The following is a 113,816-nucleotide window of genomic DNA, read 5'->3' on the forward strand; positions in this document are numbered from 1 at the left end:
GAATTCATTCTCTCCCCCCGGGGTCGCCGGTGCCGACCGGCCTTCAGGCCTGGAGAAAAGCGAGGAGGTCCGCGTTCAGCCGGTCCTTCTCGGTAAAGAACAGGCCGTGGGCCGCGCCGCCGTACTCCACCAGCTTAGCCCCGGTGATCAGGCGGGCCGCCGCGCGGCCGGAGACGTCGATCGGCACGGTCTGGTCGGCGTCGCCGTGGATGACGAGGGTCGGCACCGTGAAGGCGCGCATATCCGCGCGGAAATCGGTTTCGGAGAAGGCGCGCACGCAGTCCACGGTCGCCTTGGGGGAGGCCTGCAGGGCGAGGCCGAGCGCCCATTGCTGGATCTCGTTCGTGACGGTGAAATTCAGCATTCCCGCGCCGAAGAAGGCCTTGCCGAAGGTGGCGAGGAAGTGCGGGCGGTCCGCCAGCAGGCCCGCGACGATGCCGTCGAACACCTCTCGCGGCACGCCCTCATCGTGGCCGGGGACCTTGAGCAGGTAGGGCGTGACGGCGCTGACGAGAACGGCCTTGGCCACGCGCGTGCTGCCGTGGCGGGCGAGGTAGCGCGCGACTTCGCCGCCGCCCATGGAGAAGCCGACGAGGGTGGCGCCCTGGAGGTCTAGTTCGTCCATCAGCGCGGCCAGGTCGTCGGATAGGGTATCGTAGTCGTAGCCGGAGTAGGGCTTGGCGCTCTCGCCGAAGCCACGGCGGTCGTAGGCGATGACGCGGTAGCCCTGGGCCGCGAGGAACATCGCCTGGTATTCCCACATGGCGCCGCTGAGCGGCCAGCCGTGGATGAGGACCACGGGCTTGCCGGTGCCCCAGTCGGTGTAGTGGAGGGCGACGTCGTCGCGCGTCTTCACGAAGGGCATTGGCTTCTCCGGGGGGTGTGGCCGGAGCGGAACGGTCCGTTTCGCGGGTTGGTTGCTGCCGGGCGTGCCCGCCCTGCCCGGCTGGGAACGCGCGCCGGAAGCCATGCTCATGCAACCGCGTTTGCTGCACTGCACATGGCAGCCATGCGGCCGCCCGTCCCCAATCCCGGCGCCGAGGCACCAGATGCCCCCCGAGCGCCGCGCCCCACGGCGAAGCCGACCCGTGGGCCCAGGCGGCCCGCGTCCCGCAGCCAGCTTCCTCGACCCTTCAAGGAACGAGCATGACCAACCCCGCCGAAAGCCCGCTTTTCACCCCCACCAAGGTCGGCGCCATCGAGCTTGCGAACCGCGTGGCGATGGCGCCGCTGACCCGCAGCCGCGCCGTCGCGGGCGACGTGCCCCGGCCCTCCGCCGCCACCTACTACGCGCAGCGCGCGGGCGCGGGGCTGATCATCTCCGAGGCGACGCAGATCTCCCAGCAGGGCAAGGGCTACGCCTTCACGCCGGGCATCCATTCCGAGGAGCAGCTGGCCGGCTGGCGGCCGGTGACGGAGGCGGTGCACAAGGCCGGCGGGCGCATCGTCGCGCAGCTCTGGCATGTCGGGCGCATCTCCCACCCCGACCTGCAGCCGGGGAACGCGCTGCCCGTCGCGCCCTCCGCGATCACGCCCAAGGGCCAGGCTTTCACCGAGACGGGCTTCAAGCCGCATGTCGAGCCGCGCGCGCTGGAGGCCGGGGAGCTTCTGGGCATCGTCGCCGACTACGTGCGCGCCGCGCGCAATGCGCTGGCCGCCGGCTTCGACGGCGTGGAGATCCATGCGGCCAACGGCTACCTCCTCGACCAGTTCCTGCGGAACGGCAGCAACAAGCGCACGGACCGCTACGGCGGCAGCATCGAGAACCGCGCGCGCCTGACGCTCGAGGTGACGCAGGCGGTGGTGGACGCGATCGGCGCGGACCGGACGGGCATCCGCCTCTCCCCCGTGACGCCCGCCAACGACGCCAGCGACAGCGACCCCGCGCCGCTGTTCCGGCACGTCGTGGAGGCGCTGGCGGGCTTCAACCTCGCCTATCTCCACATGATCGAGGGCGCGACGGGCGGGCCGCGCGACGTGGTGCCGGGCTTCGACTTCATGGCGCTCAAGCGCGCCTTCCGCGGGCCCTACATGGCGAATAACGGCTACGACTTCGCCCTCGCCGACGCGGCCATCCGCGAGGGGCGGGCGGACCTCGTCGCCTTCGGGCGGCCCTTCATCGCCAACCCGGATCTCGTGCAGCGCATGAAGACCGGCGCGGCCCTCGCGACGCCGGACAAGGCGACGTTCTACGGCGGGGACGAGCACGGGTACACGGATTACCCGGCGCTGGCGGCCTGATCGGGCCGGCTCTGGCGACTCCGGGGGAGAGAATGAATTCTCTCCCCCAGACCCCCACTCATCTTTTTCTCTCTGTTGGAAATACTGGTTGGCCGGTGCGCCTCGGGTCTTGGACCCGAGGCGACTGCATGTTCAGGAAGGTTCCGCGACAGCCAGACGGGGGTCCAGGGGCCTCAGGCTCCTGGCGGGAGAGGTCCGGAGAGGGCAGAGCCCTCTCTGGTCACTCCGCAGGCCGTCCCCTCGCTGAAAGAGCGACCCGGAACGCCACCTGTCCGACCAGCGCGGCCCCGGCCATAACGAGGGCCGCCGAGAGGGCAGCGTGGGACCCGAGGCCGGCGAGGGCGGAGCAGACCGCGCCGACGCTCATCTGCACGAAGCCGTAGAGGCCCGAGGCGGAGCCGACGACGCGCGGGTTCACGCCGATCGCCTGCCCGAGGGCGGAGGGTCCGCCGACGCCCGTGCAGATGGTGAAGGCGAACATGCAGCCCATTGCCCAGCCGACCGTGAGGCCGCCCGAGAGCACCACGGCCAGGAGGAGAAGGGCGGAGGCAAGGCTGGCGGCGCCGGCCCAGCGCAGCACGCCGTCGAGCGAGGCGCGGCCGATGACGCGGCTGGCCAGCGCGTTGCCGAGGGAGATGCCGATGACGAGGATGGCGAGGTAGATTCCGACCTCGTGCTCCGGCCGGCCGAGGTCGCGGAAGATAAAGGGTGCGGCGCTGAAGAAGGCGTAGGCCGCCGTGGTCATGCAGCCGCCGAGCAGGGCGTAGCCGAGGAAGACGGGCGAGACCGCGAGGCGCGCGTAGTCCCGCATGATGGTGGCGGCCGCGAGGCCGGTGGAGCGGCCGGTTTCCGGCAGGAGGCGCCAGGTGAAGGCGAGGTTGGCGAGGCCGAGCGCGCAGAGCAGCAGCAGCACCACGCGCCAGCCGGCGGTGGCCGCGACCGCCGCGCCGACGAGGGGCGCGAGGCCGGGGCCGGCGGTGACCATCAGGTTCAGGAGCGCGAGCCGGCGCGCGGCCTCCTTCGCGGCGGAGGTGTCTCGCACGATGGCCCGCGCCAGGACCACACCGGAGCAGCCGCCGAGTGCCTGGAAGAGCCGCGCGACGACGAGGGTGCCGGCGTCGGGCGCGAGGCCGGCGAGCAGGCCCGCCACCGTGTAGAGGCCGAGGCCCGCCATCAGCACGGGGCGGCGCCCGAAGCGGTCCGCCAGCGGGCCGTAGAAGGGTTGGCCGAGCGCGAGGCCGAGCACGTAGAGGCTGACGGTGAGCTGCATGGCGCCGGGGGAGCCGCCCAGCGCCTCGGCCGCCTGGGGCAGGGCGGGGACGAAGATGTACATCCCGACCGTGCCGCTGAAGGTGATGGAGGCGAGGAGCCAGAGGGGCACCCGGACTGGCGCGGGCTCGGCGAGCGGGGTCTCGCTCATGCGGGGTGGCCGGGCCGGGGGGCGGCGATGGGGTGGGGCGGGGCCGGGCGGGGGCCGGGGGGGGCGAAGGGTGGCAAGGCGTCGGAAAAGCTACGCCCCGGGATGCTGCGCCGCAACACGCCTTGGCGCACCGGCTTGTCCCGCCGCCCACCGGCCCCTAGGTGATGCGCCGATACGCGCCGCCCCGAGGGCGCCCCCGCGCAGCCCCTGAAGGGCCAGGAAAGAACGATTGATGAGCGATACCCCGACCGACGCGAAGCCGAACGAGAACGAGGTCCCCGGCGCCGATGCCGCGGCCCAGGCTGCTCCGAACAACGCCGCCGAGGCGCCGGACCTCGCGGCCGAGCTGAACGCCATGCGCGACAAGTGGCTGCGCGCCGAGGCCGAGATGCAGAACCTGCGCAACCGCCACAAGCGGGAGCTGGAGGACGCGCGGAACTACGCCGTGACGAAGTTCGCCCGCGACGTGGCGGACGCGGCCGAGAACCTCCGCCGCGGCCTCGATGCCCTGCCGGCGGCCGAGGGCGAGGACGGGCCCATCGCGAAGCTGCGTGGCGGCTTCGAGGGGGTGGAGCGCGCCTTCATCGCCATGCTGGAGCGCCACGGCGTGAAGGCCGAGGACCCCAAGGGCAAGCCCTTCGACCCCGAGCTGCACCAGGCGATGGCCGAGCAGCCCGCGCCCGAGGGGGTGGAGCCCGGCACCGTCATCACGGCCTGGACGCCGGCCTGGACGATCAACGGGCGGCTTCTGAAGCCGGCCATGGTGGTCGTTGCAGGGAAGGGCTGAGCTTAGGGGGGAAGAAGTGCCTTCCCCCGTTCTGATTCACCCAGGACAGGGTCTTGTCCCGCGCCCCACCCCTGAATACATCCGGGTCTGGACGGGCCAGCCCCGCCCACCCCATCCGATTTGAGACAATGGGGCCGCGCACGGTGCCTCGAAGCATGGGCCGTGCCCCGGCCGCCGCGAAGGAGAAGTAACGGATGAGCAAGGTCATCGGTATCGACCTCGGCACCACCAATTCCTGCGTCGCCATCATGGAAGGCGGCGAGACGAAGGTTATCGAGAACGCGGAGGGCACGCGCACCACCCCCTCCATGGTCGCCTTCGCGAAGAACGGGGAGCGCCTCGTCGGCCAGTCCGCCAAGCGCCAGGCCGTGACGAATCCGACGGACACGCTCTACGCCGTCAAGCGCCTTATCGGCCGCCGCTTCGACGATCCGATGGTGCAGAAGGACGTGTCGCTCGTTCCCTACAAGATCGCGCGCGCCGACAACGGTGACGCCTGGGTCGATGCGGGCGGGCAGAAGCAGGCGCCGCAGCAGATCAGCGCCTATGTCCTCGGCAAGATGAAGGAGACGGCCGAGGCCTATCTCGGCGACAAGGTGACGCAGGCCGTCATCACCGTCCCCGCCTACTTCAACGACGCCCAGCGCCAGGCCACCAAGGAGGCGGGCCGCATCGCCGGCCTCGAGGTGCTGCGCATCATCAACGAGCCGACGGCCGCGGCGCTCGCCTATGGCCTCGACAAGAAGAACCACGGCACGATCGCCGTGTACGACCTCGGCGGCGGCACCTTCGACGTGTCGGTGCTCGAGATCGGCGACGGTGTGTTCGAGGTGAAGTCCACCAACGGCGACACCTTCCTCGGCGGCGAGGACTTCGACCAGCGCGTCATCGACTACCTCGCGGACGAGTTCCGGCGCGAGAACGGCATCGACCTGCGCGGCGACAAGCTGGCCCTCCAGCGCCTGAAGGAGGCGGCGGAGAAGGCGAAGATCGAGCTGTCTTCCTCGAAGCAGACCGAGATCAACCTGCCCTTCATCACCGCCGACGCGAGCGGGCCGAAGCACCTCGTGCTGCAGCTGACGCGCGCGAAGCTGGAGGCGCTGGTCGATGACCTCATCCAGCGCACGCTCGAGCCCTGCCGGAACGCGCTGAAGGATGCGGGCGTGACGGCCGGTGAGATCGACGAGGTGATCCTGGTCGGCGGCATGACCCGCATGCCGAAGGTCATCGAGGCGGTGAAGACCTTCTTCGGCAAGGAGCCGGCCCGCAACGTCAACCCGGACGAGGTCGTCGCCATCGGTGCCGCCATCCAGGGCGCGGTGCTGAAGGGCGAGGTGAAGGACGTCCTGCTGCTCGACGTGACCCCGCTTTCGCTGGGCATCGAGACGCTGGGCGGCGTGTTCACCCGGCTGATCGACCGCAACACGACCATCCCCACGAAGAAGTCCCAGACCTTCTCCACCGCCGACGACAACCAGACGGCGGTGACCATCAAGGTCTTCCAGGGCGAGCGTGAGATGGCGGCGGACAACAAGCTGCTGGGCAACTTCGACCTGCAGGGCATCCCGCCGGCGCCGCGCGGCGTGCCGCAGATCGAGGTGACCTTCGACATCGACGCGAACGGCATCGTCTCCGTCCAGGCGAAGGACAAGGCGACGGGCAAGGAGCAGCAGATCAAGATCCAGGCCCGCTCCGGCCTGTCGGACGCCGATATCGAGCGGATGGTGCGCGACGCCGAGGCGAATGCCGAGGCCGACAAGCAGCGCCGCGCGACGGTCGAGGCGAAGAACAACCTCGAGGCCCTCGTCCACTCCACCGACCGCGCCCTGAAGGACAACGGCGACAAGCTCGCCGATGCCGACAAGGGCGAGGTCGAGGCCGCTCTCTCCGCCGCGCGCTCCGCGCTGGAGGGGACCGACCCGGAGGCGATGAAGACCGCGGGCGAGCGCCTCTCGGCCGCGTCGATGAAGATCGGCGAGGCCGTGTACAAGGCCCAGTCCGAGACGGAGGCGGCCGCTGCCGCCGAGGGCACCAGCGGGCCGAGCAACGCCAACCCGAACGGGCCCGGCGCTTCCGGCCCCGGCGGCCCCAACCCCGGCAAGGTGGTGGATGCCGAGTTCGAGGACGTCGATCCCACCAAGAAGAAGCAGGGCTGATCGGCCCCGCGGCAACAGAGGGCGCCCGGCATCGCGACACGCGGGCCGGGCGCTTCTTTTTTGTGGCACCCACCCCAACGCAACCCTACAGGGCCTAGCGAGAGCCCCGCACGGGAACAGAAATGGCCAAGCGTGATTACTACGAGGTGCTGGGCGTCGCCCGGGACGTGAACGAGGACGGCTTGAAGAAGGCCTTCCGCAAGCTCGCCATGCAGCACCACCCCGACCGCAACCCCGGCGACAAGGCGGCCGAGGCGAAGTTCAAGGAGGCCAACGAGGCCTACGACGTCCTCAAGGACGCCGAGAAGCGCGCCGCCTACGACCGCTACGGCCATGCCGCCTTCGAGGGCGGCGGTGGTGGCGGCGGTGGCGGGCCCTTCGGCGGCTTCGCCGGTGGCGGGTTCGAGGACATCTTCGAGCAGATGTTCGGCAACCTGAACGCGCGCGGCGGGCGGGGCCAGCAGAACAGCGGCCGCGGCTCCGACCTCCGCACCGAGGTGACGATCGGGCTGGAGGAGGCCTTCGCGGGCACCAAGACCACCATCCGCGTCCCGTCCTCCGTCACCTGCGACAACTGCGCGGGCACGGGGGCCGAGGGCGGCAAGGCGCAGACCGACACCTGCGGCACCTGCAAGGGCGCCGGCAAGGTACGGGCGCAGTCCGGCTTCTTCCTGGTGGAGCGCAGCTGCCCCACCTGCGGCGGCACGGGCCGCATCATCAAGAACCCCTGCAAGGTCTGCCAGGGCGCCGGGCGGGTGGAGCGCGAGCGCAACCTCAGCGTCACCATCCCCGCGGGCGTCGAGGAGGGCACGCGCATCCGCCTGGCCGGCGAGGGCGAGGCCGGGCTGCGCGGCGCACCGCCGGGCGACCTCTACGTCGATATCGGCATCCGCCCCCACCCGATCTTCCAGCGGGAGGGGAACAACATCTTCATCCGCGTGCCGCTTCGCATGACGCAGGCGGCGCTCGGTGGCGCGGTGGAGGTGCCGAGCATCGATGGCGGCCGCGCGCGCGTCTCCATCCCCTCCGGCACGCAGGCGGGGGACCAGTTCCGGCTGCGGGGCAAGGGGTTCTCGATCCTGCGCAGCGCGGCGCGGGGGGACATGTACGTGCAGGTCTCCGTCGAGACGCCGCAGAACCTGACGGCGAAGCAGCGCGAGCTGCTGGAGCAGTTCGAGGCGGAAGCGACGTCGGACAGCCGGACGAGCCCGGAGAGCGAGGGGTTCTTCTCCCGCGTGAAGGAGTTCTGGGACGGGCTGGGGCGGTAAGGCTCCGGTGGCTTCCGGGGGAGAGAAGATGTTCTCTCCCCCGCCTCGCTCGGCGCAGGTTTTCGGTTCGGCGCCGAGGTTGCTCCTCGGCGCGGACGGCGGCGCGGCCGCCCTCGACATTTTCGCGCCGGATGAGCATTAACCCGCCCCGAACGCGTCATTCCCGCGGCGGCGGGAAGGATGCCCCGAGAAGCAGGATGCAGGCTTCCAGGCCCGCAGGATGGAGCCAGCCGACGCCATGAGCCTGACCGCCACGGGGAATGCCACGCCGGCGGACGCCGGGTTGGTGGATGAGCTGGCCGCGCTGCTCGGCCGCCAGTACGTCACGACGGCGGACGAGGACCAGGAACCCTATGTGGTGGACTGGCGCGGCCGCTATCACGGCCGGGCCGCGGCGGTGGTGAAGCCGGCCAGCACGGCCGAGGTCGCCGAGGTGGTGCGCCTCTGCGCCCGTCGCGGCGTCGCCATCGTGCCGCAGGGCGGGAATACCGGCATGTGCGGGGCCGCGACACCCGACGCCTCCGGGCGCAGCGTGGTGCTGCGGCTGGACCGGCTGAACCGGATCCGCGCCATCTCCGCCCTCGCCAACTCGGTCACGGTGGAGGCCGGCTGCATCCTGCAGACGATCCAGGAGGCGGCCGAGGGGGTGGACCGGCTGTTCCCCCTCTCGCTCGGCGCGGAGGGGAGCTGCCAGATCGGCGGCAACATCGCCACCAACGCCGGCGGCACGGCCGTGCTGCGCTACGGCAACACGCGGGAGCTGGTGCTGGGGCTGGAGGTGGTGCTGCCGGACGGCACGGTGCTGAACCGGCTGCAGGGCCTGCGCAAGAACTCCTCCGGCTACGACCTGAAGCAGCTCTTCGTCGGGGCGGAGGGGACGCTCGGCATCATCACGGCCGCCTCGCTCAAGCTCTTTCCCCGCCCGCGCGTCTCGGCGCTGGCCATGGTGGCGCTGCCGGAGATCGAGGCGGCGCTGACCCTGATGGGGCGGCTGCGCGGCACGGTGGGCGACCGGCTGGCGAGCCTGGAGGCCATGTCGCGCGAGCAGATCGCGGTCATCGCCGAGCACGTGCCGGACGTGGCCATTCCCTTCCCGCTTGAAGCCCCCTGGTACCTGCTGATCGAGTTGACGGACACGCTGGCCGGCACGGACCTCCGCACCCCGCTGGAGGAGGCGCTGGGCGCCGCCCTCGAGGAGGGGCTGGTGGTGGATGCCGTCCTCGCCGAGAGCACCGCCCAGGCCGCGGCGCTGTGGAAGATCCGCCACTCCGTCTCCGAGGGGAGCAAGCGGGCGGGCTACGTGGTCAGCCATGACAGCGTGGTGCCGCTGGAGAACCAGGCGCTGTTTGCCCGCAACGTGGAGCGGCGCATCGCCGAGGTCGCGCCGGAGGCGCGCATCGTGATGCACGGCCATATCGGCGACGGCAACATCCACGTCCTCGCCATCCTGGACGCCCGGCAGTTCCCCGATGCGACCGCCGCCGCGCCCATGGTGGCGCGGATCAACGCGGTGGTGGACGACGAGACCGCCGCGCTGGGCGGCGTCATCAGCGCCGAGCACGGCATCGGCCTGAGCAACCGCGGCCGGCTGGGGCGCGTGACCGATCCCGCCGAGATCGCGCTGATGCGCGGCATCAAGGCGCTGCTCGATCCCGGTGGAATCATGAACCCCGGCAAGGTCCTTCCTCCCGAGACCTGATCTCCGCTCCGCAACGACACCCCCAGAGGAAACGCCGTGAACCGCCGCCTGCTGCTCGGAACCGCCCTTGGCTCCGCCGTCCTGCCCTTCGTCGTCCGTGCGCAAGGAGGCAACTGGCCCCTGCGGCCCGTCCGCATGATCGTGCCCTATCCGCCGGGCGGCGCGACCGACGTGATCGCGCGCATCTACGCGGACCACATGGGGCAGACGCTGGGCCAGCCGGTCGTCATCGAGAACCGGCCGGGCGCCAGCGGGAATATCGGCATCGACGCCGTGGCGAAAGCGGCGCCGGACGGCTACACGGTCGGCGCCGGCACGGTGTCCAACTTCTCGATCAACCAGTACCTCTACAAGTCCGTGCCCTACGACATCGAGCGCGACCTGCGGCCGATCGCGCTCGGCTGGGAGTTCCCGAACATCGCGGTGGTGGCCCCGAACAAGGTGCCGTCGACGACGCTGCAGGAATTCATCGCCTGGGCGAAGTCCCGGCGTGGGGGGATCACCTACGGCTCCACCGGCGTCGGCACCACCACGCACCTGTCCTCCGCCATGCTGTTCTCCCGCCTCGGGATCGAGGCGGTGCACGTGCCCTATCGCGGCGCGGCGCAGATCCAGCCCGCGCTGCTGAGCGGCGACATCGACTTCGCGATCGACGGCGTCGCGTCCTACCAGGCGCTGGTGGAGGCCGGGCAGATCCGCGCATTGGCCGTGACGAGTGCCGAGCGCTGGCCCACCCTGCCCGCCATTCCCACCATGGCGGAAGCGGGGATCGACGGCTTCGTCGTCACCGTCTGGGGCGGCTTCGTCGCCCCGGCCGCGACGCCCGACAGCGTGGTGGAGCGGCTGAACGGTGCCCTCAAGGCGACGGTGGACGACACCGCGCAGCGGGAGCGCTTCGCCCGCGTGGGCGCCAAGCCGATCTGGACCACCGCGTCCGACGCCACGGCCCGCGCCGCGCGCGAGCGGCCGATGTGGCGCGAGACGATCGAGAAGTCCGGCGCCTCCGCCGACTGAGCGGCGCGCCGGCGCCCGGTTCCCCGGGCGCCGGAGGGGCGCGTCAGCGCTTCGCCTCGATGCAGTCCCAGATCGCGCGCTCGAGGTGCACGCCGTCGAAGCGGGCGATTTCCTGCAATCCGGTCGGCGAGGTGACGTTGATTTCCGTGAGGTAGCCGCCGATCACGTCGATGCCCACGAAGATCATGCCGCGCGCCTTCAGTTCCGGGCCGATGGCGGCGCAGATCTCGCGCTCGCGGTCGGTCAGCGTGGTTTGCACGGCCTTCCCGCCGACATGCATGTTGGAGCGCGCTTCGCCTTCCGCGGGCACGCGGTTGATGGCGCCCATGGCCTCGCCGTCCACGAGGATGATGCGCTTGTCGCCCTGCCGCACGGCGGGCACGTATTTCTGGATGACCAGCGGCTCGCGCGAGCGCTCGGTGAACATCTCGATGAGCGAGTTGAGGTTGCTGTCGTCCGGTTTCATGTGAAACACCCCGGCGCCGCCGTTGCCGAAGAGGGGCTTCACGATGATGTCGCCGTGCTTCTCGCGGAAGCGCGCGATGAGGCGGCGGTCGGCGGTCACCAGGGTTTCCGGCATCAGCTCCGGGAAGTGGGTGACGAAGAGCTTTTCGGGCGCGTTGCGGACGCTGGCGGGGTCGTTCACCACCAGCACCTCCGGGTGGATGTGCTCGAGGATGTGGGTGGCGGTGATGTAGGCCATGTCGAAGGGCGGGTCCTGGCGCATCAGCACCACGTCGGCGTCGCGGCCGAGGTCGAGTTCCACCTCGGGGCCGAAGGTGAAGTGGTTGCCCTTCTCCCGCCGGACCTCGACCGGGTGGGCCCAGGCGGTCACGCGGCCGCCGGCCAGCGCGAGGTCGCGCACGTGGTAGTGCCAGAGGGCGTGGCCGCGCGCCTGCGCCTCCAGCATGAGGGCGAAGGTGCTGTCGCCCTCGATCCCGATGCTCTCCATCGGGTCCATCTGCACCGCTACCCGCAGGGTCTTCGCCATGGGTCCTGCTTCTCCGTCGATCGAGGCGCCTTGGTCGCATCCTGCGGGCGACGGCGCCAGAGGGGGGGACTGCCCTGACATCCCGCGGCGCGGCCGCTATGTCAGGGGGATGGAGCCCCTTCGCACCCTCACCGGCAAGACGCGCCTGGCCGGCATCCTCGGCCATCCCGTGTCGCATTCGCGCTCGCCCCGGCTGCACGGCTTCTGGCTGGCGCGGCACAGGATCGACGGGGCCTACCTGCCCCTGCCGGTGGAGCCCGCGCGCTTCGAGGCGGCGCTGCGCGCGTTGCCGGCGCTGGGCTTCGCGGGGGCGAACGTCACCATTCCCCACAAGGAGACGGCGATGGCCGTCTGCGACGTGCTGGCGGAGGACGCGCGGCGGATGGGCGCGGTGAACACCCTCGTCTTCCGCGAGGACGGGCGCATCGAGGGCTGGAACACGGACGGCTGGGGCTTCCTGGAGAACCTGCGGGAGGCGGCGCCGGGCTGGCGGGCGGAGGCGGGGCCAGCGGTGATCCTCGGCGCCGGGGGCGGGGCGCGGGCGGTGGCGCATACCCTGCTCTCCGCCGGCTGCCCTCGACTGACGTTGGTCAACCGCGGCCGCGCCCGCGCCGATGCCCTGGCGCGCGAGCTTTCGGAGCACGGTGCGGCGGTCGAGGTGGCGGACCAGCCGCCGCTGGAGGACGCGGCGCTGCTGGTGAACACGACAAGCCAGGGAATGCAGGGCCAGCCGCCACTGGCGCTGGACCTCTCACCCCTGCCGGCGGGCGCGGTGGTAGCGGACCTTGTGTATGTGCCGCTGGAGACGCCGCTTCTCGCCGCCGCGCGGGCGCGCGGCCTGGTGGCGGTGGACGGGCTGGGGATGCTGCTGCACCAGGGCCGCCGCGGCTTCGAGGCCTGGTTCGGCACCATGCCGGTGGTGGACGCGGCGCTGCGCGACTTCGTCGCCTCCGACATCCCCCGCACATGAAGCACTGCGCATGAAAATCTGGGCGCTGACCGGCGGGATCGGCATGGGCAAGTCCACCGCCACCGCCACGCTGCGGCGCCACCGCATTCCCGTCTTCGACGCGGACGCCGCCGTGCACCGGCTGCAAGGGCCGGGCGGAGCGGCCGTGCGCCCCATCGCCGCCGCCTTCCCCGGCACCACCCGCCCCACGCCGCGCGGCCCGATGGTGGACCGGGAGGCGCTGCGCCGCGTCGTGCTGAGCGACCCAGCCGCGCTGCGGCGGCTGGAGGCGATCGTCCACCCGCTCGTTCGCCGCGAGGAAGGGCGCTTCCTCGCCCGCGCACGGCGCCGCGGCGCGCGGCTGGCCGTGCTCGACGTGCCGCTGCTCTTCGAAACCGGCGGCGAGCGGCGGGCCGATGCCGTGATCGTCGTCACCGCGCCGCCCGCCATCCAGCGCGCCCGCGTGCTCCGCCGCCGCGGCATGACGGAGGAGCGGCTGCGCGCCATCCTCGCCCGCCAGGTGCCGGACAGCCTGCGCCGCCGCCGCGCCGACCACCTCATCCAGACCGGCCTCTCCCGCCACCATGCTCAGCGGAGCATGCGGCGGCTGCTGGCGGATCAAGGCTGAGGGGCAGGCGCCCAGCGGTGGCCAGCCATGCGCCGGTACCGTTGGCCCGGAGGCCCCTCCGTCACCATCTCCCTGTCACCCTCTGCTGAGGGAAAACAAGGGATTAAGATAGTGCTTACGACCATGTTCCTCATCGTCCTGGCCGGCCTGACGGCGGCCAATGTCGCGGCGCGGGTGGCCCTGGATCACGCCCCGATCCGCGTTCCCGTGACCGGCCGCGACTGATCCGACCGGCCTCCCGCCTGCCCAGGGTTCCCCGTGGGAGCCCTGACGGGCGGAGCTGCGGCGGCGGCCGGGAGAAGACCCTTCGGCCGCCGCCCCAACTCCCCTAAACTCCGCCCATGACCCGCGCCCTCATCCTCGACACCGAGACCACCGGCCTCGACCCCGCCACCGGCGACCGCGTGCTGGAAGTGGCGGCGATCGAGGTGGTGAACCTCATGCCGACCGGCCGCTCCTTCCACCGCCTGATCAACCCCGAGCGCGACGTGCCTCCGGAGGCGACGAAGGTGCACAGCTTCACCGCCGCCATGCTGGCCGATAAGCCGCTCTTCGCCGAGATCCTGCCGGAGCTCCTCGACTTCCTCGGCGACGATCCCGTCATCGCGCACAACGCGCCCTTCGACTTCAACTTCCTCGACCACGAGTTCGACCGCTGCGGCACGCCGCGCATCGACCGCAGCCGCATGGTCGATACGCTGGTCATGGCGAAGAAGCGCTTCCCCGGCCTGCCCAACTCGCTCGACGCCCTCTGCCGCCGCTTCGGCATCGACCTCTCGGCGCGCACGACCCACAACGCGCTGCTCGACGTGCAGCTCCTCGGCCAGGTTTACCTGGAACTGATGGGTGGCAAGCAGCCGGGCCTGGAACTGGCGACCAGCATCGGCGCCCGCTCCGGCCTCATCGCCACCAGCGGACCCACCATCCGGACCCCGCGCCCTATCGTGCCGAGCGCCGAAGATCTGGAACGCCACGCGGCCTTCGTCGCGAAGCTGAAGGAGCCGGTCTGGGCGACGATCGAGGAGGGGTAGCGCTGGTGGCCCCCGGAGAGGGCTCCGCCCTCTCCGGACCTCTCCCGCCAAGGGCCTGAGGCCCTTGGATCCCCATCTGTGGGCCCTTTCCTGATCATGCAGTCGCCTCGGGTCATCGACCCGAGGCGCACCGGCCGTCCAGTATTCCCAACTCGAAGAAAAAGATGAGTGGGGGTCTGGGGGAGAGAATTCTTTCTCTCCCCCAGGGTCACCCGCGCAGAACCTCGTGCTGCCGCAGGAATCCCAGCAGGGCCAGGAGCGGCAGCCCGAGGATGGCCGCGTGCTCGCCGTCCACGCGGTCGAAGAGGTGCACGCCCGGTCCTTCCAGGCGGTAGGCGCCCACGCTTTCCGTCACGCGATCGCCCTCCAGCGAGAGGTAGGCGTCGAGGAAGGCATCGGAGAAGGGGCGCATGGTCAGGCGCGGCGTGGCGACGTGCTGCCAGATGCGTTCGCCGCCGCGCCAACACAGCACGGCGGTGACGAGCTGGTGGGTCCCGCCGCGCAGGGCCTGGAGGTGGGCGCGGGCGCCGGCGGGGTTCTCGGGCTTGTCGAACCAGCGGTCGCCGAGAACGAGGATTTGGTCGCAGCCGATGACGAGGGCCTCGGGCCGGCGGGCGGCGATGCGCCGGGCCTTCGCCTCGGCCAGCATCAGGGCGGCGTCGGCGGCGGGGAAGCCCTCGGCCTTGGCGCTCTCCTTGATGGAGGCCTCGTCCACGGCGGCGGCGAGGGCTTCGAAGCGCAGGCCGGCGGCGTCAAGCAGGGCGCGGCGGGCGGAGGAGGCGCTGGCGAGAACCAGGGCCGGGGTTTCGGCCTGAAGCGCGCTCATCGGGCGGGCGGCCCCTGGTTGGCGCCGTGCGGCGTGCCGGGGGGCGCCGTGCGCGCGTGCCAGGCCTCCATGAGCTGGAGGACGGTCGCGGCGGTTTCCTCGATGCTGCGGCGGGTCACGTCGATCACCGGCCAGCCGCGGGCGGTGCAGAGGCGGCGGGCGGCGAGGATCTCGGCCTTTACCGCCTCGGGGTCCACGTAGTCCGTCGCGTCCTGCCGCACGCCGCCGGTGCCGATGAGCTTCAGCCGGTGGCGGCGGATTTCCAGCAGCGCGTTCACCTCGATCGTCAGGCCGATGACGGGGCAGGGCGGGTTGTTCAGCTCCACCGGCAGGGGGGCGCCGGGCACGATGGGCACGTTGGCCGCCTTGATGCCGCGGTTGGCGAGATAGAAGCAGGTGGGCGTCTTACTGCTGCGGGAGACGCCGACGAGGCAGGCATCGGCCTCGGCGATCCCGGCGGTGCCCTGGCCGTCGTCATGCGCGAGGACGTAGTGCATGGCGTCGATGCGGCGGAAGTAGTCTGCGTCCAGCACGTGCTGGGCGGCGCGCTTCTCCTTCGCGGCCTCGCCGATCTCGCGCTGGAGGAGGTCGAGCGTCTGGTCGAGCACCGAGAGGCTGGTGACACCGAGGCGGGTGCAGAACTCCTCCAGGCTGTGGCGCAGCGACTTGTCGGCCAGCGTGAAGCAGACCGGGCCCGGCTCGGCCTGGATGCCTTCCAGCACCTGCTCGAGCTGGAAGCGGGAGCGCACGAGGAACCAGCGGTGCTGGATCACATGCGGGTCCTCGAAGCGCGCGAGGGTCGCGCGGGACATCGAGTTGAGGGTTTCCCCCGTGCTGTCGGAGACGAGGTGGAGGTTGATGGTGCGGGGCATGTCGGCGGCAACCTAGCCCAAGCGCGGCCCCGCTGGGGAGGACGCGACTCACGAGGGTGAGTCCTGGGGATGAATTCTGACCTTCCGGGGCGCGCCATGAGTCACGGGGGCGGTGAGTCACGACTCACGCCACCCGGGATAGAATCGCGCTGTAAGGGCTCGAGTCATCCGGAGCGAGTCACCGACTCGCCTCCGATTGCCGAGTCGCCACGCCTTCCAGCCTGTGGAAAACCCTCGGGATGAAATGCGCCGCCCGCTGCGTCCACAGGACTCACAGGCATCAACCCCTCACCTCATCCTTTCTAAGAATCCTAATTAGAGAGAAAGAGGGGCCATGGACCCCGCGGATAAGCCCTTCCTGAGAGCCCTGGCCGGCGAGGCCGTCTGGCCGCCGCCGATCTGGCTGATGCGCCAGGCGGGGCGCTACCTGCCCGAGTACCGCGCGACGAAGGAGAAGGCGGGCGGCTTCCTCGAGCTCTGCCTCAACCCCGAGCTCTCGGCCGAGGTCACCTTCCAGCCGCTGCGCCGCTTCCCGATGGACGCGGCCATCCTCTTCACCGACCTGCCGATGCTGCCCTGGGCCATGGGGCAGGGGCTGCGCTACGGGCAGGGCGGCAACGACGGGGTGGGGCCCATCCTGGAGCCCGTGTGCGACGCCGCCGGACTCGCCGCCCTTCGCCCGGGGAACGCCGCCCGCCGCGCGGCCCCGATCATGGAGACGGTCTCCCGCATCCGCGCCGGGCTGGAGAGGGACCACCCGGGCACCGCCCTGATCGGCTTCGCGGGCGCCCCCTGGACGGTCGCCTGCTACATGATCGACGGCCGCGGCGGTCACGGCTTCCCCGTCGCGCGCGGGATGGCGGAGGACGACCCCGCTTTCCTCGAATCCCTCTTCGAGATCCTCATCGAGGCGGCCGAGCACTACCTCGTCGCCCAGGCCGAGGCCGGGGCGGAGGCGCTGATGCTCTTCGACTCCTGGGCCGGCCTCCTCCCGCCCGAGGGCTTCGAGCGCTGGGTGCTGGACCCCACCATCGTCCTCACCGCACGCCTTCGCGCCCGCCTGGGGCCGGATTTCCCCCTCATCGGCTTCCCCCGCCTCGCCGGGGACGGCATCCCCGCCTACGCGGCGCGCGCGGGCGTCAACGCGGTGGGGCTGGACGAGACGGTGGACCTCACCGGCCCGCTGCCGGAGGGCGTCACCCTCCAGGGCAACCTCGACTCCCGCACCCTCGTGGCCGGCGGGGAGGCGCTGCAGGAGGCCACGGCCCACATCCTCGACGCGATGCGCGGGCGGCCCTTCGTGTTCAACCTCGGGCACGGGATCACGCCGGATACGCCGATCGAGCACGTGGCGGCGCTGGTGGAACGGGTGCATCGGGGATAGGGCCGGCGCTGGTGGCCCCGGGGAGAGGAAGAGGGAATTCTTCCTCTCCCCGGACCCCTCACCATCATCTTTTTCCTCGAATTTGAGTGGCTTAGGGGCCTGTGCGCCTTGGGTCGTGGACCCGAGGCGACTGCACGCGCAGGAAAGGCACCTGGAAGGACCCGGCCTTTGGTCATCGTATCCGCGACAGCCAGATGGGGATCCAAGGGCCTCAGGCCCTTGGCGGATCCGAGGCACTGCCTCGGATGTCCGGAGAGGGAGGAGCCCTCTCCCGGAGCCGCCCGAGCCGACAGCCCCCTGATTGACACTCGCGCCCCCGCCGGGAAGCCTCCCGCCCCGTAAGGAAGAGGAAGCGCCCATGGATCTCGCCCTGCGCGGTCGCCGCGCCGTCGTGACCGGCGGTTCCCTCGGCATCGGCCGGGCGATCGCGCGGGAGCTGGCGGCGGAGGGCGTGGCCGTCGCCATCGTCGCCCGCGACGCGGCGCGGCTGGAGGCGGCGGCGCGCGCCCTCGCGGATGAGACGGGGGGAACCGTCATCCCCCTCCCCGCCGATCTCTCGGCCGCCGAAGGCGCGGAGGCGGCGATGGAGGCCGCGAGGAACGCCCTCGGCGGCGTCGATATCCTCGTGAACAACGCGGGCGCGACGCCGATGGGCCGCATCGGCGACACGCCGGACGCCACCTGGGCGAAGTCGATCAACCTCAAGCTCATGGGCTATGCCCGCTGCGCGCGGGCGCTGACGCCGGCGATGCGCGAGCGTCGCTGGGGGCGCGTGATCAACATCATCGGCCGCTCCGGCCACCAGCCGCGGGCGAACTACATCGTCGGTAGCTCGGTGAACGCCTCGCTGCTCGCCTTCACCCACGCGCTGGCGCAGGAATGCGCCCCGGACAACGTGCTGGTGACGGGCGTGAACCCCGGGCCCATCCAGACCCCCCGCTGGGACACGCTGACGGCCCAGGGCGCCGCCGACACCGGCCGCAGCGCGGAGGCCGAGAACCGGGCGGCCGTGGAGAGCACCGCCCTAGGCCGCCTCGGCACGCCGGAGGAGGTGGCGGGGCTGATTGCCTTCCTCTGCTCCGACCGGGCGGGCTACATCACCGGCACGATGATCGATGTGGATGGCGGCGGCACACGCTGCATCTAGGCCGCGGCGCTGCCGGCCATGTGGACGCCCGGTCCTTACCCGGCCGAGGTGAGGCTGGTCAGGCGGTCCGCCAGATCCGAGCCGAGCACGGGCTTGCGCAGGAGGGAGAAGTTCTGCGTCATGGCCCCCTCCAGCGCGAGCGGCACGCCGTCCTCGGCATTGCCGGTCAGCAGGACGGTGGGAATGGATGCTCGCCGCTTCCTGACGGCGCGGATGAGTTCGAGCCCGTTCATGCCGGGCATGTTGAGGTCGGTGACAAGCGCATCCACCATGCCCGCCCGGTCCAGCAGCGACAGCGCTTCCTCGGCACCCCGGGCGGGCAGCACCTCGTAGCCCTCGTCCTCCAGCTCGGTGACAAGCACCTCCCGCACGACATCCTCGTCCTCGACGAGAAGGACCAGGGGCTTCCGGGCCACCGGATGCTCGCCCGCCTCCTCCGCGCGGGCATCGCCCGGACTTGCGGCCGCACCCCTCGCCGGCTCCCTTACCGGCTCATTCACGGGCTCCTTCACCGGGAACCACAGGAACACGGTCGTCCCCTCGCCCAGCCTGCTCTCGATGGCCAGGGCGCCGCCGGACTGTTCCACAAAGCCCCTGGCCATCGCCAGGCCCAGCCCGTTGCCCTCGCCGCGGCCCTTCGTGGTGAAGAACGGCTCGGCCGCGCGCGCAAGCGTCTTGCCGTCCATGCCGACGCCGGTATCGGTCACGGCCAGGCGGATATACCCGCCTGGCTGCAGCCCGCCCGGCGCCGCCCGCCCGGCGATGGTTTCCGCACTGGCGGCGAAGGTCAGTGATCCACCCCCCTGCATGGCGTCACGCGCATTCGTGGCCAGGTTCACCAGCACCGTCTCGAGCTGGCCCCTGTCGGCGAGCAGCCACGGGAAGGGCGAAGGCACGACGACACGGACCGCGATATGCGATCCCAGCGTGTGGGACAGGATTTCCTGCAACCCCGCGAAGAGCGCGGCGACGTCGATGGGCTCGGCCCTGAGGTCGCTCTGCTGCGCGAAGGCGAGAAGCCGGCGTGTCACGGAGGTGCCGCGCGCCGATGCCTTCAGGATCAGCCGGGCGAAGCGGCGCACCGCCTCCGGATCGGCCGCGCGCCGGTCGATCGTCGCCGCGCAGCCTGTCGTCGCCTGCAGCACATTGTTGAAGTCGTGCGCGATCCCGCCGGCGAGCTGGCCGAGCGCCTGCATGCGCTGCGCGAGGGCGGCCTTGGCCTGGGCCTCCTCCCGTGCGGAGACCTCCGCCTCGACCCGGGCCTGAAGTTCCTCGTTCAGTCGCCGAAGGTCCGCCTGGGCCCTGTCCCGCTCCGCGCTCGAAACCCGCAGGTTAGCGGCCGCCTCCGCGAGCGACGCGGAGACCCCGTTCACCTCCAGTATCGAGGTCGAGACCGGGGAAAGCGGGGCCGCGCGCCCCACTTCGCGGGTCATGGAGCTGAGCACCCCGATCGCATACGCGAGCTGCCGGGCGTAGAGCAGCGTCGCGGCGGCCGACAGTCCCAGCCCGATCAGGCCTACCCAGCCGAAATAGCGCATGGACTGCCGGAGCGGCGCGCTCAGCATGGCTTCCGGCACGCCGGTCGCGACGCGCCAGCCCCAGCCCGGCAGACGGACATAGGCGCCCCATACGGGCACGCCGGCGACATTCACGCTGCGCACGCTTCCCTCCGCGGCCGTGACGTTCGCCCGCAGGGCCGGGTTGGCCAGTTGCCCGACGAAGCGGTCGTGCTCCGCGGAGCGCGCGACGATCCGGTCCTGCCGGTCGAGGATGGAAACCACCCATCCCGGCGCCGTCCGGTCACCCGAGAGAAGCGAGGTCAGGCGCTGCGCCCGCACGGCGATGTTGAGGGCGAAGACCACCTCGCCATCCCGCATGACCGGGGCATCGAGAAGCACATAGGGCTGTCGGTCCGTCGTGCCGACATACAGGTCCGAGACACAGGGCGCCCCCGTCCTGAACACGCACTCGTCCGCCGCCAGGACAGCCGGGGCCGCCGTGACCGGAAGCGGCGTTCCGAATGGGAACAAGGTATTGATCAGCTGCTGTCCCGAACGGTCGCGCATGACGATGGCGCCGCCCGGCGGCGCCATCTGCGCCGCCTGCTCGTGGAACCGCCGGAGGTCGCCGTCCTGGATGGCCGGCGAGGTGGCGAGGGCCTTGAGGATCCCGCTGTAGCTGGCGAGCTCGCGATCCAGGTCGAAGGCCAGGTTGCGCGTGACCAGGATCGTCTGGTGCTCGTACTCGCGGCGCGCCTGCTGAACCGCGACCCAGCCAGCCAGGCCGAGAAGGCAAAGCAGGGGAACGATGATCGAAAGGGCGAAGACGGCGAGATGCGCCCGGACCGAAAGGACGAGCCGCGCCGGGCGTTCAGGTGCAGCGATGGTGGAATTCCCCCATGTCGACCGGTCCTGCTTACGACGCGGAGGTGCCCCCTTACTCTCCGCGCCAGGCCGCGATCCATGTCTGTTCGTATTCGTTCCGGTCAAGCCCTGGTGAGGGATTCCTGCTTTGCCCGACATGAGGCGGCCCACCCGGGCGTTGAGGCGCGAAGCCTGGGAAGCGTGCCGGATTTCCCGGCCCGTGCTTGTCAGGAAGGCTGCCCTGGTGAACATCTCCGTGCCCGGGCCGGGGCCGTCCCCGCGCAACTGCCCGCTGCCTGCCCCTGGCCACGGGCCTCACTATGGGCCCTGGGCGCGGAGCCGCAGGCGGGCACCCCCGCATGCCGCTTCCGCCTGCCGCCCCTATCCCACCGCGGCGTCCGCCGCCCCGAGGATCCCATGCCCGACTTCGAGAGCGCCCCCGGCGTCACCCTCCACTACACGGTGGACGACTTCACCGATCCCTGGACGCCGGCGCCCACCGTCATCCTCCTCCATGGCCTGGCGGAGAGCGGGGAGGCCTTCCGCGCCTTCGTGCCCTACCTCGCCCGACGGCACCGCGTGGTGCGCCTCGACAACCGCGGCTACGGCCGCTCCCCGGCGCTGCCCGCCGATCATCCCTGGCGCTTCGACAGCCTGGTTGCGGACGTGGTTGCGCTGATCCGCCACCTCGGGATCGAGCGCGCGCATCTCGTTGGCGGGAAGATCGGCGGCACCATCGCGCTGGCCACCGCCGCACGGCACCCGGAACTGGTGGGGCGGCTGGCCGTGCTCGGGGGCCCGGCCTCGCTGACGGGCATGATCACCCGCACCCCCGCCTGGCGCGCCCAGATCGCGGCCGAGGGCGTGCGCCCCTGGGTGCGCGCCTCCAATGCCGGCCGCCTGGGCACGCGGATGAGCCCCGCCCAGTTGCAATGGTGGGAGGACCTGATGTCCGGCACCGCCGCCTCCACGCTGGAGGGCTTCCTCCAGATGGTGCCGACGGTGGACGTGACGGCGGAGGTGGAGCGCATCCGCGCCCCCACCCTCGTGGTCACCACCACCGGCAGCGGCCTCGGCTCGGCGGACGAGGTGCGCGCCTGGCAGGAGCGCATCCCGGACTCCCGCCTCGTCGTGCTGGAGAACGACTCCTACCACGTCGCCGCCTCCGACCCCGACGAGACGGCGGCGCTGGTGCGGGACTTTCTGGCGGAATGAGCGCCCCTCTCACGGGCCGCTGCCTCTGCGGCGCCGTGCGCTTCACCCTCGCCACGCGGCCCCTCGCTGCGCGCGCCTGCTGGTGCCGGACCTGCCAGTACCTCTCCTCCGGCAACGCCTCCGTCGGCGCCATCTTCCGCCGTGCCGACCTCACCCTCACCGGCGAGACGGCCGAGTTCACCAGCGCGGCCGACAGCGGCACCCCCGTCCGCCGCCGCTTCTGCCCCCGCTGCGGCACGCCCCTCTTCGCCGAGGCGCCCAACGCGCCGGACCTCCTCCTCGTGCGGGCGGGGGCGCTGGACGATCCGGAAGCGGCCCGGCCGGAGCGCACCATCTGGACCCGCTCCGCGCCCGCCTGGGGGCTGATCGACCCGGGGCTGCCGTGCTGCGAGGGGCAGCCTTCCTGATCGGGCGGCGCGGGCTGCCCCGGGGAGAGGAAGAAGGAATTCTTCCTCTCCCCGGCCCCCTCTCCATCATCTTTTTCTTCGAATTTGAACGGTCCTGCGGCCTGTGCGCCTCGGGTCGTGGACCCGAGGCGACGGAACGATCAGGAAGGTTCCGCGACAGCCAGACGGGGGTCCAGGGGCCTCAGGCCCTTGGCGGGTGAGGTTTGGAGAGGGCGGCGCCCTCTCCAAGGCCACCAGCGTATCCGGAAGCCTGCGCCAGTGCTTCGGTCACCCCATATCCAGGCGGCCACCCCATGCCCCTGACCCTCCCCCGCCCCTTGCAGTATTGGACCGAGGCGACCGCCGCCGCCCTCCTGCACCCGCCCGGCGCCTCGCCGACCGATTTTGCCGAACCCGCTGGCGAGGCGGCGCTGGCGGCGGCGGATTCCGTCGCCTGGCGGGTCTTCAAGAACCCGGTCGCGCTCTTCGTCGGCGGGGTGGCGGCGGTCATCCTGGAACTGGCCGAGCCGCGCGTCCGCACCGGCGTCTGGGAGCACACGGGCTTCCGCGAGGATCCGCTCGGGCGGCTCCAGCGCACCGGGCTTGCCGCCATGGTCACGGTCTATGGCCCGCGGAGCGTGGCGGAGCGGATGATCGCCCGCATCGTCCGCGCCCATGAGGCGGTGCGGGGCCATACGCCTTCCGGCGAGCCCTACCACGCCAACGACCCGGAACTGCTGCGCTGGGTGCAGGCCACCGCCGCCTTCGGCTTCGGCGAGGCCTATAGCCGCTACGTCCGCCCGCTCTCCGGCGAGAGCTTCGACCAGCTGCTGGCGGAGGGCGCCCCCGCCGCAGAGCTCTACGGCGCGGAGGGCGTGCCGACCTCGCGCGCCGGGCTGGCGGCGCTGTTCGATGCCACGAGGCCGCGTCTCGAGCCCTCCCCCATCCTCGCGGAGTTCCTGCGGATCATGCGCCGCGCCCCGGTTCTGCCGGTGCCGCTGCGGCTGCTGCAGGGCCTGCTGGTGCGCGCCGCCGTGGACCTTCTCCCCGAACCCGACCGCCGCCGCCTTGGCCTCCTCGCCGAAGGCCTGCGGCCCTGGGAGAGGCCGCTCCTCCGCGCCATGGGGCGTCTCGCGGACCGGCTTGTGCTGCGGAACGGCCCCGCGGTCCGCGCCTGTCTCCGTCTCGGCCTGCCCGCGGATTACCTCTACGGCCGCTGATCCGTTGCCAAGAAGGGACGGCGGCAACATCTCCTGGGGCAGCCTGCCCGCTCCGAGCCCCATGGCGGGGCGCGGCGGCGGCACCGGAACACAGCCCTGCATGACGCGACCTCCCGCCTCTCTCGCGCCCGCCCTCCTCCTGGCCGCGGCCCTCTCCGCCTGCGCGGCGCCCCTGCCGGGCATCGGGCCCGGCTCGAAGCGGGAGGCCGTGGATGTGACCGCCGCGCCCTGGCGCTCCCTCGGCCTGGTGGAGACCGCGGCGGGCGGCCGCTGCACCGGCGCGCTCGTCAGCCCCAACACCGTCCTCACCGCCGCGCACTGCCTCATCGACCCGCGCACCACCCAGCCCGTCCCGGCCGGCGCGGTGCGCTTCACCCTCGCCGCCTCCCCGACCGGCGGCACGGGACAGGCGCGGGCCTTCCAGGCGGTCATCGGGCCCAACTTCTCCGTCGCGCCCGGACCCCGCCCCGACCCGAAGGCGCCGCCCGATTCTGATTGGGCCATCCTGATGCTGGATCAGCCCATCGCCGCCCCCTCCCTCGCCCTCTCGCTGGAAGCTGGCTACCTCCTGCCGGGCACCGCCCTCGCCTTCGGCGGCTACCAGGCGGACCGCGATCTGGAGATGGTGGCCGACACCGCCTGCGCCGTGGCTGGCTACGCCCGCGATCCCGCCGGGCACGTCATGCTCCACCACTCCTGCGCGGGCACGGTCGGCGCCAGCGGCGGGCCCCTCCTCGCGCGGCTGCCCAACGGCGGCTGGGTGGTGGCAGGGATCGGGTCGCTCGCGGAAGGCGGCGTCACCGGGGGATGGGCGGTGCCGACCGCCTCGATCGCGCGGGTGGCGCTGAGCGGCCGGCGCTGACGACCCTAGGGGAGGAAGAAGGACTTCTTCCTCCCCCAGACCCCCTCCATCATCTTTTTCGAGTTGAAGATGCTTGGCGGCCGGTGCGCCTCGGGTCATGGACCCGAGGCGACGACCCACAAAGGAAGGTTCCGCGACAGCCAGAAAGAGAAAGATGAGGGAGGGTCCAGGGAGGGAGAATTCCTTCTCCCTCCCTGGAGTCACCAAAGCCGTCCGCTAAGGACCCCCACCGGGCCAGCAAGGCGGCGAGACGCCCGGCGCCGGCACGAGGCGAAGGATCGGATCCCGCATCCAGGCCTGGAGGGCGGGTTCCGGCCAGGGCGCGATGTAGTGGGCCCAGTCCGTCGAATCCTCGAAGACCGATTGCCGCGCGGCCTCGGGGAAGGAGCAATGGGTGCTCGCCGCCCAGGGCCGGTGGGTGACGAGAAGGCTGCCCTCCATCGCCGAGCCCGCGGTGCCGAGAACCACGCAGGCCAGCAGCACCCGCCGCGCCCATTGGCGGCGACGGTCCGGCGCGGGCGCCAGCAGGGCGGTGCCGGCCACCACCGCGAGCACCGCCAGCGGCACCATGCCGCCCCGCGCCGTCATCTCGTTGCCCGGCCCGAAGACATAGCCTGGCAGCACGCAGAGGATGGCAGTGGAGAAGCCCAGCAGCCGGCTGCGGAGAAGGAGGGCGGAGGGCACCGCCCAGCACAGCACCTCCACCACCAGGAACAGCGCCCAGACGCCGAGGGAGCGCGCCCAAGGGTGGACGGTGAGCAGGAAGCCGTGCGGCACCGCCGACGACCCCGCGACAAGGTAGAGGCAGACCGGCACCGCGAGCGCCAGGGAGACGAGGTTCGGGAGGGCGGGGATGGCCGAGAGCACGGCGCGCCAGCCCTGGCGCAGCGCCATGAAGCCGCCGAGCAGCGCGGCGCCGGCGGCCGAGACCGGGCTCCAGAAGGCCGCGCCGACGACGAGAGGCCCGAGGCCGCGCAGGAAGGCCGGGTTCGACCCGTGGCGCATCAGCAGCAGCGCCGGCAGCCAGGCCGGCAGCGCGTGGTTGGGCACCCAGAGCAGCGCGGTGACATGGCCGGAATACTGGAAGAAGCGCGGCCACCACTCGCCGCCACGCCCCCAGCTGCCGAAGATCCCGGCGCCGAAGGTCCCGTCGAGATACATGTTCGGCAGGATGTCGAGCCCGCCGAAGACCACGAACAGGCCGGCGAGGAGGGCGAAGGCCCCCCGCCGCCCGGGCGCGACCCGCTGCGCGACCGAGCGCAGCAGCATCAGCAGCAGGCCGAGCCCGAGGCCGGTCCAGGCCCAGAGCGCCGCCTCCGCCGCCCGCAGCCCCGCCAGGCGCCCGAGCAGCCCGGCCGGCGTGTAATAGCCGAGCGGCGCGCGCAGCAGCCAGTTCTCGCCGCTCTCCGCGTGCTGGTGGACCACGGGCCAGGGGCCGGTGGAGAGATCGTGCAGCACCGCGTCCCGGATCTGCCAGTCAGCGGCGCTGTAGACGAGGTGGTGCGCCCCGCTCGCCCCCGCCCAGAGCAGGCCAAGCGCGAGCAGCAGCAGCGTCCGCCCCTTGGGCAGGGGCCACCCGCCCCGCCAGCCCGGCAGGCGCGCGATCGCCAGCAGCCCCGCCACGACAGCGATGGCACCCAGCCACGGCACCGCCCAGCCGCCGAGGAACACGAGGCTCGGCACGAGCATGTAGATCGTGACCGCGAGGGAGAGCCCGTCCGGCGACGCCTGCCCGAGCAGCGCGTCGAGGTCCGGCCGGGCCGCATTGCGACCCAGTGCCGGGAAACTCTCGTCGGTCGCCGCGGGCGAGGCCGGAGGGGGCACCCTGCGCGCGCCATCGCCTGTCAGCTGGCCGCCTTCCATGCGCGGCATATCGCACGCGGCGCGCCGTGGAACCAGCCGCGGCGGCACCGGGCGCGGCGCGTGTCAGCACGGTGAAAGCGGCACCCGCGCGGCCTCTCACGCGAACTTGCGCGGGGCGGCGCCGAGGGCAAGGCGGATGTCGGCGCGGCCGCGTAACATAGGTTAGGTGGAACGCAAGCCGCTGCCGATAAGCACGGGAAATGCTCCGTCACGAACACGCCGAACGCGAAGCGCAGGATCTTTGCGCAACGCGTGAAGGTCTTGCGCGCGGTTTCCCGCGCAGCCCTCGCGCACTCTCGTATTCGTCATCGACAATGGCGGCGCGTGCCACAGTTTTGCCAAGCGCAACCGCTTCATTCGCTGCCATCCGGGCACGAAAGGCCAAGACCGCGACGCGTGCTGCATCGCAGCGCCGCGACGCGCGTTAAGCCGTCACCCCGACAGGTGACCGATCGACCGAGCCGGGGCTGCGGGCATGCTGAAAGGCGGGCCCAACCCCGTAAAGAGGAAGGACTCAGCCCATTTCCGTCGCCCCCGCCGGTGCGCAAGCGCCACTGCTTCTCTGCCTCTCGCATCTCCGTTGGGATTTCGTGTTCCAGCGCCCGCAGCATCTCCTCTCTCGCGCGGCGAAGTCGCACCGCGTGGTCTTCTTCGAGGAGCCGATCCGCAAGCCGGCCGCGCCCGACCTGCCGCGCCTGGAACGCCACATGACGCCGAGCGGCGTCGAGGTCGCGGTGCCGATCCTGCCCGAAGGCATGGACGAGGCCGCGAGCGACGATGCGCAGCGCGCGCTGCTGGACGGCCTGCTCGCCGGCCAGCGCCCGGACATCGCCTGGTACTACACGCCGATGTCGCTCGGCTTCACGACGCACCTGAACCCGGTCGTCACCGTCTATGACTGCATGGACGAGCTCTCGGCTTTCCGCGGCGCTTCGCCCCAGCTCACGCTGCGCGAGCGGCGGCTGCTGCGCCAGGCGGATGTCGTCTTCACCGGCGGGCGCTCGCTCTATGAGGCGAAGCTCGGCCTGCACCCGCGCGTGCACCTCTTCACCTCGGGCGTCGATTCCGCGCATTTCGCGAAGTCCCGCGAGCTGCGCGCCTCCGGCGCGCCCGAGCCCGCGGACCAGGCGAACATCCCGCACCCGCGCATCGGCTGGTTCGGCGTGGTGGACGAGCGCATGGACCTCGGGCTGCTCGACGCCGCCGCGGCGCTGCGCCCGGACTGGTCCTTCGTGATGATCGGCCCCGTGGTGAAGATCGACCCCGCGAGCTGCCCGAAGCGCCCCAACATCCACTGGCTGGGCGGGCGCAAGATGGACGAGCTTCCCGCCTATCTCGCGGGCTGGGACTGCGGCTTCATGAACTTCGCGCTCAACGAGAGCACGCGCTTCATCTCGCCGACGAAGACCCCCGAATACCTCGCCGCCGGCGTGCCGGTGGTCTCCACGCCCATCAAGGACGTGGTGCGCTCCTGGGGCGCGGAAGGCCTCGTCGAGATCGCGTCCAGCGCCGAAGAGGCGGTTGCCGCGATGGAGACGGCCATGTCGCGCCCGCGCGAATCCTGGCTGCCCAAGGCCGATCGCCTTCTCGCCCAGGGTTCCTGGGACTCCATCTGGTCCAGCATGCACGAACTTCTCCGCCAGGCCGCGGCGACGAAGGTTGCCGGCGACGGATCCCTCAATTCCCGCGCGGTCGCGAGTCCGAACCATGTTTGATTGGCTGATCGTCGGTGCCGGCTTCGCCGGCGCCACCCTTGCTGAGCGCATCGCCACCGTGCGCGGCGAGCGCGTTCTCGTCGTGGACCGCCGCGACCACATCGGCGGCAACGCCTATGACGAGCAGGATGCCGCCGGCATCCTGATGCACCGCTACGGCCCGCACATCTTCCACACGAACTCGGACGCGGTGTTCTCGCACCTGTCGCGCTTCACCAAGTGGCGCGCCTACGAGCACCGCGTGCTGGCGAAGCTGGCCGACGGCAAGCTCGTTCCCATGCCGATCAACCGCACGACGGTGAACCGCATGAACGACCTCTCCCTCACGACGGAGGACGAGGTCGAGGCCTTCTTCAACGCGCGCGCCGAGGCCGTGCCGGAGATCCGCTCCTCCGAGGACGTCGTCGTCTCCCGCGTCGGGCGCGAGCTCTACGAGACCTTCTTCCGCGGCTACACCAGGAAGCAATGGGGCCTGGATCCGTCGGAGCTCGACAAGTCCGTCACCTCCCGCGTGCCGACGCGCGCGAACACGGACGACCGCTACTTCACCGACACGCACCAGTTCATGCCGCTCGATGGCTACACCGCCATGTTCAAGCGCATGCTGGACCACCCGAACATCACGGTCCTCACCGGCACCGACTACCGCGACATCAAGGGCAAGGTGCCCTTCCGCCGCATGGTCTGGACCGGCCCGGTGGACGAGTATTTCGACTTCCGCTTCGGCAAGCTCCCCTATCGCAGCCTCACCTTCAAGCACGAGACGCTGGAGCAGGAGTGGTACCAGCCGGTCGGCACGGTGAACTACCCGGGCGAGGAGGTGCCCTACACGCGCATCTCCGAGTACAAGCACCTCACTGGCCAGGTGAACGGGAAGACCACCATCACCACCGAGTTCCCCTCGGCCGAGGGCGACCCCTACTACCCCGTGCCGCGGCCGGAGAACGCGGAGCTCTACAAGCGCTACGAGGCGCTGGCGGACGCGACCGAGGACGTGTGGTTCGTCGGCCGCCTCGCGACCTACCGCTACTACAACATGGACCAGGTCGTGGCGCAGGCGCTGGCCACCTTCCGCCGCATCGAGACAGGCGTGCCGCAGCGTTCGGCCAACGACGCGACGGGCCTCGTCGCGACGGGGGCCTGAACGGGGAATGGCGGAGTCCTCAACGCCCCATTCCCGCGTCTCGCCGAGCTTCTCGCCCAGCTTCTTCATGGGCGGGTTCGAGTGCTCGACGCACCGGCGGGACGACGGCAAGCGCCTCGACCTCATCGCCTCCACCCGCCATGACCTCCTGGCGGAAGTGGACTACGAGGCGCTCGCCGCGCACGGCATCCGCGGCGCGCGGGACGGCGCCCGCTGGCACCTGATCGAGCGCATTCCCGGCCATTACGACTGGTCGCCGGTGCTGCCGCTCATCCGGGCCGCGAAGAAGGCCGGCGTGCGCGTGGCCTGGGATGTCTGCCACTATGGGCATCCCGACCATGTCAGCCCGATGGAGAACGGCTTCGCCGAGGCGCTCTCGCGCTTCGCCGCGGCCTTCGCCCGCCTGCTGCTGGAGGAGGAGGGCGAGCCCCCGATCCTCTGCCCGGTGAACGAGATCTCCTTCTGGGCCTGGGCCGCCGGCGATGTCGGCTACTTCAACCCCGGCCGCCGGCACTGGGGCGGGGAGATGAAGGCGCGCCTCGTCGCCGCCTCCATCGCCGCCGGCCGCGCGGCGCGGGAAGCCGTCCCCGGCACGCGCCTGATCGCCGTGGACCCGATCATCAACGTGATCGCGGAAACGGGTGATGATCCGCGCCACGCGGAGGAGCACCACGAATCCCAGTGGCACGCCTGGGAGGGTCTGCTCGGCCGCGCCATGCCGGAGCTCGGCGGCACGCCCGACGGCTTCGACTTCATGGGCGTGAACTACTACTGGAACAACCAGTTCGTGCGCGAGGGCGACCGCGGCTACACCGTCAAGATCGACGACCCGCGCCACCGGCCGCTGCGCGACCTGCTGGCCGAGGCCTATGCCCGCGTCGGGCGCCCCATGATCATGGCGGAGACGAGCATCGAGGGCACCCCCCGCGCCACCTGGCTCCGCTACGTCTGCGACGAGGTGCGCGCCGCCATGCGCGCGGGCGTGCCGATCGGCGGCATCTGCCTCTACCCCGTCGTCTCGCATCTCGGCTGGGACAACGACCGCTACTGCCCGAACGGCCTGTTCGAGATGCAGCCGGTCCGCGGCCGCCGGCCGGTGGACCAGCCGCTGGCCAAGGAACTCGCGCGCCAGACGGCCCTCTTCGAGGCCTTCCTGCGCGGCGAGGACGTGCCCGAGGAACCCGACGCCGCCGCCGCCTTCTCGGCCGCCTGGGAACACTCCGAAACCGTCCGCCTCTCCGCGGGCGCGGAGGAGGAGCGCGTGTCGCACGAGGTGAGCGCGAGCGAGCACTGACCGGGGCTGCTGGAGAGGGCTCAGCCCTCTCCAGCCAAGGGCCTGAGGCCCTTGGATCCCCGTCTGGCTGTCGCGCAACCTTCCTGAACGTGCAGCCGCCTCGGGTCATCGACCCGAGGCGCACCGACTACTCAGTGTCTCCAACAGATAGAAAAAGATGAGTGGGGGTCCGGGGGAGAGAATTCGTTCTCTCCCCCGGGGGCCACAAGCGCCGCCCTACCCCGCCTGAGCCCCCGAAGCCCGGATCACCCGCGTCCAGGTCGCGCGCTCCCGCGCCATGAACTCCCCGAAGGCATCCCCGGCCAGCGCGCCCGGCTCCGCCCCCGTGGCCGCCAGCTTCGCGCGCAGCCCCGCGTCGGAAAGCGCTTCCGTCACCAGTCCCTCCACCCGCGCACGGAGGGCGGCCGGCATGGCCGCCGGCCCGGCCAGCCCGAACCAGGCCTCGGCCTCAAAGCCCGGCAGCCCGGCCTCGGCCATCGTCGGCACCTCCGGCAGGGCGGCGGCCCGGCGCGCGCCCGCGACGGCCAGCGCCTTCACCCGACCGTCGCGCACCTGCGGCAGCACAGCCGGCAGGTTGTCGAACATTATGCCGATCTGCCCGCCCACGAGGTCCGTCATGGCCGGCGCCGCGCCGCGGTAGGGCACGTGGACGATGTCGATCCCGGCCATGCTGCGGAACAGCTCCCCCGCCAGGTGGTTCGTGCTGCCGTTGCCGGAGGAGCCGAAGGCGATCCGCCCCGGCTGCGCCTTGGCCAGCGCGATCAGCCCGGCCACGTCCCGCACGGGCGTTTCCGGCCCCGCCATCAGCACGATCGGCACCGTCGCGACCAGGGCCAGCGGCGCGAAGTCGCGCTCCGCGACATAGGGCATGGAGGGGAAGAGGGCATTGTTGATCGTCAGCGGCCCCGGTGCGGTCAGCAGCAGGGTGGTTCCGTCCGGCGCCGCCTTGGCCACGCTGTCGGCGCCCACGTTGCCGCCGGCGCCCGAGCGGTTCTCGACCACCCAGGGCTGGCCCGTGCGCTCGCGCAGCACCTCGCAGAGCAGCCGCGCCACGATGTCGTTCGAGCCGCCGGGCGGGAAGGGCACCACCACCCGCACCGGCCGGTCCGGCCAGGCGGCGTGGGTCGCCCCTTGGGCCACCGCCCCCTTCGCGGCACCGGCCGCCAGCGCCATCCCCAGAACACCGCGCCGTCCGAACATGCGCGCCTCCCCGTCATTGTTTGTGGCGAGACTGCCGCCGCCCCTGCCGGAGAGGCAAGCGCGCGGGCTTGCCGCCGGGGGCAGCGCGCAAGCCTTCTGCCGGGGCAGCGCGCAAGCTTGCTGCCGAGCGAACGACGTTGCGTAACAGGCATGGACGGCACCCATTGCCGCGCCCACATCCTCCGCCGATGCCTACCGGTCCCTTTCTGCGCGGCCGCGCCTCGCGCCGGGCGCTCCTCGCCCTGCCGCTCGGCGCCTGCACGCCCCAGGTCATCCCCGCCGGCCCGCCCCAGGCCGAGCCCGCCCTGGCCGAGGACGCGCTGACCATGGAGGACGGCGCGCGCCTGCCGCTGCGCGCCTGGCTGCCCGCCGCCCCGCCGCGCGCCGTCCTGCTCTGCCTGCACGGCTTCAACGACAGCCGGAACTTCATGAGCGAGCCCGCAGCCGCGCTGAACGCCGCCGGCCTCGCCCTCTACGCCTATGATCAACGCGGCTTCGGGGGGGCACCGCACCGGGGCGTCTGGCCCGGCGCGGACACGCTCGCGGCCGACGCCGCCACCGCCGCCCGCCTCCTCAAGGCCCGCCATCCCGGCGTCCCGCTCATCCTCCTCGGCGAGAGCATGGGCGGCGCCGTCCTCCTCCTCGCGGCCACCAGGCCGAACCCGCCGCCGGCCGCGGGCTACGTCCTCCTCGCCCCCGCCGTCTGGGGGCGCGCGACCATGCCGGGGATCATCACCGGCCTTCTCGATGTCCTCACCCACCTCGTGCCGCGCGTCGCCGTCGCCTCGGGCGTGCCGGGCATCGTGCCCACTGACAACATGACCGCCCTCCGCCGCATGGCGCGCGACCCGCTGACCATCCGCGAAACCCGCGTGGACACCACCTCCGGCCTCATCGACCTCATGGACGATGCCCTGGCCGCCGCCCCCCGCCTCGGCCCCGCCATGCCGCCCGTCCTGCTGGTCTATGGCGGCCGGGACCAGCTCGTGCCCCCCGTCGCCACCCGCGCGCTGCTGGACCGCATCCCCGCGGAGGCGCCCGCCCGCGTGGCCTACTACGCGGCCATCCACCACATGCCGCTCCGCGACCTCGGCGCCGGCGCGGTCATCGGCGACATCCTTGCTTGGATCGACAACCCCGCGGTGCCGCTTCCCTCGGGGGCGGACCGTACGGGACTTGCCTGGAGGACGGCGCCTCTTCCAGCCTGGTAGGGCCAGAGAGGGCTCCGCCCTCTCTGGCCCTCTCCCGCCAAGGGCCTGATGCCCCTGGACCCCCATCTGGCTGTCGCGGAACCTTCCCGAACAAGCCGTCGCCTCGGGTCCACGATCCGAGGCGCACCGATCGCCCAGCATCTCCAATCGATAGAAAAAGATGAGAGGGGGTCCGGGGGAGAGAATTCTTTCTCTCCCCAGGGGCCACAAGCGCCAGCCGACCCCGCAAAAGCGCCCCCGCCCCTTGACCCCGCCCCTCGCGGTGGCATGTGGCGGCATCATGAGCATCGCCGCCCCTGTCGCGCCCGCCTCGACCATTCCCAGACCGGGGGCTGGCCGGCGGAAGGTCGCCGTGGTGCTGTTCAACCTCGGCGGTCCGGATAGTCCCGAGGCGGTGCGGCCCTTCCTGACGAACCTCTTCACCGATCCGGCGATCCTGCGCTTCCCAGCGATCTTCCGCATCCCCTTCGGCCGCCTGATCGCCGCCCGCCGCACGAAGGCCGCGACGGAGAACTACGCGATCCTCGGCGGCAAGTCCCCGCTGCGGGAACTGACCGAGGAGCAGGCCGCCGCGCTCGAGGCCTCGTTGCGCGGGGCGGGGATGGAGGCGCGCTGCTTCGTCGCCATGCGCTACTGGCACCCCTTCACCGAGGCCGCGCTGCGCGACGTCATGGCCTGGGCGCCGGACGAGGTGGTGCTGGTGCCCCTCTACCCGCAGTTCAGCACGACGACGACGGGCAGCAGCCTCACTGTCTGGCACGAGGCCGCGCGGAAGGCGGGCTTCGCCGTGCCGACCACCACGCTCTGCTGCTGGCACTCCGACGAGGGCTTCGCCGAGGCCACCGCCGCCATCGTCCGCCGCGCCTGGGACGAGGCGCGCGCGGCGGTGCCGGAGGGTACGAAGCTCCGCCTGCTGTTCAGCGCCCACGGGCTGCCGGAGACGATCGTCAAGCAGGGCGACCCCTACCAGTGGCAGGTGGAGCGCTCCGTCGCGGCCGTCATGGCCGCGCTCGATGACCCCGCCATCGAGCACGGCCTCTGCTACCAGTCCCGCGTCACCCCGCAGAAATGGCTTGGCCCGAGCGCGGAGGAGGCGATCGAGCACGCGGGCAAGGAGGGGGTGGCGCTGCTCGTCTGCCCCATCGCCTTCGTCTCGGAGCATTCGGAGACCCTCGTGGAACTCGACGTGGAATACCGCGAACTCGCGCACAAGGTCGGCGTGCCCGCCTATTTCCGCGTGCCCGCGCAGAACAGCGATGCCGGCTTCATCGCCTCCCTCGCCGCCCTCGTCCGCCGCGCACGCGACGAGACCCGTGGCTCGCGCGATGCCGCGGGCGGGAAGCTCTGCTCCTTCGCCGGCGGGCGGCAATGCCCGAAGCAGCACAAGGGCTGCCCCCACACCGCTGCCCAGCCGCTGCGGGTGGAGGCATGAGCGCCGCCCTCCGCCCCGCCGCCGTCCTCTTCGACTGCGACGGCGTGCTGGCCGACAGCGAGGCGGTCGCCAACGGCGCCATCGCCGACGACCTGACCGAGCGCGGCTGGCCCATGACCATGGAGGAGGCCAAGGCCCTCTTCATGGGAACCGCGCTGCCCGACATCCGCGCCCGCATCGAAGGCCACTTCGGCACCCCCCTAGCGCCGGACTGGGAGGAGAGCGTGGTGGGCCGCATCGTCGCCCGCTACGCCACCGGCGACCTCTCGCCCATCCGCGGCGCCCAGGCGGCGGTGGAGGCGGTGGCGGCCGCCGGCATCCGCATGGCCGTCGCCTCCAATTCCGGCCGGGCCGAACTCCGCAGCAAGGCCGCCATCCTCCCCTTCTTCCACCACTTCGAGGGCCGCCTCCTCTGCTTCGAGGACGTGGCGCGGCCCAAGCCCTGGCCCGACCTCTACCTCGCCGCCGCGAAGCTCGTCGGTGCCGATCCGCGCGACTGCGTGGTGGTGGAGGACAGCATCGCCGGCGCCCGCGCGGGCCTCGCCGCCGGCTGCCGGGTGCTCGGCTTCGCGCAGGAAACACCGGAAGCCGGCCTGCGCGCCGCGGGCGTGACGGAGATCTTCCACGACCACGCCGAACTCCCGGCCCTGCTCGGCATCGGCAGGATGGCCGCGTGACCATCCCCTGGCTCGCCGATCTCTACCCCTGGACCAAGGCGCTGCACCTCATCGCGGTCTTCGCCTGGATGGCCGGGATGTTCTACCTGCCCCGTCTCTACGTGTACCACTCCACCGTCCCCGTCGGCGGAGAGGCCTCCGAACTCCTCAAGGTGATGGAACGCCGCCTGCTCCGCGCCATCATCAACCCCGCCATGGCCGCCGCCTGGCTGCTCGGCATCACCCTCGTGCTCACCCCCGGTATCGTCGACTGGCACGCCGGCTGGTGGCACGGAAAAATGGCCGGCTTCCTCGGCATGAGCGCCTTCCACGGCACCCTGGCCGCCGCCCGCAAGGGCTTCGCCCGCGACGAACGACCGAAGACGGAACGCTACTGGCGCATCGCCAACGAGGTGCCGACGCTCCTGCTGATCCTCATCGTGATCATGGTGATCGTAAAGCCATTCTAGGGCCGGTTCTCTGGAGAGGGCGCTGCCCTCTCCAGGCCTCTCCCGCCAAGGGCCTGAGGCCCCTGGACCCCCATCTGTCAGCTCTTCCTGAACATGCAGTCGCCTCGGGTCCACGACCCGAGGCGCACCGTCCACCCAGTATTCGCAACTCGAAGAAAAAGATGAGTGGGGGTCTGGGGGAGAGAATTCATTCTCTCCCCCAGAGTCACCCGCACCTCACTCCGAGGAACCGAGCGCGAACCCGATCCGCCGCCGTTCCGTCGGCCCTTGCTGCTTCAGCTTGTTCCGCAGTTCCTCGTATTCCCGCTCCATCTCCGGCGTAACGGAAGCGCGCCCTTCGGCGAGGGCCTTCTCGAACTCCGCCTGCCCGATCACCTGCGTCTCGAGATTCTGCCGAAGTGCCATCAGCCCCGCGCGGCGCACGATGTCGCCGAGGTCCGCGCCGGTATGCCCTTCGGTGCGGCGGGCGATCTCCTCCAGCTTCACGTCCTCCGCCAACGGCATCCCTTTCGTCTGGATGCGCAGGATGTTCAGCCGCCCCGCCTCGTCCGGCACCGGCACGTAGACGAGTTCGTCGAAGCGCCCCGGGCGAAGCAGCGCGGGATCGAGGAGGTTCGGGCGGTTTGTGGCGCCGATGACGACGACGCTCTGCAGTTCCTCCAGCCCGTCCATCTCGGCGAGGATGGTATTCACCACCCGCTCCGTCACCGCGGGTTCGCCGAGGCCGCCGCCGCCGCGCGCGGGCACGAGGCTGTCGATCTCGTCGATGAAGATGACGGTGGGCGCCACCTGCCGCGCGCGGGCGAAGAGGCGGCTCACCTGCTGCTCGGATTCGCCGTACCACTTGGAGAGAAGGTCGGAGGACTTTGTCGCGATGAAGTTCGCGTTCGCCTCCCGCGCCACCGCCTTCGCCATCAGCGTCTTGCCCGTGCCCGGCGGGCCGAACAGGAGAAAACCCTTGGCGGGGCGGATGCCGAGGCGGCGGAAGGCCTCGGGATGCTTCAGCGGCAGCTCGATGCCCTCGCGAAGCTGCTCGCGCGCCGACTGCACGCCACCGATATCCTCCCAGGTGACGTTGGGCACCTGGATCATGATCTCGCGCAGCGCGGAGGGTTGGATGCGCTTCAGCGCGTTCTCGAAGTCGCCGCGGCAGACCTGCATCGCGTCCAGCACCTCGGCCGGGATGCCCTCGCGCAGGTTGACCTTGGGCAGCACGCGGCGGACGGAATCCATCGCCGCCTCCCGCGCCAGCGCCGAGAGATCGGCGCCGACGAAGCCGTAGGTCGTGCGCGCCAGCGCGTCGAGGTCCACGTCATCGGCCAGCGGCATGCCGCGCGTGTGGATCGCCAGCACCTGGCGGCGGCCATCCTGGTCCGGCACGCCGATGATGATCTCGCGGTCGAAGCGCCCGGGGCGGCGCAGCGCCTCGTCGAGCGCGTCCACGCGGTTGGTCGCGGCGATAACGACCACGTTCTGCCGCGGCTCCAGCCCGTCGAGCAGCGTCAGCAGCTGCGCCACCACGCGCCGCTCCACCTCGCCGCGCGCGTCCTCGCGCTTGGGCGCGATGCTGTCGATCTCGTCGATGAAGATGATCGAGGGCGCGCGCTTGCCGGCCTCCTGGAAGATGTCGCGCAGGCGCTGCTCGCTCTCGCCGTAATGGCTGCCCATGATCTCGGGCCCGGCGATGCTGAAGAACGACGCCTCGGATTCGTTCGCGACCGCCTTCGCCAGCAGCGTCTTCCCCGTGCCCGGCGGGCCGTGAAGGATCACGCCCTTCGGCGGATCGATCCCGAGGCGCTGGAACAGCTCCGGGTGGCGCAGCGGCAGCTCCACCATCTCGCGCACCTGGTCCACGGCGTCGCCCATGCCGCCGATGTCGTCATAGGTGACGTCGGCGCGCCGCGTCTCCTTCGGCTCCACATATTCGGGCAGCAGCTCTACCTCGGTCTCGGGCCCGACGCGCACGATGCCCTTCGGCGTGGTGCCGACGACGAGAAGCCGGATCTCCTGCAGCGCATAGGCCTGCTGCTGCATGAAGCCGCGCAGCGGCTCCTCCCGCCCGCCGCCCGGCCGCTGGTAGACGGAGGTGGAAACCACGTCCCCGGCCATCAGAGCCCGCCCCATGAAGGTGCGCCGCAGCGCCTCGCCCGAACCGGAGAGGCGAAGGTTCTTCTGCGCGGGCGCCAGCGTCACGCGCGTGGCCGTGCGTGCCCCGGCCTGGCGGATCTCGATCCGCTCCCCGGCCGTCACGCCCGCATTCGCGCGCTGCAACCCGTCGAGGCGGATGATCTCGAGGTCCTCGTCCTCCGGGGAGGGTGGCAGGGCGAGCGCCGCCGTGTGGCGCTGCCCGATGATCTCCAGCGCGTCGCCCTGCTGCACGCCGAGCGTCTGCATCACCTTGCGGCTCACCCGCGCGACGCCCTTGCCGACATCCTCCGGCCGCGCATTCGCGACCTGCACCTGCGTGCCCTTGCTGTCTGCCTCGCTCATCCCGCCCTCGCTTCACAGGTTGTGACCATGATGCCCCCCGTGAAGGCGAGCGCGGTTTGAACGCGCGCGGGGACGCTTCGAAGGCATGGCGGAATCGGCGGGCAGCCCCGAACTTCCCTGATGCCATCATAGGTTATCGAAAACGCCCGACCCCCGCGCCGGTCCGCCTCATGGTGGCCGAAACCGGGCGAACACCGTCATGCGCCCGCCGGAATGGGGGTCATGATGGGGGATGAAAGGCCGGGGTGGTCCCGGCTCAGAGGTCCCGCGATGAAGCGCACAATCCTCGGCCTGATGGTCGCCCTCGGCACCCTCTCCTCCATCCCAGGGGCGATGGCGCAGGGATACGGCTACGGCTACGGCGGCTACGCCGAGGCCCGGCCGGACTGGGGATGGCAGCGCCATGAGGAATGGCGCCAGCGCCGTGAGTTCTGGCGCCACCGGCGCGAGATGGACGAGCGCCGCGCCTACGAGGCCGGCCGGCGTGATGCCTGGGCGCGGCAGAACGGCTGGGGATATCGTTAGCCTCGCCAGAGAGGGCTCTGCCCTCTCCGGCACCTCACCCGCCAAGGGCCTGAGGCCCCTGGACCCCCATCTGACGCCCTTCCTGAAGGTGCAGTCGCCTCGGGTCATCGACCCGAGGCGCACCAACCGCCGATCCGCCCAAACAGATAGAAAAAGATGAGAGGGGGTCCGGGGGAGAGAATTCTTTCTCTCCCCCGGGGCCACAAGCGCCTACCGGAACACCCCCGTCGGCGCCCCCGGCATCACCAGCCCCCCGCCGTCATAGGCACGCAGCGAGGGATCGTCCGCCATCCCCGAGGTATAGAGGGCGGCCGTGCTGAAGGGCCCGTTCGCCGCTACCTCCGTGCCCAGCGCCGGCGTGACGCTCGCGACGTAGTTGATGGTCTCGTCCGGCAGGATCTTCGCGCCGGCCAGGTAGGCCGCCACCCGGTCCGGCCCCGCGTTGTAGGCGGCCGCGAAGCCCGGCGCGCCGAAGCGGTCGTACATCTCCCGGATATAGGCCGCGCCCGCCAGGATGTTGTCGCGCGGCTCGTAGGGATCGGGCCCGAGGGCGTAGCGCGCCCGCAGGATGTCGTAGGTCCGCGGCATGACCTGCATCAGCCCCATGGCCCCCACGGGCGAGGTGATGGGCATCCCGTTGCCGTCATAGGGCCGCCCGCCGCTCTCCTGGCGCATGATGGCGCGCAGCCAGCGCTCCGGCACGCCGAAGCGGGCGGAGGCCTCGCTCAGATGCGGCCCCCAGGGGTCCTCCGGCGGGCCCGGCACGGCATAGCGGGTGGCCGCCACCGCCCGGTAGGCCACGGCCTCCGCGCGAGAGGCATTGAGGTCGTAGCCATAGTCCCCATTGCCGTCATAGCCGCGCCGCCCATCCCAGGCGGTGCCTCCCGGCGCGGCGCAGGCGGCCAGCGCGGCGGCGAGAAGGAGGGAGAGAAGGGCAGGGGTGCGTCTTGGCATGGGCAGGGACCGGCAGAGCCCTCATCCTGCCAGAACGGCGCCCGCCGGGCAGCGCGATTCCGCACGCCGCCCGCGGAAGGAGCCGCGCCGTGGCCCAACGCCAACAGCACCGCCGCGTTCCCCTCCGCATCGCCCCAGGGTGGGCGGGGAGAAGATGACCATGAGCGAGGAAGAAGCACAGGGGGTCCGCATCCTGGCGCGCGAGACCCTTTCGAAGGGCCATTACCGGCTGGAGAAGGTCACCTACACCCAGGGCGGCGAGCGGCAGGAGCGGGAGGTCTACCATAACCGCACCGGCGCCGCCGTGCTGCCGCTGGATCCCACCCGCGGCACGGTCCTGCTCGTCCGCCAGCTCCGCATCCCCGCCCTCGTGAACGGCGACGGGCCGATGCTGGTCGAGGCCTGCGCCGGCGTGGTGGAGGAGGGCGACGACCCCGCCGCGACCGCCGAGCGCGAGGCCGGGGAGGAACTCGGCTGCCGCCTCCGCGCCCTGCGCCGCGTCTTCACGCTCTATCCCAGCCCCGGCGCCTGCGCCGAGCGCCTGCACCTCTTCACCGCCGAGTACCGCCCGGAGGACCGCACCGGCGGGGGCGGCGGCCTGGCGGAGGAGGGCGAGCGGATCGAGGTGCTGGAACTCCCCCTCGCCGAGGCCTGGGCCATGGCGGAGGCCGGCGGCATCATCGACGCGAAGACCATCCTCCTGCTGCAACATCTCCGGCTGGGCGCTGCTTGAACTCGCGCCCAATTTTTCCCATCTACGGCTTGACGCGCGGCTGCGCAGCCCCTTAGGGTTCTGGCCGGTGCAAGCGCCAGGGGCCCGTGGGCTCCGCCGGCCGCGCCACCGCCCCGTGCATCGCCATCGGAATCCCGCCGCCCGGCGGAGGGCCCGGTCCATCCGGCCTCTATCCAGGTTCCGCGCACCCTCTCCCCCTCGGCCCCGCCGATCGAGACCACTGAATGCACCTTTCCGAACTGAAGGCCAAAAGCCCTGGCGACCTGCTCGCCTTCGCGGAGGAGGTCGGCGTCGAGAACGCCTCCTCGCTCCGCAAGCAGGACATGATGTTCGCCATCCTGAAAACGCTGGCGGAGAACGACCAGGCGATCCACGGGGACGGCACGCTCGAAATCCTGTCGGACGGCTTCGGTTACCTGCGGAACCCGCAGTCGAACTTCCTGCCGGGGCCGGACGACATCTATGTCTCCCCCGCCCAGGTCCGCCGCTTCGCGCTGCGCACCGGCGACACGGTGGAGGGCCAGATCAGGGCGCCGAAGGACGGCGAGCGCTACTTCGCCCTCCTCAAGGTCAACACGGTGAACTTCGAGCCGCCCGAGGCGGTCCGCCACCGCGTGAACTTCGACAATCTCACGCCGCTCTACCCCACCCGCCGCCTGCGGATGGAGAACGCCGAGGTCGAGAGCGTCGGCAAGGGCCCGACGAAGGACAACACCCACCGGGTGATCGATCTCATCGCGCCGATCGGCATGGGCCAGCGCGCCCTGATCGTCGCGCCGCCGCGCACCGGCAAGACGGTGATGCTGCAGAACATCGCCAAGTCCATCTCCGCCAACCACCCCGACGTCTTCCTCATCGTGCTGCTCATCGACGAGCGGCCTGAGGAAGTCACGGACATGGCCCGCACCGTCCGCGGCGAGGTCGTCGCCTCCACCTTCGACGAGCCCGCGACGCGCCACGTGCAGGTCACGGAAATGGTGCTCGAGAAGGCCAAGCGCCTGGTGGAGCACAAGCGCGACGTGGTCGTGCTGCTGGACTCCATCACCCGCCTCGGCCGCGCCTACAACTCGGTCGTGCCCTCCTCGGGCAAGGTGCTGACGGGCGGCGTGGACGCCAACGCCCTGCAGCGCCCGAAGCGCTTCTTCGGCGCCGCCCGCAACATCGAGGAAGGCGGCAGCCTCACCATCATCGCGACCGCGCTGATCGACACCGGCAGCCGCATGGACGAGGTGATCTTCGAGGAGTTCAAGGGCACTGGTAACTCCGAGATCATTCTCGACCGCAAGCTCTCGGACAAGCGCGTCTTCCCCGCCATCGACATCACCAAGTCCGGCACCCGCAAGGAGGAGGTCCTGGTGGACCGCGCCGAGCTGTCGAAGATGTGGGTGCTGCGCCGCATCCTGAACCCGATGGGCACGCAGGACGCGATGGAGTTCCTGCTGGACAAGCTGAAGTACAGCAAGACCAACCAGGACTTCTTCGACGCGATGAACACCTGAGGCGACGGGGTGGGATCAGTCCCGCCTCGCGGCCTTGGAGAGGGCAGAGCCCTCTCCGCGCGTCCGAGGCAGTGCCTCGGACCCCGCCAAGCCTGAGGCTCCTGGACCTGCATCTGGCTGTCGCGGAACCTTCCTGAACACGCAGTCGCCTCGGGTCATCGACCCGAGGCGCACCGGCCGCCGAACAATCCAAACAGATAGAAAAAAATGAGTGGGGGTCCGGGGGAGAGAATTCTTTCTCTCCCCCGGAGGCCACCAGCGCCAAGCTCAACAGCAAAGGGGCCTGTCCCGGTCATCCCGGAACAGGCCCCTTCTTCATATCAGCCCTCCGAGGAGGGGGCGCCTATCAGCCGCCCGAGCCGCCCTGCTGCGAGGGGGCCTGGATGCCCTGCGTGCCCGTCTGCGGGCTCGGGGGCCCACCGGCCGGTCCCGGCGCCATCGGCGAGGCAGCGGCGCCGGGCACGCCAGCGCCCTGGTCCACGGTCACGCCGCCGGGCGCGCGGGCCGTCGGGGCGGTGGAGACGGAGGGCTGCGGCGCCGGCGACTGCGCGAAGGCGGCGGGCGCGGCGATCAGGCCGGCGGCGAGAGCGAGGGCAAGGCTGGTCTTCTTCATCTTTTTCTCCAGTTCGGTTGCGGTCTGCGAGGGAGCAACGCGCCCTTCCGACCCCGGTTTCCCGCCACGCCTCCATCGGCCAGGATTGTTCCTGGCGACTGGCCGGGCGGCACAGGAGGCGGAATGGCGGAAACGATGGCGGATATCGCGGCGCTGGAACGGGCGGCGCTGAACGCGGTGCCGGCGCCGCGCGTCACGTGGGAGGGCGGCTTCGTCGTCCGCGCGTTCCTCGGCGGCACCGGACGCGCGAACGCCGCCTGCTCGCTCGACCCGCGGGAGGATCCGGGCCTGGAGGCACGGGTCGCGCGGATCGAGGTGCATTACGCACGCCTTGGCCTGCCCTGCCGCTTCCGTTCCACCCCCCTGGATCCGCCCGGCCTCGCTCCCCTGCTGCTGGACCGCGGCTACGACGAGGCGGAGGGCGCGGTGGTCATGCAGGCCGCGCTCCCCCCGGCGGAGGACCCAGCCGCGCGCTGGCTCGCCGGCCCCGAGCCCGAATGGCTGTCGGTCCTCGCCACCGTCGAGTACCAGGGTGCCGCCCGACAGGCGGAGAAGGAGGGCGCCGTGCCCCTGCTCGCCCGCCCCGCCACCTGGCTCATCCTGCGGGAGGGCGGTTCGGCCGCCGCCTGCGGCCACGCGGTGGCGGACGGCGAGCTCTGCGGCCTCGCCGTGCGGCCGGAACGCCGACGGCAAGGTTGGGGCCGCCGCTTGCTCGGCGCCCTCGCTGGCTGGGGCGCTGGGCAGGGGGCCACCACCTGCTGGCTCCAGGTCGCGCCCGGCAACACCGCCGCGCGCCGCATCTACGCCGCGGCCGGCTTCGAGGAGGCCTACCGCTACCGCTACTTCGTCAGGGCGTAGGCGGCGTCAGAACAGGAAATTTTCCGGCCTTCGTGGAACGGCGAACTGGCCGGAAAACTTACGGCAAAAGAATGGTGCTGCCGGTGGTCTTGCGCGCCTCAAGTGCGATATGCGCCTCGGCCGCGTCGCGCAGCGCGTATTTCTGCCGCACCTCGATCTTCACCTTGCCGCTGCTCACGACATCGAACAGGTCCGCCGCCATGGCCAGCAGGTCCGCCCGCTTGGCCGTGTGCGTCGCCAGCGTCGGGCGCGTGACGAAGAGACTCCCCTTCGCCGCGAGGATGCCGAGATCCACCCCGGTCACCGGCCCGGAAGCATTGCCGTAGGAGACGAGCAGCCCGAAGGGCGCGAGGCAGTCGAGCGAGGCCTCGAAGGTGTCGCGCCCGACGCTGTCATAGACCACCGGCAGCCGCGCCCCGCGCGTGATCTCGCTTACCCGCGCCGGCAGGTCCTCGCCCTGCAGGATCACGTGGTCGCAGCCATGCGCCCGCGCCAGCTCCGCCTTCGCCTCCGTGCCGACGGTGCCGATCACGGTGGCGCCGAGCGCCTTCGCCCATTGAACGAGGATCAGCCCCACGCCGCCCGCTGCCGCGTGCACAAGGATCGTCTCCCCCGCCTGCACCTTGTAGGTCCGCCGCAGCAGGTACTGCGCCGTCAGCCCCTGCAGCATCATCGCCCCGGCCGTCTCGAAGGGGATGCTGTCGGGCAACTTCACGAGCACGTCCGCGCGGATCGTGCGCGCCTCGGCATAGGCGCCGATCGGGCCCATGGCATAGGCCACGCGGTCGCCCGGCTTCAGGTCCTCCACGCCCTCGCCCACGGTCTCCACGGTGCCAGCCGCCTCCATCCCGATCACCGCGGGCATGGAGGGCGCCTTGTAGAGCCCCGTGCGGAAGTACACGTCGATGAAGTTCAGCCCTACCGCGGCGTGGCGGATGAGCACCTCGCCCGGCTTGGGCGCGGGGAGGGGCACCTCCTCCCAGACGAGCTTCTCCGGCCCACCGGGCTCGTGCAGGCGGATCGCGTGGTTCATCGGCGGGGTTCCTGGGGCGCTCGGTCTCGGCGCTCTTCTTGCGGGATGGAGAGGGCGTCGTCCAGCAGGTCCGCGCCCGCCGGCCGGGGAGCGCGGGTGCGGCGCTCGAGCGCGAGAAGCCAGCGCTTCGTCGCCAGCCCGTCCCCGCCCGAATAGCCGCCGATCGACCCGCCCGCGCCGATCACCCGGTGGCACGGAATGATGATCGGCAGCGGGTTGGCCCCGTTCGCCCCGCCCACCGCGCGGGACGCCGTGCCCAGCTCCCGCGCCAGTTCCGCATAGGACCGTGTCTCTCCGTGCGGGATGGCGAGGAGTGCCGCCCAGACCCTCTGCCGGAAGGGGCTGCCCATGGGGTTCAGCGGCAGATCGAAGCCGGTCCGCAGCCCGTCCATGTAGTCCTGCAGCTGGTCGGCCGCGCGCCGCAGCAGCGGCGTCTCCTCCTGGTCCCGTCCTCGTCCCCAGTCGAGGGCGACGAGCGCACCGTCCTCCTCCGAGAGGGTTAGAGGACCGAGGGGGGTGTGAAGGGAGATCTGGGGCATGGCGGGCCTGGCCCCATTCCTCGGTCCGGACGGGCCACCCGTCAAGCGTTCTGCACCGCCCGACGGAAACCGCGCGCCGACACCTCGCACCCGGCACGCGCGCCCTCTACATCATGGCGAAGCGCTCTCCTCCTGCCGCACGAGAAAACCTGCCTTGCCTGACGACCTGCCCGGCTCCGTTTCACGTGAAACGGCGCAGGACCCCCCGCCCTGGTTCCGCATCCATCTCTTCGCCTGCACCAACCGCCGGCCCGAGGGGCACCGCCGCGGCTCCTGCGCCGCCCGCGGGGGCGAGGGCCTGCGCGACTACATGAAGGCCCGCGCGAAGGAAATGGGCCTGCCCGGCATCCGCGTGAACAGCGCCGGTTGCCTGGACCGCTGCGAGTTCGGCCCCGTCATCGTCATCTACCCAGAGGGCGTCTGGTACCGCGCCGAGACGCGGGACGACGTCGACGAGATCCTCACCACCCATGTCCGCGACGGCGGCCGCGTCTCCCGCCTGATGCTCACCGAAAAGGACGTCCCGTCCCCCAAGGGCTGACGCTCCACCGTGGACACCATCTTCGCCCTCGCCACCGCGCCAGGCCGCGCGGCCATCGCCGTGCTGCGCCTCTCCGGCCCCGCCACGTCGGCCATCCTCTCCGCCCTCTGCCGGCGTCCGCCCACTCCCCGCCGCGCCTCCCTCCGCCGCCTCCGCGACGCGGCCGGCGCGGTGCTGGACGAAGCCCTCGTTCTCCACTTCCCCGGCCCTGCCTCCTACACCGGCGAGGATTCGGCCGAGCTTCACCTCCACGGTTCCCCCGCCGTGGTGGAGACCGTCGGCGCAGCCCTGGTCGCCCTCGGCGCCCGCCCCGCCGAGCCCGGCGAGTTCACCCGCCGCGCCGTCCTCAACGGCCGCATGGACCTCACCGCCGCCGAGGGCGTCATCGACCTCGTGGAGGCCGAAACCGCCGCCCAGGCCGCCCAGGCCTTGCGGCTGGCCGGGGGTGGCCTGCACACCCTTGCCGAGGACTGGGCCGCCCGCCTCACGACTCTCCTCGCCCGCCAGGAGGCCCTCATCGAGTTCGAGGACGAGGATCTCCCCGCCCCCCTCGAATCCGCCCTCTCCCCCGACCTCACCCGCCTCGCCGCCGAACTCGCCACCCGCCTTGCCGAGGACGCCGGTGCCGAGCGCGTCCGTACCGGCCTCGACATCGCCATCCTCGGCGCCCCCAACGCCGGCAAGTCCTCCCTCCTGAACGCCCTCACCGGCCGGGAGGCCGCCATTGTCTCCGCCCGCGCCGGCACCACCCGCGACATCGTGGAGGCCCGCCTCGTCCTCGCCGGCCTCCCCGCCACCCTCGCCGATACCGCCGGCCTGCGAGAGGCCGGCGACGAGATCGAGGCCGAGGGCGTCCGCCGCGCCCTTCACCGCGGCGAGGGCGCCGACATCGTCCTCGCCGTCCTCCCCTGCGACGCCCCGCCCGACGAGCCCACCCTTGCTCTGCTCTCCCGCCGCCCCTGCCTTCTCGTCGCGTCGAAGACCGATCTCGGCCCCCCGCCGCTGCCGGATGCCATCCCCGTCTCCGCCCATACCGGCGCCGGGCTCCACACCCTCCGCGCCCGCTTGGAGGCGGAGGCCGCCGCCCTCGCCCCCCGCTCCGCCGCCGCCCTCCTCACCCGCCCGCGCCACCGCGCGATCCTCACCGACACCCTTCGCTGGCTTCGCGAGGCCGAGGCAGCCCCACTCCCGGAACTCCGCGCCGACGCCCTGCGCGAAGCCCTCCGCGCTCTCGGCCGCCTCACCGGCAAGGTCGGTGCCGAGGATATCCTCGACCGCCTTTTCGCCGAGTTCTGCATCGGCAAGTAGCCGCGCCGACTACCCGCGCGCCTCCCGCGGCGGTATAGGCGCCCCATGGTTCCCCTCTTCGACGTCGTGGTGGTGGGCGGCGGCCATGCCGGCGCGGAGGCCGCCGCCGCCGCCGCCCGCTGCGGCGCCCGCACCCTGCTCATCACCCACCGCCTGGACGCGCTGGGCGAGATGTCCTGCAACCCCGCCATTGGCGGCGTGGGCAAGGGTCACCTGGTGCGCGAGGTGGACGCGCTGGACGGCCTCATGGCCCGCGCCGCCGACGCGGCCGGCATCCACTTCAAGCTCCTCAACCGCAGCAAGGGCCCCGCCGTCCGCGGCCCCCGCGCCCAGGCCGACCGCCGCCTCTACCGCGCCGCCATCCGCGCCCTCCTGGAGGCCACCCCCAACCTGACCCTTCGCGAGGCCGCGGTCGAAGCCCTGGAGCGCGCCCCCGACGGCGCCATCGCCGCGGTCCTCACCGCCGATGGCACGCGCATCCCCTGCGGCGCCGTCGTCGTCACCGCCGGCACCTTCCTGCACGGCGAAATCCATCTCGGCCCCGAGCGCCACCCCGCCGGCCGCCACGGCGACCCCGCCTCCATCGGCCTCGCCCAATCCCTCGCCGCCCTCGGTCTCCCCGTCCGGCGCCTGAAGACTGGCACGCCCCCGCGCCTGGACGGCCGCACCATCGATTGGGCCGCCCTCGAGCCCCAGCCCGGCGACGACCCCGCCGAACCCCTCTCCTGGATGACGGAGCGCATCACCGGACCGCAGCTCGCCTGCGCCATCACCGCCACCACGCCCGCCACCCACGCCATCATCCGCGCCAACCTCGGCCGCGCCCCGATCCACAGCGGCCAGATCAGGGGTCCCGGCCCGCGCTACTGCCCCTCCATCGAGGACAAGGTCGTCCGCTTCGCCGAGCGCGAGCGCCACCAGATCTTCCTCGAGCCCGAGGGCCTCGACGATCCCACCGTCTACCCCAACGGCATCTCCACCAGCCTCCCTCGCGACGTGCAGGAGGCGGTGATCGCCAGCATCCCCGGCCTCGAGCGCGCCCGCATCCTCCGCCACGGCTACGCTATCGAGTACGACCACCTCGACCCCCGCGCCCTCCGCCCGTGCCTGGAGGTCCGCAGCGTCCCCCGCCTCTTCCTCGCCGGCCAGGTGAACGGCACCACCGGCTACGAGGAAGCCGCGGCCCAGGGCCTGCTCGCCGGCATCAACGCCGCCCACCGCGCCGCCGGCGGCGAGGAGCCCCGCATCCTGCTCCGCACCGAGGCCTATGCCGGCGTGCTGGTGGACGACCTCACCACCCAGGGCGTCACCGAGCCCTATCGCATGCTCACCGCCCGCGCCGAGCACCGCCTGCGCCTGCGCGCCGACAACGCCACCCTTCGTCTGACCGAGACCGGTATCGCCTGGGGCTGCGTCGGCCCCGAGCGCGCCAGCCGCCATCGCGCCTTCGCTGCCGCTGTCACCGAAGCCCTCGCCCGTGCCCGGTCCGAGATCACCACCCCGGCTGCCCTCGCCGCCGCCGGCCTCGCCGTGAACCAGGACGGCATCCCCCGCTCCCTGCTCGACGTCCTCAGTCTTCCGGCCGCCGCCAGCCCCGCCCTCGAAACCGCCTTCCCCTGGCTCCACGACCTCGCCCCCGGCGTCCGCGCCCAGCTCGAAGCCGAAGCCCTTTACGCTCCCTACCTCTCCCGCCAGGCCGCCGAGTTCGCCGCCCTTGAGCGCGAGGAACGCCTCCCTATCCCTGACGCCATCGACTTCGCCGCCATCGCCGGCCTGTCCACCGAGATGCGCCAGCGCCTCGATGCCGCGCGTCCAGCCACCCTCGGCTCCGCCGGTCGCGTCCCCGGGGTCACCCCCGCTGCCCTCGTCGCCCTTGCTGGCCATCTCCGCCGTAGCGGAGCCCCCGCCCGGTGATCACCCCGCCCATCGCTGTTTCACGTGAAACGGGGGAACGGCTCGAAGCCTTCCTCGCCCTCTTTCTCCGTTGGAACGCCCGCATCAACCTTGTCGCCGAGCGCGATCCCGAAACCCTGCGCCAGCGCCACATCGCGGACTCCCTCCAACTCCTCCCCTTGCTGCCCGAGGGCACCGAGCCCGCCGCCGACCTCGGAACCGGTGGCGGCTTCCCCGGGCTGATCCTCGCCCTCGCTGACACCGCCCGCCCTTGGCACCTCATCGAATCCGACAAGCGCAAGGCGGCCTTCCTCCTCACCGCCTCCGCCGAACTCGGCCTCACCCACGTCACCGTCCACAACGAGCGCATCGAGAACACCGTCCTCCCGCCCCTTGCCCTCCTCACCGCCCGCGCCCTCGCCCCGCTCACCCTCCTCCTTGTCCATGCCGCCCGCCTTCTCTCCTCGAACGGCGTTGTCCTCTTTCCCAAGGGCCGCAACGCCGAAGCCGAGTTGACCGCCGCTCAGGCGGACTGGACAATGGAGGTCGCGCGCTTCGGGAGCCGCACCGAGCCGGGTGCCACCATCCTCCGCATCACAGGAATTCACCGTGCCGGGCCCTGACCGCCCCCTCGCGCCCCGCGCCAAAACCTCTGGTCCGCGCCGCATCGCGCTCGCCAACCAGAAGGGCGGCGTCGGCAAGACCACCACGGCCATCAACATGGCCACCGCCCTATCCACCACGAAGCGCGTGCTGCTGCTCGACCTCGACCCGCAGGGCAACGCCTCCACCGGCCTCGGCGTGCCCCGCAATGAGCGCGGGGAGGGATCCTACGCCCTTCTCGTCGGCGACCGCTCGCTCGGCGAGCTTATCCGCCCGAGCAAGATCCCGGGCCTCGACCTCCTCCCCGCCGACAACGATCTCGCCGGCGCCGAGATCGAGATGGTCGGCATGGAGGACCGCGAGCGCCGCCTCGCCCAGGCGCTGGACCGCGACCCCGCGACCCTCTCCCGCTACGACTACGTCCTGATGGACTGCCCGCCCTCGCTTGGCCTGCTCACGCTGAACGCCCTCGTCGCCGCCCAGTCCGTGCTCGTGCCGCTGCAGACCGAGTTCTTCGCGCTCGAGGGCATCTCCCAGATGACCCGCACGGTGGACCGGGTGAAGCGCCTCAACCCCGGCCTCAGCCTGGACGGCATCGTCCTGACCATGTTCGATCGCCGCAACAACCTCTCCGAGCTCGTCGCTCGCGACGTGCGCAGCTTCTTCAAGGACCGGGTGTACGACACCGTGATCCCCCGCAACATCCGCGTCTCCGAGGCGCCCTCGCACGGCCTGCCCGTGCTGCTCTACGACGTCCGCTCCGCCGGCGCCCAGGCCTACATCCAGCTCGCCGCCGAACTCCTCCGCCGCGATCGCGCCCGCTCAAAGGAGCGCGCCGCATGAGCCGCAAGCCCGTCCGCCTCGGCATGGGCCTCTCCGCCCTTCTCGGAGACGACCCCGCCCCCAGCACCGCCGCCGCCCCGCAGACCCTGCCGATCGAATCCCTCGAACCTGGCCCCTTCCAGCCGCGCGGCCCCATGGACCCCGAGGCCCTGGCTGAACTCACCGCCTCCATCCAGGAGCACGGCGTCCTCCAGCCTATCCTCGTCCGCCCCAAGCCGAACGCCCCCGGCACCTACCAGATCATCGGCGGCGAGCGCCGCTGGCGCGCCGCCCAGGGCGCCCGCCTGCACGAGGTCCCCGTCGTCGTCCGCGACATGGACGATCGCGCCGCCATGGCCGCCGGCCTCGTCGAGAACCTCCAGCGCGAGGACCTGAACGCCCTTGAGGAAGCCGAGGGCTACCGCCGCCTGACGGAGGAATTCGGCCTCAAGCCCGAGGCCCTCGGCAATGCCGTCGGCAAGAGCCGCAGCCACGTCGCCAACACCATGCGCCTCCTGGCCCTCCCGAACGGCGTCCGCTCCATGCTTGGCCGCGGCAGCCTCACCGCCGGCCACGCCCGTGCCCTCCTCACGGCGCCGGACCCCCTCCGCCTTGCCGAGCTCGTCGTCACCCGCGGCCTGAACGTCCGCCAGACGGAAGCCCTCGCCGCCGCCGCCGACCGCCCCCGCAGCGCCGCCCGCCACCAGGATCCTGAGACCCGCGCCCTTGAACGCGAGCTCACCGAACGCCTCGGCCTGCGCGTCTCCATCGAGCACCGCGGCAAGGCCGGACGCGTCACCGTCGCCTACCGCGACCTCGACCAGCTCGACGGATTGGTGCGCCTACTCCACGGCCGGTAGCTGGAGAGGGCTCCGCCCTCTCCAGACATCCGAGGCAGTGCCTCGGATCCGCCAAGATCCTGAGGCCCCTGGACCCGCATCTGTCCGCCCATCCTGAACATGCAGTCGCCTCGGGTTACCGACCCGAGACGCACCGCCCGCCGAACCACTCAAATAGATAGAAAAAGATGAGAGGGGGCCTGGGGGAGAGAATTCATTCTCTCCCCCGGATTCACCCGCGCGACCCCCGGTCGCCCACAGCCCCAAACCCGCCCCCGGTAGGCGTCACGATCGTCACCGCCTCCCCCGCCCGCAGCGCCGACCGCGCGCAGCCCGGAAGCACCTCGTCCGACCCATCCAGCCGCCGCACCAGGTTCCGCCCCAGCTCCCCTGGCTCGCCGCCGAACAGCCCCGGCGGCGGCACCTCGCGATGGCCCGAGAGGATGGCCACCTCCATATCCTCCAGAAACCGGATTGTCCGCCGCGTCCCATCCCCCGCGTTCCACTGCCCACGCCCGCCCGAACCAGAGCGGAGGGAAAACTCCTCCAGCACCACAGGAAAGCGCGTCTCCAGGATTTCGGGATCGGTCAGGCGGGAGTTGGTCATGTGCGTCTGCACCCCCGGCACGCCATCGAACCCCTCGCCGGCGGGCGCACCGGAGCAGATGGTCTCGTAATACTGGTAGGTGCTGTTCCCGAAGGTAAGGTTGTTCATCGTACTCTGCGCCGGCGCCAGCGAGCCCACCGCCGCCAGCAACGCGCTCGTCACCGCCTGCGACACCTCCACGTTCCCGGCCACGACTGCCGCCGGCCACTGCGGCGAGAGCATCGAGGCCTCCGGCACCACGATCCGGATCGGCCGCAGGCACCCCGCGTTCATCGGGATGTCGGAGTCCACCAGCAGCCGGAAGCAGTAGAGCACCGCCGCCCGCGTCACCGGCCGCGGCGCGTTGAAGTTGTCGGGCTGCTGCGGCGAGGTCCCGGTGAAGTCCACCACCGCCTCCCGCGCCGCCCGGTCCACCGCGATCCGCACCCGCACGCGCCGGCCGCTATCCATCGCGTAATCGAAGGAAGCGCTCTCCGGCAGCCGGTCCAGCACGCGGCGCACGCTCTCCGCCGCGTTGTCCTGCACGTGCTGCATATAGGCGTGCACCACATCCGCCCCGAAATTCGCGACCGCCCGCAGCAGCTCCGCCGCCCCCCGCGCATTCGCCGCCACCTGCGCCTTCAGGTCCGCGATGTTCTGCGGCGGGTTGCGCGCGGGGTACTTGGCCCCCGTCAGCAGCGCCAGCGCCGCCTCCTCGCGGAACCGCCCGCCCTCCACCAGCAGCAGGTTGTCGATGTAGACCCCCTCCTGCTCGATGGTCGTCGCGTCCGGCGACATCGAGCCCGGCGCCGTCCCCCCGACATCCGCGTGATGCCCGCGCGAGGCCACCCAGAAGATCAGCCGCCCCCCATCATCGAAAACGGGCGTGCAGACCGTGATGTCGGGGAGGTGCGTCCCGCCATTGTAGGGTGCGTTGATCGCCCACACGTCCCCCGGCCGAGGGTTCGGATTGGCCCGGATCACGCTCTCCACGCTCCCGTCCATCGAGCCCAGATGCACGGGGATATGCGGCGCATTCGACACCAGCCCGCCCGCCGCATCAAAGACCGCGCAGGAGAAGTCCAGCCGCTCCTTGATGTTCACCGAACTGGCCGTGTTCTGCAGCGCCACCCCCATCTGCTCGGCGATGGAGCGGAAGAGATTGTTGAAGATCTCCAGCATGACCGGGTCCGCCGCCGTCCCCAGCGCCGCCGCGCGCGGCAGCGGCTCCACCCGGTCCAGCACCAGGTGGTCTCCCGCCGTCAGCACCGCCGACCAGCCGGGCTCCACCACCACGGTCTGGTTCGCCTCGATGATCAGCGCCGGCCCCGCCACCGCGACGCCGGGCCGCAGCGCCTCCCGCCGATAAGCCGCCGCCTCGTGCCAGTCGCCGCCCGAGAAGAGCCGCGTCTGCCGCAGCGGCTCCACCGCTCCCTCACCGGCAACGGCCGCCCGCTCCGGCGCCGCCGCCCCCCCGCCGGCTGCCTCCGCCACCGCCGCCTCGATCACCACCGCCCGAGAGGGATCGATGAAGCCGAAGCGCGCCAGATGCGCCGCCTCGAACCCCTCGCGCAGCGCCGCCGCCCGCAGCCCGCCCGCGCTCACCGCCGCCTCGCCCGCCAGCTCCAGCGCCGGCACCTCCAACGGCGTATCCGTCCCCGCGTAGCGCAGCAGCAGCGCGATCCGGGTGGAGAGCGCCCCCGCCGCCACGCCCTGCCCGAGCACCTCCGCCCGCGCCTCGCCCGCGAGTGCGGCCAGCGCCGGCTCCGCCCCCACCAGCGCCTCGTCGGAGAGCGGCAGATCAAGCGTTCGCTGCCGGAGCGACCGGATATCCGCCAGCCCCATCCCATAGGCCGAGAGCAACCCGGAGAAGGGGTGGATCAGCACCCGCGTCATCGCCAGCGCATCCGCCACCAGACAGGCGTGCTGCCCCGAGGCGCCCCCGAAAGCATTCAGCACATAGCGCGTGATGTCGTAGCCCCGCTGGACGGATATCGTCTTGATCGCCTCCGCCATCCCGGCCACCGCGATCCGCAGCGCCCCGTCCGCCACCGCCTCCGGGCTGCGGCCGCCCCCCATCTCCGCCGCCAGCGCCTCGAACCCCGCCCGCACCGCCGCCACGTCCAGCGGCTGGTCCTGCCCCGGCCCGAAGATCGCGGGGAAGAGGTCCGGCACCAGCTTGCCCGTCATGACGTTGCAGTCGGTCACGGTCAGCGGCCCGCCGCGCCGGTAGCAGGCGGGCCCGGGATCCGCCCCCGCGCTCTCCGGCCCCACCCGCAGCCGCCCGTCGGCGTAGCGCACGATGCTCCCGCCCCCGGCGGCCACGGTGTGCACGAGCATCATCGGCGCGCGCATCCGAACGCCCGCCACCTCCGTCTCCTGCGCCCGCTCGAACTGCCCGGCGTAATGCGCCACGTCCGTGGAGGTGCCGCCCATATCGAAGCCGATCACCCGCTCGAACCCGGCCTCCGCCCCCGTCCGCGCCAGCGCCACCACGCCCCCCGCCGGGCCGGAGAGGATCGCGTCCCGCCCCTGGAACAGCGAGGCCGCCGTCAGCCCGCCGGCGGAGGTCATGAACATCACCCGCGCCCCCGTCCGCGCGATGTCCAGTTCCTCCTCCACCTGCGCGACGTAGCGCCGCAGCACCGGCGAGAGATAGGCGTCCACCACCGTCGTATCGCCGCGCCCCACCAGCTTGATCAGCGGCCCCACCTCATGGCTCGCCGAGACCTGTTCGAACCCCATCCCGCGCGCCATGGCCGCCGCGGCCGCCTCATGCGCCGGGTGCTTCCAGGAATGCAGGAACACGATGGCCAGCGACCGGAACCCCGCCGCTCGCAGCCCCTCCAGCACCGCGCGCAGCTCCCCCTTGTCGAGCGCCGCCTCCACCGTGCCGTCCGCCCGCACCCGCTCCCCCACCTCCTCCACCCGCGCGTAGAGAAGGGAGGGCTTCACCACCCGCCGCGCGAAGATGTCGCCGCGCGCCTGATGCCCGATCGCCAGCGCGTCCCGGAACCCGCGCGTGGTCACCAGCGCCGTGCGCTCGCCCTTCCGCTCCAGCAGCGCGTTGGTGGCCACCGTCGTGCCCATCCGCACCTCTCCCACCGCCCCCGCGGGGATCGGCGCCCCCGCGGGCAGGCCGAGATGCAGCCGGATGCCGTGCACCGCCGCGTCCCGGTAGGCCCCCGGATTCTCCGAAAGCACCTTTCGCGCGTGCAGCCGCCCCGCCGGATCGCGCCCGATCACATCGGTGAAGGTGCCGCCGCGATCGACCCAGAAGTCCCAGGAAGGCTGCATGGAAAACCGCCTCTACAGAGCATGAACAGAAGGAAGGAACCCGGACGCCCGCCAGGGCGACCCTGTCCGGAAATCCGCAAGAAAGGGGCCGGAACGCCGCGTCAGAGGGGCCGGGAAGGGCGCGGCAGCCACTGCCCGGAACCGGGCGCGGCCCGCACCACCCCGTCCCGCATCACCACCTCGCCCCGCCGGATCGTCACCACCGGCCAGCCCGTCACCGCCATCCCCTCATAAGGCGTGTAGTCGATGGCGTGCTGCATCAGCGCATTGGTGATCGTCACCTCGCGCTCCGGGTCCCAGAGCACGAGGTCCGCGTCGCTCCCCACCGCGATCACCCCCTTGCGCGGGTAGAGGTTCGCGATCCGCGCCGGGTTCTCCGCCACCAGCCGTGCGAAGGCCGGCAGGTCGATCCGCCCCTTCGACACCCCCTCCGAGAAGACCAGCGGCAGCCGTGCCGCCAACCCCGGAATCCCGTTCGGAATGGCGTCGAAGGCGGCGTCGCGCCCGTTCTTCGCCTTCCCCCGGTCCCCCTCGTAGGAGAAGCCGCAGTGGTCGGAGGTCACGACATCCAGCACCCCCCGCCGCAGCATCCCCCAGATCCCCTCATGGTCCGCCGCCGTCCGCGGCGCCGGGCTGCACATGAACTTCGCGCCCTCGAAGCCCGGCCGGTCCATGTCGTCCGCCGTCAGGGTGAAATACTGCGGGCAGGTCTCGCCCTTCACCGGCAGCCCTCGCGCCTGGGCCCGCGCGATCTCCTCCGCCACGTCGGCGCAGGAGACGTGGAAGATGTGCAGCGGCTGTCCCACCAGCTCCGCCAGCGCTATCGCCCGCGCCGTCGCCTCCCGCTCCACCACGGGCGGGCGCGACACCGCGTGGTACTTCGGCGCCGTGCAGCCCGCCGCCAGCAGCGTGCGCGTGGCCAGATTGATGGCGGCGTAGTTCTCGCAGTGCACATGCACCATCAGCCCGTTCTGCCGCGCCACCTGCAGCACGCGCAGGAAACCGGCATCGTCCAGGTGCAGCGCGTCGTAGGTCAGGAAGGCCTTCAGGCTCCCCACCCCGTCCGCCACCAGCGCCGGCACCTCCGCCATGGCGGCGTCGGAGGGATCGGCGACGATCTGGTGGAAGCCGTAGTCGATCATCGCCCGCCCGGCCCGCCCCCGCGCCGCCCGGTGCTGCTCGATCAGCCCGCCGCCCTTGAACTGCGGCGTATGCGCGACGACCGAGGTGGTGCCGCCCGCGAAGGCCGAGCGCGAGGCGCTCTCCCAGCTCTCCTCCTGGAACCCGCCCTCCGGGAATGGCTCCTCGATATGACAATGGGTGTCCACGCCCCCCGGCAGCACCAGCAGCCCGTCCGCCCTCACCACCTCGGCCGCGTCCTCGATCCGCTCCGCGATGGTGGCGATCCGCCCGCCCGAAACACCGATATCGCAGCGGACCACCGCCCAGCCGAGGACGGCCATGCCGCCCCGGACCGCCAGATCATGCATGCAGGCAAACCCCTGTAATCCTGGGGCACAGGTTAGGTCGGCGGGCCGCCGCCGTCAGCCCTACCGCTGGGCCGGATCGGTTAGCACCGTCGGGAGAACAGCCGGCGCCGGACCAGCACCAGCCCGGCAAGTGCGAGGCCGAAAAGCCCGAGCGAGGCTGGCTCGGGGATCGGCACCACTTGCACCGCCGCCAGAAAGCCAGGGCTGGTCGCGAGGAAGAACGATGCCGTTTGTGGAAACGGACCAGGATAGACACTCGCCCGCGCAGCGATGCCTGCCCCCGCGCCACCGACCGTTGCCGTAATCACCAGTGTCTCGGAGAAAAGCGAGCCAGACAGTGTGGGATAGCTCTGGATCTCGCCCGAACGATCGGAGGCCCCGCTCGTGTGGCTCCGCAAGGCAACGAGCTCGCCCTTCCCGAAGGCTGCGTTATCCCCGTCGGCGTAGCTGCTCATCGTCAGGTCGCGGATCAGCGGCGATCCCGTCAGGAACTCGGAGTTGAACAGGCTGCCCACGCCCAGATAGGCCGTGCCGGGATAACGGTTGATGAGGTCGGTGACACTGATCTCCAGTCTGAGACTGTGCTCGACCGCGAAGCTGCCCGTGCTGCTGATAGCCAGGTTCCACAGGGAGATCGCACCATTCGTCGTATTGCGATACTGCGGCGAGAGCGACCCCAGAAAACTGAAATTGCTGCTGCTGCCGCTGATCACCACCGCGCTCCCCGCTGCCGTGGTCGCGACATTCGGCACGAACACGCCATCCTGGAACATCCGCACGGAAAGCTCCGGCGCCGCTTCGGCCCGGGAGCCCGTCATCGCGGCGAACAGCGCCGCCACCAGCAAGAGCATCCGCATGCATCGGCCCGTCGGAAAGGGGTTGAGATCGCAGGACAGCGATCCCTTCCGCTGCCACAGGGGCAATGAACCGGTGAACCGCTCCGGCCAAGCTTAGCATCGTTCCGGATTCGTTAATAACCCATTGTGAATACTGTCGAAATCGTGACGATCTCCCTCGGCGCCCCGTCACCCCTCCGGATGCGGCAGCTCCATCTCCCCCCGCGTCCCGTCCTGGATGCGGTACAGCGCCATCGTGCCCTCGTGCAGCTCCGCCAGCGAGCGCAGCAGCCCCAGCCCCTCGCCCCCGTCGCGCGCCCCGGCATAGCCCCAGCCGTCATCCTCCACGACCAGCCGCGTGACCCCGGCCCCGCTGAGAAGCCGCACCCGCACATGGCCCAGCAGCCGCGCGTGCAGCCCGTGCTTCACCGCGTTCCCCACCATCTCGTGCGCCGCCCGAAGCAGCGTGCCGCGCAGCGCCGGCGGGCACTCGCCCTCCACGGTCACCTCAAGCCGCAGCACCTGGTCGGGATCGGCCATCAGCTCGAGCGTCGTCTCGCAGACGCTCCGCAACCGGTCCTCCATGCCACCCGGCGCGCGCGTCATCCCGAACAGCGCGTCGGAGAGCGAGACACTCAGCATCACGCGCCGCTCCAGCTCCTCCATCACGCGCTGCCCGCCGCGCGCCTCCTGCAGCCCCCGCACCTTGGAGACCTCGGCCAGCACCCGCTGCAACGCGTTCTTCGTGTGGTGCCGCAGCAGCCGTACGGAGATCGCTTCCGCCGCCGGCGAGGCATCCTGCGGCACGGAAGACCAGGGCGCATCCTGGGCAGCGGACTGGGGCAGGGGGCGGTGGGCAAGAAGCGTCATGACAGGGGATCCCCGAACTGGGCCTTTCGGCTCGGCCGGGATGCTATGTGGGAAAATTTCCCACGTCAACCCGGTGTGGGACTTTTTCCCACATTCCACCCGTGGTAGACCCGTCCCAGCCCCTTTCCCGGTCCCGATGCCCGCTCCCCAACCCGTCCCGGCTCCCCCGCCCGCGGAGGCCCTGCTCCGCCCGCTGCGCCGCCTCCTGCGGCCGCTCGTGCGCCTGCTGATCCGCGCCGGCCTCACCTTCCCGGTCGTCGCCGACCTCCTGCGCGGCCTCTATGTCGAGGTCGCCGCCGGCCTCGCCGAGGACGCCCGCGCCCGCACCGACAGCCGCCTCAGCCTCCTCACGGGCGTCCACCGCAAGGAACTCCGCCGCCTGCGCGAGGCCCCCATCCCGCTCGAGGAGGTGCCCTCCGTCATCACCGTCGGCAGCCAGATCGCCGGCCGCTGGCTCGGCCTGCCCGCCTACACGGACGAGGAGGGCCATCCCCTGCCGCTCACCCGCGCCGCCTTCGACACGCTGGTCACGTCCGTCACCACCGACCTCCGCCCGCGCACCGTCCTCGACAACTGGGTGGAGGCCGGCCTCGTCACCGTGGAGGAGGACGAGCGCGTGCGCCTGAACCGCAGCGCCTATCTCCCCAACCGCCACATCGAGGGGCAGCTCTTCTACTTCGCCCGGAACCTCCACGATCACCTGGCCGCCGCCGCGGCCAACATCTCCGCCGCCGGCGACCCGCCCTTCCTCGACCGCAGCCTCCACTACGACCGCCTCCGCCCCGAGGCCGCCGCCCGCCTGGAAGCCGCAGGGCGGGAGGGCGCCCAGCGCCTCCTCCTCGACCTCAACCGCCTCGCCCTCTCCCTGCTCGAGGAGGGCGAGGCGGAGCCCGGAACCCCCACCCGCCGCGTGAACCTCGGCATCTACCTCTACCTCGAGGACGAGCCCCTCCGCCCGGCGGCCACCCCCGGCACGGCCGCCCCATGAGCCGCCCGCTCCCCGCCCTCGCGGCCCTGGCCCTGCTGGCCGCCTGCGCCGCCCCGCGCCCCAGCCCCACCGTCCCGCCGCGCGCCACCGCGGCCTGCCACGCCGGCCCCGACGACGGCCCGCCCCCCACCACCCTGGCCGAGGGCGACCGCGGCATCGGCGGCACGGGCATCACCGCGACCGAGGCCGCGCCCCCCGTCATCCTCGCCTCCGCCGAGGGCGATCGCGGCATCGGCGGCACCGGAATCAGCAGCACCCGAATCAGCAGCACCGGAATCAACAGCCCAGGAAGCAACAGCCCGGGAAGCAACAGCCCGGGCATCGGCAACACGCGCACCGGCATCGTCGGCGTCGTCACCGGCTTCGGCAGCATCTGCGTCAACGGCCTGCACGTGGACTACGACCCCGCCCAGCCCGTCGCCTTCATGGACGGCGCGGCCACGCCCGCGGCGCTCCGCGTCGGCCAGGTCGTCGTCGTCGAGGCCGAGGGCGGGGACACCGCCCTCCGCGCCCGCCGCATCGCCGTCCGCCACGAGCTCGCCGGCACGGTCGAGGCGGTGGAGGAAGGCGCGCTCCGCATCGCCGGCCAGCGCGTCGCCACTGCCGGCGCCCTTCCCGCGAACCGCCGCTGGCGCGTGGGAGAGGCGGTGCTCGTCAGCGGCCTCCGCACCCCCGACGGCACCCTCACCGCCACCCGCATCGACCCCCGCGCGCCCGAGGCCCCCAGCCTCGTCCTCGGCCGCCTCTCGCGCCCGGACACCCCCGCCGGCAGGGCCCGGATCGGCAGCCTGCCCCTCCTCGTCCGCCCCGACCTCGTCCTGCCGCCGGACGGCCCCGTCATCGCCCGCGGCCGCATCGAGAACGGCCTCCTCCTCGCCGACGAGGTCGAGCCAGACCGCCTGATGCGCGACCCCCCCGCCTATCTCGGCACCCCCCGCGTGCTGATGGAGGCCGAGATCGGCTTCGGCGACGACCTCCTCCTCCTCGGCCCGGCCCTCGCCCTTCCCGGCAGGCCGGGGTCCCTCGCGCCCGGCCGCCACGTCATCGAACTCCACGGCGGCCCGGGCCGCACCCTCTCCGTCACCGGAACCACCCCCATCCCGGCCGGCACCCAGCCCTTCGCCCCCTTCGGCGAGCGCGCCCCCATGCCCGACCGCCGCTTCGAAACCCGCCGCGGCATGGAGCGCGGCCCCGGCGGCTGGTCGCCCACCGCCCGCGCCCCCGGCCCCACCGCGCGCCGCACCGAGCCCGGAGCCGGCCGGCCCACCGACGGAGGTCCGCCGCGGCGGGGGCGCTAAGCCCTTGCCGGGGCAGGGCAGCGCTGGCGGCATCGGGAAGAGCGAAAAGGAATTCCTCCTCTCCCCGAACCCCTCACCATCGTCCTCTTCGAGCTCGATCTGTTCACCGGCCAGCGCGCCTCGGATCATCGACCCGCGGCGACGGCCCCTTCAGGAAAGTTTGGCGGCAGCCAGACGGGGGCCAGGGTTGGACCTACAGGTCCAACCCTGGCCCCTCGCGGGGTCCGAGGCACTGCCCCGGGCATCCGGAAAAGGCGGCGCCCACTCCAGCCGCCCCCGGCAACCACCCCTCGTATCAGGGGTTCCCTTCCCCCGACCGGTCCCGCCACTGCGGCCGCCGCGCCGCATCCGCTCGCAACCAGAGAAGAGCATCCCGCAGGAACCGCCGGCCCGGCCCGCCGCGCATCCGCCACGCCACCAGCAGCGCGGTGGTCATGCTCATCAGCCACGAAGGGGAGGCGATCCTCATGATCTGTTCCGGTTCAGAAGGGCCGTTCTTCGGCCGCACCGTATTACAATACGCTTACGGATCGTTCACGTAAATCGCGATGATGTGAGCTTTTTTAAACATGCGCCCACCCCGCCGCCCACCGACCCCCGAGAGCCCCGGATCGGACCCCATGCCCACCTGGTTCACCGCCGACACCCATTTCGGCCACGGCTCGCTCCGCGCCCTCCTGCGCCGACCCTTCCCGACCATCGCCGCCATGGACACGGCCCTCGCCGAGGCCTGGAACAGCGCCGTCTCACCGGATGACGAGATCTGGCACCTCGGAGACTTCGCCGTGGGCCACAAGGACCCCGCCGCCCTCCTCGCCGCCCTCAACGGCACGAAGCACCTCGTCGCCGGCAACAACGACCCGCCAGAAATCCGCGCGCTCCCCGGCTGGGCCAGCGTCCGCGACCTCGTGGAACTCGACGTGGAAGGCCAGCGCCTGGTCCTCTGCCACTACCCGCTCCGCAGCTGGAACGGGCAGGGCCGCGGCGCCCTGAACCTCCACGGCCACAGCCACGGCCGCCTCAAGCCGCTCACCCGCCAGTTCGACGTGGGCGTGGACCCCCGCGGCTACCGGCCCGTCCGCCTCACGGACCTCCGTCCACCCCGCGCCGCCGCATGAACGGCAAGCCCGCCGGCCCCGGCCGGCTCCCCGCCCTGCGGATCATGCTGCCCCTGCTTCGCCCCCACGCCGCCCGGGTCGCCGGCGCCGTGCTCGCCATGGGCACCGCCGCCGGCCTGCTCCTCGTCCTCGGCCAGGGCCTCCGCCACATCGTGGACGACGGCTTCGCCGGACGGGACGGCGTCTCCAGCCTCGACGGCCACGCGCTCACGGTCCTCGCCCTCGTCGCCCTCCTCGCCGCCAGCACCGCCGCGCGCTTCTACCTCGTCTCCTGGCTCGGGGAGCGCGTCGGCGCCGCGCTCCGCCGCCAGGTCTTCGCCCACGCTCTCCGCCTGCCCCCCTCGCACTACGAGCAGCACCGCACCGGCGACGTGCTCACCCTCCTCACCGCGGATACCGAGATCCTCCGCAACCTCGTCGGCTCCGCCGTCTCCCAGTGGCTCCGCGCCCTCGTCACCGCCCTCGGCGCGCTCACCATGCTCTTCGTCACCAGCCCCCGCCTTGCCCTGCTGGTGATCGCCGTCACCCCCCTGATCGTCGTCCCCCTGGTCGTCTTCGGCCGCCGGGAACGCCGCCTCAGCCGCGTCGCCCAGGAACGCGTCGCCGACCTCGGCGCCCAGGCCGAGGAAACCCTCAACGCCATGGCCACCGTCCAGGCCCATGTCCACGAGCCCGCCGACCTCACCGGCTTCACCGAGCGGGCGGAGGAAAGCGTCGCCGCCTCCCTCGCCCGTGTCCGCGTCCGCGCCCGCCTCCTCTTCAGCATCATCCTCCTCGGCTTCGGCGCCATCACCCTCAGCCTCTGGGTCGGCGGGCGGGAGGTCCTGGCCGGCCAGCTCACCGGCGGCCAGCTCTCCGCCTTCATCTTCTACGCCGTCCTCGTCGCCACCTCCGTCACCTCGCTCTCCGAACTCTGGAGCGAGGTGCAGCGCGCCGGCGGCGCCGCCGAGCGCGTCCACGACTTCTTCGAGACCGTCCCCGCCATCCGCCCGCCCGCGAACCCCCGCCCGCTCCCCGTCGCCCACCCGAAGGGCAGCCCCATCGGCCGCCTCGCCTTCGAGAACGTCCGCCTCCACTATCCCAGCCGCCCCGACCGCCCGGCGCTGGACGGCGTCACCCTCTCCGTCGAGCCCGGCGAGACCGTCGCCCTCGTCGGCCCCTCCGGCGCCGGCAAGACCACCCTCTTCCAGCTCGCCCTCCGCTTCCGCGATCCCGACAGCGGCCGCGTCACCCTCGACGGGATCGACCTGCGCGACGCCGACCCCGCCGCCCTCCGCGCCCGCATCGGCCTCGTGCCGCAAGACCCCGTCATCTTCGGCGCGGACGTGCGCGACAACATCCGCTACGGCCGCCCCGACGCCACCGAGGCCGAGATCCGCGCGGCCGCCGAGGCCGCCGACGCCGCCGGCTTCATTGAGGCCATGCCCGCCGGCTACGGCACCTTCCTCGGCGAGAAGGGCGTCCGCCTCTCCGGCGGGCAGCGACAGCGCATCGCCATCGCCCGCGCCGTGTTGCGCGACCCGCCCCTCCTCCTCCTCGACGAGGCCACCAGCGCGCTGGACGCCGAGAGCGAGGCCGCCGTTCAGGCCGCCCTCGCGCGCCTCTCCCGCGGCCGCGCCGTCCTCGTCATCGCCCACCGCCTCGCCACCGTCCGACGCGCGGATCGCATCATCGTTCTGGAGGCCGGCCGCGTCGTCGCGGAAGGCACCCACGACCGCCTGGTCGAGGAAGGCGGCCTCTACGCCCGGCTGGCCCGGCTCCAGTTCGCGGCGGGGTAGTGGCCGACGCCGGTGGCCCTGGGGAGAGGAAGAAGGAATTCTTCCTCTCCCCAGACCCCTCTCCATCATCTTCTTCTTCAAGTTTGGATTGCTGAGCGGCCGGTGCGCCTCGGGTCCACGACCCGAGGCGACGACACGCGCAGGAAGGCCGCCGCTGAAAGCGCCGGCCTCCAATCACCGCATCCACGACAGTCAGATGGGATCCAAGGGCCTCAGGCCCTTGGCAGGTGAGGTCTGGAGAGGGCAGCGCCCTCTCCAGCGGCCACCGGCGCCGCCCTACCCCGCGCTGAGCGGCAGCGCGACGTTGACGGCCACGTAGCCGAGCGCCGCCACCGCCACCGTCACCCGGTCGAAGCCGCGGGAGAGTTCCTTGTCCCCCCGGATCGACCACAGGTAGATCGAGGCGATCGTCGCGATCAGCGAGAAGAAGATCGTGAACAGCCCGAGGAAGGTCACGTACTCCACCAGCCCGAACTGCCCGGAGGAGGGGATCAGCGACCCCGCGAGGTAGGAGTTCGCCACCGCGCCGAAATACGACCCCGCGACCATCGAGAAGCGCGGCCCTGCATCCGAGGCCCGCAGCCCGAAGCTCGCGAAGCACAGCGCCATGCCCGCGAAGAGCCCGATGAAAACCTTGAAGTAGACGCCCATCCCCGTGCGCGCGATGCCCACGCCATAGGTGTACATGCTGAAGGTCCGGTTCCCCGCCGCCGCCCGCGGATCCCCGTAGGAGGTGCGGTAGGTATGCGCCTTCACCACCTGCGCCGCCCGGTTCGCGACCGTGTAGCCCGAGATCTTCACGCGCGAGCTGATCCCGGCCGCCGGGTCCGCCACGTAGCGCAAGGCGGAGGCGTCCAGCCGCGCGTCCTCCATGTAGAGGTTCAGCTGGTGGCTGTCGCGCGGCACCCGGGTCGTGTTGAAGAACTTCGTCATCCGCGCGGTCACGCGGTAGCGCTGGTAGTTCGTTCCGTCCGGCCCGTAATACTCGTCCTGCACCTCCTTGCGGGTGATGCTGCCGTCCACCAGCCGGAAGTTCGCCCCCGGGTTGAGCGCCTTGTCCCCCTGCCAGCGGAACCAGACATAGAAGGTCGGCGTCCAGAAGGAATCGCGGATCGCCATCGCCTCGATCCCGTCGAGGTAGAAGCCCGTCGTGACCTCCACGAAGTTCCCCGTGGCCGGGATGGCCTCCGGCGGCGTCTGCCCCGTCTCCACCAGGCCGGGCGTCATGCGCCGCCGGTGGCTCTCCTCCGAGGCCAGCCTCTCGCCCCCGATCACCGAGACCGCCGTCGTGCCGATCACGAGGTAGATCAGCGCGATCAGCGCTCCCCAGCCAAGCAGGAATAGCCGCTTGCCCGGCGGCAGCCCGCCCGGCGCCGCCTCAGCCCCTCCGATCCTCCCCTTACCGGTCCTGCCCCGCCCCACCCCGCGCGCGACGAAGCCCGCGAGGAATCCCCTCGCCACGACCCCCTCGGGCAGCGCCCCGCCCGTCAGCTCCGGTGCCGCGCTCTCCGTCGATGCCATCATTTCCCCACGGCCACGCCAAGCCGCGAGAGTGCGGGAAAAACCTTTCCAACTTCCATCCTGAAGGCGAAATAAAAGGCCCGTCGGTGGCGGTGCGAAACCCCTCCGGGCCCATCCTCAGGGCCCCGGCCCGCTCCCCTCCACCGGCCCCGGCCACACCAGCATCGGCAGCCGTGCCACCGGGATCCGCGCGACCGACAACCCGCGCCCTTCCAGCGTCAGCGGCACCTCCAGCACCGGCGGCTCCCCCTCCGCCGGCGGCCGGGCCAGCAGCCCCACCACCCGCCGCGCGAGCGTCGCGTTCCGCGCCGTCACGACGCCGTCCCGGACGAGCGCGTCCAGCACCGCCTCCGCGCCGGCCAGCTTCAGCGTGCCCGCGCCCATCGGCTGCAGGGCCTCGTCCAGCGCCAGCGTCGCCGCCACCTGCGCGGTGGCGGGCCCGTATTCCAGTTCCAGCCGGCGCAGCTCCACCGTCCCCCCGGCGTCCCGCCAGGTCGCCGCCCGGTTCGTCGGGTTGCGCCCGCCCGGCAGCGGCCCTGTCACCTCCGCGTCGATCCGCACGGCGCGGATCGCGCTCCCCAACGGCGTCGCGACGGGCAGCGAGACGTTCTCCACCACCCCTTCCAGGGTAACGGCCGCCTCCCCCTCGATCGCGCTCATCCGGCTGTCGAAGCCGAGCGCGGCGGAGCCCACCTCCATCCCCCCGGCGGGCGTGCCGATCCGCAGCCGCAGCGCCTCGAACTCGCCCCCCTTGGGAACCACGTTCGCCTGAAGCGGCAACCGCGCCGTCAGCCGGTCCGCCGCGAAGGGGATCTCCGCCGTCCCCAGCCGCAGCCGCTGCGGCCCGCCGGCCGAAACCCGCAACTCCCCCCACCGGTGCATCGCCACCCGCAGCACCACCGCCCGCGCCGACCAGTCGATCCCGCCAGGCACGGTCGCCCCGCCGCCCGAGAGCCGGAACTCCGGCAGGCGCAGCGTCGCCGAGAGCGGCCATCCCCCCCGCACCGGCGCCGCGTGCTCGATCCGCCACCCCTGCGCCCGCCGCGCCGCCGCCCAGGCGTCGTAGCCCGCCTGCAGCCGCGCCCCCATGAGGTTCCAGAGAAGCGTATGCGCCAGCGCCAGCAGCAGGATCGACAGCAGCGCGATCCCCGCCACCCGCGCCCGGTTCAGCCGGAACCGCCGGGCGCCCCGGGGCCCCTCTCCGGGGGAGACCCTCGCACCATCCGGCGCCACGGCCGGGGAAGGGGCGGGAGGGGCAGTCTCTGGCTCGCTCACCCCCTGCATATGCCCCCGCCAGCCCCTGCTTGCCCAGCCCGTTCACCGGACCTGGCACCCCGGCATTCACCCGGGCGTTCATCCCACGGGCCGCACCAGCCCCGCGCCCGCCGTCCCATCACCCGCTGCACACCCGCCACCGATCCCCTATGCTGCGCCCCACCACCATGATCCCATCGCCCGACGCGCCCATCACCCCGCCCGACCCCGCCCCGCTGCTCGAGACCGACGGCTCCCTCTACGTCTTCGGCTACGGCTCCCTCATCTGGAAGCCCGGTTTCGAGTTCCTCTCCTCCCACCCGGCGCGGCTGCACGGCTTCCACCGCCGCTTCTGCATCCTCTCCCACCGCTACCGTGGCACGCCGGAGGCCCCCGGCCTCGTCCTCGGCCTCGACCGCGGCGGCTCCTGCCGCGGCGTCGCCTTCCGCGTCGCCCCCGAAGCGGCCGCCGCCACCCTCGCCTATCTGGAGGAACGGGAGATGACCGGCGGCGTCTACCAGCGCCGCCTCCTCCCCCTCCGCCTGCTCGACCGCCACGAGACCCGCCGCGCCGTCACCTTCGTCGCCGACCGCGAGGCCACCGCCTATTGCGGCGCCCTCGACCCCCTCGCCGCCGCCACCGCCATCAACCGCGGCCACGGCATCATGGGCCCGAACCGCGACTACCTCCTCAACACCGTCTCCCACCTCCGCGCCCTCGGCGTCCGCGACGCCGGCCTCGACCGGATCGCCGCCCTCCTCTCGCCCGGCCGATCCGGAGAGGACGCTGCCCTCTCCGGGCCCCCCGCGTGAACGCGCGGCCCTCATCACGCCCGCCAGGAGCCTGAGGTTCCCGGACGTGCGGCGCACCGTCCCCCGAACGATTTCAGCCTGAAGGAAAAGATGATGGAGAGGGGCCTGCGGGCGAGGAAGAATTCCTTTCCCCCTCTCCCCGGAGGCCGCCGGCACCGGCCCTCCCGAACCTCCATCCCCTCGTGATTCCAGCCGTTTGCGCCGCGCTGTTCAGCCGCCCGCCTCACCCGGTGCGGCGCGCGGGTAACAGCAAAGCACCCGCAGGGTTTTCCCACGACTTGTCCACAGGGAAGGGGATTGACCGCCCCTTAATCCCCAGACCGTCCACTTTTTGTTCCGGATTCATCAGGGAATCCCAGCATTTTGTTGCTAAGCAATTGATATAACTGCTATTTTACTTATCCACAGACCTTCAAAAAGCCCCGTAACAGCTGAGTCCACAAGAGCTTGCCGCCCGGTCTTGCGCCGCGGTCGAAACCCGGCCGTCCGCTTATTCCACCAACTTGTCCACAGTCCCCACCAGCTCCGCCGAAGCCGTCGCCACCGCCGCCTCCGCGCGCTCGATCAGCGCCGCGCGCGGCAGGCCCGGCGGGATCGGCGGCAGCACCGCGACGGTCAGGACCCCCGGCCGCTTGGTAAAGGCCCGCTTCCCCCAGAAGCGCCCGGAATCCGTCGCCACCGGCACCACCGGCAGCCCTGTCGCCGCCGCCATGGCCGCGAAGCCCGGCTGCCAGGGCTGCACCTCCCCGGGCGCGGAGCGCGTGCCCTCCGGGAAGATCACCACCTGGTACCCCGCCTCCGCCGCCGAGCGCGTCGCCCGCACCAGCCGCTTGAGCGAGGAAGCCCCTCCCTCCCGGTCCACGGGAATGGAGTGCACGTGCCGCGCCATCGCCCCCCAGCCGGGGATCCGCAGCAGCTCCTCCTTCATCACATAGGCCGGGCGCGGCAGCAGCGCGTGCCAGACCACCGTGTCAAAGGCCGACTGGTGCTGCGCGGCCACCAGCGCCGCCCCCCCGGTGGGCAGGTTCTCCCGTCCCGTCACCCGCAGCCGGATGCCGCAGACCACCCGCAGCAGCCAGAGCGACCCCCGCGCCCAGCCCCGGAGATACCGGTGCATCACGTCGGGATGGAAGGCGAGCAGCGGCAGCCCGAAGACCACCGTCAGCGCGGTGAAGCCGAAGAACAGCGGGTTGAAGATGGCGGAGCGGATGGCATTCACGGCAGGACACGCCTCGGACGTTCGGCGAGGACGGAAAGGCCAAGCCCCGCCCCCAGCAACTTCAGGTACTCGCGCAGCATCGGCACCGGCCGCGCGACGAAGGGCGGAACCGGGTGCGGCCGGAAGGCCCCCTCCGGCATGGCGCGGCGCAGCTCCAGCAGGGCGCGCGGCATGTGGAACCCCGCCGTCACCACCGTGATCTCCCGCATCCCGGCGGCCCTCGCCCAGGCCGCCACCTCCCGCGCGTTGCCGCGCGTGCTCGTCGCCTCCCGCCCCAGCGCGGTGCGGTCCGCGACATCGGCGGCCTCCAGCCCGGCCCGCCGCGCCAGCTCCGCCAGCCCCGATTCCGGCCCGACGCCCGAGACGATCAGCCGCCCGTCCTCCCGCAGGAGCAGCAGCCCCAACCCCGTCTCCACCCGCTCCGGCCCCCCCGTCAGCACCGCGATCCCGGCGGAGGGCGCCCCGGCTCCCGGCGCCCGCATCCAGGCCCGATCGAGGAACACCGCGAAGCCGCCCGCCAGCCCGAGCAACAGCACCAGCACCGCCCCCAGCCCCAGCGCCACCGGCCGCCGCCACCCCCGGCGCCAGCCGCCACCTGCCCCGCCGCCAACGAACCCGCTGCCGGTCGGACTGCCCAACGGATCGCCCAACGGATCGCCCGGCGCACCACGCACCGGACCACCCACTGAACCACCCGATGAACCACCCAATGAGCCACCCACTGGGCCCTCCAGCCGGTCCTCCATCCCAGGGCCGCCACCGGCCGGCCGCAGCATCGCCGCCTCCATCCCCGCGGTCCTCACGGCATGTTCCTCAGCCAGCGCCGCACCGTCGCCTGCGCCGTCCCCCAGCCGATCGCCGCCGCGGCCGGCGGCAGCGCCGCCAGCATCCCCCAGGGCACCGCCCCGAAAGCCCCGCCCACCACCTCCTCGCCCGAGAGCGGCAGCGCCAGCCCCGAGAGCGCCGCCAGCGCCGGCACCGCGACCGCCGCGCCGCCCAGCGCCCCCAGCCCCGCCAGCATCGCCACCCGCCGCGCGAAGCGCCCGGCGATCCCGCCATCGGTGGCGCCGAGGTCGTGCAGCACCCCGATCGCCTCCCGCCGCGCCGCCAGCCCGGCCCGCGTCGCCACCGCGACCACCGCCATCGCCACCCCCGCCACCAGCACGAGCACCGCCAGCGCCACCCCTTGCACGGAGCGCGCCATGGCCGAGAGCCGCGCCACCCACATCCCGTGCGCCTCCAGCTCCGCCCCCGGCACCGCCTCCGCCAGCCGCGCCCCCAGCCGCCCCACGCCCTCCACGGAAGCACTGGCCAACCGCACCTCGATCACCCCCGGCAGCACGAGGGAGGGCGCTTCCCCCAGCCAGGGCCGCAGCAGCGCCGCCACCCGCTCCGGGCTCACCGCCTCCGCCGAGGCCACCGCCCGATCCCCCCGTAGCAGCGTCAGCGCCGCCGCCATCCGCTCCCGCCCGGGATTCGGCACCTGCACCGTCACCGCCGAGGCCGCCCCCGCCTGCCAGCGGTCGGCCAGCCGGTCCGCCCCCTGGGCCCCGGCCAGCGCCAGCGCCGCCAGCAGCGCCATCGCCGCCACCAACCCCGGCAGCAACCGGTCCGAGAGCGCCCGCCGCAACCCCAGCGGGTCGCGCGAGATGCGCCGGCGCCGCTCAGCCAAGATCCGCCTCCGGTGGGCGCGAGCCCGGCCAGATGCTCCGCACGCGCGCGGAGAACCGTCCGCCCGCGGAAACCCCCGCGCTCGCCGAGGGCCGCGCATCCGCCCGCAGCCGCCCTGCCCGCCCGGCATCCACCGCCATCTCGTCGGGCCCGGCCTCTCCAGCCTCAGCCCCCCCGGGCTCAACCTCCCCGGGCCCAACCTCCGCGCCCTCCGGTCCTGGCCCGGAGACCTCCGCGGTGACCTCGTCCGGCACCTCCCCCGCCTCCCGGCTCCCAACCCCGGAAGGCCCCTCCGGCAAGGCCCCGGCCTCGGCCCAGACCTCCCCCCGCGGATGCGGCCAGGGATCGAGCGAGAGGATCCGCCCCTCCTCCAGCGCCATCACCTGCCCGGGATGCTGCGCGATCAGGTCCCGCGAATGCGTCGCCACCACCACCGTCGAGCCCAGCCGGTTCATCTCCGCCAGCAGCAGCAGCAGCCGCCGCGCCTGCCCGGCATCGAGGTTCCCCGTCGGCTCGTCCGCCAGCAGCAGCGCCGGCCGCGTCACCACCGCCCGCGCGATCGCCACCCGCTGCTGCTCCCCGCCCGAGAGCTGGCGCGGCAGCGAATCCTCCCGCCCCTCAAGCCCCACCCAGCGCAGCATCTCCGTCACGTCCGGCCGCAGCCCCGCCTCCGGCCGCCCCGCCAGGCGCAGCGGCAGCGCCACGTTGTCGAAGGCCGTCAGGTAGGGCAGCAGCCGGAACTCCTGGAACACCGCCCCGATCCGCCGCCGCAGCTTCGGCAGGTCCCCCCGCCGCGCCGAGAGCAGCGACACCCCCAGCACCTCCACCTCCCCCCGCGTCGGCCGCAGGGAGAGCTGCATCATCCGCAGAAGCGAGGTCTTCCCCGCCCCGGACGGCCCCGTCAGCCAGGTGAAGGAGCCCTGCGGCAGCGTGAAGGAGAGGTCGCACAACGTCTCCCGCTCGCCCGCCGCGCCACGGCGTACGGGATCGGGATAGCGGAGCCCGACCTGGGAAAAGCGCACCATGGCCGCGATGTGCCACGACAGGCGCCGGAACGGTAGCCGCCCGCCCGCGCGGCGTTGCGTTAACCGCGCCGTGGCAACATCCTGCGCCATGCGCGTCGCCTGCCCGGAATGTTCCGCGACCTACGAGCTGCCCCCGCTCCTTGCCGCCCGCATCGGCGAGGGACGGCCCATGCGCTGCGCCCGCTGCGGCCACACCTGGGTCGCCAGCCCCGAGCCCGACCCCCCCGCCGATCCCGCCCACCCGGCCCCCGAACACGGCCCCAAGCACGGCCCCGAGCCTCCACCATCGCCCCTGCCGCCCGGCTTCCCCACCAGCTTCCCCGTCGACTTCCCCTGGCCCCTCCCCACCGGCAACGGCCCCGCCGCCCCGGCCGGGCCCCCGCGCGCGGTCCTCGCCGCCGCCTGGGCCGCCTCCCTCCTGCTCCTCGCCGCCTCCGCCTGGGCCGCCCTGGCCTGGCGCGCCGAGATCACCGCCGCCTGGCCCCCCGCCGCCCGCGCCTTCACCGCCCTCGGCCTCGGCGGCTGACCCCGGCGCTGGACAGCCCGCCCCCCGCGTGTTCCCTCCGCCCCCATGACCCCCGACAATCAGGAAAGCGCCCTCGTCCTCCTCTCCGGCGGCCAGGACTCCACCACCTGCCTCGCCTGGGCGCTCGACCGCTTCCCCCATGTCGAAACCCTCGGCTTCGACTACGGCCAGCGCCACCGCGTCGAACTGGGCCTCCGCCCGGCCCTCCGCGACGGCCTCCGCGCCATCGACCCCGCCTGGGCCGCCCGCCTCGGCGAGGACCACACCCTCGCCCTCGACGCCCTCGGCGCCCTCTCCGACACGGCGCTGACAAGGGAGAGCGAGATCGCCATGCAGGCGGACGGCCTGCCCAACACCTTCGTCCCCGGCCGCAACCTTCTCTTCCTCACCTTCGCCGCCGCGCTCGCCTACCGCCGCGGCCTCCGCCACATCGTCGGCGGCATGTGCGAGACCGACTTCTCCGGCTATCCCGACTGCCGCGACGACACGATCAAGGCCCTCCAGGTCGCCATCAACCTCGGCATGAACCGCCGCTTCGTCCTCCACACCCCCCTCATGTGGATCGACAAGGCCGAGACCTGGCGCCTCGCCCAGCGCCTGGGCGGCACCCCCCTCGTCCGCCTCATCGTCGAGCACACCCACACCTGCTACCGCGGCGAGCGCGGCGCGATGCACCCCTGGGGCCACGGCTGCGGCACCTGCCCGGCCTGCGAACTCCGCGCGGCCGGCTGGGAAGGATTCGTGAAGGGCTAGCCGGATCTCCCGCCGACCGGCCACGGTCCAGGCCGCCCGGACCCGAAGGTCCTCTCCACCACCGGCTTCGCCGGGAACGCCTCCGCCGGCCACAGCCAGCTCGACCGGGGCCAACTCCACCGGGGCCAACTCCACCGCGGCCAACTCCACCGCGGCCAACTCCACCGCGGCCCTTGCGTCATGACCAAGCCCTTCGCCATGCGGGCCCTCGCCGCCCGCATCCGGGAGATCATCCAGCCAGCCCCCCGCGTGAATTCCTGCCGGCGCTTGAAGCGCCCCTCAGCGATGCCGCGTCCACAGCAGCGTGCGGTAGCAGGGCGTCCCCTCCAACTCCTCCACCGCCCCGCGCTCCGCCAGCCGCCCCGTCAGCTCCCCGAAATCCACGCCATAGGGCAGGAGGCAGGTCGGCGCGATGAGGACCACCCGGTGCAGATCCTCGATCCGTCCCAGCAGCCACCCGAAATAAAGGCTCGAATCGATCCCCGAGCCCACCTTGCGCCAGCCGAACCGCACCTGCTCCAGCTTCATCAGCAAGGCCCATGAACCCGGCCGCTCCATCGCGGCGTCCGGATCGTGCAGCATCTCCTCCTCCGCCACCGTCGTGCCGGACCGCGTATCCGCCTCGATCACCCGCGGCCCCCTCACCCTCTCCCGCACGAGGTCGAACTGCGGCTGGGCAAGGCTCACCGGCACCACCGCATCCGCCCGCACCCGCTCCGCCGCCGCGAGGGAGGAGAGCGGCAACTGCCCGATCGCCGACTTCCAGCCGCCCTCCCGCACGAAGACGGCCAGCCCGAACCCGACGAGGACCACGGGCGCGACCAGCGCCAACCCCCGCGCGCCCTGCACGATCCCCGGCGGAAGGCGCACCCCCGGCCAGCGCAGGATCCCCCCCGCCCAGGCCACGGCACGGCCGGCCATCAGCGCGGTGAAGCAGCCGAGGTAATCCGTGTAGCGCCCCGGCAGCAGCGGATAGAGGTGCAGCAGCGAGAGCCCGCCCATCACCGCCAGCACCGCCACGAACATCAGCCCCGCCCGCTCCCGCCGGAACACGGCAACGCCGGTGCCGAGAAGCGCCACCAGCACGAACAGGATCTGGAAGGCCGGCGTGCGCCCCGAGATCGTCGGCACATGCGACATCAGCAGGCGCGCCGCCGGCCGGATCGACTCCGCCGACAGGGAAAGGAACCCCTCGCCATAGACGTCCCGGTAGTTGCCCATCTGGAAGCGCAGCGCATCCGCCACGTAGAGAAGGTAGCTGCCGAGAAAGAACCCGGCGAGCAGCACGCCCGCCAACACCAGCAGCGGCGTCCCCACCCGGCGATAGAGGAACGGAAGCATCACGAGCAGCACCGGCGCGACGAAGCTGAACACCGCCCCCACCGCGCAGGCGAGAACGAGCAGCACCCCCGCCGCCCGCCGCTCCGACACGGCCGCGAGAAGAAGCAGTGACACCGCCAGCATGTCGAAGGCGTACTGCTTGAAGTCCCCGAAGGCCGAGGAGAACTCCGTCGTCCCGACAAGGACAAAGACGGCGAAGCCCGTCGCCACCGCGCCGAACCCACTCCGCCGCGCGGCGGCCGCGACCGCCCACACCGTCGCGAAACCGGCGGCCAGCGGCAGCAGCTTCTGCGTGAACAGCGGCAGCCCCGCCTTCGCCAGGCCCCAGGACACCGCGAGCAGCCCGATCGGCCCGCCCTGGTCGTACAAGGGCAGTGGCCCGAACAGCCCCGAAAAATCTCGGACGTGCTGAATCGAAACGATCAGCATCGCCTCGTCCAGCCAGAACAGCCAGAGCTTGCGCCAAGCCACCCAGCCGAGAACCACGACGCACAGCACCGCGGAGAGCAGAAGCGGCCAGCCCTCGTCGCGCCATCTCCAATCAATCCGGGAATCTACTGAGTAACGCCGTCCCGTAACAAAATCGAAACGGAACTGCCCACCCGCAGCATCTTTGATCATCATGCGCGAATTCATGGGCTGCATCAGTAAAGAGCGCTGCAGACTCTCTCAACCGCAACCTGCTTTCACGAAGCAGTGGCGGCACTCACCCGCGATGATTTTGTTCCCTTCGGCCGCCGGAGAGGGCTCCGCCCTTTCCGAACCTCACCCGCCAGGAGCCCGGTTGGACCCCCATCTGGCTGTCGCGGAACCTTCCTGAAGGGACAGTCGCCCCGGGTCAGCGATCCGAGGCGCAAAGGCCGAAAAACCGCCCAAACCTGAAAAAGAAGATGATGGAGAGGGGGCCGGGGAGAGGAAGAATTCCTTCTTCCTCTCCCCGGGGCCGCCAGCGCCAACCAAAAAGAAAAAGGGCCGCCCCAACCCGGGACGGCCCTTCCTCAGTTCAGATCCCGAAGCCGGGGATCACTCGTCCGTGGAGAGGTTCCGCCGGCGGATCGCGGCGCCCAGGATGTCGCCCAGCGAGGCCCCGCTGTCGGACGTCCCGAACTCCTTCACCGCCTCGCGCTCCTCCTCGATCTCCTTGCCCTTGATGGTCAGGGCCAGGCGGCGGGCGGCGCGATCGATGCCGGTCACCTTCGCATCGACCTTCTCGCCGATCGCGAACTTCTCGGGGCGCTGGTCGCCGCGGTCGCGGGCCAGCTCGGCGCGGCGGATGAAGCCCGTGAGGACCTCGTCAACCTTCACCTCGATGCCGTTGGCCTCGACCTTCGTCACGATGCAGGTGACGATCTCGCCCTTGCGCACCTTGTCCAGCACCTCGGCGGCCGGATCGGCCTCGAGCTGCTTGATGCCGAGCGAGATGCGCTCCTTCTCGATGTCGATATCAAGGACCTTGGCCTTGACCATGTCGCCCTTGTTGTAGTTCGCCATCGCCTGCTCGGGCGAAAGGTCCCACGACAGGTCGGACATGTGGACCATGCCGTCGATCTCCGGGGCCAGGCCGACGAAGAGCCCGAACTCGGTGATGTTGCGGATCTCGCCCTCGACGATCGTCCCGGGGGCATGGCTCTCCATGAACACCTCCCACGGGTTGCCCTGCGCCTGCTTGAGGCCGAGCGAGATGCGGCGCTTCGGCTCGTCCACGTCGAGGATGACCACCTCCACTTCCTGCGAAGTGGCGACGATCTTGCCCGGATGGACGTTCTTCTTCGTCCAGGACATCTCGCTGACGTGCACGAGGCCCTCGACGCCCGGCTCCAGCTCCACGAAGGCGCCATAGTCGGTGATGTTCGTCACGCGGCCCGAGAACTTGCCCTGCACCGGGTACTTGGCGGCCACGCCCTCCCAGGGGTCGGACATCAGCTGCTTCATGCCGAGCGAGATGCGCTGCGTCTCGGAGTTGAAGCGGATGACCTGCACCTTCACCGGCTGCCCGATCGTCAGGGCCTCGCTCGGGTGGTTGATGCGGCGCCAGGCGATGTCGGTGACGTGCAGCAGCCCGTCCACGCCGCCCAGGTCCACGAAGGCGCCGTAGTCGGTGATGTTCTTCACCACGCCGTCGAGGATCATGCCCTCCTTCAGGCCCTGGATCAGCTCGGAGCGCTGCTCCGCACGCGTCTCCTCGAGAACCGCGCGGCGCGACACCACGATGTTCCCGCGGGCGCGGTCCATCTTCAGGATCTGGAACGGCTGGGGCGAACCCATCAGCGGCCCGACATCGCGCACGGGGCGGATATCGACCTGCGAACCCGGAAGGAACGCGACAGCGCCGCCGAGATCGACGGTGAAGCCACCCTTCACGCGCCCGAAGATAACGCCGTTCACGCGCACCTGCGCCTGGAACTGCTTCTCGAGGTTCGTCCAGGCCTCCTCGCGCCGCGCCTTCTCGCGCGAGAGCACGATGGAGCCGTCGCGGTCCTCATAGCGCTCGACGAAGAGCTCGATCAGGTCGCCCGGCTTGACCTCGGGCTTCTGGCCCTGGGCCGCGAACTCGCGCAGGGGAACGCGCCCCTCGCTCTTCAGCCCGACATCGACGACCGCGACGTCGTCATCGATGCGGATCACCTTCCCCGTGACGACGGAGCCGGCAAAACCGGTATCGGCGCCCAGCGTCTCGTCGAGAAGGGAGGCAAAGTCCTCGCCGCCGGCCATAGGCCGATCGAGGGTGGTGGCAGATGCCATGTAGCGTTGTGTTCCTGGAAGGCGGGGCATGACGCGCCGCCTGGGTCCTGCGCCCCATCCCTCTGCCGCCGCTCGCGGCCGGCTGGATGGCACGTCTTGCCCGGTCGGGCCTGTTCGGGAAACACCCGGGTATGGGTGCGCGACCGGGGGCCAAGCCACCAGTCACCGGCCCCCATTAAGCGATCCAGCCCCCCGCTTGCAAGGGAAAGCCGCCCTGGAGAGGGCGCTGCCCTCTCCAGACCTCACCCGCCAAGGGCCTGAGGCCCCTGGACCCCCATCTGTCCGCCCTTCCTGAAGGGGCAGTCGCCTCGGGTCCACGACCCGAGGCGCACCGGCCGCAAAACAGCCCTAACAGACAGAAAAAGATGAGTGGGGGTCCGGGGGAGAGAATTCATTCCCTCCCCCGGAGTCACCCGCGCCGCCCCGTCAAACCGAAAGCCGCGCCTGCACCAGCGTCAGCGCCGCCTGGAACGCCGCCTCGGCATCCAGTTCCGTCGTATCCAGCAGCAGCGCATCCTCCGCCGGCCGCATCGGCGCCACGTCGCGCGCCGCGTCCCGCGCGTCCCGCAGCGCCATCTCCGCCGCCACTTCCTCCAGCACCACCACCTCGCCCCGCCCGGCGCGCTCCAGCCACCGCCGCCGCGCCCGCGCCTCGGGGGAGGCCGTGACGAAGAGCTTCACCCGCGCGTCCGGGCAGACCACGGTGCCGATGTCGCGCCCGTCCATCACGCCGCCCCGGCGCGCCGCGAAGTCCCGCTGAAAGTCGAGCAGCGCCGCCCGCACCGCCGGCTGGGCCGCCACCTGGCTCGCCCCCTGGTCCACGTCGGGCCCGCGCAGGTCGCCGCGCTCCAGGTCGGCCGGCGCCAAACCCCGCGCCGCCGCCTCGGCCGCCGCCGGGTCGGTCGGCAACCCGCCGCCCAGCAGCACCCGCCGCGCCACCGCGCGATAGAGCAGCCCCGTATCGAGATAGGGCAGCCCCATCTCCCGCGCGAGCCGCCGCGCCAGCGTTCCCTTGCCCGCCGCCGCCGGCCCGTCCACCGCGACCACCACGGGATCCACCAGCCCCTCCGGCGCCCCAGCCTCGCTCAAGCCATGCCCTCCGCCACGGGCGCGATCGCATCCCCGCCCGAGAGCGGCGCAGCTTCGCTGCCCGCGAGCCTGTTCATCATCCCGACGAAGCCGGGGAAAGAGGTATCGATGAACCCCGTATCATCGACCGAAACCGGCCGCGCCGCCGCCAGCCCCATCACCAGCGCCGCCATCGCGATCCGATGGTCCATATGCGTCGCGACCAAACCACCCCCCGCCACCGGCGCCCCGTCCCGCGCGATCACCAGGTCATCCCCCTCCACGGTCGCCGCCACGCCCGAGGCCGCCAGCAGCGCCACCGTCGCCGCCAGCCGGTCGCTCTCCTTGACCCGCAGCTCGCCCAGGCCCCGCAGCCGCGTCGTCCCCCGCGCGAAGGCGGCCGCCACCGCCAGCACCGGATACTCGTCGATCATCGAGGGCGCCCGGCTCCCCGGCACGTCCACCGCCCGCAAGGCGGAATACCGGGCGGTCACATCCCCCACCCTCTCCCCACCCTCGACCCGCTCGTTCGAGACGACGAGGTCCGCCCCCATCTCCAGCAAGGTCGCGAAAAGCCCCGCCCGCAGCGGATTGAGCCCCACCCCCTCCACCGTCACCTCGGAGCCCGGCACCAGCAGCGCCGCCACCAGCGGAAAGGACGCCGAGGAAGGGTCCGCCGGCACCACCACCGGCGCCGCCCGCAACTCCGGCTGCCCCTCCAGCTCGATCACCCGCCGCTGCCCCTCGGCCCCCACGCGCACCACCGCGCCGAAATGCCGCAGCATGTTCTCCGTGTGGTCCCGCGTCGCCTCCGGCTCCACCACCCGCGTGATCCCCCGCGCGCAGAGCCCCGCCAGCAGCACCGCCGACTTCACCTGCGCCGAGGGCACCGGCAGCACGTAGTCGAGCGGCATCGGCTCCGCCGCCCCCTCCACCGCCAGCGGCAGACGCCCGCCCGCGCGCCCCGTGAAGCGCGCGCCGCAGGCGGAAAGCGGCTCCGTCACCCGCCGCATCGGCCGCCCGCGCAGCGAGGCATCCCCGGTCAGCACCGCAAACACCGGATGCCCCGCCAGCAACCCGCAGATCAGCCGCGCCGCCGTCCCCGAATTGCCCATGTCCAGCACATCCGCCGGCTCCACCAGCCCGCCGACCCCGCGCCCCGCCACCCGCCAGTGCCCCGGCGCCACCCGCTCCACCTCCGCGCCCAGCGCGCGCATGGCGGCCGCGGTGCGGAGAACGTCCTCCCCCTCCAGCAGCCCCGTGATCTCGGTGGTGCCCACCGCCAGCGCCCCGAACATCAGCGCGCGGTGGGAAATCGACTTGTCGCCCGGCACGGAAACCCGCCCCGCCAATCCCCGCCCCGGCGCCGAAGCCCGCATCGGCCTCGCGCCGGCGGCCGCGCCATGGCCGGCTGGAAGGGAAGGGGGCCTGGGGTCGATCATGTGATCGGGCATGCGCAGCCCTCGCATCCGGAATGGGCCGCCGCGTTTGACACGCCAGGGCCCCCATGGCAATGCGCGCCGCCCTTCACCGAAACCCGGCGCCCCGCCCCCGCGGCGGGCCCATTCGAGGCGTCCCGATGGCCAAAGCCGAACTCGGCCTCAAGCGGACCTGCGTTGCCTGCGGCGCCCGCTTCTACGACCTGGGCCGCAGCCCCGCCGTCTGCCCCAAATGCGGCACCGACCAGCCCGCCGAGCAGCCCCGCGCCAAGCGCGTCGCCGCCCCCCTGCCGGAGGAGAAGCCGCGCAAGCGCGCCGCCGTGGAGGGCGCCGACACCGACGACGTCGAGGTCGAGGACACGGAGGCCGATGACGTGGCCGACGCCGAGGACCTCGACGAGGACGAGGACATCGCTGAGGAGATCGGCGTCGAGAGCGACGGCGACGAAGAGACCTGACGCCTACCCCGGGGGGCCACCGCGCCCCCCGGACCCCGCCGCGCCGGCCCGCCAGGTCGCGCCGCGTCCTACCCCCCGCGCATCCGGTGCCAGGCCGCCAGCACCGCGTCATAGGGCAGCGCCGGCATCTCCCGCAGCCGCCAGCGCAGGTCGCTGAACCCCGGCCCCGCCACCGCCGCGCGCCCCCCCGCCACCCGCAGCCCGAGCAGCCGCAGCAAAAGCGCGCAGCGCCGCAGGTGATAGCCGGACGAAACGGCGTAAACCGGCCCCCGCCACCCCCGCAGCATCGCCGCCACCGCCCGCGCGGAGGACAGCGTGTCCGTTCCCGTCGGCTCCTCCAGGATCCGCTCCGCCGCGATCCCCCAGTCCCGCAACAACTTCGCCATCACTGCCGACTCCGCCGGCCCGTGCCGCCCCTGGCCGCCCGTCGGCACGAAGACCGCCCCCTCCAGCCCTTCCCCCAACTCCACCGCCGCCGCCACGCGCCGCTGCATCGTCTGGCTCGGCCGCGCATCCGGCCGCACCGCCGCGCCGAAGATCACGATGACAGGCTGCTCGTTCATGCAGCGCTCAACCGCCGAAGTCGGGCGAGGTGTCCTCCCATCCCGACCTTTTTTGCCCCGCGCCCCCAGAGAGGGCGCTGCCCTCTCCGGACCTCACCCGCCAAGGGCCTGAGGCCCCTGGACCCCCGTCTGGCTGTCGCGGAACCTTCCTGATCGTTCAGTCGCCTCGGGTCTACGACCCGAGGCGCACCGGCCGCAAAGCCTCCCAAACTCGAAGAAAAAGATGATGGTGAGGGGTCTGGGGAGAGGAAGAATTCCTTCTTCCTCTCCCCAGCACCACCCGCACCGGCCTTGACCCACCGCGTTGATACCAACACATCCCCGGCATGACACAGCCCGTCCCCTTCGAGACGACCGCCGAGGTCCGGGACGGCTGCCTCTGCCTGCACGCCCAGCGCGCCGCCCGCGCCCTGGCCCGCCGCTTCGATGAGGCGCTGCGCCCCCACGCCCTCACCAACCAGCAGTTCTCGCTGCTCATGTCGCTGAACCGCCCCGAGCCGCCTACCATGGCGCCAGTCGCCCAGCTCCTTGCCATGGACCGCACCACCCTCACCGCCGCCCTCAAGCCGCTGGAGCGCCGCGGCCTCGTCAGCGTCGAGCCCGACGCCAGGGACCGCCGCAACCACCGCCTGCGCCTCACCGAAGCGGGCCACGCCCTCCTGCTCGAAGCCCTCCCGGCCTGGAGGCAAACCCACGCCGATCTCAAGGCCGCCCAGCCCGGGCTCGACATGCCCGGGCTCCGCGCCTCCCTCCGCGCCATCTCCTGACGCCCACCCCGGCTACCGCCCTGGCGCGGCCAGCGTCACCCGGTTCGTCGGCTCCATCGCCCGCCACAGCGCCGCCATGTCCCGCGCCACCTGGGCCGCCGGCGCGCCCCCCGCCTCCACCGCCCGCGCGATCTCGGCCATCGTCGCCCGCCCATCCACGCGCGAGAGAACCGCCGCGGCCAGCGGCGGCACGGGAAGCACCACCCGCAGCCCGTCGAAGGTGATCGCCAGGCTCCCGCCCCGCGCCCCCTTCGCCCAGCTCGCCCCATCCCCCCCGCGCAGCACCGGCACCGCCGAGGGATCCTCCCAATCCGCCCGCACCGCCGCATCCTCGGCCCGCGCGAGATAGGCGATGTGGATTCCCATGTTCCCCGCCAGCGCCTCCGCCAGCGCCGCCCGCTCCACCATCCCCATCCCGGCCGTCCGCGCCCGCAGCCGCGGGTCCGGCAGCAGGGGGTCCGGGTCGTAGCGCACCGGCTCCACCAGGGTCGAAATCCGCAGCCCCGCCGCCTCCACCAGCGCCGCCAGAGCCGGTACCGTGAAGGCCACGTCCCGCGGATTCAGCAACAGGTCGTACAGCCCCGGATCCCCGCCCCCCTGCGGCAGCGGCAGATGATCGGTGATCCACGGGTTCTTCCGCAGCCAGGCCGTCTCCGGCAGGTGCCGCATCACGCGCTTCGCCACGTCCACCCGCGCCGCCGGAGCCTCGTCCACCGGCGCCAGCATCCGCAGCGCGTCCTGCAACATGTAGACCCCGGTCCGCCCATGCGGCGCATAGACCATGATCCCCATCCCGCCCCCGGGCGCCAGCACGCGCGAAAGCCCCCGCAACCCCGCCAGCGGGTCCGGCAGGTGGTGCAGCACCCCGCAGCAATCGACGTAGTCGAACACCCCCATCTCAGGCAGATCGAGGATCGACCCCTCGACGAACCGGATATTGAGAAGCCCCCGCGCCGCCGCCCGCGCCTCCGCCACCTTGCGCGCCGCCCCCGAGCGATCCAGCCAGACCACCTCCCCCGGCCGCCCCGCCCAGGCCATCTGCTGCGCCAGCATGATCGCCCCGTCCCCGGTCCCGCCCCCGGCCACCAGCGCCCGCATCGGCAACCCCGCCGCCCGTCGCGCCCCGAACACCCAGTGGTCCACCTCCGCCAGATTCGACGGACTCCCCACGATCAGCCGCTTCGCCTCATCCCGCGGATCCCGCGCCGGATAGGGAAGCGCCTCGTACTGCGCGGCAAGCTGGGCATCGGTCTCGTCTGGCATGGCCGCCGGAATAAGGCGCCGCGCGCGGGCTGCCAAATGCCGGTGCCCGCGGCCCTGGGGAGAGGAAGAAAGAATTCTTCCTCTCCCCAGACCCCTCACCATCATCTTTTTCTTCGAGTTTGGGATTTCTGAGCGGCCGGTGCGCCTCGGGTCGTGGACCCGAAGCGACGGCACGCGCAGGAACAGCGCCACGAAAAGCACCAACCCCGGTCACCGGGCCCGCGACATCAGACGGGGAACCAAGGGCCTCATACCAGCAGCCCTGCCAGCTGACGGGTTCCGACCCGAAGCAGTCCTTGCTTCGGTCAAATGCGAATCGCTCGCAAAAGAGCTCGCATAAATCTACAAGACGTGCCCATGGAGAGTGGTCTTGATGGGGCGGCGTTCGCTCGCGATGGTTTTGGCATAATCCGGAATGCGGTTCCGGCACCGCTCGTGCTGGCCCTGCGGGATGCCGTACAACGGGTGCAGGACACTGTGCGAGAGTTACCGGCTGAGTTGCGCGACAGATTGACCTTCGAGCGCGATCTGCCGGCCTCGCGGCGCAATGGCATCGCGGCTCCCGAGGTGGGCGACGCCATCTTCATCCTCGGCGATCCTGTCACCTTCGACGCCTTGTTCTGGGAGGTCCTTCGTCAGCCGGCGATCATTTCGGCAGCGCATATCGCGCTCGGCGTGCAGGACTTAGCTGCCCACTTCATGAATGTTACCATCAAGCATCCGCGCTTCGGCCGCGCCATCGGCTGGCATCGGGATTACCCGAATGGCTACGCCTGCCCAGCATCGTCCTGCTTCGTTCGCGCCATGCTCTGTCTGGATGGCATGTCCGACGCAGGGGGGGTAACCACCTTCATACCCGGTTCCCACCGCCTGGACGACGACGAGGTAAGTCGACACTCGCCTCCGAAGGGCTGGCAGCCTCCGGAGGATGAGACCGTGACGGTGTGCTGCGAGCCGGGCGACTTAGTGCTCATACACCCGAAGGTGCTGCATGGCGGCGGGATGAACACGTCGCCCTCCCCACGTCGGAACATCGTCGTGCAGATAGGCAACGCCGCCGCACCGCTGCGGAGTGTTCCGGACCAGGAGGCGGTGGTCGGCTACCGGCTGAACACTCTCTAAGCACCCAGCGACGACGCTCGGGGGCAGGGAAGAGTCTGCTCCCCACCCACAACGGTCATTCACCGGGTCGCTGGTACCAAGCCCCTGGGGCCCCCGGACGAAGGCTGCGCATTCGCCTCGGACGTCCGGAGAGGGCGGAGCCCTCCCCGGGGCCCGCCGCCGAATCCTCCGCGAAGACGACCACGCATGCACTTCCAGCGGTTGAACAGCGCCCACCAGGGGGACTATCTCCGCCCCCATGATCCGTCCCTTCCTCGCCCTCGCCGCCCTGTTCCTCGCCCTGCCGGCCGTTGCCCAGACGCGCAACGCCGCGCCGGCCGAGAAGCCCGCCCAGGGGAATGCCCAGGGAGCCGCGCAGACGAACGCCGGCCCGCAGCGCCTCGGCACCTTCGGGGAGTGGACGGCCGCCACCCACCAGGAGGGCAGCAGCAAGATCTGCTACGCCTTCACCCGCCCGGACGGCAACGCGAACGCCCTTCTCACCGTCACCCACCGCCCCCAGGGCCGCGACCAGGTCGCGCTCCGCCTCGGCCGCGCCTTCCCGCGCAACGCCGAGGTCACGGTCGATGTCGGCGACAAGGACCTCAACTTCTACACCTCCGGCGACAACGCCTTCGCCCGCGACGGCCGCGCCACCGTCGGCGCCTTCCGCAACGGCCGCGACGCCGTGGCCAAGAGCCCGGCGGCCAACAACCGCAGCTCCACCGACACCTTCTCCCTCCAGGGCTTCAGCGCCGCCTACGACGCGATCTCGCGCGAGTGCCCAGCCGCGGAAGCCCCCGCCAGGCGCCGCCGTTGAACCACATCGCCCCCACCGCCGACCTGCCCGTCGCAGACCTCACCGAGGCCGAGCGCGCGCGCATCCTCGCCAAGGCCGCCATCTTCGCGCCCCCCGCGCAGACGGACGCCCAAGGCCGCCGCGACCTCGTCGGCCTCACGCGCGAGGAACTCGCGGCCGAGATGCTCCTGATCGGTGAGAAGCCCTTCCGCGCGAAGCAGCTCTGGCACTGGATCTACCACCAGGGCACCCGCGACTTCGCGGCCATGTCGAGCATTGCCAAGCCGCTCCAGGCAAAGCTCGCCGAGCGCTTCACCATCGGCCGCCCCGAGATCACGACGGAGCAAACGAGCACCGACGCCACCCGCAAGTGGCTCTTCCGCATGCGCGACGGCCAGCAGGTCGAGACCGTCTACATCCCCGACGACGACCGCGGCGCCGTCTGCATCTCCACCCAGGTCGGCTGCACCCTCTCCTGCCGCTTCTGCCACACCGGCACCCAGAAGCTCGTCCGCAACCTCTCCGCCGCCGAGATCGTCGGCCAGTTCATGGCCGCGCGCGACAGCTACGGCGAATGGCCCACCCCCCAGTCCGAAGCCCCGCGCCTGCTCTCCAACATCGTCGTCATGGGCATGGGCGAACCCCTCTACAACTACGAGGCCACCGCCAAGGCGCTCCGCATCGCCATGGACAACGAGGGCATCGCCCTCTCCCGCCGCCGCATCACCCTCAGCACCTCCGGCGTCGTCCCGATGATGGACCGCGCGGGCGCCGAGCTCGGCGTCAACCTCGCGGTCTCGCTGCACGCCGTCACCAACGAGCTGCGCGACGAGATCGTGCCCCTGAACCGCAAGTACCCCATCGAGGAACTGCTGGCCGCCTGCCACCGCTACCCCGGCGCCAGCAACGCCCGCCGCATCACCTTCGAGTACGTCATGCTCGACGGCATCAACGACAGCGACGCCGAGGCCCGCGAGCTCATCCGCCTCCTCGACGGCCTCCCCGCCAAGATCAACCTCATCCCCTTCAACCCCTGGCCCGGCTCCCCCTACGCCACCAGCAAGCGCGCCCGCATCGAGCGCTTCGCCGCCATCCTCAACGAGGCCGGCCTCTCCTCCCCTGTCCGCCGCCCCCGCGGCCGCGACATCGCCGCCGCCTGCGGCCAGCTCAAGACCGAGAGCGAGCGCGCCCGGAGGGTACCCGGCCCGGTCTGATCCCGACGCATCATGACAGGCCCGTTTCATTGTCGGCTTTTTTGACGATTTTGAGACAAAGCAGGGAAAAGGGCTAAAAAAACAACGATTTCTCCTCCGGCGCGATGATTGCAGTTCCTCCCCCGCGTCGCGCCGCGGGCTCCTCCGCAGGCGACGCCGGCAAAAACAGCCGGTCAAACCCCGGCAGGAGGTCCCCTTGACGACGCGTACCCGTTTCCTCGCTATCGCCGCCACCCTCGGCGCCATGGCTCTCGGCACCCAGGCCCAGGCCGCCATCACCTACGCCGGCAACTTCACCGGCAACGACTGCACCGGCGGCGGCTTCGCGAACTGCTACGCCACCACCACGGGCGTCACCAACGACGCCAGCAGCGGCGGCTCGCCGACGATCTACAAGAGCGAGAACGGCGGCGGCCAGGACTTCGGCCGCTTCTCCAGCATCACGGGCGGCGAGTTCGTGGTGAACTACGCGGGCGGCACCAACACGCTGTCCTTCACCTACACCCCCGGCACGAACGACCCGGAGATCCACTACGTCACCATCAAGCAGGCGAACGGCTACGCGCTGTTCTATGACCTGAGCAGCCCGATCACGAGCGGCACCTTCGCCCTCTCGACCTACTTCCCGAACAACCCGGGCTACTCGCACATCACCTTCTACGACACCGGCTCGACCCCGACGACGCCGACCACGCCGGTGCCCGAGCCCGCCTCCCTCGCCCTCTTCGGCGCGGGCCTCCTCGGCCTCGGCGCGGTCCGCCGCCGCAAGAAGGCCTGAGCCGCCGGCAACCTCGGGGGGAGGAAGAAGGAATTCTTCCTCCCCCAACATCGTCTGCCATCCGGTGGAATGCTCCGCGCCCAGCGCGTCCCGAACCACCGACCGGGGGCAACGGCATGGGCAGAGGCGCGGGGCGTGCGACAGGCCGACCCTGAACAAGGAGGCGCGGCCAGCGGCCGAACCTGCCCGCGCCGCAGGCCAAGCTCGCCCGCGCCGCAGGCCAAGTCCGGAGATCGCGGGCGCCTTGAGGCACCTCGCCATGGGATCTCAGCGGCGGTCTGACAGAGTTGTTACAGGCAACACGGAAGCCTGCACTATCAATACTGTCTCATATTGTAGAAACACCTGTGCAACACGAGACGTCGGGGCAAGCCGGCTGCCAAATCGTGCGCCACCGGACGGAATCAAGATTTTGAGACGGATCAGGCTGGCCGGCTCGCTTCGATCACTTCTGGAACCTCATCCCGGGCTCTTGTCGGTCGCCAAGCGCGTCGGCGCCGAAGGGGCTCGGATCCGGCACTCGATCGCGGAGCGTGCCCCTTCCACGATCCGCCCAAGGCCGCGTCAGCTTACAATGGCCATCACGGCACATTGCAACCTGCGCTGCAGGGGATGCCGCTACGGCCGGGACTTCATGCAGGGCGAGCAGCTCTCCCTCGAGACGGTGCAGCAGGTCCTCGACGACGCGGCGGAGGGCGGCGTCGAGCGTGTCCGCTTCTACGGTGGCGAGCCACTCCTGCATCGCGACCTGCCAGCCATGGTCCGGCACGCCCGCGGGCAGGGACTGCGCCCCTACGTCACGACGAACGGCACGCATCTCGGCCGGAAGATCAAGCCGCTCTACGACGCCGGCCTGCGGCTCGCCACGGTCGGCTTCTACGGCATCGAGGAGCGCTACGACGACTACACGGGGCGCAAGGGGCACTTCCAACGGCTCGATGAAAGCCTGGCGGCGGTTCGTGACGCCTACGGAAAGGATTTCGAACTTCAGCTCAACTACGTCCTCATCCGGGAAACGTGCAACGTCGCCGACCTGGAACTCGCCTGGGCCTTCGCGACGAAGCACGACATGTATTTTCATGTCGACCTGGCCAACTACTCGGCCCCGTTCTTCGTCCAGACCGCCGAGGCGGATCTGCAACTCAGGCCCGACGACCTCCCCCGCGTGCAGGAGGTCACGCGCGCGATGCTGGCCCTCAAGCGGGCCGAGCCGGCGCGCTTCCTCCACTCCGTCGAGTTCCTCCGCTCGGTGCCGGACTGGCTCCTGAAGGGGCCTGGCATGAGGGTTCCCTGCGACGCCTACGAACTTCTCTGGATCGGGGCGGACGGAACACTGCAGCTCTGCGACGTGGCGCTCCCGCTTGGGAACGTGAACCGGCAGCGCCTGCGCGACATCCTCTTCTCGAGGGAGCACCGGCAGGCCGCCCGGGACGGGTTCCAGCTGAACTGCCCGAACTGCACCTGCAAGGTCGAGACCCGAATCCAGAAGCACGCGGCCTCCGTGCGCCGCTACGCGAAGCCGCTTGAGGGGGAGAGCGCGTAGATGCCCAGCGATGTGGGTGCGACTCCCTTGCCCCGCCACAACCTGCGGCGCGCGGCCGACGGCGTGCGGGAGGTGCTGCGATCGGCCGCCGCGTCCAAGCCAGGCCTGAAGCGGGTGCTCCGCCAGGCCGAGCAGAACATGGAACTGGTCGAGCACACCGTCGCAGGGGTGATCCCCTCGATCATCCAGCCTCGCCCCCGCCGGATCACGGTGGCCGTCACGGCCCACTGCAACCTCCGCTGCACGGGTTGCCGCTACGGGCGGGACTTCATGACCGGCGAGCAGCTCAGCCTGGCCGAGGTTCGCGGCGTGCTCGACGACGCCAAGTGGGCGGGGGTGGAGCTGGTCCGCCTCTACGGCGGGGAGCCGCTCCTGCATCGGGATCTGCCGGAGATGGTGCGGCACTCCGTCGGGCTCGGGCTGGCCACCTACGTGACCACCAACGGAACGCTTCTGCGCCAGAAGGTGGACGCCCTGTTCGAGGCAGGGCTCCGGAACATCACGATCGGCTTCTACGGAACCGGCGAGGCCTACGACACCTACGTGAATCGCCGTGAGCGGTTCGCCCGGCTGGAGGAAGGCCTCGCCTACGCGCGGGCGAGGTACGGGTCCGCGCTGTCGCTGCAGCTGAACTACCTCATCATGCGCCCGAGCTGCTCGCTCGAGGCGGTCGCCGACGCCTGGACCTTCGCCGAGCGCTTCGACATGAGCTTCCACACGGACCTGATCCACTACTCGCTCCCGTACTTCACCGACCCGGAAGAAGGGGAGCTGCACTTCAGGCCGGACGACGAGCCGAGGATCCGGGAAGTCACCGACGCACTCAGCCGGCTCAAGCAGAACCATCCGCACCGCATGCGGGAGAGCCTCGCGAGCATCCGCTCCATCCCGGACTGGCTGCTGAAGGGCCCGGACATGCGCGTGCCCTGCGACGTGAAGAACCTCCTCTGGGTCGGAGCGGACGGATCGGTTCAGCTCTGCTACGTCACGTTCAAGCTCGGCAACATCCGGCAGGGAGGGCTGCGGGCCATGCTCTTCGGAGAGGAACACCGCCAGGCCGCGCGCGACGCCTTCCAGCTCAACTGCCCGAACTGCCACTGCGAGCGCGACGGGCGGATCCAGAAGCACCTTCCGAGCCGGATCCGCTACGGCGGCCTCACACCGCGTCCGCCGGCCTAGCGGGTCGGGCGCCGGCATAGAGCGCGGCATAGGCCGACCACTCCGCCTCGAAGGAGAAGCGCGCCGCCCGGGCGCATGCCGCGGCCCCGAGGCCGGCCCGCCGCCGGGGATCGCGGGCCAGGCTCCCGATCGCCCGCGCCAGGGCGTCCGGCCGCAGCGGGGGCACGATCAGGCCAGCCGCTCCGCCACCGACGATGTGGGGCATCCCGCCGACCTCCGTGACGATCGGCGGGACGCCGCAGGCCATCGCCTCGAGAAGCGCCAAGGGGGCCGCCTCGTGCGAGGAGCAAAGGACGAAAAGGTCCAGGCTGCGCAGCAGGGCTGGAATGTCGGCGGTCTCCCGAACGAACCGGACACTGGATAGATCCCCGGCCTGGCGCCGGATTTCCTCCTCGAGCCCGCCCTGTCCCACGAGCACGAAAGCGACCTCCGGAGCCTCCTCGCGGAGCAGCGCTGCGGCGCGGATAAGGTCGGCATGCCTCTTGATGGGGTCGAAGCGCGCCACGTGGCCCACGAGGACGCTCGCGTCACCCAGTCCCAACCGGTGGCGCCAGTTCCCGGCCGGCCCGTGCGGGGAATAGCGGTCGAGTTCGACGCCGTTCCAGACCGTCCGGCAGGTGCTGAGCCAGCCCGTGTCGATGAGGCGCCGCGACAGTTCCTCCGACACGGCCACCGTCGTCGCGCCGCCTGCCGCCAGCCGCGTCAGGGCGCGCGCGGCGCGTGACGCATGGGTCGGCCAGGTATGGAAGGTCGCGACCACGCGCGGTCCCCTCGGGATCCGGAGCCTGGAGGCGAGAACCGCGTAGAAAAGGGCCGTGTCGTTGTGTGCGTGCACGACATCGGCCGACATGTCCCGCAGAAGGCGAGCGAGCCGGCCTGCAAACCGGAAGTCCAGTCCGCTCCCCCGCTTGAGGAAGCGGACCGGTACATCGCCAGGGTCGAAGTCGACCTCGGACGACCGGAAGGGGGTGTCGAACAGGACAAGCCCGTGCCGCTGGCCGACGCGGTTTCCATGCCTCGCCAGCCTCAGGGCGGCACGCTCCTTGCCGCCGATCTCCAGGCCGCTCAGGAGGTGCACGACGTGGAGCATGGGACCGTATACCGCGCGAACGGTCAGGCTCGCAGATCCGGACCCTCGGCGAAAGCGGGTGGGCGGACCGATCGACGGGACGACGCCCGCCGCTCGGGGAGGCCGCTCCAGGCCGAAGGCGGCCACCTTCCAGGACGACCCGCATCGGGCCCCTTCCGGGCGCGGGGCGAAGGCCGCGCGTCGACCCGGGGCGCCGGAAGGACCATGCCCTCCGCCGAAGCCGCCGTCCCCACCGCTTGCCGCCAAGGCCTCCCCTGGCAAATGAGAATAAGTCGCACTATAAGGCGCTCCAGCGAAGCGCCGGCCCTGCCGGACGCCCCTCCCGGAGACGAGACATGCGCCGCCTGCCACCCCCGCGCGCCATCGGCCTGCTGGCCTGCCTCGCGGGCACCGCGGCCCTGCCCGCCGGCGCGCCCCGGGCCCAGGAAGCCTCCCCCGTCGCCGTCCCCGAGGTGGACGTCACCGGCAACGCCGAGCGCGCCCTCGATCCCCTCCGCGGCTTCGTCGCCCGCCAGCAGATCACCGGCACCAAGACCGACACGCCGCTGATCGAGAACCCGCAATCCATCTCCGTCGTCCCGCGGGATCAGATCGACGCCCGCCAGGCCCAGACCCTCGGCGAGGCCCTCCGCTACTCCGCCGGCGTCCGCGTCGAGAACTACGGCACCGACAGCCGCACCGACTGGTTCCAGCTCCGCGGCTTCAACGCCCAGGACGTCGGCATCTTCCTCAACGGCCTCCGCTACAACGCGGGCTACGCCGGCAACGTCTACGAGACCTACGGCCTCGAGCGCTACGAGATCCTCCGCGGCCCCACCTCCGTCCTCTACGGCCAGATCGCGCCCGGCGGCCTCGTGAACCAGGTCAGCCGCCGCCCCACCGACACGCCCCAGGGCGAGGTCCGCCTCACCGCCGGCAGCTACGGCCGCACCCAGGCCCAGGGCACCACCAGCGGCCCGCTCACGGCCGACGGCACCTGGTCCTACAGCCTCACCGCCCTCGGCCGCGCCAGCCAGACGCCGGTCGACGGGATGCGCGACGACCGCGTCTTCGTCGCCCCCGCCCTCACCTGGCGGCCAGACCCGAACACCTCGCTCACCGTCCTCGGCTACTACCAGCACGACGAAACCTCGGGGAACCAGTTCCTCCCCTATGACGGCACCGTCCGCCCCACCCCCTACGGCCGCATCGGCCGCAACCGCTTCACCGGCGAGCCCGACTTCGACCGCTACGACCGCACGCAATACGGCCTCGGCTACGAGTTCTCCCACCGCTTCAACAACGTCTTCTCGTTCCAGCAGAACCTGCGCTACGCCCACACCGGCATCGACTGGCAGCAGGTCTACGGCAACGGCCTGGATACCGACCGCCGCACGTTGAAGCGCATCGGCTACGCCGCCGACATCGACGTCAACACCTTCCACGTGGACAACCAGCTCCGCGCCGACTTCAACACCGGCCCCGTCTCCCACACCGTCCTGGCCGGCTTCGACTACAGCCAGGTCGCCTACCGCAACAACCAGTCCTTCGCCAACGCCGCCGGCCTCGACGTCTTGTCGCCCTCCTACGGCGCCGCCCTCCCCACCCTCTCGCCCTTCAACTTCACCCGCCAGAACACCACCCAGTACGGCCTCTACCTGCAGGACCAGATCCGCATCGACCGCCTGATCCTCATCGCCGGCCTCCGCCAGGACTACGCGCGGGCGGACACGCTCAACCGGCTGGACGGCAGCAACTCCTACCAGAACGACGACGCCTTCACCTGGCGCGCCGGCGCCCTCTACCTCTTCGACAACGGCCTCGCCCCCTACCTCTCCTACGCCCGCTCCTTCCAGCCGCAGATCGGCACCGACCTCCGCGGCAACACCTACGACCCCCTCCGCGGCGAGCAGTACGAGGCCGGCATCAAGTTCCAGCCCGTGGGGCTACGCAGCTTCGTCCAGGCCAGCGCCTTCCACCTCACCCAGCGCAACAGCCTGACACCCGACCCCGCCAGCACCTTCAACAACATCGCCACCGGCCAGATCCGCGTCCGCGGCCTCGAACTCGAGGCGGTCGCCGAACTCGGCGCCGGCATCACCCTCACCGGCTCCTACACCTACCTCGACCCCGAGATCACCCGCAGCACCGTCGCCGACGAACTCGGCAACCGCCCCGTCGGCGTCCCCCGCAACACCGCCGGCCTCTACGCCGAGTACACCTTCGTGACCGCCCCCAAGCCCCTCTCCGGCCTCACCCTCGGCCTCGGCACCCGCTACCTCGGCAACACCACCACGGCGAACGCGAACTACAACGTCGTCCCCTCCACCGTCCTCTTCGACGCCACCGTCCGCTACGACCTCGCCGCCCTCTCCGAGCGCATGCAGGGCCTCACCCTCGCCGTGAACGCCAGCAACCTCGCCGACACCCGCTACGTCAGCCGCTGCACGAGCGACACCGCCTGCTTCTACGGCAACCGCCTCAACGTCCTCGGCAGCGTCGCCTACCGCTGGTAAGCCCGAAAGGACCCCCCATGCGCCCGATCCTCACCCTCCTCCACCGCTGGATCGGGCTCGCCACCGCCGCCTTCCTCTTCCTCGCGGGCGCGACCGGCGCGGTCATCTCCTGGGACCACGAGCTCGACGACTGGCTCAACCCCCACCTCACCACCGCCCGAACCACCGGCCCCGCCCGCCCTTCCCTCGAACTCGCCGCCGAGGCCGAGGCCCGCGATCCCCGCGCCTGGGTCACCTACGTCCCGCTGGCCCCCGAACCCGGCGAATCCCTCGCCCTCTTCGTCGAACCCCGCGTGAACCCCGAAACCGGCCGCCTCTACGACCTCGGCTACAACCAGATCTTCCTCGACCCCGCCACCAGCACCGAACTCGGCCGCCGCGAATGGGGCCGCGCCTGGCCCATCACCACCGAAACCCTCGTCTCCTTCCTCTATAAACTCCACTACACCCTCCACATCCCCACCCTCTGGGGCACGGACCGCATCGGCTACTGGCTCATGGGCGCCATCGCCCTCCTCTGGACGGTGGACTGCTTCATCGGCCTCGCCCTCACCCTCCCGCGCCGGCAAACCCCGAACCGCCCCGGCCCGAACCACTCCGGCCCCGCCACACCCCCGCGCGGCTTCCTCGCCCGCTGGGCCCCCGCCTGGCGCATCAAGCGCGGCGCCAGCCCCTACCGCCTCAACCTCGACATCCACCGCGCCTTCAGCCTGTGGACCTGGGCCCTCCTCCTGGTCCTCGCCTTCACCGGCGTCTCGCTCAACCTCTACCGCGAGCTCTTCTACCCCCTGATGTCCACCGTCTCGACCGTCACCCCCCCCCCCTTCGACACCCGCCCCCTCTCGCCCCCCGACGCCCCCATCACCCCCGCCATCCCCATGACCGAGGCCCTCGCCCTCGGCAGGGCCGAAGCCACCCGCCGCGGCTGGACCACCCCCCCCGGCGCGGTTTTCTACGCCGCCCGCTACGGCCTTTATAACGTGCGCTTCTTCGCCCCCGGCGACGACCACGGCGCCGCCGGCGTCGGCCCCGCCGAACTCTACCTCGACAGCACGGACGGCCGCGTCCTCGGCCAGCGCCAGCCCTGGAAGGGAACGGCCGCCGACATCTTCGTCCAGGCCCAGTTCCCCCTCCACTCCGGCCGCATCCTCGGCCTCCCCGGCCGCATCGCCATCTCCATCATGGGCGTCATCACCGCCATCCTCTCCGCCACCGGCGTCATCATCTGGTGGAAGAAGCGCGCCGCCCGCCTGAGCGCCCACCGCAAGCGCACCACCCCGGCCGCCGAACCGGACCGCCCCCGCCACCTCCCGGCCTGACCACCCCGCGAAACAACCCCCCGCCTCCCCCGTTCACGCTCCGCCCCCCCAAGCCGGAGCCCGAATGGCCGAAACCCGCTTCGTCGCCATGGCGATCGTCGCCGTCGGCCTCCTCCTCGCCCTCGCCCGCCTCACGAAAACCCCGCCCTCCATCATCCTCTTCACCGGCGGTCTCGCCTCCGTCCTCCTCCCCGGCCCACTTCCCCACCTCCGCGTGGACCCCCTCGTCGTCCTCGGCCTCATCCTCCCCCCACTCCTCTACGCGGCCATCACTAACCTCCCCGCCAGCCTCCTCCACCGCGCCGCCATCCGCGGCGTCCTCGGCGGGGCGCTCTGGACCCTCGCCCTCACCGCCACCACCGGCTACGCGGCACACCTCCTCCTCCCCGGCCTCGACCCCGTCGCCTGCATGGCCATCGGCGTCGCCGCCGCCATCGCCGAACCCCGCGTCCTCGTCGAAACCGGCCTCGACAAGAAGATGCCCCCCGCCATCAGCGAATCCCTCTCCGCCCAACTCGTCTCCGCCCCCCTCCTCGGCGTCTCCCTCTCCATCTTCACGGCAAAGCAGGTCGGCGGCCCCTTCCCCGGCCTCCCCGCCGGCATCGCCCTCGGCTTCGCCATGGCCGCCCTCCGCCGCCGCCTGGACAACCCCCGCACCGAAACCGCCCTCTCGCTGGCCACCCCCTTCGCCGCCTGCATGATCGGCGAACTCATCGGCACCTCGCCCATCGCCCCCCTCATCGGCGCCGGCGTCACCATGGCCTACATCCACACGAACGAGCGCACGGGGGAGAGCATCGCCTCCCCCGAATCCCACCAGCTCACGAACGACCTCTGGCGCGCCCTCGACGCCATCCTCACCGGCACCCTCTTCTTCCTCATGGGCCGCGCCCTGCCCGAAGCCCTCGCCGGCGCCCGCAGCCTCCCCTGGACCACCCTCGCCACCGCCGCGATCGCCCTCATGGCCCTCTGCTGGGCCGTCCAGTTCGCCCTCTCCTGGGCCGCCCTGGCCCACCCCAACTCGCCCCCCATCCCCCGCGCGGACGGCGGCCGCGTCCCCCCCTGGCAGGGCGCCGCCCTCATGGCCGGCGGCGCCGGCCGCAACGTCGTCGCCCTCGCGGTGGCCCTCGCCATCCCCGCCACCCTCCCGAACGGAGACCCCTACCTCCCGCGGGACGCGGTGGTGGCGGTCGTCGCCCTCATGGTCGTGGCCTCGGCCGGCCTCCAATGGGCGGGCGTCCCCGGCCTCGTCCGCTGGGTCCGCCCCGGCAAGCACGATCCCACCGCCGAAAGCGCCTGACCCCAACCACGACAAATCCCGCCGCGCCCCCACAGGGAACCCGGCGCCCCATCACCCCACCCGGCCGGCACCACCACGGCACCGGCCAGGAGGGAACCAACCCCTCACCCCAACCGGCGCCCTCGCCGCATCCCAACCCCGGCAAGCCCCGCCATCCCCACCAGCAGCAGCCCGAGCGAGGCCGGCTCCGGCACCGCCACCGTCGCGGGCACGATCTGCCCCCGGACCTCGCCCCCGGGGAACTGAACCGTGTGGAAGTTGATGTAGGAAAGCCCGCCCAGGATATTCGAAAGCTGCACCGTCAGCGTCGTGTTGTTCCCCTCCGGCGCATCCCACTTCCCGCTGATCGTTCCCCCAACCCCACTGGCGAACGGTGTGACCACCACGTCATTCGGGTTGGTGTCGTTGAACGGCGCCCCGAAAAATCCCCAGACCACCGGCCCATTCACGCCCGGAGGCCCCGGCGCATGGAGATGCGCCACCGTCAGGTTGTCGTTCGCATCAACCGTCTGGCTGCCGGTGAAATCGATGTTGTTGACCGTCGCGGTCATCGTCATCGCCGTCTGCGCGTCGTTCAGCACGAAACTGGCCGTCCCGAACGAGGCCGGCCGCGCCGCCCCCGTGCTGAGCGTCGGCACCGCCGGCGGATTCTCCTGCGAATTCGTCAGATTGGCCGTGAGGATAACGGCGGCATGACCACTCCCGGCCCCCAGCAGGGCCAGCGGCAAGGCGGCGAGAAAGGCACGAAGGCGCATGGTCGGTTTTCCTTCCCTGGCAACGTTGCTTGCTCTTGTGTGGATCTTCTCCGGAACGCCGTCCTGAACCGGCCCATTCCGGACGATAATGCTTAGCGGCCGATCAGTTCTGTCAGGTGACACAGTCCCGCGACCACGGCGATCGTCGCCCTTATGGTCGTGGCCTCGGCCGGCCTCCAATGGGCGGGCGTGTCGGGGCTGGTGCGGTGGGTGCGGCCGGGAAAAGCCGGCTGATCCGGGGCCGGCGCGGGCGACTCGTGGGAGGCGCCGCCTCCCACACCCTCCGCCGGGGACTTTTGGTCCCCGGACCCCTTTTTTATCCGTGTACATGAGAAACGATGAACGTAGCGCAGTGCATGAGCTTGGTATGCAAAGGGAAAATGCGGACGCATAATTGCTGTGCAGGATCGATTCGCCACGAGGCTCGTTGATGAAGACTTTTTTGCACGGACTCGCTTTGAAAAACTATGGAGGTATCGGTCCTGACAGGCAAGAATTGCATCCATTAAAGGACATGAATTTTTTTATTGGGGCTAACAATTCCGGAAAGTCGACGGTCCTTAACTTTGTACAAAAGCATCTAAGTGAGTTTGATCTACGTTTCAGCGGGTTGGCCAAAAGACAAATATCAACGCTGGAAAGATATGATCGAGCGTCTGCAAGCCAAGTTGAAGTTCAACTCGCTCTCTCAGCAAAAACATTCAAGGAAAATATCTTTGAGGAGATGTCTGTTGGTCCGGAAATAAGAAAGCCGGTAGAGTTACTGATCGACAAAATCACTGAACAAAATGTGGTTTGGCTAGATCTTGGTTTTTTCGGCGATAGCAAAATAAAACTGAGAGATTTCGCCGAGGACGATGATTTAATACCTTTGCGGGGGATTATGCAGGAATGGACGTGGCAAGCTGTTTGGAGCGCTCTGACAGGTGTGGGTGGCGGATCACCTGTAACTTGGATGAAAGGCAGTTTGGAGGTCTTGCTTAATCGACAAAAACTAGTATTGCCAAAAACTTTCATTATTCCAGCCATAAGGCAAATTGGTAGAGCAGGAGAGCAGTTTGGAGACTTCAGCGGCTCTGGACTAATTGATCGGCTTGCCGAGGTACAAAGCCCGGATTATGACAAAGAGCATGAGCGAGAATTATTTTTTAAAATAAATGAGTTTTTGCGTTATGTAACGGGCAAAGCCTCAGCCCGCATTGAAGTGCCAAACAATAGAGAACACATTCTAGTACACATGGACGGTAGGATTCTGCCGCTTCGAGTTCTCGGAACTGGTATCCATGAAGTGATCATGTTAGCAGCTTTTTGTACGCTAACCGAGCAAAGCATTATTTGTATAGAAGAGCCAGAGATACATCTGCACCCGCTACTTCAAAGAAAACTTATAAAATATATTAGGGAAAACACGAACAATCAGTATTTGATTGCCACCCATTCTGCTAGCTTTATTGATACGCCGGACGCGGCGATATTTCACGTGTCACACAATGGGCGTCAGACTACTCTGAGGGAGTCCATTCTCAGGAAGCAGCGCTACGACATATGTGTTGACCTTGGGTATAAAGCCTCTGACATTATCCAGGCCAATGTTGTCATCTGGGTGGAAGGACCTTCTGATCGGATCTATCTTAACCACTGGATCCAAGGCAAGCGCAATGACTTTGTTGAAGGTATTCATTACTCGATAATGTTTTATGGGGGGCGTCTTCTGAGTCATTTATCAGCTGCGGACGAAGTTAGGGATTTCATCTCGCTCAAGTCTTTAAATAGAAACATTGCCATAGTGATAGATAGCGACAAAACTTCCAAGTCCACACCCGTGAATGCTACAAAGAAGCGCGTTGCCGCGGAATTGGCCACAGGAGATGCTGTCGCTTGGGTTACGAAGGGTCGAGAAATAGAGAACTATGTGGATCCGACACTACTACAGGCGTGTGTCAGAGCAGTTTACTCGGCAAGGTATATCAAGGCTGGAAAAACAGGACTGTATGACCACGCTTTGTACTTCGAGTCGGCGTCTACTAAGCGCGGTGGAGGCGCCTTCGTCGAAACAAGCGTCGATAAAGTAAGAATAGCACGTGAAGTTTGTTCATACCCGGCGGACTATAGCCCCCTCGATCTGTCGAAGAAAATAGATGAGATTATTGGCTTGATCATTAAATCAAATAGATAAGATTTCTTTAGCTTTCCCATACGTACTTAGGCGCGTTTCGACGCGATGCTCGTAAGTCAAGCTCGCACTTGACGCAAGGACTAAATTCCTTTAGCGGTGCCTCCCCACCCCGTGCGGAGGCGCCCCCCATGTCCCGCCTCGCCCCACCCCGCCCCTGGACACCCCTCTCCGACGACGCCTGGCTCGCCCTGGCCTCCTACGTCCTCCCCCGCGCGCCCCAGGGCCGCCGCATCGCCGATCTCCGCGCCCGCATGGACGCCATCTTCCACCTCGCCTCCACCCCCGGCGATCCCTGGCGCGCCCTACCCGCCCACCACGGCAACCCCGATACCGTCGCCCGCTTCTTCCGCCGCCTCACCCACGCCGGCCTCTGGCACCGCCTGCTCGAAGCCCTCGCCAAAGCCCCCGCCAACCACCCCCTCCGATCCATCGAGCACGCCATCTGCCGCGCCACCCGCCGCGCGGCCCGCATCGGCGGCATGCCCCTTCTCCTCCTCATTCGCCAACTCGGCCTCCGCTCCGCCCTCAACGGCCCCCCCTGGCTCCTCCCCGATCCCCTTTTGTCCGAAACCCTCGCCCGCCTCCCGCTCCCCCGCCTCGAACCCACCCCCGCCAGCATCGAAGCCCTCCGCACCCACCTGAAATCCCGCGAAGCCCTCTCCAAAGCCGCCCTCGGCCGCCGCCACATGCCCCGCACCGTCCGCTGGGCCTGGCCCTGATGCCCCCCAGCCCCCGCCCAATCCCCAAAAACCCCGCGCCACACCACACCGCGCGAACCGCGCCTCCCCAAACCCCACCTTGCCGCCGCCGCCGCGCTGCGGCACATCCGGGCCACCAACGAACGCCCGCGCCGGGCGCGCACCACGCGCCACCCCGCCGCGCCCGCGTCGAAGCACAAGGCAGGGCCACCGCCCGCCCGAACCCCGGAAGGTTCCCCCTGATGTCCGTGAAAGACGTGAAGAAGGTCGTCCTCGCCTACTCCGGCGGCCTCGACACCTCCGTCATCCTCAAGTGGCTGCAAACCACCTACGGCGCCGAGGTCGTCACCTTCACCGCCGACCTCGGCCAGGGCGAGGAACTCGGCCCCGCCCGCGAGAAAGCCCGCCTCCTCGGCATCAAGGAGGAGAACATCCACATGGAAGACCTGCGGGAGGAATTCACCCGCGACTTCGTCTTCCCCATGTTCCGCATGAACGCCCAGTACGAGGGCTGCTATCTCCTCGGCACCTCCATCGCCCGCCCCCTCATCAGCAAGCGCCAGATCGAGATCGCCGAGAAAGTCGGCGCCGACGCCGTCAGCCACGGCGCGACAGGCAAGGGCAACGACCAGGTCCGCTTCGAGATCGCCTACTACGCCCTCAAGCCCGACGTGAAGGTCATCGCCCCCTGGCGCGAGTGGGACCTCACCTCCCGCACCCGCCTCCTCGAATTCGCCGAGGCCCACCAGATCCCCATCGCCAAGGACAAGCGCGGTGAAGCCCCCTTCAGCGTCGACGCCAACCTCCTCCACAGCAGCAGCGAGGGCAAAATCCTCGAGGAGCCCTGGGACGAGCCCCCCGAGCTCGTCTGGCAGCGCACCACCAGCCCCATGGACGCCCCCGACCGCGTCACCGAGATCACCATCGAGTTCGAGCGCGGCGACGCGGTGGCCATCAACAACGAGCGCCTCTCCCCCGCCACCCTCCTCACGAGGCTCAACGCCCTCGGCAAGGAGAACGGCATCGGCCGCCTCGACCTCGTGGAGAACCGCTTCGTCGGCATGAAGTCCCGCGGCGCCTACGAAACCCCGGGCGGCACCATCCTCCACACCGCCCACCGCGCCATCGAGAGCATCACGCTGGACCGCGAGGCCGCCCACCTCAAGGACAGCCTCATGCCCCGCTACGCGGAGCTCATCTACAACGGCTTCTGGTTCTCCCCGGAGCGCCGCATGCTCCAGGCCATGGCCGACGCCTCCCAGGCATCCGTCACCGGCGAGGTCCGCCTCAAGCTCTACAAGGGCAACGCCATCGTCACCGGCCGCCGCAGCCCCAACAGCCTCTACAGCATGAAGCACGTCACCTTCGAGGACGACCAGGGCGCCTACGACCAGTTCGACGCGCAAGGCTTCATCAAGCTCAACGCCCTGCGCCTCCGCCTCGGCGCCATGGCCGGCCGGCGTGGCGGCGCCCTCTAGCGCCGCCTCCCACCGCGCGCGGGGAGAAGCCCCCGCGCGCTCACCCTCCGCCCAAACGCACGCAAGCCCTCGGCCGCCCCGGCAACCAGCAGGGCCAGCCCAGCCCCACCCGCGGCACCAGTGCCACCGTTCCCTCCGCCAACCCTTCCACCGGTGGCACAAAATCTCGCCGCAGCGCCAGCACCCGCACCCCTTGCGGCACCGGCCAAAGCCGCATGTCCAGCACGTTGCGAAGCTCCCCCGCCGCGTCCCGGTGCACGACGCTCATGTCGAAGTAGCTCTCGGCCATCCCCGGCACCGGCCCCGCCACCTGCAGCCCCCGCCAGGTCGCCTCCCCCCGCGCCTGCGCCGGCATGATCCGCACCGAGAGCACCAGCAGGATCGCCACCGAGGCCACCGCCGGCAGCACCCGCCCGCCCCGCCACCGCACCACCTGCACCAGCCCCACCCAGGCCAGCAGCGCGAAGCCCGGCATCATCCACTTGAAGTAGTGGACATTCAGATAGCGCCAGAGCCCCGTCGGCAGCAGGTCCACATAGGCCGTGTAGAAGGCGAGATGCGCGAGCATCGCCGCGGCGAGCACCGCCAGCACCGCGCCCCGCGTCACCGCGAAGGGCAGCAGGACGAGCGCCAGCCCGATCCAGGGATGCCGCGCCATCAGCCCCTGCCCATCCCCCCACCAGGGCTGTGGCGCGACCAGCAGCGCGAAGGCCTTCCACCCGAAGGCGTGGAAGGACAGCCCCACCTTCCCCGACCACTCCATGTAGGGGGAGGGCCCTGCCCCGTGGATGAGGAGGTGCAGCACGAGCCCCGCCGCCGCCACGGTCAGGCCCCCCGCCGCCACCCCGGCCACCGTCCGCCACGGCAGCGCCCGCCGCAACCAGGCCTCATGCAGCGCCACGCCGGCGAGGATGATCAGCGCGGGCAGCATGTCGCTCGGTCGGAACAGCCCGACGAGGGCCGCCACGGCGCCCATGGCCAGCGGCATCCGGCGCCCCGCCATGTGCCCCGCCGCCAGCAGCAACAGCACCCAGAGCGCCGCGCTGGCGGGGGAGGTGTTCCAGGGCACGGTCCAGCAGCGGAGCAGCAGGCTGTCCGCCGCCGCGCTGCCGAGGAAGAGCGCCGCCGCCGTCCAGGCGCCCACCCCGACGCGCCCCGCGAAGCCGAGGAAGGCAAGGCCTGTCAGCAGCAGGGCCGCGAGGTTCACGGGGAAGAAGGGATGGTCGGGCAGCAGCCGCGCGAAGGGCGCGCCGAGCAGGGCGTAGCCCATCGGATACCAGTGCCGCGCGGAGGAGAGATCGCCCTCCGCGAAGCCCCTGGCGGAGGCGAGGTAGTGCTCCTGGTCCCACCAGCCCCACCAGCCCTCCGGCGTTTCGTTGCCGGGCATGGCCGGGTCGTTCAGATAGGCAGGCACGTACAGCAGCGTCAGCAGTATGAGCAGGACCGCCGCCGGCGCGCGCCGGTCGCGGAGAAGGGCAGGGGGTCGAAGCATGAGCGATGGTTGCCACAGGAGCCCCGCGGCCACAGCCCCCGCCCTCTACATTCCCCCCGCCTTCCGGGAGGAGGACCCGGCGGTGTTGCGCGGCCTGATCGCGGCCTCCCGCCTCGCGATCCTGACGAGCAACGGGCCAGAGGGCGTGCCGCTGGTGACGCCGCTGCCGCTGGTGCTCGACGGCGACCACCTCCTCGGGCACCTGGCGCGGGCCAACCCGCACTGGCAGGCGCTGGCCGCCGCGCCGCGGGCGCTCGCGGTCTTCATGGGGGCCGAAGCCTATGTCTCGCCGGGCTTCTACCCCTCGAAGGCGGAGCACGGGCGGGTGGTGCCGACCTGGAACTACGAGGCGGTGACGGTGGAGGGCGCGGTCGAGGTCTTCGAGGATCCGGCCCGGCTGCTCGACGCCGTCTCCCGCCTGACCGGGCGGCACGAGGAGGGGCGGGCGGAGCCCTGGGCGGTGACCGACGCGCCGGCCGCCTTCACCGCGGCGCAGCTGAAGGGGATCGTCGGCATCCGCCTCCTGATCGAGCGGGTGCTGGGCAAGCGCAAGCTCTCGCAGAACCGCTCGGCGCCGGACCGGGAAGGCGTGCGCGAGGGCCTGGCCGCGAGCGCCGACCCGCGCGACCGGGCCGCGGCAGAGGCGATGGACCGCGGCTGACGGAGCCGGGCTGCGCGGCGGGCACGCCGCAGGGCTTGGCGGGTTCGCCGCGGGGCATGGGCGCCATGCGGCCCCCCTCCTGTCGCGTCGGCCTCCCGGCAGGTAAGGGTAGCCGGACAGGAGGGCCCCCATGATCCAGCGACCGAACCGTGCGGGGCTGATCGCGGCGCTCGACACCGACAGCGCCGAGCGGGCCGAGGAACTGGCGGCGGCGCTCGCGCCGCATGTCGGCCTGCTGAAGCTCGGCCTCGAGTTCTTCGTGGCCCAGGGGTCGGCGGCGGTGGCGCGGGTGACGCGGCACCGGCCGGTGTTCCTCGACCTCAAGTTCCACGACATCCCGAACACGGTGGCCGGCGCGGTGCGCTCGGCCTGCGCGCTGGGGCCGGCCATGCTGACGATCCATGCGGGCGGCGGGCCGGCGATGGTGGCGGCGGCGCGGGAGGCGGCGGAGGGATTCGGCGCGGCGCGTCCGGCGATCCTGGCAGTGACGGTGCTGACGAGCATGGACGCGGCGGCGCTGGCGGCCACGGGGGTTTCGGGCGGCCCCTCGCAGCAGGTGCTGCGGTTGGCGCGGATGGCAATGGAGAACGGGGCGGACGGGCTCGTCTGTTCCCCGCGCGAGGTCTCGCTGATCCGCGACGCACACGGATCCGGGCCGCTGCTGGTGGTGCCAGGCATCCGACCCGCGGGCAGTGCGGCCGGGGACCAGTCGCGCATCGCGACGCCCGGGGACGCGGTGGCGGCCGGGGCGGACTGGCTGGTGGTCGGGCGGCCAATCACCGGGGCGGCGGAACCGGCGGCAGCGGCGGCGGCCATTGCCGCCATGGTCGTGGGCTGAGGACGCGGCGGTGGTGGCGGTGAAGATCTGCGGCCTTTCCGACCGCGCCGGGCTGGACGCGGCGGTGGCGGGCGGGGCCGAGATGATCGGTCTGGTCTTCTTCCCGGCCTCGCCGCGCGCGGTGACGGGGGCCCGGGCGGCGGCGCTGCTGGCCCATGCGCCGGGAGAGGGCTGGCCGCTGCGCGTGGGGCTTTTCGTCGATGCCTCGGACGAGGAGATCGCCGCGGTGCTCGATGCCGCACCGCTCGACCTGCTGCAGCTGCACGGGGAGGAGGGGCCGGCGCGTTGCGCTTCGCTGCGCGCGCGCTTCGGCCTGCCGGTGATGAAGGCGCTGGGGATCGCGACCGCCGCGGATCTTGCGTTGCTGGACGAGTACGCGCCCGTGGTGGACCGCTTCCTGCTGGACGCGAAGCCGGCGCCGGGGGCGGCGCTGCCGGGCGGGAACGCGGCCGCCTTCGACTGGTCGCTGCTGGCGGGGCGCGCGGTGCCGCGGCCCTGGCTGCTGGCGGGGGGGCTGACGCCGGAGAACGTGGCGGAGGCGGTGCGGGCGACCGGCGCGCCGGGGGTGGATGTTTCCTCGGGCGTGGAGGCTTCCCGCGGGGTGAAGGACCCGGCGCGCATCGCGGAATTCATCCGGGCGGCGCGCGGAGCGGCGGGCACCGCCGCGCCGGCCGTGGCCGCCGGGCACGCCAGAGCCGCCGGGCGCGGCGGGTGAGGCCCGCGCATGTCCTGCTAGCCCTGCTGACGACGGCGCTCTGGGGCTTCAACTTCGTGGTGATCGAGCTGGGGCTGCGGGCCGGGTTGCCGCCGCTGCTGATGGCGGCCCTGCGCTTCGTGGTGGCCGCGGTGCCGGTGCTGTGGCTGCCGCGGCCGCGCATCCCCGCGGGGCGGCTGGTGGCGATCGGCGTGTTCCTCTTCCTCGGGCAGTTCGCGCTGCTGTTCACGGGGATGGCGGCGGGGATGCCGCCGGGACTGGCCTCGGTCACGCAGCAGTCGCAGGCTTTCCTGACCGCGCTGATCGCGGCGGCGGTCCTGCGGGAGAGGCCCACGGCGCGGGCGGTGGCGGGCATGGCGGTGGCCTTCTCCGGCCTCGCGCTGATCGGCAGCACGGCGGGGGCGGGGGGAATGACGGGGCTGGGCCTCGCGCTCTGCCTCGCGGGGGCGGCGAGCTGGGCGGGCGGGAACGTGCTGCTGCGCGGTGCCGGTTCCTCCCCCGGCGGGCCCGTCGCGCTGATGGCCTGGCTGGGGCTGGTGCCGATCCTGCCGCTGCTGGCGCTCTCGCTCGCGGTGGAGGGGGCGGGGACGGTCGGGCACGCGCTGGCCCACCTCAACCTCATGGGCGTGGCCGCGGTGCTGTACCTCGCGGTACCGGCGACGCTGGTGGGTTACGGGATCTGGGGCTTCCTCATGGCGCGCTATCCCGCCACGACGGTCGCGCCCTTCGCGCTGCTGGTGCCGATCACGGGCGCCGCCTCCTCGGCGCTGGTGACGGGGGAGAGCTTCGGGGCGGTGCGGCTGGCGGGGATGGCGCTGGTGATCGCGGGGCTGGCGGTGGGGGCGCTGCGATGGCCTTTGGGTGCCGCCGGGTGGCGCGGACGTGACCGAGCCCCCACCTCGCGCTAAGAGCCCCTGCCCCCTTCTCCGGGCCAACCCGTACCGGGAAAGAACCCGCCGTGAACAAGCCGCTTCCGACGCCGCTTCCCAACTCCCTCCGCCAGGGGCCCGATGTCCGCGGCCGCTTCGGCGATTTCGGCGGCCGCTTCGTGGCCGAGACGCTGATGCCCAACATCGTGGAGGTGCAGGAGGCCTATGACGCCGCCCGCAAGGACCCCGAGTTCGACAAGGAATGGCGGCGGCTGCTGAAGGACTATGTGGGCCGGCCCTCGCCGCTCTGGTTCGCGGAGCGGCTGACGAACCACCTCGGCGGCGCGAAGGTCTACCTCAAGCGCGAGGAGCTGAACCACACCGGCGCGCACAAGATCAACGCGGTGCTCGCGCAGATCATGCTGGCCAAGCGCATGGGCAAGACGCGCATCATCGCCGAGACGGGGGCGGGGCAGCACGGGGTTGCGACCGCGACCGCCTGCGCGCTGTTCGACCTGCCCTGCACGGTCTTCATGGGCGCAACCGACGTGGAGCGGCAGAAGCCGAACGTGTTCCGCATGAAGCTGCTCGGCGCCGAGGTGAACGCGGTGACCTCCGGCGCGGCGACGCTGAAGGACGCGATGAACGAGGCGCTGCGCTACTGGGTCGCGAACGTGCACGACACCTACTACTGCATCGGCACCGTGGCCGGGCCCGCGCCCTATCCGCAGATGGTGCGCGACTTCCAGTGCGTGATCGGCGAGGAGACGAAGGAGCAGTGCCTGGCGATCGAGGGCCGGCTGCCGGACGTGGTGGTCTGCGCTGTCGGCGGCGGGTCCTCGGCGATGGGGATCTTCCATCCCTTCCTCGATGACGCCGAGGTGAAGCTGGTGGGCGTGGAAGCGGCCGGGCACGGCATCGAGAGCGGGCAGCACGCGGCGGCCATCAATGGCGGACGCCCCGGCGTGCTGCACGGGAACAAGACCTATCTACTGCAGGACCGGCACGGGCAGATCACGGAGGCGCATTCCATCTCCGCGGGGCTGGATTATCCGGGCATCGGGCCGGAGCATTCCTGGCTGCACGAGATCGGGCGCGTGGAATACACGGCGGCCACCGATGACGAGGCGCTCTCGGCCTTCATGCTGTGCTCGAAGCTGGAGGGGATCATCCCCGCGCTGGAGAGCGCGCACGGGCTGGCCGAGGTGATCAAGCGGGCGCCGGAGATGGGGAAGGACGAGATCATCGTGCTCAACCTTTCCGGGCGCGGGGACAAGGACATCTTCACGGTGGCGCATCACCTGGGAGAGGCGCTGTGAGCGCGGCGGCCGCCGAGGCGCAGGCGCAGGCGCCGGCGCGGAGCAGGACGGGGCGGATCGCGGCGCGCTTCGCGACGCTGCGGGCGGAGGGGCGCGGGGCTTTGATGCCCTTCCTGGAGGCCTACGACCCCGATCCGGCGACGAGCATGGCGATCCTGCGGGGGATGCCCGGCGCGGGGGCGGACCTGATCGAGATCGGCGTGCCCTTCACCGATCCGGCGGCTGACGGGCCGACCGTGCAGAAGGCGGGGCAGCGGGCGCTCAAGGCGGGCGGCACGCTGGCGGGCGCGCTGGCGATGGTGCGCGACTTCCGCCGCGACGACGACGAGACGCCGCTCGTGCTGATGGGCTATCTCAACCCCATCCTCGCCTACGGCGCCGAGCGCTTCTGCTGCGACGCGCGGGAGAGCGGGGTGGACGGGCTGATCGTGGTGGACATGCCGCCCGAGGAGGCGGAGGAGCTGCGGCCCTACGCGCAGGGCCTCGATATGGTCCGGCTGGTGGCGCCGACCTCGCTGCAGGGGCGGCTGCCGGTCGTGCTCGATGGCGCGGGGGGGTTCATCTACTACGTGGCGATCACCGGCATCACGGGCACGCGCTCGGCCGAGGTGCAGGACTTGGAGAAGGCGATCCCGATCGTGCGGGCGGCGACCGACCTGCCGATCGCGATCGGCTTCGGGGTGCGCACCCCGGCCCAGGCGGCTGATGCGGTGCGGGTGGCGGATGGGGCGGTGGTGGCCTCATCCCTCATCGAGATCCTGGCGGGGACGCTCGACGAGGCGGGGCGCGCGACGTCCGGCACGGTGCGGGCGGTGCTGGACGGGGTGCGGGCGCTGGCGGAGGGGGTTCGCGGGGCGCGCGAGGGCTGATTGTGGGCGCCCGGGACCGCGCCTCCGCGGCGCGGTACGGCCCTTGCTCCTAAACTTGTGGTATGGGCTGGCCGCGGCGGTTGTGCTTTTCTTCGGCATGTTCAGCGTTCGCCCTTCGGGCCAGGGTTGCCAGCACGTTCCGATGCCGGAGGGAAGAGGCCGGTGTCGCGCGACGGGCTCCGCCTTCGTCGTCCAGGGGCGGCCATGATCCATTCCCTTCCCCAATCCCCTGAGGATGAGGCCGAGGGCTTCCTCGACGCCTGGGGGGGCGAGGTCATCTCGCCCGCCTATCTGCCGGGGGATGCCTCCGGGCCGCCCGTGGCGGTGCGGTTCGCGCTGCTGCATCCCGCCCATGGCGTCGCGCTGATCGACCTCTCGCCGGAGGACCAGCCGGAGGCGGCGGCGCGCTTCCGGGCGGCCTACCGGGCGCGGGGCGCGGGGGCGGTGCCGCCCGTGGTGTATCTCTCCCTTTCCGAAGCGGATTGCTGGCGGCTGACCGTGCTGCTCGATGCCGCCTTCTCCGCCGGGCCCAGGCCAGGCGGGGGCGCGTGGCTGGAGCGGGCGCGCGCCCTGCTGTCGGAGCTGCCGGCCGTGCAGGCGCCCGCCGTTGTGGCGCCCGTTGTGGCACCGGTCACGGAGATGCCGGCTGCCGGGATTGCGGTGGCGGAGGAGCCGGTCGGGGGGGCGCCGGTTGGGGAGGCGCCGGTTGAGGAGGCGCTGGTTGAGGAGGCGCCGGAGAGCGGGCTGGCCGAAGTGCCGGCTCCGGTGGCGGAGAGCCGCCTGGCGGCCGACGAGATGGCCGAGATCAGCCTGACGGAAGCGCTGGCTGCACAGCCGGCCGAGATCCGGCTGGCGGAGACGCTGGCCGCGCAGCCGGCGGAGATCCGCCTGGCGGAGGTGCCGGTGGCCGAAATGGCCGGGAGCCACCCTCCGGAGGCGACGGTTGCGGAGGCGGCCGGGGCAAGGCCGGCGGAGATCCGCCTTCACGAAACGGCGGCCGCGGCGGCGACGCCGGGTCCGGCCGAGGAGGCGCGGCCCGCCGTCGCGGTGTCGCCGGTCGTCTTGGCGGCCGCGGGGTCGCGGCCTGGACTGGCGCGGCGGGCGCTGCCGCTCGCGGTGCTGCTGCTGGCGGGTGTCGGGGCCGCGGCCTGGACGGGGCATCTTCCGCTGCCGGGCGGATGGGCAACGCCGCGCGCTCCCTCGGCGCCGCCCGTGGCATCGGTTGGCCCGGATGCCGGGACGGTTGCGCCGGCGCCTGCCGTGCCTCGGGAGGTGGAGGGCCGGACGGTGACGGCGGCCGCGGCACCCGAGCCCGCGCCAGTCGAGGCCCCGGCGCCCGTGGCGGCCGCCGCGGCCCCGGCTGCCGCGACGGAGGGTGCCGAGGCCTCGCCGGGCGAGGGGGCGGGCGATCCCGTCGCTTCCGGTCAGCCGCCGGCGGTTCATGCGCCGGCGGTTCATGAGGAGGCGGAAGGGCCGTCACTGGCCTCGGCGCTGCCGGTGCCATCGGCCGGTCCGGCGCCGCCCGCGCCGGCGCCCGTGCCTGAGGAAACGCCGGTCGCCGGTCCGGTGGCGGGGCTGGCGGAGCCGCCGCTGCCCGGGCCATCGCTGCTCGGGCCGGCGGCGATGCCTTCGGCCGTTGTGGCGCCGCGCCCGCCGCCCGGGCCGGTGGCGCCGGAGATGCTGGCGGCGCTGGTGCGACGGGGGGATGCGATGATGGCGATCGGGGATGTCTCGGCGGCGCGGCTGCTCTACGAGCGGGCGGCGGCCGCCGGCAGCGGGGCGGCGGCGACGGCGATGGGCCGCAGCTACGACCCCGAGGAGCTGGCGGCGCTGCAGGTGCGGGGCCTGCGCGGCGATCCGGCCATGGCGGCGACCTGGTACCGGCGCGGGGTAGCGCTGGGCGATCCGGAGGCGCGGGGGCTGGTGCATCGCCTGGCCTCGGTCGAGGGGCGCGCGCCTTGAGCGGGGGGCGCGTAGCAGGCCCTGGGCGCCGGCTGCTGCTGGCGGGGGCGCTGGCCCTGCCGGCGCTGCGGACGGCCTCGGCCCAGGGCGCGCGCGAGGTGCCGGGCGACATGGGCGCGCGGGCGAATGCCGGGACGATCGGCGTGATCTCGGGCGGGGTGGACGGCACCTATGTCCGGATCGCGGCGGACCTCGCGGCGGTGCTCGACGACGGGGACCGGCTGCGGGTGCTGCCGATCATCGGGCGCGGCTCCGTGCAGAACCTAACCGACATCATGTTCCTGCGCGGCGTCGATGTCGGGATCGTGCAATCCGACGTGCTCGCCTTCGTGCGCAGCCGGCGGCTGGTGCCGGCTGCGGGGTCGGTGATCCAGTACATCGCGAAGCTCTATGACGAGGAGGTGCACGTCCTGGCGGGCGCCGGCATCGCGCGCGTGGAGGACCTGGCGGGCAAGCGCGTGAACGTCGATGTCGCTGGAAGCGGCACGGCGATGACGGCCTCCCTCATCCTGGAGGCGGCGGGGGTGCAGGCGGTGCTGGTGAACGACCCGCAGGACGTCGCGCTCGAACGGCTGAAGCGGGGCGAGATCGCGGCGCTGGTCTATGTGACGGGCAAGCCGGCGCGGCTCTTCTCGGGCCTGACCGCGGATTCGGGGCTGCGCTTCCTGTCGCTGCCGATGACGCCCGCGCTGATGGAGACCTACCTGCCCGCGCAGCTCCTCCGCGCGCAGTATCCGGGGCTGATCGCGGGCGACGAGGCCGTGGACACGCTGGCGGTGGGCGCCGTCATGGCCGTCTATGGCTGGACGCCGGGGACGGAGCGGCACCGCAAGGTCGCGTCTTTCGTCGATGCCTTCGCCACGAAGTTCGACCGCTTCCTCGTGCCGCCGCGGCACCCGAAATGGCGCGAGGTGAACCTCCAGGCGCAGGTGCCGGGCTGGGTGCGCTTCGACCCCGCCCAGCCCGCCCCGGCCGCGAGGCCCCGGCGGCGCTACTGATGCGGGGTGGGGTCCTGGCGGCCGCGATCCTCCTCCTGCCCCTGGCGGCGGAGGCGCGGCCGGCGCGCTGCACGACGACCGACGACGGAACCTACCCCTGCGACTTCCAGCCGACGGACCAGGCGGGCAGCTTCCGGATCAGCGCGCCGGGCAAGCCGACCTTCCTCGTGAACGTGGAGGAACCAGGGCGGGCCTCGGCCTTCGTGACCCTCGGGCCGCGCAATGTGAGCCTTCCCGGGGTCTACGTCCGGAGCGAGGCGGACCCGGCCTGCTGGGTGAGCGACGCGACGCGGGCGCGGATCTGCGTGCGATAGGGCGGGCCGGTGCTGGTGGCGCCGGGGGAGAGAAGGAATTCTCTCCCCCGGACCCCCTCTCATCTTCTTTTATCTGTTGGAGACACTGAGTCGTCGGTGCGCCTCGGGTCGATGACCCGAGGCGACGACACGTTCAGGAAGGCTTCGCGACAGCCAGATGGGGGTCCAGGGGCCTCAGGCCCTTGGCGGGGTTCGAGGCACTGCCTCGGACGTCTGGAGAGGGCAGGGCCCTCTCCAGGTCCGCATCACCCGCCGAGAGGAAGCTCGATGGTACAGAGCAGCCCCTCCGCATCCCGGTGCAGGCGGGTTTCGGCGCCGAGGGCGAAGCGGAGCACTTTCTCGATGAGGGACCAGCCGCTGGTGGCGGGGGCAGGGTGGTCGCGCCATTCGAGGTGGAGGCGGCGTTCGGGGGTTTCCTCGACCCGCCAGGTGACGGCGGGGTGGTTCGCGCCGGCGGCGAGTTCGTGCAGGGCGAGGGCGAGGGGTTCCGCGGTTCCCGGGCGGAGGGTGACAGGCGGGCCTTGCAGCGTGGCGGCGGTGAGTTCGCCGTGCAGGAGGGTTTCGAGGCTTGTGCCCTCCGGCCCGGCGGCGGCTTGGGCGCGGCCGAGGGCGGCGAGGCGGTCGGTGAAGACGCGGCCGTCCTCGGGCGCGACGAGGGTGCGGGTGGCGATGGCCCGCAGTGTTTCGAGCATGGAGGTGATGCGGGGGCGAAGCAGCTCGGCGGCGGGGCGGGGGCGCGGGTCGGTGCCCGCGTCGCGCTGGACGGAGAACCAGTGCGTCAGCTCCCCTGCGGGACCGAGGATAGGGCCGACGATCCACTCGTTGTTATAGGGCGTGCCGTTCTTGCGGTAGTTGGTCGTCGCACCGGTGAAGGCGCGCTCCGTCTCGAGCGCGCGGCGCAGGCGGTCGAGTTCGGCGCGGTCGCTGCGAGGACCCTGGAGGATGCGGGGGGATTGGCCGATCAGCTCGGCGGCGGCGTAGCCGGTGATCGCCTCGAAATGGGCATTGGCGTAGCGGATGATGGGGCCGGGTGGGTCGAGCGGGGCGTCGGTGATGAGGGCCGCGAGCCCCGCCACGTCGAGGGCGGCGCCGAGGATGGCGGCGCTGAGGGCGCCGACGCTGCCGGCGAGGTCCGGCGCGCTGGCTTCGGCCTCACCGTTCATGGGGCGCGCCCCTCGCGCGGTCGAGCGCCTCGGCCAGGCGGCGGAGCTGGCGGCGGGTGGCGTGAAGGCGGTCGAGCAGATGGAGGACGACGGGCATGGCGGCATCGTTCACCTCCAGCTCCTCCTGCAGTTCGAGGATGAGGCGGCAGCGGGCGAGGTCGATCTCCTCGAAGACGGGCTGGCCGTTCTCCTGCGCGGGGCGGACCCATCCTTCGTCGATCCAGGCGCGGAGCCGGGTTTCCTCAAGGCCGCGGATCTGGATGAGGACGGTTTCGAAGCCGATCATGCGCGCCTCCGCATCTCGGCCCGCGGGTCCTCCCCGGCGGGGGGCGACCAGTCGCGCAGGAGGGCTTCCAGCGTCTCGTCCACGGGGCCGAGGACGAGGCGGAGCGTGACGAGGAGGTCGCCCGCGGGGGTGCCGCCCGACTCTGCGACACCGCGGCCGCGCAGGCGCAGGAGGGTGCCGGCCTCTGAGCGGGGCGGGACGGTCAGCATCACCTCGCCACGCGGGGTGGGCACGGCGATGCGGGCGCCGAGCACGGCCTCCCGGAGGGTGACGGGCACCTCCATCCGCAGGTCGCGGCCGGCGCGCTGGAAGAAGGGGTGGGCGCGGACGGTGACCTCGATCAGGGCGTCGCCGTCGGGCGCGCCCTGGATGCCCGGCAGGCCGCGGCCGCGCAGGCGCAGGACCTGGCCGTCCTCGAGGCCCGGCGGGATGCGGACATCGAGGTCGCGGCCGTCGGGCAGGGTGAGGCGGCGGGTGGCGCCGTTCACGGCGTCGAGGAAGTCCACGGAGAGCTGGTAATGCGCGTCCCGGCCGCGGCGGGGGCCGCTCTCGCGGCTGCGGAACATGCCGAGGATGTCCTCGAGGTCGTCGGGGTCGAAGCTGGCGGCACCTGCGGTGCCGCCGCCCATGCCCGCGAAGGGATCGCGCGGGCGGTAGCGGGCGCCCTGTGCGCCCTCGGCGGCGTCGCGGTAGTAGCCGCGCGGCGGGACCTCCTGGCCGGTGCCGTCGATCTCGCCGCGGTCGTAGCGGGCGCGGCGCTCGGGGTCGGAGAGAAGGTCGTTGGCGGCGTTGGCGGCCTTGAACCGCTCCTCCGCGGCCTTGTCGCCGGGGTTCAGGTCGGGGTGGTTCGTCTTGGCGATCTTGCGGAAGGCCTTGCGGATGGTGTCCGTGTCGGCCGTCCGACTCACGCCCAGGATTTCGTAGGGATCGGGGGACGCCATGCGCGGAGATAACGCCGGGAACGGGGCGTTGGTCCAGGGGTTGGGAGGATAGGTTTTCAGGGGGCGGCGCTGTGGCCCGGGGGAGGCGGGGGCTCATCCGGGGCCGCAAGTGCCCGCCGGATCATGCTCTCTCCCCAACGGCCCCTTGCGCCGGACAGGCCGACGCGACTACCTCCCGCCGGCTCGTCGGCCGCGAGTGGTCCGCGGGGTTGAAGGCGGGGCCCGGGCAGGGCATGGGGCAGGGATGAACTGGATCTCCGACTGGGCGCTGCCCAAGATACAGACGCTGTTCGGGGCCAAGCGCGACGTGCCCGAGAACCTCTGGATCAAGTGCCCGCATTGCGGGGAGATGGTGTTCCACCAGGATCTCGAGCGGAGCCTGCACGTGTGCCCGAAATGCGGGCACCACATGCGGATCTCGGCGCAGCAGCGGCTGGACTACACGCTGGATCCCGGCTGGGCTCGCATTGAGCTGCCGCGGGCACCGGCGGATCCGCTGCGCTTCCGCGACCAGCGGCGCTACGGCGACCGGCTGCGGGAGGCGCAGCAGAAAACCGGTATGGACGACGCGATCGCGGTCGCGCACGGGGCGATCGAGGGGCGGCCCGCGGTGGTCGCGGCCTTCGAGTTCTCCTTCATGGGCGGCTCCATGGGCGCGGGCGTGGGCGAGGGGATCGTGACCGCCGCGCGGCTGGCCGTGCTGCAGGACGCGCCGCTGGTGGTCTTCACGGCCTCGGGCGGGGCGCGGATGCAGGAGGGGGCGGTGTCGCTCATGCAGATGCCGCGCACGGTGATCGCGACGCGCATGGTGAAGGAGGCGGGGCTGCCCTTCATCACCGTGCTCTGCGATCCCACCACGGGCGGCGTGACGGCGAGCTTCGCGATGCTGGGCGACGTGCAGATCGCCGAGCCCGGGGCGCTGATCGGCTTCGCGGGCGCGCGGGTGATCGAGCAGACGGTGCGCGAGAAGCTGCCCGAGGGCTTCCAGCGGGCGGAGTACCTGCTGGAGCACGGCATCCTCGACATGGTGGTGCCGCGGGGCGAGATGCGGGGCATGCTGTCCCGGCTGATCGGCTTCCTGCGCCCGCCGGAGCGGCTGGCCGAGGCGGAGGTGGCCGAGGCCGCGGCGCCCGCGCCCGCCCCGGCGGCGGAGTAGCGGCCGGGCTGGCGCGCGCCCGGCCGGGAACCGGCCGGGGCTTTGAACGGATGGGCGGCCATGGCCGATAAGGGCAGTGTTCCCGCGACCCCCTGGGGGGCGCCGGCGGGGTTGCGGGTGGTGCCCGGGGCGGATGTCCCCGCCGGGCGGTCCGAGCTGATCATCGACCGGCTGCACGGGCTGCACCCGAAGCTGATCGACCTCAGCCTCGGTCGTTTGCAGCGCTGCCTGGACGCGCTGGGCAATCCGGAGCGGCGGCTGCCGCCCGTGGTGCACGTGGCCGGGACGAACGGGAAGGGCAGCACCTGCGCCTTCCTGCGCGCGGTCGCGGAGGCGGCGGGGCGGCGGGTGCACGCCTATACCTCCCCGCATCTCGTGCGCTTCCACGAGCGGATCCGCCTCGCCGGGCGGCTGGTGGAGGAGGAGGTGCTGGCCGCCGCGCTGGAGGAGGTGGAGGCCGCCAATGCGGGGCTGCCGATCACCGTCTTCGAGATCACGACGGCCGTTGCCTTCCTGCTGTTCAGCCGGGTGCCGGCGGACCTGCTGGTTCTGGAGGTAGGGCTGGGCGGGCGCTTCGACGCGACGAACGTGGTGGAGCGGCCGGCGGCCTGCGCGATCGCCTCGATCTCGATGGACCACACGGATTTCCTGGGCGACACGCTGGCGGCGATCGCGGGGGAGAAGGCGGGGATCATCAAGCCCGGCGTGCCCGTGGCGACGGGGGTGCAGGCGCCGGAGGCGATGGCGGTGCTGGAGGCGGAGGCGGCCCGGCTGGGGGCGCCTCTGCTGGCGCGGGGCGCGGCCTGGGATACCGCGTGGCGGGCGGATGGCGGGCTCGACTGGAGGGATGCGGGCGGGGTGCTCGCCCTGCCGCCGCCGGGGCTGCCCGGGCCGCATCAGGCGGATAACGCGGGGATCGCGGTGGCGGCGC

Annotated in this window: 100 protein-coding genes (1 of these 100 running past the window's edge); 64 read left to right on the top strand and 36 right to left on the bottom strand. The window is 71.6% G+C overall.

The genetic code is table 11. From position 1 onward, the window contains the following. Positions 1-43: 43 nt before the first annotated feature. On the bottom strand, positions 44-865 hold the full coding sequence (locus BO39_RS09655; protein ID WP_043832502.1) for an alpha/beta fold hydrolase: 822 nt from the start codon (positions 863-865) through the stop codon (positions 44-46). Positions 866-1,146: 281 nt separating this feature from the next. Here BO39_RS09655 and BO39_RS09660 point away from each other — a divergent pair, with 281 nt between their 5' ends. Continuing rightward, positions 1,147-2,241 (top strand): alkene reductase, encoded by a 1,095-nt coding sequence (locus tag BO39_RS09660; RefSeq protein ID WP_043832504.1) that lies wholly within the window; start codon positions 1,147-1,149, stop codon positions 2,239-2,241. Between the two features lie 220 nt (positions 2,242-2,461). On the opposite strand, the gene BO39_RS09665 is transcribed toward BO39_RS09660, so the two are convergent. Further along, positions 2,462-3,661 carry a Bcr/CflA family efflux MFS transporter gene (locus BO39_RS09665; RefSeq protein ID WP_043832507.1) on the bottom strand — a complete coding sequence of 400 codons (1,200 nt, stop codon included), beginning with the start codon at positions 3,659-3,661 and terminating at the stop codon, positions 2,462-2,464. Between the two features lie 232 nt (positions 3,662-3,893). Between BO39_RS09665 and BO39_RS09670 the strand changes: the two genes are divergently transcribed. The 5 genes from BO39_RS09670 (at position 3,894) to BO39_RS09690 (ending at position 10,585) form a co-directional block, all read left to right on the top strand. Continuing rightward, a complete protein-coding gene (locus BO39_RS09670) occupies positions 3,894-4,448 on the top strand; it encodes a nucleotide exchange factor GrpE (protein ID WP_043832818.1) in 555 nt (184 codons plus the stop codon). Positions 4,449-4,642: 194 nt separating this feature from the next. After that, the gene (gene dnaK / locus BO39_RS09675) at positions 4,643-6,604 is read left to right on the top strand and encodes a molecular chaperone DnaK (protein ID WP_043832510.1); all 1,962 of its coding nucleotides are present in this window, start codon (positions 4,643-4,645) and stop codon (positions 6,602-6,604) included. A 122-nt stretch (positions 6,605-6,726) separates the two neighbouring features. Continuing rightward, positions 6,727-7,872: a molecular chaperone DnaJ gene (gene dnaJ, locus BO39_RS09680; RefSeq protein WP_043832512.1), complete on the top strand. Its 1,146-nt coding sequence runs from the start codon at positions 6,727-6,729 to the stop codon at positions 7,870-7,872. Positions 7,873-8,110: 238 nt separating this feature from the next. Continuing rightward, entirely contained in the window at positions 8,111-9,571 is a 1,461-nt protein-coding gene (locus tag BO39_RS09685; protein WP_052401918.1) for an FAD-binding oxidoreductase, read from the top strand. A gap of 36 nt (positions 9,572-9,607) precedes the next feature. After that, positions 9,608-10,585, top strand: coding sequence for a Bug family tripartite tricarboxylate transporter substrate binding protein (locus tag BO39_RS09690; RefSeq protein WP_043832514.1), 978 nt, complete (start codon positions 9,608-9,610; stop codon positions 10,583-10,585). 43 nt (positions 10,586-10,628) lie between these two features. Here the strand turns inward: BO39_RS09690 and gshB are convergent, their stop codons facing one another. Further along, a complete protein-coding gene (gshB, locus tag BO39_RS09695; RefSeq protein ID WP_043832517.1) occupies positions 10,629-11,576 on the bottom strand; it encodes a glutathione synthase in 948 nt (315 codons plus the stop codon). Between the two features lie 109 nt (positions 11,577-11,685). On the opposite strand from gshB, the gene BO39_RS09700 reads away from it, so the two are divergent. From BO39_RS09700 to dnaQ, 3 genes are all read left to right on the top strand, one after another. After that, the gene (locus BO39_RS09700) at positions 11,686-12,546 is read left to right on the top strand and encodes a shikimate dehydrogenase (protein WP_043832519.1); all 861 of its coding nucleotides are present in this window, start codon (positions 11,686-11,688) and stop codon (positions 12,544-12,546) included. A gap of 10 nt (positions 12,547-12,556) precedes the next feature. Continuing rightward, a complete protein-coding gene (gene coaE, locus BO39_RS09705) occupies positions 12,557-13,153 on the top strand; it encodes a dephospho-CoA kinase (RefSeq protein WP_043832522.1) in 597 nt (198 codons plus the stop codon). A gap of 341 nt (positions 13,154-13,494) precedes the next feature. Next, positions 13,495-14,184 carry a DNA polymerase III subunit epsilon gene (dnaQ, locus tag BO39_RS09710; RefSeq protein WP_043832525.1) on the top strand — a complete coding sequence of 230 codons (690 nt, stop codon included), beginning with the start codon at positions 13,495-13,497 and terminating at the stop codon, positions 14,182-14,184. A 208-nt stretch (positions 14,185-14,392) separates the two neighbouring features. Here dnaQ and BO39_RS09715 read toward each other — a convergent pair whose 3' ends face one another. Together BO39_RS09715 and BO39_RS09720 are read right to left on the bottom strand one after the other, a co-directional pair. Continuing rightward, positions 14,393-15,010, bottom strand: coding sequence for a Maf family nucleotide pyrophosphatase (locus tag BO39_RS09715; RefSeq protein WP_043832527.1), 618 nt, complete (start codon positions 15,008-15,010; stop codon positions 14,393-14,395). Further along, entirely contained in the window at positions 15,007-15,882 is an 876-nt protein-coding gene (locus BO39_RS09720; protein WP_043832528.1) for a pyruvate, water dikinase regulatory protein, read from the bottom strand. Before BO39_RS09720 ends, BO39_RS09715 begins: the two co-directional genes overlap by 4 nt. Before the next feature lie 334 nt (positions 15,883-16,216). Here BO39_RS09720 and hemE point away from each other — a divergent pair, with 334 nt between their 5' ends. Together hemE and BO39_RS09730 are read left to right on the top strand one after the other, a co-directional pair. Next, a complete protein-coding gene (hemE, locus tag BO39_RS09725) occupies positions 16,217-17,266 on the top strand; it encodes a uroporphyrinogen decarboxylase (protein ID WP_043832529.1) in 1,050 nt (349 codons plus the stop codon). Between the two features lie 358 nt (positions 17,267-17,624). Then, on the top strand, positions 17,625-18,413 hold the full coding sequence (locus tag BO39_RS09730; RefSeq protein WP_043832531.1) for an SDR family oxidoreductase: 789 nt from the start codon (positions 17,625-17,627) through the stop codon (positions 18,411-18,413). Between the two features lie 35 nt (positions 18,414-18,448). On the opposite strand, the gene BO39_RS29790 is transcribed toward BO39_RS09730, so the two are convergent. Next, positions 18,449-20,902, bottom strand: a complete 2,454-nt coding sequence (locus BO39_RS29790) for a hybrid sensor histidine kinase/response regulator (RefSeq protein ID WP_052401874.1) — start codon at positions 20,900-20,902, stop codon at positions 18,449-18,451. 291 nt (positions 20,903-21,193) lie between these two features. Here BO39_RS29790 and BO39_RS29795 point away from each other — a divergent pair, with 291 nt between their 5' ends. The 4 genes from BO39_RS29795 to BO39_RS09755 all read left to right on the top strand — a co-directional run bounded on the left by BO39_RS29795 (position 21,194) and on the right by BO39_RS09755 (position 24,459). Next, positions 21,194-21,991, top strand: a complete 798-nt coding sequence (locus BO39_RS29795) for an alpha/beta fold hydrolase (RefSeq protein ID WP_052401875.1) — start codon at positions 21,194-21,196, stop codon at positions 21,989-21,991. Next, positions 21,988-22,398: a GFA family protein gene (locus tag BO39_RS09745; protein WP_043832533.1), complete on the top strand. Its 411-nt coding sequence runs from the start codon at positions 21,988-21,990 to the stop codon at positions 22,396-22,398. Before BO39_RS29795 ends, BO39_RS09745 begins: the two co-directional genes overlap by 4 nt. Before the next feature lie 293 nt (positions 22,399-22,691). Further along, positions 22,692-23,597 carry an oxygenase MpaB family protein gene (locus tag BO39_RS09750; RefSeq protein ID WP_084697993.1) on the top strand — a complete coding sequence of 302 codons (906 nt, stop codon included), beginning with the start codon at positions 22,692-22,694 and terminating at the stop codon, positions 23,595-23,597. A 100-nt stretch (positions 23,598-23,697) separates the two neighbouring features. Next, positions 23,698-24,459, top strand: a complete 762-nt coding sequence (locus tag BO39_RS09755) for a trypsin-like serine peptidase (protein ID WP_052401876.1) — start codon at positions 23,698-23,700, stop codon at positions 24,457-24,459. Between the two features lie 216 nt (positions 24,460-24,675). Here BO39_RS09755 and BO39_RS09760 read toward each other — a convergent pair whose 3' ends face one another. Further along, positions 24,676-26,283, bottom strand: a complete 1,608-nt coding sequence (locus BO39_RS09760) for a hypothetical protein (RefSeq protein WP_156963613.1) — start codon at positions 26,281-26,283, stop codon at positions 24,676-24,678. Between the two features lie 629 nt (positions 26,284-26,912). On the opposite strand from BO39_RS09760, the gene BO39_RS09765 reads away from it, so the two are divergent. The 3 genes from BO39_RS09765 to BO39_RS09775 are packed head-to-tail and all read left to right on the top strand — an operon-like array spanning position 26,913 to position 30,475. Then, the gene (locus BO39_RS09765; protein WP_211257416.1) at positions 26,913-28,037 is read left to right on the top strand and encodes a glycosyltransferase; all 1,125 of its coding nucleotides are present in this window, start codon (positions 26,913-26,915) and stop codon (positions 28,035-28,037) included. Further along, entirely contained in the window at positions 28,030-29,181 is a 1,152-nt protein-coding gene (gene glf / locus BO39_RS09770; RefSeq protein ID WP_043832539.1) for a UDP-galactopyranose mutase, read from the top strand. The genes BO39_RS09765 and glf overlap by 8 nt, the downstream gene beginning before the upstream one ends. A gap of 7 nt (positions 29,182-29,188) precedes the next feature. Continuing rightward, positions 29,189-30,475, top strand: coding sequence for a beta-glucosidase (locus tag BO39_RS09775; RefSeq protein WP_211257417.1), 1,287 nt, complete (start codon positions 29,189-29,191; stop codon positions 30,473-30,475). Between the two features lie 216 nt (positions 30,476-30,691). Here the strand turns inward: BO39_RS09775 and BO39_RS09780 are convergent, their stop codons facing one another. Then, a complete protein-coding gene (locus BO39_RS09780; RefSeq protein WP_043832541.1) occupies positions 30,692-31,675 on the bottom strand; it encodes a Bug family tripartite tricarboxylate transporter substrate binding protein in 984 nt (327 codons plus the stop codon). Between the two features lie 188 nt (positions 31,676-31,863). Between BO39_RS09780 and BO39_RS09785 the strand changes: the two genes are divergently transcribed. From BO39_RS09785 to hemJ, 4 genes are all read left to right on the top strand, one after another. Further along, the gene (locus BO39_RS09785) at positions 31,864-32,886 is read left to right on the top strand and encodes an alpha/beta fold hydrolase (RefSeq protein ID WP_052401878.1); all 1,023 of its coding nucleotides are present in this window, start codon (positions 31,864-31,866) and stop codon (positions 32,884-32,886) included. 280 nt (positions 32,887-33,166) lie between these two features. Next, entirely contained in the window at positions 33,167-34,318 is a 1,152-nt protein-coding gene (gene hemH, locus BO39_RS09790) for a ferrochelatase (protein ID WP_084697995.1), read from the top strand. Further along, positions 34,315-34,995, top strand: coding sequence for an HAD family hydrolase (locus BO39_RS09795; protein ID WP_043832544.1), 681 nt, complete (start codon positions 34,315-34,317; stop codon positions 34,993-34,995). The genes hemH and BO39_RS09795 overlap by 4 nt, the downstream gene beginning before the upstream one ends. Beyond that, the gene (gene hemJ / locus BO39_RS09800) at positions 34,992-35,444 is read left to right on the top strand and encodes a protoporphyrinogen oxidase HemJ (protein WP_043832546.1); all 453 of its coding nucleotides are present in this window, start codon (positions 34,992-34,994) and stop codon (positions 35,442-35,444) included. Before BO39_RS09795 ends, hemJ begins: the two co-directional genes overlap by 4 nt. A 216-nt stretch (positions 35,445-35,660) precedes the next feature. On the opposite strand, the gene BO39_RS09805 is transcribed toward hemJ, so the two are convergent. Next, complete coding sequence (locus tag BO39_RS09805; protein ID WP_043832551.1) at positions 35,661-37,934, bottom strand: CDC48 family AAA ATPase; 2,274 nt, start codon at positions 37,932-37,934, stop codon at positions 35,661-35,663. Positions 37,935-38,204: 270 nt separating this feature from the next. Between BO39_RS09805 and BO39_RS09810 the strand changes: the two genes are divergently transcribed. After that, entirely contained in the window at positions 38,205-38,459 is a 255-nt protein-coding gene (locus tag BO39_RS09810; protein WP_043832553.1) for a hypothetical protein, read from the top strand. Between the two features lie 210 nt (positions 38,460-38,669). Here BO39_RS09810 and BO39_RS09820 read toward each other — a convergent pair whose 3' ends face one another. Then, on the bottom strand, positions 38,670-39,413 hold the full coding sequence (locus BO39_RS09820; RefSeq protein WP_052401879.1) for a lytic transglycosylase domain-containing protein: 744 nt from the start codon (positions 39,411-39,413) through the stop codon (positions 38,670-38,672). Positions 39,414-39,573: 160 nt separating this feature from the next. Here BO39_RS09820 and BO39_RS09825 point away from each other — a divergent pair, with 160 nt between their 5' ends. Next, entirely contained in the window at positions 39,574-40,146 is a 573-nt protein-coding gene (locus BO39_RS09825) for an NUDIX domain-containing protein (protein WP_043832841.1), read from the top strand. A 224-nt stretch (positions 40,147-40,370) separates the two neighbouring features. Beyond that, complete coding sequence (gene rho, locus BO39_RS09830) at positions 40,371-41,645, top strand: transcription termination factor Rho (RefSeq protein WP_043832557.1); 1,275 nt, start codon at positions 40,371-40,373, stop codon at positions 41,643-41,645. A gap of 346 nt (positions 41,646-41,991) precedes the next feature. Here the strand turns inward: rho and BO39_RS09835 are convergent, their stop codons facing one another. Further along, on the bottom strand, positions 41,992-42,258 hold the full coding sequence (locus BO39_RS09835; protein ID WP_043832563.1) for a hypothetical protein: 267 nt from the start codon (positions 42,256-42,258) through the stop codon (positions 41,992-41,994). Positions 42,259-42,381: 123 nt separating this feature from the next. On the opposite strand from BO39_RS09835, the gene BO39_RS09840 reads away from it, so the two are divergent. Further along, positions 42,382-43,116: a GNAT family N-acetyltransferase gene (locus BO39_RS09840; RefSeq protein ID WP_043832570.1), complete on the top strand. Its 735-nt coding sequence runs from the start codon at positions 42,382-42,384 to the stop codon at positions 43,114-43,116. 58 nt (positions 43,117-43,174) lie between these two features. On the opposite strand, the gene BO39_RS09845 is transcribed toward BO39_RS09840, so the two are convergent. Both BO39_RS09845 and BO39_RS09850 read right to left on the bottom strand, forming a co-directional pair. Continuing rightward, positions 43,175-44,149: a quinone oxidoreductase family protein gene (locus tag BO39_RS09845; RefSeq protein ID WP_043832572.1), complete on the bottom strand. Its 975-nt coding sequence runs from the start codon at positions 44,147-44,149 to the stop codon at positions 43,175-43,177. Beyond that, complete coding sequence (locus tag BO39_RS09850; RefSeq protein ID WP_084697997.1) at positions 44,146-44,688, bottom strand: methylated-DNA--[protein]-cysteine S-methyltransferase; 543 nt, start codon at positions 44,686-44,688, stop codon at positions 44,146-44,148. Before BO39_RS09850 ends, BO39_RS09845 begins: the two co-directional genes overlap by 4 nt. A 154-nt stretch (positions 44,689-44,842) precedes the next feature. Here BO39_RS09850 and BO39_RS09855 point away from each other — a divergent pair, with 154 nt between their 5' ends. From BO39_RS09855 to BO39_RS09880, 6 genes are read left to right on the top strand one after another with little or no spacing between them, the layout of a single operon-like run. Beyond that, positions 44,843-45,229 (top strand): (2Fe-2S) ferredoxin domain-containing protein, encoded by a 387-nt coding sequence (locus BO39_RS09855; RefSeq protein ID WP_245615068.1) that lies wholly within the window; start codon positions 44,843-44,845, stop codon positions 45,227-45,229. A gap of 9 nt (positions 45,230-45,238) precedes the next feature. After that, complete coding sequence (mnmE, locus tag BO39_RS09860; RefSeq protein ID WP_043832574.1) at positions 45,239-46,537, top strand: tRNA uridine-5-carboxymethylaminomethyl(34) synthesis GTPase MnmE; 1,299 nt, start codon at positions 45,239-45,241, stop codon at positions 46,535-46,537. A 45-nt stretch (positions 46,538-46,582) separates the two neighbouring features. Continuing rightward, positions 46,583-48,451, top strand: a complete 1,869-nt coding sequence (gene mnmG, locus BO39_RS09865) for a tRNA uridine-5-carboxymethylaminomethyl(34) synthesis enzyme MnmG (RefSeq protein WP_043832577.1) — start codon at positions 46,583-46,585, stop codon at positions 48,449-48,451. Next, complete coding sequence (gene rsmG / locus BO39_RS09870; protein WP_043832847.1) at positions 48,451-49,053, top strand: 16S rRNA (guanine(527)-N(7))-methyltransferase RsmG; 603 nt, start codon at positions 48,451-48,453, stop codon at positions 49,051-49,053. Before mnmG ends, rsmG begins: the two co-directional genes overlap by 1 nt. Then, positions 49,040-49,876: a ParA family protein gene (locus BO39_RS09875; RefSeq protein ID WP_052401880.1), complete on the top strand. Its 837-nt coding sequence runs from the start codon at positions 49,040-49,042 to the stop codon at positions 49,874-49,876. Before rsmG ends, BO39_RS09875 begins: the two co-directional genes overlap by 14 nt. After that, on the top strand, positions 49,873-50,715 hold the full coding sequence (locus tag BO39_RS09880) for a ParB/RepB/Spo0J family partition protein (protein WP_043832580.1): 843 nt from the start codon (positions 49,873-49,875) through the stop codon (positions 50,713-50,715). The genes BO39_RS09875 and BO39_RS09880 overlap by 4 nt, the downstream gene beginning before the upstream one ends. A gap of 211 nt (positions 50,716-50,926) precedes the next feature. Here the strand turns inward: BO39_RS09880 and BO39_RS09885 are convergent, their stop codons facing one another. The 4 genes from BO39_RS09885 to BO39_RS09900 form a co-directional block, all read right to left on the bottom strand. Further along, a complete protein-coding gene (locus BO39_RS09885) occupies positions 50,927-54,577 on the bottom strand; it encodes a hydantoinase B/oxoprolinase family protein (RefSeq protein ID WP_043832582.1) in 3,651 nt (1,216 codons plus the stop codon). A gap of 101 nt (positions 54,578-54,678) precedes the next feature. Continuing rightward, the gene (gene hydA / locus BO39_RS09890; protein ID WP_052401881.1) at positions 54,679-56,067 is read right to left on the bottom strand and encodes a dihydropyrimidinase; all 1,389 of its coding nucleotides are present in this window, start codon (positions 56,065-56,067) and stop codon (positions 54,679-54,681) included. 80 nt (positions 56,068-56,147) lie between these two features. Continuing rightward, positions 56,148-56,924 carry a PEP-CTERM sorting domain-containing protein gene (locus tag BO39_RS09895; RefSeq protein ID WP_156963621.1) on the bottom strand — a complete coding sequence of 259 codons (777 nt, stop codon included), beginning with the start codon at positions 56,922-56,924 and terminating at the stop codon, positions 56,148-56,150. Positions 56,925-57,092: 168 nt separating this feature from the next. Then, positions 57,093-57,773 carry a sensor histidine kinase family protein gene (locus tag BO39_RS09900; protein ID WP_043832586.1) on the bottom strand — a complete coding sequence of 227 codons (681 nt, stop codon included), beginning with the start codon at positions 57,771-57,773 and terminating at the stop codon, positions 57,093-57,095. Positions 57,774-57,909: 136 nt separating this feature from the next. Here BO39_RS09900 and BO39_RS09905 point away from each other — a divergent pair, with 136 nt between their 5' ends. Then, entirely contained in the window at positions 57,910-58,761 is an 852-nt protein-coding gene (locus tag BO39_RS09905) for a DUF6502 family protein (protein WP_043832587.1), read from the top strand. Then, positions 58,758-60,059, top strand: coding sequence for a DUF5666 domain-containing protein (locus BO39_RS29800; protein WP_052401882.1), 1,302 nt, complete (start codon positions 58,758-58,760; stop codon positions 60,057-60,059). Before BO39_RS09905 ends, BO39_RS29800 begins: the two co-directional genes overlap by 4 nt. A gap of 295 nt (positions 60,060-60,354) precedes the next feature. Here the strand turns inward: BO39_RS29800 and BO39_RS32515 are convergent, their stop codons facing one another. Beyond that, entirely contained in the window at positions 60,355-60,528 is a 174-nt protein-coding gene (locus BO39_RS32515) for a hypothetical protein (RefSeq protein ID WP_156963623.1), read from the bottom strand. A 151-nt stretch (positions 60,529-60,679) separates the two neighbouring features. Here BO39_RS32515 and BO39_RS09915 point away from each other — a divergent pair, with 151 nt between their 5' ends. Both BO39_RS09915 and BO39_RS09920 read left to right on the top strand, forming a co-directional pair. Beyond that, complete coding sequence (locus BO39_RS09915; RefSeq protein ID WP_043832589.1) at positions 60,680-61,177, top strand: metallophosphoesterase family protein; 498 nt, start codon at positions 60,680-60,682, stop codon at positions 61,175-61,177. Continuing rightward, entirely contained in the window at positions 61,174-62,955 is a 1,782-nt protein-coding gene (locus BO39_RS09920) for an ABC transporter transmembrane domain-containing protein (protein ID WP_211257418.1), read from the top strand. The genes BO39_RS09915 and BO39_RS09920 overlap by 4 nt, the downstream gene beginning before the upstream one ends. Before the next feature lie 276 nt (positions 62,956-63,231). Here BO39_RS09920 and BO39_RS09925 read toward each other — a convergent pair whose 3' ends face one another. Beyond that, complete coding sequence (locus BO39_RS09925) at positions 63,232-64,479, bottom strand: ligand-gated ion channel (RefSeq protein ID WP_043832590.1); 1,248 nt, start codon at positions 64,477-64,479, stop codon at positions 63,232-63,234. 114 nt (positions 64,480-64,593) lie between these two features. After that, a complete protein-coding gene (locus BO39_RS09930; RefSeq protein ID WP_169742751.1) occupies positions 64,594-65,751 on the bottom strand; it encodes a DUF2125 domain-containing protein in 1,158 nt (385 codons plus the stop codon). A gap of 149 nt (positions 65,752-65,900) precedes the next feature. Between BO39_RS09930 and BO39_RS09935 the strand changes: the two genes are divergently transcribed. Then, positions 65,901-66,542, top strand: coding sequence for a gamma-glutamylcyclotransferase (locus tag BO39_RS09935; protein WP_245615070.1), 642 nt, complete (start codon positions 65,901-65,903; stop codon positions 66,540-66,542). A gap of 490 nt (positions 66,543-67,032) precedes the next feature. Here BO39_RS09935 and BO39_RS09940 read toward each other — a convergent pair whose 3' ends face one another. Genes BO39_RS09940 through BO39_RS33930 form a run of 4 tightly spaced genes read right to left on the bottom strand, consistent with a single transcriptional unit; the run spans position 67,033 to position 70,547 of the window. Further along, positions 67,033-67,761, bottom strand: a complete 729-nt coding sequence (locus BO39_RS09940; protein WP_043832592.1) for a lysophospholipid acyltransferase family protein — start codon at positions 67,759-67,761, stop codon at positions 67,033-67,035. Further along, positions 67,758-68,564 (bottom strand): YdcF family protein, encoded by an 807-nt coding sequence (locus BO39_RS09945; protein WP_156963625.1) that lies wholly within the window; start codon positions 68,562-68,564, stop codon positions 67,758-67,760. Before BO39_RS09945 ends, BO39_RS09940 begins: the two co-directional genes overlap by 4 nt. Next, complete coding sequence (locus BO39_RS09950) at positions 68,561-69,433, bottom strand: cell division protein FtsX (protein ID WP_043832593.1); 873 nt, start codon at positions 69,431-69,433, stop codon at positions 68,561-68,563. The genes BO39_RS09945 and BO39_RS09950 overlap by 4 nt, the downstream gene beginning before the upstream one ends. Continuing rightward, on the bottom strand, positions 69,426-70,547 hold the full coding sequence (locus tag BO39_RS33930) for a cell division ATP-binding protein FtsE (RefSeq protein ID WP_245615072.1): 1,122 nt from the start codon (positions 70,545-70,547) through the stop codon (positions 69,426-69,428). Before BO39_RS33930 ends, BO39_RS09950 begins: the two co-directional genes overlap by 8 nt. On the opposite strand from BO39_RS33930, the gene BO39_RS34935 reads away from it, so the two are divergent. Together BO39_RS34935 and queC are read left to right on the top strand one after the other, a co-directional pair. Further along, positions 70,546-70,983, top strand: coding sequence for a zinc-ribbon domain-containing protein (locus tag BO39_RS34935; RefSeq protein ID WP_043832595.1), 438 nt, complete (start codon positions 70,546-70,548; stop codon positions 70,981-70,983). The genes BO39_RS33930 and BO39_RS34935 overlap by 2 nt on opposite strands. Positions 70,984-71,028: 45 nt before the next feature. After that, a complete protein-coding gene (gene queC, locus BO39_RS09965) occupies positions 71,029-71,736 on the top strand; it encodes a 7-cyano-7-deazaguanine synthase QueC (RefSeq protein ID WP_043832597.1) in 708 nt (235 codons plus the stop codon). Between the two features lie 279 nt (positions 71,737-72,015). Here the strand turns inward: queC and BO39_RS09970 are convergent, their stop codons facing one another. The 4 genes from BO39_RS09970 to aroA all read right to left on the bottom strand — a co-directional run bounded on the left by BO39_RS09970 (position 72,016) and on the right by aroA (position 78,341). Beyond that, a complete protein-coding gene (locus BO39_RS09970; RefSeq protein ID WP_043832599.1) occupies positions 72,016-73,701 on the bottom strand; it encodes a hypothetical protein in 1,686 nt (561 codons plus the stop codon). Between the two features lie 399 nt (positions 73,702-74,100). Beyond that, entirely contained in the window at positions 74,101-75,819 is a 1,719-nt protein-coding gene (gene rpsA / locus BO39_RS09975; RefSeq protein ID WP_043832601.1) for a 30S ribosomal protein S1, read from the bottom strand. A gap of 426 nt (positions 75,820-76,245) precedes the next feature. Next, positions 76,246-76,881, bottom strand: a complete 636-nt coding sequence (locus tag BO39_RS09980; RefSeq protein WP_211257424.1) for a (d)CMP kinase — start codon at positions 76,879-76,881, stop codon at positions 76,246-76,248. A 23-nt stretch (positions 76,882-76,904) separates the two neighbouring features. Next, positions 76,905-78,341 carry a 3-phosphoshikimate 1-carboxyvinyltransferase gene (gene aroA / locus BO39_RS09985; RefSeq protein WP_420493637.1) on the bottom strand — a complete coding sequence of 479 codons (1,437 nt, stop codon included), beginning with the start codon at positions 78,339-78,341 and terminating at the stop codon, positions 76,905-76,907. Between the two features lie 125 nt (positions 78,342-78,466). Between aroA and BO39_RS09990 the strand changes: the two genes are divergently transcribed. Further along, complete coding sequence (locus BO39_RS09990; protein ID WP_043832603.1) at positions 78,467-78,784, top strand: TIGR02300 family protein; 318 nt, start codon at positions 78,467-78,469, stop codon at positions 78,782-78,784. 68 nt (positions 78,785-78,852) lie between these two features. Here BO39_RS09990 and BO39_RS09995 read toward each other — a convergent pair whose 3' ends face one another. Further along, positions 78,853-79,347, bottom strand: a complete 495-nt coding sequence (locus tag BO39_RS09995; RefSeq protein WP_043832604.1) for a YdcF family protein — start codon at positions 79,345-79,347, stop codon at positions 78,853-78,855. 326 nt (positions 79,348-79,673) lie between these two features. Between BO39_RS09995 and BO39_RS10000 the strand changes: the two genes are divergently transcribed. Beyond that, positions 79,674-80,114 (top strand): MarR family winged helix-turn-helix transcriptional regulator, encoded by a 441-nt coding sequence (locus tag BO39_RS10000; protein ID WP_043832606.1) that lies wholly within the window; start codon positions 79,674-79,676, stop codon positions 80,112-80,114. Between the two features lie 12 nt (positions 80,115-80,126). Here the strand turns inward: BO39_RS10000 and BO39_RS10005 are convergent, their stop codons facing one another. Beyond that, positions 80,127-81,377, bottom strand: coding sequence for a class I SAM-dependent methyltransferase (locus BO39_RS10005; protein ID WP_052401921.1), 1,251 nt, complete (start codon positions 81,375-81,377; stop codon positions 80,127-80,129). A 357-nt stretch (positions 81,378-81,734) separates the two neighbouring features. Between BO39_RS10005 and BO39_RS10010 the strand changes: the two genes are divergently transcribed. The 6 genes from BO39_RS10010 to BO39_RS10035 all read left to right on the top strand — a co-directional run bounded on the left by BO39_RS10010 (position 81,735) and on the right by BO39_RS10035 (position 87,991). Next, entirely contained in the window at positions 81,735-82,499 is a 765-nt protein-coding gene (locus BO39_RS10010) for a phytanoyl-CoA dioxygenase family protein (RefSeq protein ID WP_084698003.1), read from the top strand. A 238-nt stretch (positions 82,500-82,737) separates the two neighbouring features. Next, complete coding sequence (locus tag BO39_RS10015) at positions 82,738-83,298, top strand: invasion associated locus B family protein (protein ID WP_043832610.1); 561 nt, start codon at positions 82,738-82,740, stop codon at positions 83,296-83,298. Further along, positions 83,295-84,491, top strand: coding sequence for a dual-specificity RNA methyltransferase RlmN (rlmN, locus tag BO39_RS10020; protein WP_052401885.1), 1,197 nt, complete (start codon positions 83,295-83,297; stop codon positions 84,489-84,491). Before BO39_RS10015 ends, rlmN begins: the two co-directional genes overlap by 4 nt. A 196-nt stretch (positions 84,492-84,687) precedes the next feature. Further along, the gene (locus BO39_RS10025) at positions 84,688-85,269 is read left to right on the top strand and encodes a PEP-CTERM sorting domain-containing protein (RefSeq protein ID WP_043832612.1); all 582 of its coding nucleotides are present in this window, start codon (positions 84,688-84,690) and stop codon (positions 85,267-85,269) included. A 574-nt stretch (positions 85,270-85,843) separates the two neighbouring features. Beyond that, the gene (locus BO39_RS10030) at positions 85,844-86,812 is read left to right on the top strand and encodes a radical SAM protein (RefSeq protein WP_043832614.1); all 969 of its coding nucleotides are present in this window, start codon (positions 85,844-85,846) and stop codon (positions 86,810-86,812) included. After that, positions 86,813-87,991, top strand: coding sequence for a radical SAM protein (locus tag BO39_RS10035; protein ID WP_043832616.1), 1,179 nt, complete (start codon positions 86,813-86,815; stop codon positions 87,989-87,991). It begins immediately after the preceding gene. Here the strand turns inward: BO39_RS10035 and BO39_RS10040 are convergent. Continuing rightward, complete coding sequence (locus BO39_RS10040; RefSeq protein ID WP_043832617.1) at positions 87,969-89,081, bottom strand: glycosyltransferase; 1,113 nt, start codon at positions 89,079-89,081, stop codon at positions 87,969-87,971. The two genes, BO39_RS10035 and BO39_RS10040, sit on opposite strands and share 23 nt — an antisense overlap. 335 nt (positions 89,082-89,416) lie before the next feature. Between BO39_RS10040 and BO39_RS10045 the strand changes: the two genes are divergently transcribed. From BO39_RS10045 to BO39_RS10055, 3 genes are all read left to right on the top strand, one after another. Beyond that, a complete protein-coding gene (locus BO39_RS10045; RefSeq protein WP_043832619.1) occupies positions 89,417-91,576 on the top strand; it encodes a TonB-dependent siderophore receptor in 2,160 nt (719 codons plus the stop codon). A gap of 17 nt (positions 91,577-91,593) precedes the next feature. After that, positions 91,594-92,895 (top strand): PepSY-associated TM helix domain-containing protein, encoded by a 1,302-nt coding sequence (locus tag BO39_RS10050; RefSeq protein WP_052401886.1) that lies wholly within the window; start codon positions 91,594-91,596, stop codon positions 92,893-92,895. Between the two features lie 64 nt (positions 92,896-92,959). Then, a complete protein-coding gene (locus BO39_RS10055; protein ID WP_043832621.1) occupies positions 92,960-94,195 on the top strand; it encodes a cation:proton antiporter domain-containing protein in 1,236 nt (411 codons plus the stop codon). Between the two features lie 104 nt (positions 94,196-94,299). On the opposite strand, the gene BO39_RS29805 is transcribed toward BO39_RS10055, so the two are convergent. Next, on the bottom strand, positions 94,300-94,950 hold the full coding sequence (locus BO39_RS29805; protein WP_052401887.1) for a CHRD domain-containing protein: 651 nt from the start codon (positions 94,948-94,950) through the stop codon (positions 94,300-94,302). Between the two features lie 430 nt (positions 94,951-95,380). Here BO39_RS29805 and BO39_RS30965 point away from each other — a divergent pair, with 430 nt between their 5' ends. The 3 genes from BO39_RS30965 (at position 95,381) to BO39_RS10070 (ending at position 99,302) form a co-directional block, all read left to right on the top strand. After that, complete coding sequence (locus BO39_RS30965) at positions 95,381-97,126, top strand: ATP-dependent nuclease (protein ID WP_084698026.1); 1,746 nt, start codon at positions 95,381-95,383, stop codon at positions 97,124-97,126. Between the two features lie 128 nt (positions 97,127-97,254). Further along, positions 97,255-97,845 (top strand): transposase, encoded by a 591-nt coding sequence (locus tag BO39_RS10065; RefSeq protein WP_084698005.1) that lies wholly within the window; start codon positions 97,255-97,257, stop codon positions 97,843-97,845. 221 nt (positions 97,846-98,066) lie between these two features. Further along, positions 98,067-99,302 carry an argininosuccinate synthase gene (locus BO39_RS10070; RefSeq protein WP_043832625.1) on the top strand — a complete coding sequence of 412 codons (1,236 nt, stop codon included), beginning with the start codon at positions 98,067-98,069 and terminating at the stop codon, positions 99,300-99,302. A gap of 40 nt (positions 99,303-99,342) precedes the next feature. Here the strand turns inward: BO39_RS10070 and BO39_RS10075 are convergent, their stop codons facing one another. After that, a complete protein-coding gene (locus BO39_RS10075; RefSeq protein WP_043832626.1) occupies positions 99,343-100,794 on the bottom strand; it encodes a hypothetical protein in 1,452 nt (483 codons plus the stop codon). Here BO39_RS10075 and BO39_RS10080 point away from each other — a divergent pair. The 9 genes from BO39_RS10080 (at position 100,793) to BO39_RS10120 (ending at position 109,339) form a co-directional block, all read left to right on the top strand. After that, positions 100,793-101,455, top strand: a complete 663-nt coding sequence (locus BO39_RS10080) for an FMN-binding negative transcriptional regulator (protein WP_052401888.1) — start codon at positions 100,793-100,795, stop codon at positions 101,453-101,455. The genes BO39_RS10075 and BO39_RS10080 overlap by 2 nt on opposite strands. Before the next feature lie 130 nt (positions 101,456-101,585). Then, positions 101,586-102,293: an orotidine-5'-phosphate decarboxylase gene (gene pyrF / locus BO39_RS10085; RefSeq protein WP_043832627.1), complete on the top strand. Its 708-nt coding sequence runs from the start codon at positions 101,586-101,588 to the stop codon at positions 102,291-102,293. Between the two features lie 10 nt (positions 102,294-102,303). Continuing rightward, positions 102,304-103,008 carry a phosphoribosylanthranilate isomerase gene (locus BO39_RS10090; RefSeq protein WP_408735166.1) on the top strand — a complete coding sequence of 235 codons (705 nt, stop codon included), beginning with the start codon at positions 102,304-102,306 and terminating at the stop codon, positions 103,006-103,008. Further along, positions 103,005-103,916 (top strand): EamA family transporter, encoded by a 912-nt coding sequence (locus BO39_RS10095; RefSeq protein WP_052401889.1) that lies wholly within the window; start codon positions 103,005-103,007, stop codon positions 103,914-103,916. The genes BO39_RS10090 and BO39_RS10095 overlap by 4 nt, the downstream gene beginning before the upstream one ends. Positions 103,917-103,966: 50 nt before the next feature. Beyond that, positions 103,967-105,196, top strand: a complete 1,230-nt coding sequence (gene trpB, locus BO39_RS10100) for a tryptophan synthase subunit beta (protein WP_043832628.1) — start codon at positions 103,967-103,969, stop codon at positions 105,194-105,196. Next, positions 105,193-106,065: a tryptophan synthase subunit alpha gene (gene trpA, locus BO39_RS10105; RefSeq protein WP_084698006.1), complete on the top strand. Its 873-nt coding sequence runs from the start codon at positions 105,193-105,195 to the stop codon at positions 106,063-106,065. Before trpB ends, trpA begins: the two co-directional genes overlap by 4 nt. 204 nt (positions 106,066-106,269) lie before the next feature. Then, entirely contained in the window at positions 106,270-108,027 is a 1,758-nt protein-coding gene (locus BO39_RS29810) for a hypothetical protein (RefSeq protein WP_052401890.1), read from the top strand. After that, on the top strand, positions 108,024-109,025 hold the full coding sequence (locus BO39_RS10115) for a TAXI family TRAP transporter solute-binding subunit (RefSeq protein ID WP_043832629.1): 1,002 nt from the start codon (positions 108,024-108,026) through the stop codon (positions 109,023-109,025). The genes BO39_RS29810 and BO39_RS10115 overlap by 4 nt, the downstream gene beginning before the upstream one ends. Then, positions 109,025-109,339, top strand: a complete 315-nt coding sequence (locus tag BO39_RS10120) for a hypothetical protein (protein ID WP_043832630.1) — start codon at positions 109,025-109,027, stop codon at positions 109,337-109,339. Before BO39_RS10115 ends, BO39_RS10120 begins: the two co-directional genes overlap by 1 nt. Positions 109,340-109,584: 245 nt before the next feature. Here the strand turns inward: BO39_RS10120 and BO39_RS29815 are convergent, their stop codons facing one another. The 3 genes from BO39_RS29815 to BO39_RS10135 are packed head-to-tail and all read right to left on the bottom strand — an operon-like array spanning position 109,585 to position 111,729. Further along, positions 109,585-110,502 carry a PAS domain-containing protein gene (locus tag BO39_RS29815; RefSeq protein WP_052401891.1) on the bottom strand — a complete coding sequence of 306 codons (918 nt, stop codon included), beginning with the start codon at positions 110,500-110,502 and terminating at the stop codon, positions 109,585-109,587. Then, positions 110,492-110,788, bottom strand: a complete 297-nt coding sequence (locus BO39_RS10130; RefSeq protein ID WP_043832636.1) for a chaperone modulator CbpM — start codon at positions 110,786-110,788, stop codon at positions 110,492-110,494. The genes BO39_RS29815 and BO39_RS10130 overlap by 11 nt, the downstream gene beginning before the upstream one ends. After that, positions 110,785-111,729 carry a DnaJ C-terminal domain-containing protein gene (locus BO39_RS10135; protein WP_043832638.1) on the bottom strand — a complete coding sequence of 315 codons (945 nt, stop codon included), beginning with the start codon at positions 111,727-111,729 and terminating at the stop codon, positions 110,785-110,787. The genes BO39_RS10130 and BO39_RS10135 overlap by 4 nt, the downstream gene beginning before the upstream one ends. 244 nt (positions 111,730-111,973) lie before the next feature. Between BO39_RS10135 and accD the strand changes: the two genes are divergently transcribed. Then, positions 111,974-112,885, top strand: a complete 912-nt coding sequence (gene accD / locus BO39_RS10140; RefSeq protein WP_043832639.1) for an acetyl-CoA carboxylase, carboxyltransferase subunit beta — start codon at positions 111,974-111,976, stop codon at positions 112,883-112,885. A gap of 60 nt (positions 112,886-112,945) precedes the next feature. Then, positions 112,946-113,816, top strand: the 5' portion of a protein-coding gene (locus BO39_RS10145) for a bifunctional folylpolyglutamate synthase/dihydrofolate synthase (RefSeq protein WP_084698007.1). 488 nt of this gene lie beyond the right edge of the window; only the first 871 of its 1,359 coding nucleotides appear in the window; it begins with the start codon at positions 112,946-112,948; its stop codon lies beyond the right edge, outside the window.

The sequence above is a fragment of the Roseomonas aerilata DSM 19363 genome, from assembly GCF_000711725.1.
In the GTDB taxonomy this organism is placed as follows: Bacteria; Pseudomonadota; Alphaproteobacteria; order Acetobacterales; family Acetobacteraceae; genus Roseomonas; species Roseomonas aerilata.

Coding starts and splice junctions, on each gene's coding strand:
- dnaK (WP_043832510.1), top strand. CDS start 4,643: ATGAGCAAGGTCATCGGTATCGACCTCGGCACCACCAATTCCTGCGTC.
- BO39_RS10055 (WP_043832621.1), top strand. CDS start 92,960: ATGGCCGAAACCCGCTTCGTCGCCATGGCGATCGTCGCCGTCGGCCTC.
- BO39_RS32515 (WP_156963623.1), bottom strand. CDS start 60,528: ATGAGGATCGCCTCCCCTTCGTGGCTGATGAGCATGACCACCGCGCTG.
- BO39_RS10070 (WP_043832625.1), top strand. CDS start 98,067: ATGTCCGTGAAAGACGTGAAGAAGGTCGTCCTCGCCTACTCCGGCGGC.
- BO39_RS09755 (WP_052401876.1), top strand. CDS start 23,698: ATGACGCGACCTCCCGCCTCTCTCGCGCCCGCCCTCCTCCTGGCCGCG.
- accD (WP_043832639.1), top strand. CDS start 111,974: ATGAACTGGATCTCCGACTGGGCGCTGCCCAAGATACAGACGCTGTTC.
- hemH (WP_084697995.1), top strand. CDS start 33,167: ATGAGCATCGCCGCCCCTGTCGCGCCCGCCTCGACCATTCCCAGACCG.
- aroA (WP_420493637.1), bottom strand. CDS start 78,341: ATGCCCGATCACATGATCGACCCCAGGCCCCCTTCCCTTCCAGCCGGC.
- dnaQ (WP_043832525.1), top strand. CDS start 13,495: ATGACCCGCGCCCTCATCCTCGACACCGAGACCACCGGCCTCGACCCC.
- BO39_RS29795 (WP_052401875.1), top strand. CDS start 21,194: ATGCCCGACTTCGAGAGCGCCCCCGGCGTCACCCTCCACTACACGGTG.
- BO39_RS09915 (WP_043832589.1), top strand. CDS start 60,680: ATGCCCACCTGGTTCACCGCCGACACCCATTTCGGCCACGGCTCGCTC.
- BO39_RS09715 (WP_043832527.1), bottom strand. CDS start 15,010: ATGAGCGCGCTTCAGGCCGAAACCCCGGCCCTGGTTCTCGCCAGCGCC.
- BO39_RS09660 (WP_043832504.1), top strand. CDS start 1,147: ATGACCAACCCCGCCGAAAGCCCGCTTTTCACCCCCACCAAGGTCGGC.
- BO39_RS09845 (WP_043832572.1), bottom strand. CDS start 44,149: ATGAACCACGCGATCCGCCTGCACGAGCCCGGTGGGCCGGAGAAGCTC.
- BO39_RS10040 (WP_043832617.1), bottom strand. CDS start 89,081: ATGCTCCACGTCGTGCACCTCCTGAGCGGCCTGGAGATCGGCGGCAAG.
- BO39_RS09990 (WP_043832603.1), top strand. CDS start 78,467: ATGGCCAAAGCCGAACTCGGCCTCAAGCGGACCTGCGTTGCCTGCGGC.
- BO39_RS09655 (WP_043832502.1), bottom strand. CDS start 865: ATGCCCTTCGTGAAGACGCGCGACGACGTCGCCCTCCACTACACCGAC.
- BO39_RS29800 (WP_052401882.1), top strand. CDS start 58,758: ATGAGCCGCCCGCTCCCCGCCCTCGCGGCCCTGGCCCTGCTGGCCGCC.
- BO39_RS09805 (WP_043832551.1), bottom strand. CDS start 37,934: ATGAGCGAGGCAGACAGCAAGGGCACGCAGGTGCAGGTCGCGAATGCG.
- BO39_RS09750 (WP_084697993.1), top strand. CDS start 22,692: ATGCCCCTGACCCTCCCCCGCCCCTTGCAGTATTGGACCGAGGCGACC.
- BO39_RS10030 (WP_043832614.1), top strand. CDS start 85,844: ATGGCCATCACGGCACATTGCAACCTGCGCTGCAGGGGATGCCGCTAC.
- BO39_RS09825 (WP_043832841.1), top strand. CDS start 39,574: ATGAGCGAGGAAGAAGCACAGGGGGTCCGCATCCTGGCGCGCGAGACC.
- BO39_RS10120 (WP_043832630.1), top strand. CDS start 109,025: ATGCGGGGTGGGGTCCTGGCGGCCGCGATCCTCCTCCTGCCCCTGGCG.
- glf (WP_043832539.1), top strand. CDS start 28,030: ATGTTTGATTGGCTGATCGTCGGTGCCGGCTTCGCCGGCGCCACCCTT.
- BO39_RS09730 (WP_043832531.1), top strand. CDS start 17,625: ATGGATCTCGCCCTGCGCGGTCGCCGCGCCGTCGTGACCGGCGGTTCC.
- pyrF (WP_043832627.1), top strand. CDS start 101,586: ATGATCCAGCGACCGAACCGTGCGGGGCTGATCGCGGCGCTCGACACC.
- BO39_RS29815 (WP_052401891.1), bottom strand. CDS start 110,502: ATGAACGGTGAGGCCGAAGCCAGCGCGCCGGACCTCGCCGGCAGCGTC.
- BO39_RS09820 (WP_052401879.1), bottom strand. CDS start 39,413: ATGCCAAGACGCACCCCTGCCCTTCTCTCCCTCCTTCTCGCCGCCGCG.
- BO39_RS09885 (WP_043832582.1), bottom strand. CDS start 54,577: ATGCAGCCTTCCTGGGACTTCTGGGTCGATCGCGGCGGCACCTTCACC.
- BO39_RS09700 (WP_043832519.1), top strand. CDS start 11,686: ATGGAGCCCCTTCGCACCCTCACCGGCAAGACGCGCCTGGCCGGCATC.
- dnaJ (WP_043832512.1), top strand. CDS start 6,727: ATGGCCAAGCGTGATTACTACGAGGTGCTGGGCGTCGCCCGGGACGTG.
- BO39_RS09970 (WP_043832599.1), bottom strand. CDS start 73,701: ATGATGATCAAAGATGCTGCGGGTGGGCAGTTCCGTTTCGATTTTGTT.
- BO39_RS29805 (WP_052401887.1), bottom strand. CDS start 94,950: ATGCGCCTTCGTGCCTTTCTCGCCGCCTTGCCGCTGGCCCTGCTGGGG.
- BO39_RS09665 (WP_043832507.1), bottom strand. CDS start 3,661: ATGAGCGAGACCCCGCTCGCCGAGCCCGCGCCAGTCCGGGTGCCCCTC.
- BO39_RS10000 (WP_043832606.1), top strand. CDS start 79,674: ATGACACAGCCCGTCCCCTTCGAGACGACCGCCGAGGTCCGGGACGGC.
- BO39_RS10005 (WP_052401921.1), bottom strand. CDS start 81,377: ATGCCAGACGAGACCGATGCCCAGCTTGCCGCGCAGTACGAGGCGCTT.
- rho (WP_043832557.1), top strand. CDS start 40,371: ATGCACCTTTCCGAACTGAAGGCCAAAAGCCCTGGCGACCTGCTCGCC.
- BO39_RS09745 (WP_043832533.1), top strand. CDS start 21,988: ATGAGCGCCCCTCTCACGGGCCGCTGCCTCTGCGGCGCCGTGCGCTTC.
- BO39_RS10130 (WP_043832636.1), bottom strand. CDS start 110,788: ATGATCGGCTTCGAAACCGTCCTCATCCAGATCCGCGGCCTTGAGGAA.
- BO39_RS09795 (WP_043832544.1), top strand. CDS start 34,315: ATGAGCGCCGCCCTCCGCCCCGCCGCCGTCCTCTTCGACTGCGACGGC.
- mnmG (WP_043832577.1), top strand. CDS start 46,583: ATGGTTCCCCTCTTCGACGTCGTGGTGGTGGGCGGCGGCCATGCCGGC.
- BO39_RS09720 (WP_043832528.1), bottom strand. CDS start 15,882: ATGCCCCGCACCATCAACCTCCACCTCGTCTCCGACAGCACGGGGGAA.
- BO39_RS09905 (WP_043832587.1), top strand. CDS start 57,910: ATGCCCGCTCCCCAACCCGTCCCGGCTCCCCCGCCCGCGGAGGCCCTG.
- BO39_RS09840 (WP_043832570.1), top strand. CDS start 42,382: ATGGCGGAAACGATGGCGGATATCGCGGCGCTGGAACGGGCGGCGCTG.
- BO39_RS30965 (WP_084698026.1), top strand. CDS start 95,381: ATGAAGACTTTTTTGCACGGACTCGCTTTGAAAAACTATGGAGGTATC.
- hydA (WP_052401881.1), bottom strand. CDS start 56,067: ATGCATGATCTGGCGGTCCGGGGCGGCATGGCCGTCCTCGGCTGGGCG.
- BO39_RS10050 (WP_052401886.1), top strand. CDS start 91,594: ATGCGCCCGATCCTCACCCTCCTCCACCGCTGGATCGGGCTCGCCACC.
- BO39_RS09850 (WP_084697997.1), bottom strand. CDS start 44,688: ATGCCCCAGATCTCCCTTCACACCCCCCTCGGTCCTCTAACCCTCTCG.
- BO39_RS09810 (WP_043832553.1), top strand. CDS start 38,205: ATGAAGCGCACAATCCTCGGCCTGATGGTCGCCCTCGGCACCCTCTCC.
- BO39_RS09685 (WP_052401918.1), top strand. CDS start 8,111: ATGAGCCTGACCGCCACGGGGAATGCCACGCCGGCGGACGCCGGGTTG.
- BO39_RS09835 (WP_043832563.1), bottom strand. CDS start 42,258: ATGAAGAAGACCAGCCTTGCCCTCGCTCTCGCCGCCGGCCTGATCGCC.
- rpsA (WP_043832601.1), bottom strand. CDS start 75,819: ATGGCATCTGCCACCACCCTCGATCGGCCTATGGCCGGCGGCGAGGAC.
- BO39_RS09880 (WP_043832580.1), top strand. CDS start 49,873: ATGAGCCGCAAGCCCGTCCGCCTCGGCATGGGCCTCTCCGCCCTTCTC.
- coaE (WP_043832522.1), top strand. CDS start 12,557: ATGAAAATCTGGGCGCTGACCGGCGGGATCGGCATGGGCAAGTCCACC.
- BO39_RS10135 (WP_043832638.1), bottom strand. CDS start 111,729: ATGGCGTCCCCCGATCCCTACGAAATCCTGGGCGTGAGTCGGACGGCC.
- BO39_RS09935 (WP_245615070.1), top strand. CDS start 65,901: ATGCTGCGCCCCACCACCATGATCCCATCGCCCGACGCGCCCATCACC.
- queC (WP_043832597.1), top strand. CDS start 71,029: ATGACCCCCGACAATCAGGAAAGCGCCCTCGTCCTCCTCTCCGGCGGC.
- BO39_RS10045 (WP_043832619.1), top strand. CDS start 89,417: ATGCGCCGCCTGCCACCCCCGCGCGCCATCGGCCTGCTGGCCTGCCTC.
- BO39_RS10010 (WP_084698003.1), top strand. CDS start 81,735: ATGGAGAGTGGTCTTGATGGGGCGGCGTTCGCTCGCGATGGTTTTGGC.
- BO39_RS09895 (WP_156963621.1), bottom strand. CDS start 56,924: ATGCGGATGCTCTTGCTGGTGGCGGCGCTGTTCGCCGCGATGACGGGC.
- BO39_RS33930 (WP_245615072.1), bottom strand. CDS start 70,547: ATGGCGCAGGATGTTGCCACGGCGCGGTTAACGCAACGCCGCGCGGGC.
- BO39_RS09780 (WP_043832541.1), bottom strand. CDS start 31,675: ATGTTCGGACGGCGCGGTGTTCTGGGGATGGCGCTGGCGGCCGGTGCC.
- BO39_RS10035 (WP_043832616.1), top strand. CDS start 86,813: ATGCCCAGCGATGTGGGTGCGACTCCCTTGCCCCGCCACAACCTGCGG.
- BO39_RS09995 (WP_043832604.1), bottom strand. CDS start 79,347: ATGAACGAGCAGCCTGTCATCGTGATCTTCGGCGCGGCGGTGCGGCCG.
- BO39_RS09775 (WP_211257417.1), top strand. CDS start 29,189: ATGGCGGAGTCCTCAACGCCCCATTCCCGCGTCTCGCCGAGCTTCTCG.
- gshB (WP_043832517.1), bottom strand. CDS start 11,576: ATGGCGAAGACCCTGCGGGTAGCGGTGCAGATGGACCCGATGGAGAGC.
- BO39_RS09900 (WP_043832586.1), bottom strand. CDS start 57,773: ATGACGCTTCTTGCCCACCGCCCCCTGCCCCAGTCCGCTGCCCAGGAT.
- BO39_RS34935 (WP_043832595.1), top strand. CDS start 70,546: ATGCGCGTCGCCTGCCCGGAATGTTCCGCGACCTACGAGCTGCCCCCG.
- BO39_RS09670 (WP_043832818.1), top strand. CDS start 3,894: ATGAGCGATACCCCGACCGACGCGAAGCCGAACGAGAACGAGGTCCCC.
- hemE (WP_043832529.1), top strand. CDS start 16,217: ATGGACCCCGCGGATAAGCCCTTCCTGAGAGCCCTGGCCGGCGAGGCC.
- BO39_RS09920 (WP_211257418.1), top strand. CDS start 61,174: ATGAACGGCAAGCCCGCCGGCCCCGGCCGGCTCCCCGCCCTGCGGATC.
- BO39_RS10080 (WP_052401888.1), top strand. CDS start 100,793: ATGAGCGATGGTTGCCACAGGAGCCCCGCGGCCACAGCCCCCGCCCTC.
- BO39_RS09925 (WP_043832590.1), bottom strand. CDS start 64,479: ATGATGGCATCGACGGAGAGCGCGGCACCGGAGCTGACGGGCGGGGCG.
- BO39_RS09785 (WP_052401878.1), top strand. CDS start 31,864: ATGCCTACCGGTCCCTTTCTGCGCGGCCGCGCCTCGCGCCGGGCGCTC.
- BO39_RS29810 (WP_052401890.1), top strand. CDS start 106,270: ATGATCCATTCCCTTCCCCAATCCCCTGAGGATGAGGCCGAGGGCTTC.
- BO39_RS10065 (WP_084698005.1), top strand. CDS start 97,255: ATGTCCCGCCTCGCCCCACCCCGCCCCTGGACACCCCTCTCCGACGAC.
- BO39_RS10075 (WP_043832626.1), bottom strand. CDS start 100,794: ATGCTTCGACCCCCTGCCCTTCTCCGCGACCGGCGCGCGCCGGCGGCG.
- BO39_RS10015 (WP_043832610.1), top strand. CDS start 82,738: ATGATCCGTCCCTTCCTCGCCCTCGCCGCCCTGTTCCTCGCCCTGCCG.